This window comes from Peribacillus sp. SRI_006 (genome assembly GCF_057586375.1).
Window position 1 is genome coordinate 230,686 of the sequence record NZ_JBYCZT010000005.1, and the last position, 114,415, is coordinate 345,100.

Annotated in this window: 116 protein-coding genes and 3 other annotated features (1 of these 119 cut by a window edge); of the genes, 100 read left to right on the forward strand and 16 right to left on the reverse strand. The window is 42.1% G+C overall.

Annotation, left to right across the window (positions count from 1 at the left end):
- A protein-coding gene (locus tag AC2YHV_RS09055) for an aminotransferase class I/II-fold pyridoxal phosphate-dependent enzyme (RefSeq protein ID WP_487373066.1) crosses the window boundary here: on the reverse strand, positions 1-145 show its beginning. The gene continues 1,313 nt to the left of window position 1, outside the view; 145 of the gene's 1,458 nt are visible here — the first part of the coding sequence; the start codon lies at positions 143-145; its stop codon lies off the left edge, out of view.
- Between the two features lie 411 nt (positions 146-556).
- On the opposite strand from AC2YHV_RS09055, the gene AC2YHV_RS09060 reads away from it, so the two are divergent.
- The 9 genes from AC2YHV_RS09060 to trpA all read left to right on the forward strand — a co-directional run bounded on the left by AC2YHV_RS09060 (position 557) and on the right by trpA (position 9,012).
- Entirely contained in the window at positions 557-1,516 is a 960-nt protein-coding gene (locus AC2YHV_RS09060; protein ID WP_063576938.1) for an NAD(P)H-dependent flavin oxidoreductase, read from the forward strand.
- A gap of 57 nt (positions 1,517-1,573) precedes the next feature.
- The gene (locus AC2YHV_RS09065) at positions 1,574-1,849 is read left to right on the forward strand and encodes a UPF0223 family protein (RefSeq protein WP_487373067.1); all 276 of its coding nucleotides are present in this window, start codon (positions 1,574-1,576) and stop codon (positions 1,847-1,849) included.
- 69 nt (positions 1,850-1,918) lie between these two features.
- Positions 1,919-2,149 (forward strand) — a binding site (T-box leader).
- Between the two features lie 36 nt (positions 2,150-2,185).
- Positions 2,186-2,421, forward strand: a binding site (T-box leader).
- 161 nt (positions 2,422-2,582) lie between these two features.
- Positions 2,583-3,977, forward strand: a complete 1,395-nt coding sequence (trpE, locus tag AC2YHV_RS09070; protein ID WP_187050711.1) for an anthranilate synthase component I — start codon at positions 2,583-2,585, stop codon at positions 3,975-3,977.
- Complete coding sequence (locus tag AC2YHV_RS09075) at positions 3,974-4,579, forward strand: anthranilate synthase component II (RefSeq protein ID WP_063576936.1); 606 nt, start codon at positions 3,974-3,976, stop codon at positions 4,577-4,579. The genes trpE and AC2YHV_RS09075 overlap by 4 nt, the downstream gene beginning before the upstream one ends.
- A gap of 27 nt (positions 4,580-4,606) precedes the next feature.
- Entirely contained in the window at positions 4,607-5,629 is a 1,023-nt protein-coding gene (gene trpD / locus AC2YHV_RS09080) for an anthranilate phosphoribosyltransferase (RefSeq protein ID WP_048687068.1), read from the forward strand.
- Positions 5,629-6,405: an indole-3-glycerol phosphate synthase TrpC gene (trpC, locus tag AC2YHV_RS09085; RefSeq protein ID WP_487373068.1), complete on the forward strand. Its 777-nt coding sequence runs from the start codon at positions 5,629-5,631 to the stop codon at positions 6,403-6,405. The genes trpD and trpC overlap by 1 nt, the downstream gene beginning before the upstream one ends.
- 10 nt (positions 6,406-6,415) lie before the next feature.
- A complete protein-coding gene (locus tag AC2YHV_RS09090; protein ID WP_487373069.1) occupies positions 6,416-7,030 on the forward strand; it encodes a phosphoribosylanthranilate isomerase in 615 nt (204 codons plus the stop codon).
- 4 nt (positions 7,031-7,034) lie between these two features.
- The gene (gene trpB / locus AC2YHV_RS09095; RefSeq protein WP_063576935.1) at positions 7,035-8,240 is read left to right on the forward strand and encodes a tryptophan synthase subunit beta; all 1,206 of its coding nucleotides are present in this window, start codon (positions 7,035-7,037) and stop codon (positions 8,238-8,240) included.
- Positions 8,233-9,012 (forward strand): tryptophan synthase subunit alpha, encoded by a 780-nt coding sequence (gene trpA, locus AC2YHV_RS09100; protein WP_057279034.1) that lies wholly within the window; start codon positions 8,233-8,235, stop codon positions 9,010-9,012. Before trpB ends, trpA begins: the two co-directional genes overlap by 8 nt.
- 254 nt (positions 9,013-9,266) lie before the next feature.
- Here trpA and AC2YHV_RS09105 read toward each other — a convergent pair whose 3' ends face one another.
- Positions 9,267-9,887 (reverse strand): YktB family protein, encoded by a 621-nt coding sequence (locus tag AC2YHV_RS09105; RefSeq protein ID WP_487373070.1) that lies wholly within the window; start codon positions 9,885-9,887, stop codon positions 9,267-9,269.
- Between the two features lie 194 nt (positions 9,888-10,081).
- On the opposite strand from AC2YHV_RS09105, the gene AC2YHV_RS09110 reads away from it, so the two are divergent.
- Both AC2YHV_RS09110 and AC2YHV_RS09115 read left to right on the forward strand, forming a co-directional pair.
- Positions 10,082-10,279 (forward strand): hypothetical protein, encoded by a 198-nt coding sequence (locus AC2YHV_RS09110; protein WP_034314018.1) that lies wholly within the window; start codon positions 10,082-10,084, stop codon positions 10,277-10,279.
- Positions 10,280-10,671: 392 nt separating this feature from the next.
- The gene (locus AC2YHV_RS09115) at positions 10,672-11,475 is read left to right on the forward strand and encodes an inositol monophosphatase family protein (protein WP_487373071.1); all 804 of its coding nucleotides are present in this window, start codon (positions 10,672-10,674) and stop codon (positions 11,473-11,475) included.
- A gap of 88 nt (positions 11,476-11,563) precedes the next feature.
- On the opposite strand, the gene AC2YHV_RS09120 is transcribed toward AC2YHV_RS09115, so the two are convergent.
- The gene (locus AC2YHV_RS09120) at positions 11,564-11,746 is read right to left on the reverse strand and encodes a YlaF family protein (protein ID WP_057278468.1); all 183 of its coding nucleotides are present in this window, start codon (positions 11,744-11,746) and stop codon (positions 11,564-11,566) included.
- 124 nt (positions 11,747-11,870) lie between these two features.
- Between AC2YHV_RS09120 and typA the strand changes: the two genes are divergently transcribed.
- The 3 genes from typA to AC2YHV_RS09135 are packed head-to-tail and all read left to right on the forward strand — an operon-like array spanning position 11,871 to position 14,338.
- Positions 11,871-13,718, forward strand: coding sequence for a translational GTPase TypA (gene typA, locus AC2YHV_RS09125; protein ID WP_106027281.1), 1,848 nt, complete (start codon positions 11,871-11,873; stop codon positions 13,716-13,718).
- Between the two features lie 22 nt (positions 13,719-13,740).
- Positions 13,741-14,049 (forward strand): YlaH-like family protein, encoded by a 309-nt coding sequence (locus tag AC2YHV_RS09130; RefSeq protein ID WP_034314008.1) that lies wholly within the window; start codon positions 13,741-13,743, stop codon positions 14,047-14,049.
- Between the two features lie 4 nt (positions 14,050-14,053).
- Positions 14,054-14,338: a hypothetical protein gene (locus AC2YHV_RS09135; protein WP_034315418.1), complete on the forward strand. Its 285-nt coding sequence runs from the start codon at positions 14,054-14,056 to the stop codon at positions 14,336-14,338.
- Between the two features lie 37 nt (positions 14,339-14,375).
- Here AC2YHV_RS09135 and AC2YHV_RS09140 read toward each other — a convergent pair whose 3' ends face one another.
- The 3 genes from AC2YHV_RS09140 to AC2YHV_RS09150 form a co-directional block, all read right to left on the reverse strand.
- Positions 14,376-14,807 carry a hypothetical protein gene (locus AC2YHV_RS09140; RefSeq protein ID WP_487373072.1) on the reverse strand — a complete coding sequence of 144 codons (432 nt, stop codon included), beginning with the start codon at positions 14,805-14,807 and terminating at the stop codon, positions 14,376-14,378.
- Positions 14,791-14,991, reverse strand: a complete 201-nt coding sequence (locus tag AC2YHV_RS09145; RefSeq protein WP_072272690.1) for a YlaI family protein — start codon at positions 14,989-14,991, stop codon at positions 14,791-14,793. The genes AC2YHV_RS09140 and AC2YHV_RS09145 overlap by 17 nt, the downstream gene beginning before the upstream one ends.
- Positions 14,992-15,136: 145 nt before the next feature.
- Positions 15,137-15,736, reverse strand: a complete 600-nt coding sequence (locus AC2YHV_RS09150) for a YhcN/YlaJ family sporulation lipoprotein (RefSeq protein ID WP_487373073.1) — start codon at positions 15,734-15,736, stop codon at positions 15,137-15,139.
- 261 nt (positions 15,737-15,997) lie between these two features.
- On the opposite strand from AC2YHV_RS09150, the gene AC2YHV_RS09155 reads away from it, so the two are divergent.
- Positions 15,998-17,329 carry a PhoH family protein gene (locus AC2YHV_RS09155; protein ID WP_034314003.1) on the forward strand — a complete coding sequence of 444 codons (1,332 nt, stop codon included), beginning with the start codon at positions 15,998-16,000 and terminating at the stop codon, positions 17,327-17,329.
- 62 nt (positions 17,330-17,391) lie between these two features.
- Here the strand turns inward: AC2YHV_RS09155 and AC2YHV_RS09160 are convergent, their stop codons facing one another.
- Positions 17,392-17,895 (reverse strand): hypothetical protein, encoded by a 504-nt coding sequence (locus tag AC2YHV_RS09160; protein ID WP_034313999.1) that lies wholly within the window; start codon positions 17,893-17,895, stop codon positions 17,392-17,394.
- 221 nt (positions 17,896-18,116) lie between these two features.
- On the opposite strand from AC2YHV_RS09160, the gene AC2YHV_RS09165 reads away from it, so the two are divergent.
- Complete coding sequence (locus tag AC2YHV_RS09165; RefSeq protein WP_034313996.1) at positions 18,117-18,398, forward strand: Fpa/YlaN family protein; 282 nt, start codon at positions 18,117-18,119, stop codon at positions 18,396-18,398.
- A gap of 605 nt (positions 18,399-19,003) precedes the next feature.
- The gene (pyc, locus tag AC2YHV_RS09170) at positions 19,004-22,441 is read left to right on the forward strand and encodes a pyruvate carboxylase (RefSeq protein ID WP_063576930.1); all 3,438 of its coding nucleotides are present in this window, start codon (positions 19,004-19,006) and stop codon (positions 22,439-22,441) included.
- 182 nt (positions 22,442-22,623) lie between these two features.
- Here the strand turns inward: pyc and AC2YHV_RS09175 are convergent, their stop codons facing one another.
- A complete protein-coding gene (locus AC2YHV_RS09175) occupies positions 22,624-23,610 on the reverse strand; it encodes a COX15/CtaA family protein (RefSeq protein ID WP_034313992.1) in 987 nt (328 codons plus the stop codon).
- 600 nt (positions 23,611-24,210) lie between these two features.
- On the opposite strand from AC2YHV_RS09175, the gene cyoE reads away from it, so the two are divergent.
- The 7 genes from cyoE (at position 24,211) to AC2YHV_RS09210 (ending at position 31,064) form a co-directional block, all read left to right on the forward strand.
- Complete coding sequence (gene cyoE / locus AC2YHV_RS09180) at positions 24,211-25,149, forward strand: heme o synthase (protein ID WP_034313989.1); 939 nt, start codon at positions 24,211-24,213, stop codon at positions 25,147-25,149.
- Positions 25,150-25,403: 254 nt separating this feature from the next.
- On the forward strand, positions 25,404-26,486 hold the full coding sequence (gene coxB, locus AC2YHV_RS09185; protein WP_034313987.1) for a cytochrome c oxidase subunit II: 1,083 nt from the start codon (positions 25,404-25,406) through the stop codon (positions 26,484-26,486).
- 24 nt (positions 26,487-26,510) lie between these two features.
- Positions 26,511-28,382, forward strand: a complete 1,872-nt coding sequence (ctaD, locus tag AC2YHV_RS09190; protein WP_057278461.1) for a cytochrome c oxidase subunit I — start codon at positions 26,511-26,513, stop codon at positions 28,380-28,382.
- Positions 28,382-29,011: a cytochrome (ubi)quinol oxidase subunit III gene (locus tag AC2YHV_RS09195; RefSeq protein ID WP_034313980.1), complete on the forward strand. Its 630-nt coding sequence runs from the start codon at positions 28,382-28,384 to the stop codon at positions 29,009-29,011. Before ctaD ends, AC2YHV_RS09195 begins: the two co-directional genes overlap by 1 nt.
- Positions 29,012-29,014: 3 nt before the next feature.
- Positions 29,015-29,350, forward strand: coding sequence for a cytochrome c oxidase subunit IVB (gene ctaF / locus AC2YHV_RS09200; RefSeq protein ID WP_034313978.1), 336 nt, complete (start codon positions 29,015-29,017; stop codon positions 29,348-29,350).
- Between the two features lie 142 nt (positions 29,351-29,492).
- Complete coding sequence (gene ctaG / locus AC2YHV_RS09205) at positions 29,493-30,395, forward strand: cytochrome c oxidase assembly factor CtaG (protein ID WP_057278460.1); 903 nt, start codon at positions 29,493-29,495, stop codon at positions 30,393-30,395.
- 207 nt (positions 30,396-30,602) lie between these two features.
- On the forward strand, positions 30,603-31,064 hold the full coding sequence (locus tag AC2YHV_RS09210; RefSeq protein ID WP_057278459.1) for a DUF420 domain-containing protein: 462 nt from the start codon (positions 30,603-30,605) through the stop codon (positions 31,062-31,064).
- 110 nt (positions 31,065-31,174) lie between these two features.
- Here the strand turns inward: AC2YHV_RS09210 and AC2YHV_RS09215 are convergent, their stop codons facing one another.
- Entirely contained in the window at positions 31,175-31,537 is a 363-nt protein-coding gene (locus AC2YHV_RS09215; RefSeq protein WP_034313973.1) for a YugN family protein, read from the reverse strand.
- Positions 31,538-31,882: 345 nt separating this feature from the next.
- Here AC2YHV_RS09215 and AC2YHV_RS09220 point away from each other — a divergent pair, with 345 nt between their 5' ends.
- The 5 genes from AC2YHV_RS09220 to AC2YHV_RS09240 all read left to right on the forward strand — a co-directional run bounded on the left by AC2YHV_RS09220 (position 31,883) and on the right by AC2YHV_RS09240 (position 34,826).
- A complete protein-coding gene (locus tag AC2YHV_RS09220; protein ID WP_235568391.1) occupies positions 31,883-32,917 on the forward strand; it encodes a CAP domain-containing protein in 1,035 nt (344 codons plus the stop codon).
- 226 nt (positions 32,918-33,143) lie between these two features.
- Complete coding sequence (locus tag AC2YHV_RS09225; RefSeq protein WP_034313961.1) at positions 33,144-33,575, forward strand: YlbD family protein; 432 nt, start codon at positions 33,144-33,146, stop codon at positions 33,573-33,575.
- Positions 33,576-33,587: 12 nt separating this feature from the next.
- Positions 33,588-33,830, forward strand: coding sequence for a YlbE-like family protein (locus AC2YHV_RS09230; RefSeq protein ID WP_034313959.1), 243 nt, complete (start codon positions 33,588-33,590; stop codon positions 33,828-33,830).
- A 60-nt stretch (positions 33,831-33,890) separates the two neighbouring features.
- Positions 33,891-34,316, forward strand: a complete 426-nt coding sequence (locus AC2YHV_RS09235; protein ID WP_057278458.1) for a hypothetical protein — start codon at positions 33,891-33,893, stop codon at positions 34,314-34,316.
- A gap of 60 nt (positions 34,317-34,376) precedes the next feature.
- The gene (locus tag AC2YHV_RS09240) at positions 34,377-34,826 is read left to right on the forward strand and encodes a YlbF/YmcA family competence regulator (RefSeq protein ID WP_098184685.1); all 450 of its coding nucleotides are present in this window, start codon (positions 34,377-34,379) and stop codon (positions 34,824-34,826) included.
- A 174-nt stretch (positions 34,827-35,000) separates the two neighbouring features.
- On the opposite strand, the gene AC2YHV_RS09245 is transcribed toward AC2YHV_RS09240, so the two are convergent.
- Positions 35,001-35,324 (reverse strand): hypothetical protein, encoded by a 324-nt coding sequence (locus AC2YHV_RS09245; protein WP_034313954.1) that lies wholly within the window; start codon positions 35,322-35,324, stop codon positions 35,001-35,003.
- 138 nt (positions 35,325-35,462) lie between these two features.
- On the opposite strand from AC2YHV_RS09245, the gene AC2YHV_RS09250 reads away from it, so the two are divergent.
- Positions 35,463-35,738 carry a YlbG family protein gene (locus AC2YHV_RS09250; RefSeq protein WP_034313951.1) on the forward strand — a complete coding sequence of 92 codons (276 nt, stop codon included), beginning with the start codon at positions 35,463-35,465 and terminating at the stop codon, positions 35,736-35,738.
- Positions 35,739-35,792: 54 nt separating this feature from the next.
- On the opposite strand, the gene AC2YHV_RS09255 is transcribed toward AC2YHV_RS09250, so the two are convergent.
- Entirely contained in the window at positions 35,793-36,182 is a 390-nt protein-coding gene (locus AC2YHV_RS09255) for a DUF7147 family protein (protein WP_063576924.1), read from the reverse strand.
- A gap of 471 nt (positions 36,183-36,653) precedes the next feature.
- Between AC2YHV_RS09255 and rsmD the strand changes: the two genes are divergently transcribed.
- Entirely contained in the window at positions 36,654-37,229 is a 576-nt protein-coding gene (gene rsmD, locus AC2YHV_RS09260; protein ID WP_034313946.1) for a 16S rRNA (guanine(966)-N(2))-methyltransferase RsmD, read from the forward strand.
- Positions 37,230-37,721 carry a pantetheine-phosphate adenylyltransferase gene (coaD, locus tag AC2YHV_RS09265; protein WP_034313942.1) on the forward strand — a complete coding sequence of 164 codons (492 nt, stop codon included), beginning with the start codon at positions 37,230-37,232 and terminating at the stop codon, positions 37,719-37,721. It begins immediately after the preceding gene.
- A gap of 39 nt (positions 37,722-37,760) precedes the next feature.
- Here the strand turns inward: coaD and ylbJ are convergent, their stop codons facing one another.
- Positions 37,761-38,978, reverse strand: a complete 1,218-nt coding sequence (gene ylbJ, locus AC2YHV_RS09270) for a sporulation integral membrane protein YlbJ (protein WP_057278456.1) — start codon at positions 38,976-38,978, stop codon at positions 37,761-37,763.
- Positions 38,979-39,247: 269 nt separating this feature from the next.
- On the opposite strand from ylbJ, the gene AC2YHV_RS09275 reads away from it, so the two are divergent.
- The gene (locus AC2YHV_RS09275) at positions 39,248-40,045 is read left to right on the forward strand and encodes a patatin-like phospholipase family protein (protein WP_034313939.1); all 798 of its coding nucleotides are present in this window, start codon (positions 39,248-39,250) and stop codon (positions 40,043-40,045) included.
- A complete protein-coding gene (locus tag AC2YHV_RS09280) occupies positions 40,035-41,060 on the forward strand; it encodes a SepM family pheromone-processing serine protease (protein WP_057278455.1) in 1,026 nt (341 codons plus the stop codon). Before AC2YHV_RS09275 ends, AC2YHV_RS09280 begins: the two co-directional genes overlap by 11 nt.
- A gap of 92 nt (positions 41,061-41,152) precedes the next feature.
- Here the strand turns inward: AC2YHV_RS09280 and AC2YHV_RS09285 are convergent, their stop codons facing one another.
- Entirely contained in the window at positions 41,153-42,358 is a 1,206-nt protein-coding gene (locus AC2YHV_RS09285; protein WP_427526044.1) for a nucleotidyltransferase, read from the reverse strand.
- Between the two features lie 219 nt (positions 42,359-42,577).
- On the opposite strand from AC2YHV_RS09285, the gene AC2YHV_RS09290 reads away from it, so the two are divergent.
- The 4 genes from AC2YHV_RS09290 to AC2YHV_RS09305 all read left to right on the forward strand — a co-directional run bounded on the left by AC2YHV_RS09290 (position 42,578) and on the right by AC2YHV_RS09305 (position 44,951).
- The gene (locus AC2YHV_RS09290; RefSeq protein ID WP_034313932.1) at positions 42,578-43,099 is read left to right on the forward strand and encodes a YceD family protein; all 522 of its coding nucleotides are present in this window, start codon (positions 42,578-42,580) and stop codon (positions 43,097-43,099) included.
- Positions 43,100-43,164: 65 nt separating this feature from the next.
- Positions 43,165-43,338: a 50S ribosomal protein L32 gene (gene rpmF, locus AC2YHV_RS09295; protein ID WP_034313929.1), complete on the forward strand. Its 174-nt coding sequence runs from the start codon at positions 43,165-43,167 to the stop codon at positions 43,336-43,338.
- A 70-nt stretch (positions 43,339-43,408) separates the two neighbouring features.
- Positions 43,409-44,251 carry an enoyl-CoA hydratase/isomerase family protein gene (locus AC2YHV_RS09300; protein WP_487373074.1) on the forward strand — a complete coding sequence of 281 codons (843 nt, stop codon included), beginning with the start codon at positions 43,409-43,411 and terminating at the stop codon, positions 44,249-44,251.
- Positions 44,252-44,330: 79 nt separating this feature from the next.
- Positions 44,331-44,951: an RsfA family transcriptional regulator gene (locus AC2YHV_RS09305; RefSeq protein WP_034313926.1), complete on the forward strand. Its 621-nt coding sequence runs from the start codon at positions 44,331-44,333 to the stop codon at positions 44,949-44,951.
- 44 nt (positions 44,952-44,995) lie between these two features.
- Here the strand turns inward: AC2YHV_RS09305 and AC2YHV_RS09310 are convergent, their stop codons facing one another.
- Positions 44,996-45,484, reverse strand: a complete 489-nt coding sequence (locus tag AC2YHV_RS09310; protein WP_034313924.1) for an N-acetyltransferase — start codon at positions 45,482-45,484, stop codon at positions 44,996-44,998.
- Between the two features lie 472 nt (positions 45,485-45,956).
- Between AC2YHV_RS09310 and AC2YHV_RS09315 the strand changes: the two genes are divergently transcribed.
- The 42 genes from AC2YHV_RS09315 (at position 45,957) to pyrE (ending at position 91,343) form a co-directional block, all read left to right on the forward strand.
- Positions 45,957-46,841 carry a 2-dehydropantoate 2-reductase gene (locus AC2YHV_RS09315; protein WP_057278452.1) on the forward strand — a complete coding sequence of 295 codons (885 nt, stop codon included), beginning with the start codon at positions 45,957-45,959 and terminating at the stop codon, positions 46,839-46,841.
- 4 nt (positions 46,842-46,845) lie between these two features.
- Positions 46,846-47,238: a DUF3397 domain-containing protein gene (locus AC2YHV_RS09320; protein WP_034313918.1), complete on the forward strand. Its 393-nt coding sequence runs from the start codon at positions 46,846-46,848 to the stop codon at positions 47,236-47,238.
- A gap of 109 nt (positions 47,239-47,347) precedes the next feature.
- The gene (gene bshC / locus AC2YHV_RS09325; RefSeq protein ID WP_487373075.1) at positions 47,348-48,976 is read left to right on the forward strand and encodes a bacillithiol biosynthesis cysteine-adding enzyme BshC; all 1,629 of its coding nucleotides are present in this window, start codon (positions 47,348-47,350) and stop codon (positions 48,974-48,976) included.
- Between the two features lie 343 nt (positions 48,977-49,319).
- Positions 49,320-49,751: a division/cell wall cluster transcriptional repressor MraZ gene (mraZ, locus tag AC2YHV_RS09330; RefSeq protein WP_034313914.1), complete on the forward strand. Its 432-nt coding sequence runs from the start codon at positions 49,320-49,322 to the stop codon at positions 49,749-49,751.
- Between the two features lie 52 nt (positions 49,752-49,803).
- Positions 49,804-50,736, forward strand: a complete 933-nt coding sequence (gene rsmH, locus AC2YHV_RS09335) for a 16S rRNA (cytosine(1402)-N(4))-methyltransferase RsmH (protein ID WP_487373076.1) — start codon at positions 49,804-49,806, stop codon at positions 50,734-50,736.
- Between the two features lie 32 nt (positions 50,737-50,768).
- Positions 50,769-51,125: a cell division protein FtsL gene (gene ftsL, locus AC2YHV_RS09340; protein ID WP_063576915.1), complete on the forward strand. Its 357-nt coding sequence runs from the start codon at positions 50,769-50,771 to the stop codon at positions 51,123-51,125.
- 2 nt (positions 51,126-51,127) lie between these two features.
- Complete coding sequence (locus AC2YHV_RS09345) at positions 51,128-53,284, forward strand: penicillin-binding protein (RefSeq protein WP_487373077.1); 2,157 nt, start codon at positions 51,128-51,130, stop codon at positions 53,282-53,284.
- 112 nt (positions 53,285-53,396) lie between these two features.
- A complete protein-coding gene (locus tag AC2YHV_RS09350) occupies positions 53,397-55,319 on the forward strand; it encodes a stage V sporulation protein D (protein ID WP_034313905.1) in 1,923 nt (640 codons plus the stop codon).
- A gap of 158 nt (positions 55,320-55,477) precedes the next feature.
- Positions 55,478-56,950 carry a UDP-N-acetylmuramoyl-L-alanyl-D-glutamate--2,6-diaminopimelate ligase gene (locus AC2YHV_RS09355; protein ID WP_057278447.1) on the forward strand — a complete coding sequence of 491 codons (1,473 nt, stop codon included), beginning with the start codon at positions 55,478-55,480 and terminating at the stop codon, positions 56,948-56,950.
- A 90-nt stretch (positions 56,951-57,040) separates the two neighbouring features.
- The gene (mraY, locus tag AC2YHV_RS09360) at positions 57,041-58,018 is read left to right on the forward strand and encodes a phospho-N-acetylmuramoyl-pentapeptide-transferase (RefSeq protein WP_034313901.1); all 978 of its coding nucleotides are present in this window, start codon (positions 57,041-57,043) and stop codon (positions 58,016-58,018) included.
- The gene (gene murD, locus AC2YHV_RS09365; RefSeq protein WP_268563902.1) at positions 58,019-59,371 is read left to right on the forward strand and encodes a UDP-N-acetylmuramoyl-L-alanine--D-glutamate ligase; all 1,353 of its coding nucleotides are present in this window, start codon (positions 58,019-58,021) and stop codon (positions 59,369-59,371) included.
- Between the two features lie 151 nt (positions 59,372-59,522).
- Positions 59,523-60,629: a stage V sporulation protein E gene (gene spoVE / locus AC2YHV_RS09370; RefSeq protein WP_034313896.1), complete on the forward strand. Its 1,107-nt coding sequence runs from the start codon at positions 59,523-59,525 to the stop codon at positions 60,627-60,629.
- Between the two features lie 354 nt (positions 60,630-60,983).
- Complete coding sequence (gene murB, locus AC2YHV_RS09375) at positions 60,984-61,892, forward strand: UDP-N-acetylmuramate dehydrogenase (protein ID WP_487373078.1); 909 nt, start codon at positions 60,984-60,986, stop codon at positions 61,890-61,892.
- A gap of 130 nt (positions 61,893-62,022) precedes the next feature.
- Positions 62,023-62,805, forward strand: coding sequence for a cell division protein FtsQ/DivIB (locus tag AC2YHV_RS09380; protein ID WP_063576911.1), 783 nt, complete (start codon positions 62,023-62,025; stop codon positions 62,803-62,805).
- Positions 62,792-63,484: a DUF881 domain-containing protein gene (locus AC2YHV_RS09385; protein WP_487373079.1), complete on the forward strand. Its 693-nt coding sequence runs from the start codon at positions 62,792-62,794 to the stop codon at positions 63,482-63,484. The genes AC2YHV_RS09380 and AC2YHV_RS09385 overlap by 14 nt, the downstream gene beginning before the upstream one ends.
- 43 nt (positions 63,485-63,527) lie before the next feature.
- Positions 63,528-64,238, forward strand: coding sequence for a DUF881 domain-containing protein (locus AC2YHV_RS09390; protein ID WP_052137467.1), 711 nt, complete (start codon positions 63,528-63,530; stop codon positions 64,236-64,238).
- Positions 64,238-64,603 (forward strand): small basic family protein, encoded by a 366-nt coding sequence (locus AC2YHV_RS09395; protein ID WP_034313884.1) that lies wholly within the window; start codon positions 64,238-64,240, stop codon positions 64,601-64,603. Before AC2YHV_RS09390 ends, AC2YHV_RS09395 begins: the two co-directional genes overlap by 1 nt.
- 254 nt (positions 64,604-64,857) lie before the next feature.
- On the forward strand, positions 64,858-66,156 hold the full coding sequence (ftsA, locus tag AC2YHV_RS09400) for a cell division protein FtsA (RefSeq protein WP_487373080.1): 1,299 nt from the start codon (positions 64,858-64,860) through the stop codon (positions 66,154-66,156).
- A gap of 44 nt (positions 66,157-66,200) precedes the next feature.
- Positions 66,201-67,358, forward strand: coding sequence for a cell division protein FtsZ (gene ftsZ, locus AC2YHV_RS09405; RefSeq protein WP_034313879.1), 1,158 nt, complete (start codon positions 66,201-66,203; stop codon positions 67,356-67,358).
- A gap of 369 nt (positions 67,359-67,727) precedes the next feature.
- Entirely contained in the window at positions 67,728-68,654 is a 927-nt protein-coding gene (spoIIGA, locus tag AC2YHV_RS09410) for a sigma-E processing peptidase SpoIIGA (RefSeq protein WP_230135378.1), read from the forward strand.
- Between the two features lie 58 nt (positions 68,655-68,712).
- Positions 68,713-69,432: an RNA polymerase sporulation sigma factor SigE gene (gene sigE / locus AC2YHV_RS09415; protein WP_034313874.1), complete on the forward strand. Its 720-nt coding sequence runs from the start codon at positions 68,713-68,715 to the stop codon at positions 69,430-69,432.
- A gap of 150 nt (positions 69,433-69,582) precedes the next feature.
- Positions 69,583-70,362 carry an RNA polymerase sporulation sigma factor SigG gene (gene sigG, locus AC2YHV_RS09420; RefSeq protein ID WP_034313871.1) on the forward strand — a complete coding sequence of 260 codons (780 nt, stop codon included), beginning with the start codon at positions 69,583-69,585 and terminating at the stop codon, positions 70,360-70,362.
- A 228-nt stretch (positions 70,363-70,590) separates the two neighbouring features.
- A complete protein-coding gene (locus tag AC2YHV_RS09425) occupies positions 70,591-70,860 on the forward strand; it encodes a YlmC/YmxH family sporulation protein (protein WP_034313870.1) in 270 nt (89 codons plus the stop codon).
- Positions 70,861-70,915: 55 nt separating this feature from the next.
- Complete coding sequence (gene pgeF / locus AC2YHV_RS09430) at positions 70,916-71,743, forward strand: peptidoglycan editing factor PgeF (RefSeq protein WP_057278440.1); 828 nt, start codon at positions 70,916-70,918, stop codon at positions 71,741-71,743.
- A 2-nt stretch (positions 71,744-71,745) separates the two neighbouring features.
- Positions 71,746-72,417: a YggS family pyridoxal phosphate-dependent enzyme gene (locus AC2YHV_RS09435; protein WP_063576909.1), complete on the forward strand. Its 672-nt coding sequence runs from the start codon at positions 71,746-71,748 to the stop codon at positions 72,415-72,417.
- 21 nt (positions 72,418-72,438) lie between these two features.
- Positions 72,439-72,903 carry a cell division protein SepF gene (locus AC2YHV_RS09440; protein WP_057278438.1) on the forward strand — a complete coding sequence of 155 codons (465 nt, stop codon included), beginning with the start codon at positions 72,439-72,441 and terminating at the stop codon, positions 72,901-72,903.
- Between the two features lie 6 nt (positions 72,904-72,909).
- Positions 72,910-73,176: a YggT family protein gene (locus tag AC2YHV_RS09445; protein ID WP_487373081.1), complete on the forward strand. Its 267-nt coding sequence runs from the start codon at positions 72,910-72,912 to the stop codon at positions 73,174-73,176.
- Positions 73,177-73,310: 134 nt separating this feature from the next.
- On the forward strand, positions 73,311-74,084 hold the full coding sequence (locus AC2YHV_RS09450) for a YlmH family RNA-binding protein (protein ID WP_057278437.1): 774 nt from the start codon (positions 73,311-73,313) through the stop codon (positions 74,082-74,084).
- 85 nt (positions 74,085-74,169) lie between these two features.
- Complete coding sequence (locus AC2YHV_RS09455) at positions 74,170-74,685, forward strand: DivIVA domain-containing protein (protein ID WP_034313857.1); 516 nt, start codon at positions 74,170-74,172, stop codon at positions 74,683-74,685.
- A gap of 63 nt (positions 74,686-74,748) precedes the next feature.
- Positions 74,749-74,991: a binding site (T-box leader), on the forward strand.
- An 87-nt stretch (positions 74,992-75,078) separates the two neighbouring features.
- Positions 75,079-77,847: an isoleucine--tRNA ligase gene (gene ileS, locus AC2YHV_RS09460; protein WP_487373099.1), complete on the forward strand. Its 2,769-nt coding sequence runs from the start codon at positions 75,079-75,081 to the stop codon at positions 77,845-77,847.
- 208 nt (positions 77,848-78,055) lie between these two features.
- Positions 78,056-78,526: a signal peptidase II gene (gene lspA / locus AC2YHV_RS09465; RefSeq protein WP_034313851.1), complete on the forward strand. Its 471-nt coding sequence runs from the start codon at positions 78,056-78,058 to the stop codon at positions 78,524-78,526.
- A complete protein-coding gene (locus tag AC2YHV_RS09470) occupies positions 78,519-79,436 on the forward strand; it encodes an RluA family pseudouridine synthase (protein ID WP_063576908.1) in 918 nt (305 codons plus the stop codon). Before lspA ends, AC2YHV_RS09470 begins: the two co-directional genes overlap by 8 nt.
- 157 nt (positions 79,437-79,593) lie before the next feature.
- The gene (gene pyrR / locus AC2YHV_RS09475; protein ID WP_057278480.1) at positions 79,594-80,175 is read left to right on the forward strand and encodes a bifunctional pyr operon transcriptional regulator/uracil phosphoribosyltransferase PyrR; all 582 of its coding nucleotides are present in this window, start codon (positions 79,594-79,596) and stop codon (positions 80,173-80,175) included.
- Positions 80,176-80,352: 177 nt separating this feature from the next.
- Complete coding sequence (locus tag AC2YHV_RS09480) at positions 80,353-81,642, forward strand: solute carrier family 23 protein (protein ID WP_057278435.1); 1,290 nt, start codon at positions 80,353-80,355, stop codon at positions 81,640-81,642.
- A gap of 197 nt (positions 81,643-81,839) precedes the next feature.
- Complete coding sequence (locus AC2YHV_RS09485; protein WP_098865193.1) at positions 81,840-82,775, forward strand: aspartate carbamoyltransferase catalytic subunit; 936 nt, start codon at positions 81,840-81,842, stop codon at positions 82,773-82,775.
- The gene (locus AC2YHV_RS09490; RefSeq protein WP_063576906.1) at positions 82,738-84,024 is read left to right on the forward strand and encodes a dihydroorotase; all 1,287 of its coding nucleotides are present in this window, start codon (positions 82,738-82,740) and stop codon (positions 84,022-84,024) included. Before AC2YHV_RS09485 ends, AC2YHV_RS09490 begins: the two co-directional genes overlap by 38 nt.
- A complete protein-coding gene (locus AC2YHV_RS09495) occupies positions 84,021-85,127 on the forward strand; it encodes a carbamoyl phosphate synthase small subunit (RefSeq protein WP_057278432.1) in 1,107 nt (368 codons plus the stop codon). The genes AC2YHV_RS09490 and AC2YHV_RS09495 overlap by 4 nt, the downstream gene beginning before the upstream one ends.
- A complete protein-coding gene (gene carB, locus AC2YHV_RS09500) occupies positions 85,106-88,312 on the forward strand; it encodes a carbamoyl-phosphate synthase large subunit (RefSeq protein WP_057278431.1) in 3,207 nt (1,068 codons plus the stop codon). The genes AC2YHV_RS09495 and carB overlap by 22 nt, the downstream gene beginning before the upstream one ends.
- Positions 88,309-89,088, forward strand: a complete 780-nt coding sequence (locus AC2YHV_RS09505; RefSeq protein ID WP_034313832.1) for a dihydroorotate dehydrogenase electron transfer subunit — start codon at positions 88,309-88,311, stop codon at positions 89,086-89,088. Before carB ends, AC2YHV_RS09505 begins: the two co-directional genes overlap by 4 nt.
- Positions 89,085-90,026: a dihydroorotate dehydrogenase gene (locus tag AC2YHV_RS09510; protein ID WP_487373082.1), complete on the forward strand. Its 942-nt coding sequence runs from the start codon at positions 89,085-89,087 to the stop codon at positions 90,024-90,026. The genes AC2YHV_RS09505 and AC2YHV_RS09510 overlap by 4 nt, the downstream gene beginning before the upstream one ends.
- Positions 89,998-90,714, forward strand: coding sequence for an orotidine-5'-phosphate decarboxylase (gene pyrF, locus AC2YHV_RS09515; protein ID WP_054396936.1), 717 nt, complete (start codon positions 89,998-90,000; stop codon positions 90,712-90,714). Before AC2YHV_RS09510 ends, pyrF begins: the two co-directional genes overlap by 29 nt.
- Positions 90,708-91,343 (forward strand): orotate phosphoribosyltransferase, encoded by a 636-nt coding sequence (gene pyrE / locus AC2YHV_RS09520; protein WP_034313822.1) that lies wholly within the window; start codon positions 90,708-90,710, stop codon positions 91,341-91,343. Before pyrF ends, pyrE begins: the two co-directional genes overlap by 7 nt.
- Before the next feature lie 46 nt (positions 91,344-91,389).
- Here pyrE and AC2YHV_RS09525 read toward each other — a convergent pair whose 3' ends face one another.
- On the reverse strand, positions 91,390-93,111 hold the full coding sequence (locus AC2YHV_RS09525; protein WP_098865191.1) for an Rqc2 family fibronectin-binding protein: 1,722 nt from the start codon (positions 93,109-93,111) through the stop codon (positions 91,390-91,392).
- A 286-nt stretch (positions 93,112-93,397) separates the two neighbouring features.
- On the opposite strand from AC2YHV_RS09525, the gene AC2YHV_RS09530 reads away from it, so the two are divergent.
- The 18 genes from AC2YHV_RS09530 to spoVM all read left to right on the forward strand — a co-directional run bounded on the left by AC2YHV_RS09530 (position 93,398) and on the right by spoVM (position 111,519).
- Complete coding sequence (locus AC2YHV_RS09530) at positions 93,398-93,526, forward strand: hypothetical protein (RefSeq protein WP_262869245.1); 129 nt, start codon at positions 93,398-93,400, stop codon at positions 93,524-93,526.
- A complete protein-coding gene (locus tag AC2YHV_RS09535; RefSeq protein ID WP_268936824.1) occupies positions 93,526-96,204 on the forward strand; it encodes a calcium-translocating P-type ATPase, SERCA-type in 2,679 nt (892 codons plus the stop codon). Before AC2YHV_RS09530 ends, AC2YHV_RS09535 begins: the two co-directional genes overlap by 1 nt.
- A 157-nt stretch (positions 96,205-96,361) precedes the next feature.
- The gene (locus AC2YHV_RS09540; protein ID WP_057278429.1) at positions 96,362-97,237 is read left to right on the forward strand and encodes a YicC/YloC family endoribonuclease; all 876 of its coding nucleotides are present in this window, start codon (positions 96,362-96,364) and stop codon (positions 97,235-97,237) included.
- Between the two features lie 53 nt (positions 97,238-97,290).
- Positions 97,291-97,554, forward strand: a complete 264-nt coding sequence (remA, locus tag AC2YHV_RS09545) for an extracellular matrix/biofilm regulator RemA (protein WP_034313813.1) — start codon at positions 97,291-97,293, stop codon at positions 97,552-97,554.
- A 10-nt stretch (positions 97,555-97,564) separates the two neighbouring features.
- A complete protein-coding gene (gmk, locus tag AC2YHV_RS09550) occupies positions 97,565-98,179 on the forward strand; it encodes a guanylate kinase (protein ID WP_034313809.1) in 615 nt (204 codons plus the stop codon).
- Between the two features lie 3 nt (positions 98,180-98,182).
- The gene (gene rpoZ, locus AC2YHV_RS09555) at positions 98,183-98,389 is read left to right on the forward strand and encodes a DNA-directed RNA polymerase subunit omega (RefSeq protein ID WP_101224607.1); all 207 of its coding nucleotides are present in this window, start codon (positions 98,183-98,185) and stop codon (positions 98,387-98,389) included.
- A 226-nt stretch (positions 98,390-98,615) separates the two neighbouring features.
- The gene (gene coaBC / locus AC2YHV_RS09560; protein ID WP_063576903.1) at positions 98,616-99,824 is read left to right on the forward strand and encodes a bifunctional phosphopantothenoylcysteine decarboxylase/phosphopantothenate--cysteine ligase CoaBC; all 1,209 of its coding nucleotides are present in this window, start codon (positions 98,616-98,618) and stop codon (positions 99,822-99,824) included.
- A gap of 6 nt (positions 99,825-99,830) precedes the next feature.
- The gene (priA, locus tag AC2YHV_RS09565; RefSeq protein WP_487373083.1) at positions 99,831-102,242 is read left to right on the forward strand and encodes a primosomal protein N'; all 2,412 of its coding nucleotides are present in this window, start codon (positions 99,831-99,833) and stop codon (positions 102,240-102,242) included.
- Between the two features lie 95 nt (positions 102,243-102,337).
- Positions 102,338-102,823 (forward strand): peptide deformylase, encoded by a 486-nt coding sequence (gene def, locus AC2YHV_RS09570; protein WP_098184662.1) that lies wholly within the window; start codon positions 102,338-102,340, stop codon positions 102,821-102,823.
- Positions 102,820-103,779 (forward strand): methionyl-tRNA formyltransferase, encoded by a 960-nt coding sequence (fmt, locus tag AC2YHV_RS09575; protein ID WP_487373084.1) that lies wholly within the window; start codon positions 102,820-102,822, stop codon positions 103,777-103,779. Before def ends, fmt begins: the two co-directional genes overlap by 4 nt.
- A complete protein-coding gene (gene rsmB, locus AC2YHV_RS09580) occupies positions 103,766-105,118 on the forward strand; it encodes a 16S rRNA (cytosine(967)-C(5))-methyltransferase RsmB (protein WP_057278424.1) in 1,353 nt (450 codons plus the stop codon). The genes fmt and rsmB overlap by 14 nt, the downstream gene beginning before the upstream one ends.
- Entirely contained in the window at positions 105,118-106,212 is a 1,095-nt protein-coding gene (gene rlmN / locus AC2YHV_RS09585) for a dual-specificity RNA methyltransferase RlmN (RefSeq protein ID WP_034313788.1), read from the forward strand. The genes rsmB and rlmN overlap by 1 nt, the downstream gene beginning before the upstream one ends.
- 4 nt (positions 106,213-106,216) lie before the next feature.
- Positions 106,217-106,966, forward strand: a complete 750-nt coding sequence (locus AC2YHV_RS09590) for a Stp1/IreP family PP2C-type Ser/Thr phosphatase (protein WP_487373085.1) — start codon at positions 106,217-106,219, stop codon at positions 106,964-106,966.
- Between the two features lie 5 nt (positions 106,967-106,971).
- Entirely contained in the window at positions 106,972-109,005 is a 2,034-nt protein-coding gene (pknB, locus tag AC2YHV_RS09595; RefSeq protein ID WP_063576900.1) for a Stk1 family PASTA domain-containing Ser/Thr kinase, read from the forward strand.
- Positions 109,006-109,028: 23 nt separating this feature from the next.
- Complete coding sequence (rsgA, locus tag AC2YHV_RS09600) at positions 109,029-109,910, forward strand: ribosome small subunit-dependent GTPase A (protein ID WP_487373086.1); 882 nt, start codon at positions 109,029-109,031, stop codon at positions 109,908-109,910.
- 1 nt (position 109,911) lies between these two features.
- A complete protein-coding gene (gene rpe, locus AC2YHV_RS09605) occupies positions 109,912-110,559 on the forward strand; it encodes a ribulose-phosphate 3-epimerase (RefSeq protein WP_487373087.1) in 648 nt (215 codons plus the stop codon).
- A gap of 103 nt (positions 110,560-110,662) precedes the next feature.
- On the forward strand, positions 110,663-111,316 hold the full coding sequence (locus AC2YHV_RS09610; protein ID WP_063576898.1) for a thiamine diphosphokinase: 654 nt from the start codon (positions 110,663-110,665) through the stop codon (positions 111,314-111,316).
- 122 nt (positions 111,317-111,438) lie between these two features.
- The gene (gene spoVM / locus AC2YHV_RS09615; RefSeq protein ID WP_034313769.1) at positions 111,439-111,519 is read left to right on the forward strand and encodes a stage V sporulation protein SpoVM; all 81 of its coding nucleotides are present in this window, start codon (positions 111,439-111,441) and stop codon (positions 111,517-111,519) included.
- Between the two features lie 186 nt (positions 111,520-111,705).
- Here spoVM and rpmB read toward each other — a convergent pair whose 3' ends face one another.
- The gene (gene rpmB, locus AC2YHV_RS09620) at positions 111,706-111,894 is read right to left on the reverse strand and encodes a 50S ribosomal protein L28 (protein WP_034313767.1); all 189 of its coding nucleotides are present in this window, start codon (positions 111,892-111,894) and stop codon (positions 111,706-111,708) included.
- Positions 111,895-112,146: 252 nt separating this feature from the next.
- On the opposite strand from rpmB, the gene AC2YHV_RS09625 reads away from it, so the two are divergent.
- Entirely contained in the window at positions 112,147-112,509 is a 363-nt protein-coding gene (locus tag AC2YHV_RS09625; RefSeq protein WP_034313762.1) for an Asp23/Gls24 family envelope stress response protein, read from the forward strand.
- A gap of 18 nt (positions 112,510-112,527) precedes the next feature.
- On the forward strand, positions 112,528-114,198 hold the full coding sequence (locus AC2YHV_RS09630) for a DAK2 domain-containing protein (RefSeq protein ID WP_487373088.1): 1,671 nt from the start codon (positions 112,528-112,530) through the stop codon (positions 114,196-114,198).
- Positions 114,199-114,415: the final 217 nt, after the last annotated feature.

Sequence of the window (114,415 nt, forward strand, 5' to 3'; positions counted from 1 at the left end):
TCGATAATGCATTTTCTCCAATGAAATTACGGAAATCAGCGTCCATTCCTTTTCCTTTTTTATGACCTGGAATATGAAATTGAACGGGATTTCTTTTTGCATGCTCCAATAAGGCAGTGTATAAGGGTGTTTCATTCTGTGACAATTCTTTGTGGCCCCTTTTCAGTAAAATAGGTACGAAATATGGGAGGTTTTACTCCCTTTCTATTAATGATCGTATGTTTCTCCGATTCCATTTGTATGGTTAGTAAGCTTGTGGATAGACATAAAACATATGAATTATAGCACGTCTTATAATAAATGCCTAGAGTGATTTAATGTCCTGACTTAAACAATTTATATATGTCTTTGTCTTTAAAGAGCCCAATGAAATTATCAGCAGTTTATAAATATCCATTTTTCTAGTATTAACTTGATTTACTCAAGAATTCTTCTTTTTTTATATTGTATGTGTGAGTTAAAAATTGAACGGGTAAACAATATTTGCCATAATGAAGCTAATGATTTGGATTCAGCTAAATAAACAATCCAGCAAATGAAAAGGGAGATGAGGAGTTTGAAGTGGGAAACGCGTGTGACCGATTTGTTAGGTATTCAATACCCAATTATACAGGGGGGATTGGCCCATTTAGCATATGCCGACCTGGCTGCGGCAGTGTCGAATGCAGGCGGGCTAGGGCAGGTGACGGCCATGTCCTTGGACACTCCGGAGCAGCTGATAGAAGAAATAAGAAAAACAAAATCATTGACGGATAAACCGTTTGGTGTGAACTTTGCGATCGGCCAGCATGGGAGGCCTTATGAACACATGCTTGAAGCAGCCTTGAAAGAGGGAATTGCAGCTGTTTCCGTAACCGGCGGCAACCCTGGCCCTTTTCTTGATTACGTTAAAGGCACTCAAGTGAAAAAACTGGTGCTTGTTGCTGCAAGAAGGCAGGCAATGAAGGCTGAACAGCTTGGTGCAGATGCAGTGATGGTAGTTGGTCAGGAGGGCGGAGGGCATTTAGGGCGTGATGATATTGGAACCTCCGTGTTAATTCCTCAAGTTGTGGACTCCGTTAAAATTCCAGTCATCGCGTCTGGAGGTTTTGGCGATGGACGAGGTTTGATGGCAGCGTTGGCGCTTGGTGCCGAAGGAATCGAGATGGGAACACGTTTCATAGCTGTCAAGGAGTGTGTTCATGCACATGAATTATATAAAAATGCCTTGGTTTCCGGCACGGAAAATGATACCGTTATCATCAAGCGGTCCATTGGTGCACCAGCCAGGGTAATTGCAAACAGCTGGACCGATAAGATTCTTGATATTGAAAAAGAAAACGGCGGATATGAACAATTGAAGGAATACATAAGTGGAAAAGCGAATCAGCGTTATATTCATGACGGTGTCGAAGGTGAAGGCTTTGCCTGGGCTGGACAAGTGATGGGGCTGATTCATGATGTACCATCGACTGCTGAACTATTCAGTCGGATTATCGACCAGGCGGAAGCAATTCGTTCAAAATGGGCAGACTGATGATGCATGGTCCGCCGGACAACATGAAAAACTATCTAGAAGGAGCGTGTTTAGGATATGGATTATCAATATCCAATGGATCTTGAGTGGTCTACTGACGAAATCGTAGATGTGATTAAATTCTTTGAAGCAGTAGAAAAGGCTTATGAAAATAAGATACAAAAGGAAGAATTCATGAAGGCTTACCGAAGATTCAAGGAAATAGTCCCCGGCAAGGCGGATGAAAAAAAGTATACGGATGAGTTCGAGTCAGTCAGCACCTATTCAGCCTATCTTGTCATTAAGAAGGCAAAAGGAATCGATGACGGGGAATGGATAAAAATGAAACATTAAAAATATAATTTTTTGAAAACTCCATTGACTTACTGAAAAGATTGTTTTAACATAATAATCAAGAAAAAGATAAAGGCAGTGACGAAGAAGAGTACCTTAATGATGTTCTGCAGAGAGCCAGTGGTTGCTGAAAACTGGTGAACGAAATTAAGCGAATGGACTTCCGAGCCCCAAACCGAAACGGATGAACGGAGTAGGCTTTGGCGATTATCTCATCGTTAATGGAGATAGGCATGTTAATGCCGTAAAGTGAGCTAATTTAGCTAATTAAGGTGGTACCACGGGTTCCTCGTCCTTTGGATGAGGGCCCTTTTTGCGTTTTTTTTGAAAATGATAATTAAATCTATGAATGAGAGTAGTAATCTTTTTAGATGCGTCACAGAGAGCCGGAATAGGTGGAAACCGGTACGATATAAGAAGATGAATGGACTTATGAGTGGTTTCTTGAAAATAAGTAGGGAAACTCGGCTGCCACCGTTAAAGGGTAATCGCAAGAATTCAATTCTTGCTTGAGAGGGAAAAATGATGCATTTTTCCAACTTGAGGTGGCACCGCGGTATACCGTCCTCTGCAGACACATATTTGTGTTTGCAGGGGATTTTTTTATTGGAATTCAATATATATACCTTTTAAAGAAAATATCCAGAGGAAATGAAGACCTGGTCATTTGGCCAAAAGGGTTTTCCCTCCGGGGGATTATAAGAGCGCATAAGAATCGGGAGGGAATCAAGAGATGAATAATTTGGATGAAAAAAAAGTACTCCGTTTCAAAATGGATACAATTGAAGGGGATATCCATACACCCATTGCCATATTTCAGAAATTAGATGGTGACCAGAAGTTTTTATTGGAAAGTTCGAATTCGCATCATGACAACGGCCGCTACTCATATCTAGGTTCAAAACCTTATTTGGAGGTGACATCGCTTGCTGACCGAGTAAATGTGAAAGACATTGAAACAGGTGATCAAATCGTTAAGGACATCAATATCATCGAGTTTCTAAAAAAAGAATTATTAGTGGAAATAGAAGAGGTTCCCACACATCTTCCGCCATTTAACGGTGGCGCAATCGGATATATGGGCTATGATATCATTCGTCTTTATGAAAATATTGGTCCGATTCCTCCTGATTCATTGCAAATGCCTGATGCTCACTTTCTTTTTTATAAAGAACTGTATATATTCGATCATGTTCTGCAGAAGATCCATCTTTTGACTGCTGAAGAAGATAGTGAAAAAAGTTTATTGGGAATGAAGGATAAAATAAATCAGGCAAGCAAGCCGTCAAAGGAAATATCGTCGGAATATTTGGAATTCAATTCGAATTTCAGTCAGGATGAATTCGAGAAAATGGTCCTTGAAGCTAAATCGGCGATCATAGCTGGTGAAGTGTTCCAAGTTGTTTTATCACAAAGGTTTAAAGCGGACTTTGATGGGGAGCCTTTCGACGCCTATCGTCGTTTGCGATTAGCCAACCCCTCTCCTTATATGTTTTATATAGAATTTGGTGAATATACAATCATTGGGTCTTCTCCAGAAAGTTTAATCAGTGTTTCATCAGGAATGGTTCATGTTAATCCCATTGCCGGCACAAGGCCGAGAGGGAAAACGGATGAAGAAGATAAGGGCTTCGAAAAAAGCCTGCTGATGGATGAGAAGGAACTTGCCGAGCATAAGATGCTAGTTGATTTAGGTAGAAATGATCTTGGCAGGGTTTGCGAAATCGGTTCAATCCACCTTACCGAGGAAATGGAAATTCAAAGATATCAGCATGTCATGCATATTGCTTCGAAGGTTAGCGGAAAGCTTAGGGAAGGGTACACGAGTTTAGATGCACTGACGGTCTGCCTTCCTGCCGGAACAGTTTCAGGTGCTCCTAAAATCAGGGCAATGGAGCTGATCAATGAACTGGAAAATTGTAAACGGGGGATGTATTCGGGCTCGATAGGCTACATAGGTTTTGGAGGGGATCTTGATATGGCTTTAGCTATTCGGACGATGATCATTAAAGGTGGCAAGGCCTATGTACAGGCAGGGGCTGGAATCGTATATGATTCAGATCCAAAAACGGAATATGAAGAAACACAAAATAAAGCACGCGCTTTAATGGAGGTTCACACTAGATGATTTTATTAATTGATAACTATGACTCGTTCACATACAACCTTTATCAATATTTAGGTGAAGTGGAAAAAGAAATCGTAGTAAAAAGGAATGACGAAATCACCCTTGCGGAAATTGAGGAACTGAATCCAATGGCAATCGTCATTTCCCCGGGACCGGGCAGGCCCGAAGATGCTGGAATCAGTATGGAGATCATCCGCAATTTTTATGAGAAGGTTCCGCTATTAGGCATTTGTTTGGGGCACCAGGCCATTGGGGCGGTTTTTGGAGCGAATGTTGTTGGGGCGAAACAAATCATGCATGGAAAAACATCGGTAATCGAACATGATGGAACAGGTGTTTTTGCCAAACAGGACTTACAATTCCCGGTAATGCGCTACCATTCCCTTGTGGTTGAAAGGGCGAGTTTGCCAGAAGAACTGACTGTGACGGCAGTGGCACTGGATGATGGGGAAATCATGGCCCTTAAACATCAGGAATTCCCTCTCTACGGTTTACAGTTCCACCCTGAATCAATAGGGACGAAAATCGGCAAGGAATTATTACATCAATTTTATGAGATTGCCGGTACCTTTCAATCAGAGAAGGAACAATCCATTCTATAAAACAAAAAACGACTGGGGGAGTTAGCGGTGAAGGAGTATTTAGCGAAGTTAGCAGAGCGTCAAACATTGACGGAAGAAGAGATGAGCAGAGCAGCCCAATCGTTATTTTCTAAAGATATCTCCGAAAGCGAGATGGCAGCATTCATCATTGCCTTAAAAGCCAAAGGGGAAACGGCAGGTGAAATAGCAAGCCTTGTCAGAGTCATGAGAAAAGAAGCAAGAAGTGTACAAACAAGCTCCCTTAATGTAATGGATAATTGCGGAACGGGAGGAGATGGGTCACAAAGCTTCAATATAAGCACAGCATCGGCCTTCGTGCTTGCTGGGGCCGGTGTCAAGGTTGCCAAACATGGAAATCGCAGCATTTCAAGCAAAACGGGAAGTGCGGATGTATTGGAAGCATTAGGCGTTAATTTGTACTTGGAGCCTGACATGTTAAAGGAATTGTTGGAGGAAAATGGGATCACATTCTTATTTGCCCCATCTGTTCACCCTAATATTGCAAGGATAATGAAAGTGAGAAAAGAACTGAAAATCCCGACGATATTTAATCTTATCGGTCCCCTGACAAATCCAGTCCAGCTCGACACGCAATTAATGGGAATCAATCGACGCGATATGCTTGAGCTTTTTGCGGAAGTCCTGCATAAATTGGGCAGAAAACGCGCAGTCGTGATAAATGGTGCCGGGTTCATGGATGAAGCGAGCCTGCAGGGTGAAAACTCACTCGTCCTTTTGGAGCAAGGAGATATTATCCCATTTACGCTGCATCCTGAAGAAGTGGATCTGCCGGTTTACGGAAATGATGCCATCCGTGGTGGTGACGCCAAACAAAATGCCGATATCATGCTTAGGCTTCTCAAAGGGGAAAAAGGTGCATATCGTGATACCGTTTTATTAAATGCCGGATTGGGATTATACGCACATGGTACGGCAGCAACGATCAAAAAAGGAATCTCCATGGCCAAAGAAAGCATTGATAGCGGATCGGCTCTTGCAAAGTTAGAAAATCTGATTGCTTATGGCAATAGAAATAAGGTGGTCATGTAATGGAAAATATCTTAACGAAAATCATCGAACAGAAAAAGGTGGAAGTCGCAAAATTAAAAGAAAGTGCCTTAGATGATTCGGTCATGATCAACATAGTCAGACCATCTTTGGTGGAAAATTTGAAAACGGCTAAATCGATGGCGGTCATCGCGGAAATAAAACGGGCTTCCCCTTCAAAGGGGGACATTAAAATCAATGTAAATCCGATCGAGCAGGCCCTTTCATATGAAAGTGGCGGAGCTGCAGCGATATCCGTATTGACGGATGAGGTTTTCTTTAAAGGATCCATTGCAGATTTGAGAAACGTAAGCGAGGCTATACAAATTCCCAGGTTGTGCAAAGATTTCATCATCGATGAAATCCAAATTGATCGGGCCCATCGAGCAGGTGCGACTATCATTCTATTGATTGTGGCAGCACTTTCTAAAGAACGCCTTCATGAATTATATCAATATGCAAAAAAGAAAGGGCTTGAAGTATTGACGGAAGTCCATGATGAAGCCGAACTGGAACGTGCTCTAGAGCTGAATGCAGAGCTCATAGGGATTAACAATCGGAATTTAAAGACCTTCAAAGTGGATTTGGCTGTAACGGAACGACTGGCAAAGTTGCTTGATCCCAAACGCCATATCATTATCAGTGAAAGTGGGATCAAAACAAAAGAAGATGTGATGCGTGTAAAGGATGCTGGTGCAAAAGCGGTTTTGGTCGGGGAGACACTCATGACTGCATCAAATCTTCCGCACAAGATGGCCGAACTGCAAATGAGTATATAAGGAGATTAATATGTTAGTGAAAATCTGTGGGATAAAGACTTTGGCAGCTGCTCAGACTGCTGTTAGTTCCGGGGCAGACTTCATTGGTTTCATTTTTGCCGAGAGCAGCAGGAAGGTTGAGCCGGAGATAGTAGGAGATTTCGGAGCGAATCTAGCTGGTCATGTTAAAAAGGTCGGAGTGTTTGCCAATCAAACTGAACAAGAAGTGATAAAAAGTGCTGAAATTGCGGGATTGGATTATATTCAGCTTCATGGTAACGAGTCTGCCAGCTTTGCCCGCAGAATGCCCCTGCCGGTGATCAAGGCCTTTGCCATCCATTCAGAGAAAGACCTTGAAAACCTGCATGAATACCCAGCGGATTATCTATTGGTCGATCTTCCTAAGAGCGCATCCGGCAAGGGATATACTTTGGATTGGGAAATGATTCGAAAAGCTGATCTGCCACTGGAGAAGGTAATTCTAGCCGGTGGGCTGACTCCGGAAAATGTCGGAAAAGCGATTAATGCCGTTTCACCATTCGCAGTTGACGTAGCAAGTGGTGTTGAAACAAACGGATTAAAAGATGCTGTAAAAATGAAAGCATTTATCAATGAGGCAAAAAATACAGCCGGAAAAGAGGAATGAATAGATGAATACTTATACACAGCCTGATAAAACTGGACATTTTGGAGCATATGGAGGCCGCTTCGTTCCAGAAACTTTAATGGCGGCGATTACGGAGCTTGAAGAAGTATATGAACAATCTAAAAATGATCCAGAATTCCAAAGGCAGCTAAGTTATTACCTGAAACAATATATCGGTCGGGAAACCCCTCTTTATTTTGCGGAGAACTTAACGAGACTGGCTGGCGGTGCAGACATTTATCTGAAGCGCGAAGACTTGAATCATACTGGAGCCCACAAAATAAATAATACGATCGGCCAGGCTTTGCTGACTCAGAAAATGGGCAAGAAAAAAGTGATTGCCGAAACGGGTGCAGGACAGCACGGGGTTGCAACGGCGACTGTGTGTGCTTTGCTGAAGTTGGAATGCATTATCTTTATGGGAGAAGAAGATATCAGGAGACAGAAATTGAATGTATTCAGGATGGAGCTTTTGGGAGCCAAAGTCATATCTGTATCACAAGGAAGCGGGACACTGAAGGATGCAGTAAATGAAGCGTTACGATATTGGGTGGCTAATGTGGATGACACCCATTATATAATGGGATCAGTTCTTGGTCCGCACCCATTCCCCGTTATTGTCCGTGATTTTCAAAGCGTGATAGGGAATGAAACAAAACGTCAATATTCTGAGGCGGTTCATTCCCTGCCGGATGCAATAGTTGCATGCATAGGCGGAGGAAGTAATGCAATGGGGATGTTTTATCCCTTCATTGAGGACGAAACGGTAAAGTTATACGGAGTGGAAGCGGCAGGGCATGGGCTTAATACACCGTTGCATGCTTCAAGTTTGACGAAAGGGAAACCTGGGGTGCTCCACGGGGCATTCATGTATGTTTTGCAGAACGAGGACGGTCAGATCCAGGAGGCACATTCTATTTCGGCAGGGCTGGATTATCCAGGGGTAGGGCCTGAACATAGTTACTTAAAAGATACGAATCGGGTGGAATATACTTCAGTAACCGATGATGAAGCCTTGGAAGCCCTAGCGATGCTGTCAAGGGAGGAGGGGATCATCCCCGCTTTAGAAAGTTCACATGCCATTTCCTATGGTTTAAAGCTTGCTAAAGAAATGGAGAAAGGAACAGGACTGGTGATTTGCCTGTCCGGCCGTGGTGATAAGGATGTTGAAACGGTCCAATCATTGATGGGGGGTAGTGAACATGAATAAATTAACAAATGCGCTTGAAGAATGTCAAACAAAGCAGGAAAAAGCATTCATACCATATATCATGGCAGGTGATGGAGGTCTTGATCGGTTAAAGAGCCAGCTTCTTTTCCTTGAAAACAGCGGGGCGACTGCCGTTGAACTAGGAATACCTTTCTCTGACCCTGTCGCTGATGGACCCGTTATCCAACAAGCTGGAATCCGTTCTTTGAAAAATGGAACAACTTTAAAAGATGTCCTGAAAAAAGTAATGGAAATCAAAAATGATGTGAACATCCCCATTATTTTAATGGGATATACGAATTCAATCCTGGCTTATGGACTTAAAGAGTTTACGACTGACTGTCTTCAAGCAGGAATTTCCGGGTGCATCATCCCCGATTTACCGATTGAAGAAGAAGCCATCTTTTCATCAATCAAAACTGCAGGGATCGTTCTTATCCGACTTGTGACACTCACGTCTCCGCAAGAGCGCATCACTGAGATAACCGCAGGGGCGGAGGGCTTCATCTACGCAGTTACAGTCAAAGGCATCACAGGTGCCCGTGATGCCTTCGGAGAAGAACTTGGAGGCTATTTAAAGAAAGTAAAAGAGATAAGTCCGGTTCCCGTTCTTGCCGGGTTCGGCATATCGACTCCAGAACATATCCGTGATGCCATACAATACTGCGATGGAGTCATTGTCGGCAGCAAGATCATCGAATGCTTCGAGACAGGCAAGGAAGACCGAATTAGAGACTTGATTCAAGCAAGCAAAGGTTTAGTGCAAAAATAGGGATGGAGAGACTCCCAGGCTGCCCTTAGTTTATAGGCAAAAGGAGTTCTAATTTAAACATAGTTGATTGGGACGGGTGTACGAGACTCTGGCGGAAAAGCGAGTCCTGGAGGCAACGGTCAAATTATTAAAAACCTAAAAAAACTGTAGACAAACCCAATGATTATCGAGTTTGCCTACAGTCTGAGGAGAGCTCTTTGGCTCTCCTTTTATATTATCCAGTTATTGTTGGATCCGAATAGGAATCAATGTGTTTAATTTAATTGATATAAGGGTAAAAGATGTTCAAACGCATCTTGAATGGTTTCAATGAAATCATCATCTTTTAACTTAATAGCGTCATCACGGGAAATTTTTATACCGCATAGGATTTCGGCTTTCTTTACCGTTTGCAAACGGGTGAACATTGAATTCAAATCATCTACTCCAAGACCCTCATGAGGGATGACATCAGGTTTTGTATGATCCATTGACCAAACATAATGGGAGGGAATGCTATTCACCAATCGGTCTGCCTGCTGCTCCAGATGCTTTCCGATTTCCATTTTATTAGGAGCTTCGTAAATGACGGCATACCAGATGAACATATGCGTTTCCCATAACCCGATTTGGAAATGCGGCATCATTTTATAACCTCTGCTATTGGCAGCAAAAGCAACCCATGTATCATTAGGGGGATTCACTGTCCGTCTAGCATGCTTTGCAACGTGAGGGTGCATTTCATCGCCGGTCATAACTGAGAGCTTTTGAGAAAAGTGCTCTCCTAGGGCTTGTAATTTAGGCTGGATCCGTTCTTTTAAAGCATCCATGCGCGGTTCCAATCCATCAATATTAAAAACATCAAAATCATCTGCTGTAAAACTTGCTATATTCATTTTCATCTCTCCTACCGTAATATCTGCACATATTGTAGCATAAGTAAAAGTAAAATTTTAAAAATACGATTCAGGTTGGCAATGTAAAATTCCTTATAGGTTATAACACAAATTAGTTGCTATTTGAGGTAGGAAGTCATATGATAATATAAATTCAGAAAATTACGTTAATTAACGAAGGGAGAATGTTAATTATGAAACAAGTCATGAACCAAGCATTAAAAGCTAAAGAAGTTGAAAGACATAGAGCTGCAGTGTTAAGAATGGAAATGGACTATGAATTAGCAACCCTTTTTGAAGCAATCGGTGAAGAGAATGACCAAAAGAGGTCACAATGCAAGCAAAGACTAGAACGAATCCGCTTGGAATTGTTGAAACTGAAAGCCTTGTAAATGATTGGCTGCAGAGACCTTGAAGGAGAATGAATTAAGGAAATGAATCAATTTCAATACAAGGAATTTTATTATAGATAACGGACACTTTATTTTATTAAAAAATAATGTGTCCGTTTTTCATTAAATGTCCAATATATATAAGGTGGAATTTCATTTGGTCTCGAGTCCCTTTAATAAGGAAGGGGAACGTCAAGTAAGGAGAATATTCTTGCTGGCTAAATCATGATTACGATTAATGGATGGGCAGTCAAGGAAACTTCTTTCCTCATCAGTTAAAAAAATGGAAAATTTAAGATGTTAAAAGCTTGAAGGCAAGCTATATTTGCTTTAATCTTTAAAAGAGGATCATTTTAATGTAGTTTCTGATCATAAAGGACGGGGATATTATAATGGCATCGGTCAAGGAAATGGATACATATGCGAAGTTATGGATGAAAGAAGCCGGTAATAGGCTAAGGGCGTCCTTCAAAACCAAGTTGAATATTGAAATGAAAACGAATCCGAATGATTTGGTAACTAATATGGATAAGGGGATAGAAAAGTTTTTTTGCGAAAAAATCGGCGAAGCTTTTCCAGAACACCGCATTTTTGGTGAAGAGGGAATGGGCAATGATATTAAAGACCTAAAAGGTACGGTGTGGATCATCGATCCAATTGATGGAACTTTGAACTTCATTCATCAACAGAGGAATTTTGCGATTTCTCTTGGGGTTTATGTGGATGGCATCGGAAAGATTGGCATGGTTTATGATGTCTTTAGTGATGAATTATATCATGCGATTAAGGGACAAGGAGCATTTCTGAATGATCAAAGGCTTTCATCTCTTGAAGATGCATCGGTAAGCAAAGCGATCATTTCCATTAATGCAAGCTGGGTAACGGAAAACCGGAGGATCGACCCGAGTCTTTTGGCACCGCTGGTCCGGGATGCAAGAGGAACACGTTCTTATGGCTCGGCAGCGTTGGAGCTGGCATTCGTGGCCGCTGGGAGGATTGATGCATACATAACCATGAGACTCATGCCTTGGGACTTTGCCGGGGGAGTTTTACTGGTCGAGGAAGTGGGCGGGGAAGTTAGTAATATGAAAGGTGACAAATTGGATTTTTTAAAAGGCGACTCACTTTTCGTATCAAAACCAGGGCTGCACAAAGAAGTATTTGACAAATACTTATCAGGAAACTCCAGCCGTTAGTATCAAGGACTGATTGCGGCCATGATAAAAGTCCCGGATAGAAATAATTAACAAAAAAAACTCGCTGTCTGCCAGCGAGTTTTTTATATTATAACTTCCCGGCTTCACGTAATTTCTTCTTCTGGGTGAAACCGAACCCCATGATTCCGCAAAGAATAACGATTGCAGCTAATATTCCAATCAAGCTTTTTTCAGCAATGAAGATGCCAATGGAGCCAATGCATGATGTTGCCAATACCGCTAATATTAAGAAATTCCATTTAATGTTCATGAATATCACCCCTAATATATCTATTGTACATAATTTCTGTATTTGTTTCTAGTATGTTTGTGATATAATATGTAAGTTAATACTAGTGATACGTTTTACACAAACTTTTTTAGGAGTGAATTTTTTGAAATTAAGAGAAAATATTCGTAATATAGCCATCATTGCTCACGTTGACCATGGTAAAACGACGTTAGTGGATCAGTTGCTAAAGCAATCTGGTACTTTCCGTGAAAATGAACATGTGGAAGAACGTGCGATGGATTCTAATGCGATTGAAAAAGAACGCGGAATTACGATTCTTGCGAAAAATACAGCAGTTCAATACCAAGATACAAGAATCAATATTTTGGATACACCTGGTCATGCCGACTTTGGTGGTGAAGTGGAACGGATCATGAAAATGGTCGATGGCGTTCTTCTTGTTGTTGATGCATATGAAGGCTGTATGCCGCAAACTCGCTTCGTGTTGAAAAAAGCATTGGAACAAAAGATCACGCCAATCGTTGTCGTGAACAAAATCGATAAAGATTCTGCACGTCCAAATGAAGTGGTCGATGAAGTAATTGACTTATTCATCGAACTAGGAGCTGAAGAAGAACAATTAGACTTCCCAGTTGTCTTCACTTCAGGTATCGCTGGTACTGCAAGCTTGGATTCAGATCCTGCTAAACAAGAAGAAGACATGACCCCACTTTTCGAAACAATCGTCGAAACGATTCCAGCACCAATTGATAACTCAGATGAACCGCTTCAATTCCAAGTGGCTTTACTTGACTATAATGATTATGTAGGACGTATCGGCGTTGGCCGTGTATTCCGCGGTAAAATGCATGTAGGTCAACAAGTTTCATTAATGAAACTTGATGGAAAGGTTAAACAATTCCGTGTAACGAAAATCTTTGGTTATATTGGCTTGAAGAAAGTTGAAATCCAAGAAGCCGTTGCCGGTGATTTAATTGCCGTTTCAGGTATGGAAGATATTAACGTAGGGGAAACGGTTTGTCCGACTGAACATCCTGATGCCCTTCCAATTCTACGTATCGATGAGCCAACATTACAAATGACTTTCCTTGTAAATAACAGCCCATTCGCAGGCCGTGAAGGTAAATTCGTCACAGCTCGTAAAATTGAAGAGCGTTTGAAAAACCAATTGCAGACTGATGTCAGCTTAAGAGTCGAAAATACTGATTCTCCGGATGTCTGGATTGTTTCAGGTCGTGGGGAGCTTCACCTTTCCATCCTGATCGAAAACATGAGACGTGAAGGTTATGAACTGCAAGTTTCTAAACCGGAAGTTATCGTTCGTTTGATTGATGGTGTCCGTTGTGAGCCGGTTGAACGTGTACAAATCGACGTACCTGAGGAGCACACTGGTTCGATCATGGAATCAATGGGAGCCCGTAAAGGTGAATTATTGGATATGATCAACAGCGGAAGCGGTCAAGTTCGTTTACTGTTCACGATCCCAGCTCGCGGACTTATTGGCTATTCAACTGAGTTCTTAACGATTACACGCGGATATGGTATCATGAACCATTCATTTGACAGCTATCAACCAATGGCACAAGGTCAAGTCGGCGGAAGACGCCAAGGTGTACTTGTATCCATGGAATCAGGAAAAACAACGCAATACGGTATTATGCAAGTAGAAGACCGCGGTGTTATTTTCGTTGAGCCAGGTACGGATATTTATGAAGGCATGATCGTTGGGGAACATAACCGTGATAGCGATTTGACTGTTAATATCGTTAAAGCGAAACAAATGACAAATATGCGTTCAGCAAATAAAGACCAAACTTCTTCCATGAAAAAACCAAGAATCATGTCCCTTGAGGAAGCTCTGGAATATTTGAACGATGACGAGTACTGTGAAGTAACTCCGGATTCAATCCGCCTTCGTAAAAAAATTCTAGATAAAAACGAGCGTGAAAGAGCAGCTAAAAGAAAAAAAGTTGCTATTGAAGAAAAATAAATAGCAAGAGGAGGAGAAAAGATTGGATATCCAAGAGCGATTATCATTTTTTGCAGCATTGTACAGAGTGGATGAAAATCCTGAAGCAGGAATGTGGTATTTATATTTGACGGTCTTTGGATTATGCATCCTTGTCTATCAGTTAGGTTTTGCCAAAAAGTTACCATTGCTAAAAAATGTGGTCATTTATGTGGTAATGGCACTTGGATGTACCCTTCTTTCTTTCTTTGCGGTATTTCTCCCTATGGGGGAGGCATTAGTCATCGCTTCGCTTGTTCTGGGGATTTATAGGATCCGTCTTCATAATTCGAGAAAAGAAGAACAGGCTTAATATGATGAAATCATTACAGGATGCTTTATACAATTGGTTGACGATCAAAGTTGTTTGTGATGCAAGGCCTGATGATTCAGCTGCACGCGATACAGAAATGTTTTTCATGCAGATGCTGAAAGACGATCATCAGGTGATAATCGATTCGGTTACAAAAACAGAACCTTTTTATTTCGTCGAGTACCTTTTGGGAGACGAAATGAAAAAGCAGCGTTATCCGATTGAATTGATTGATATCATGTTAGACCAAATTCAGTTAGAGCCAGAAAAGTATAAAAATATCGAGTAATGATAAAAAGAACCGTGCGATTTACGCACGGTTCTTTTTATATTGCTTTAGCGAGGGAAAGTCCATAAAAAAGATGTAAGATTGTCCACAAAAAGAAAGCTGTCAAATCAGAAGGAAGGACAACTTCTGTTTTTGACAGCGCCGATAATGGGAAGTAAAGCATGATGGCTGGAATGATCGTGATAAAAGCAAGTGCGTATTTGTTCCATTTCCTGAAAACTTTCAAAGGATGTAGAAAATAAACGTAACTATACGTAATTGCCAGTGAGAAAAGGAGGTGGAAAAAGAATAATGATTCCTCACTCCAGGAAACCGCTCCCATTAGGGGGAGGAAATCCACATTCAATAAAAGCTTATACACTTGTTTACCGGATAGCATTTCGACCCACTTCATTATCCATCCAAGCAGAAGTCCATTGATCAGGCCAATCAGAGTAACTTTATGAAATGTTCTACCACTCATCTTCATTTTTGATCGTCCGATAAAGACGGAAGTTACCGGTAGCAATCCGCTCGTTCGTACGCTCTTCTATGCGTTGGTTGCATGTATTGCACATATAGGTATGTATAGGACGGTTTCGAAGTTTCTTCGCTTCTGGGCTATCGTCAGGTATAGATTCAATTTGATCGCATATTACACATTTAACCTTCATATTAGTTGAACCTCACTTCAATTTGAATATGCTTTTAAGTATACCAATATTTTTATGGTAAAACGAGGATAAAGTGAAACTAACAGTTGAACGTTGATTGTTGGGTATGAAAAAGACCCGAAGATTCATTTCGGGTCGGGTAAATTCATTCTTTAAAGTGATTGGATTGATCATTTTGCTCTTTATCGAGTTCTTTTCTTTCCCTATCATCATCAAGTTTATTTTTTTCCTTTTCGATGTTCTTAGATGGTGTTGGGGTTAAAATATCACCAGGAACCTCCGGGATGACTCGGCTTGTGATGTCAGCGAGTTCATTTAGGATCCCGGTTACCGGTTTGCCGTCTTTAATATCTTTGGCTACCTCCCTGATCCGCTCATTTAAATCCGGGTCAGCGACGATGATGGCATTAGCACCGTCAGGATCATGTTTTAAAGTTTCTCCGACTGAGTACTTTATCGTTCCAACCTGTGAACGCTCAATATCTTGGTCGATATCTATTCCGACGATGGCGTATTTGCCAAGTACGACTGCGGTGGCATCGTTCACCTCTGGAATGGACTTAGCCAAACTGGTAAGTCTTTCCGCAGTTTGCTGACCTGTATTCCTGTCTGCTTCCTTAATGGTCGTATTATTGACTTTCGTTATATTGTTTTGCGAATTATTTTCAGACACTTCATTTTTATTATCCGTTGTGCAACCTGACATCAACAGAACAGCAGCGAGCGACAATATGATTTTTTGCAATGTACAACCTCCTTAAATGTCCTTTGGTTCCAGCCTGGCCGCCACCGACCAAGTCTGTTGTCATTATTACATGCAGTGAAACAGGGTGTAATCAATGTTGGGGATGGCATTCTTTGCTGGAAGTTTTCTTTATAGTCTGTAAATGTTCTTCTATCTTTATGCAAAGGAACATATATTTTATCAACAGTCTCGTCCGCTACATAACTGCTGAGTGTAGTAAATGGTAAGACATATCCTATAGAGCAGGCAGGAGGCGTCATATTGGGGAAAAAAATCTATGTTTTAGATACGAATGTCCTGTTGCAGGATCCGTATTCGATTTATTCATTCGAAGATAATGAAGTTGTCATTCCAGCAGTCGTATTAGAAGAATTGGATTCAAAAAAAAGGTATATGGATGAAATCGGAAGGAATGCCAGGCAAGTATCGAAATTGATCGATAGTTTTCGTGAAAAAGGAAAGCTGCATCAGAGCATTCCGCTTCATAATGGAGGCAGCATAAGGATTGAACTCAACCACCGTTCATTTCACAAACTTCAGGAAATTTTTGTTGAGAAAACGAATGATAACAGGATATTGGCAGTCGCGAAAAATTTATCTTTGGAAGAAGAGACGAAGGAAGATGGAAAAACAGTCATTCTGGTTAGCAAAGATACTCTCGTCAGGGTTAAAGCTGACGCCATCGGTCTAGAGGCAGAGGATTTTTTAAATGATCGCGTTGTAGAACTGGATCATATATACGCTGGGCACAAAGAAGTGTATGTATCGATTGATAACCTGAATAAGTTTTATGAAAAAAGCTTTCTTTCACTGGAAGAACTGACAAAAGATGCATATTACCCAAATCAATTCCTATTGATGAAGGACACGCTGGGCAGTTCAGCTTCGGCGATTGGGATAGTGGATGAGAACTGCAGGCTAGTCAAGAAATTGATGTATGAAGGGGAGCATATTTGGGGAATTAAACCGAGAAATGTGCAGCAGACCATGGCCCTTGATTTGTTGCTTCGTTCGGATATCCAGCTTGTGACGCTCATTGGTAAGGCGGGGACAGGCAAGACTTTATTGGCATTGGCAACAGGATTGATGCAAACTGAAGATCTGTCACAATATAAGAAACTTTTGGTTGCCAGGCCCATTGTTCCGGTCGGTAAAGATATTGGTTATCTGCCTGGGGAAAAAGAAGAAAAATTAAGACCATGGATGCAGCCTATTTTTGATAATCTCCAATTTCTGTTCAATACGAAAAAACCTGGGGAATTGGATGCGATTTTAGCAGGAATGAGTTCGATCGAAGTTGAAGCCCTCACCTATATCAGGGGAAGGAGCATACCGGATCAGTTCATCATCATCGATGAAGCGCAGAACTTAACGAAACATGAGGTCAAGACAATCTTGACGAGGGTCGGGGAACGGAGCAAAATTGTCTTGATGGGGGACCCGGAGCAAATAGATCATCCTTATTTAGATGAATATAATAATGGTTTGACCTATGTTGTGGAAAAATTCAAGACCGAGCGTATAGCCGGCCATGTTAAATTGATAAAAGGGGAAAGATCGGGATTGGCACAACTGGCAGCTACACTTTTATAATGCAATCGGCAAGGGGTTTCCCTTGCCGATTGCCAAAGTTTTTGGCAAGGATGAACGCAGTCTTATTTAACGGTGAAAGACCGTACATTTTTTATCGGATCATTGATGTTGGAAGCGTCTCCGAAATAAATTTCCAGAGGGCCGCCTTCGGATATTTTAAGCGGCTTTCCATCCTTGGAAAAGCCCAGGAAAAATTCAAGTGCCGTTGCCAACGGGAATGTAAGCTCCTCATCATCGGTTGTAACGATGACTTCGGTCACCCCATTTTCAGGTTCGGCGTTTTTTAAAAACGGTTCAAAAGGGATGCCGAAAGTCCCTTCCAGCAATCTTTGCTTCTCGAACTTTCGTTCCGTTTTTATTGTGGGTGGCATTATTGCGCCTTCCTGTATTTCTTTTTGCCAATGTTTGGAGGCGGCAATCGTATATTCTTCTAATTCATTGACTTGGACTCTTTCAGCGTGGAAATATGTATCGATTTCAACTTTACGGTCATCAAAAATCCATACTCCAGGATCTAGCGTAATTGGATATTTCACTTTTCCATTTATAAATACGATGGGTTCCAAATATCTCATTCCTTTCTGTTGCTCTTTAATGATTATAATCAATTATAATAGAAATGTCACATCTTCAAGATGTTGAATAAATTCCATGACTGGGTATATCCATTTGAGAGGTGATCGTGATATTTCAATGGCAAATTGTTCGTCAATGTCCTTGCTTTTTCACAAAACTAAAGGTAGAATTTAGAGATAAGATTTAATCGCTCTGAGCGGGGGGATTTAACATGGCATCTGATATGCTTGTCAATCATCGAGAAAAAGCTTATGCTTTATTAAAAGCAGATGCTGACAAGATTCTAAAACTGATTAAAGTTCAAATGGAAAATCTCACTATGCCTCAATGTCCTTTATATGAAGAGGTACTTGATACGCAAATGTTCGGCCTATCACGAGAAATTGATTTTGCCGTACGCTTAGGTTTGGTAGAAGAGACCGAGGGTAAATCCCTTTTGGAAACCCTTGAACAGGAATTGTCAGTTTTGCATGAAGCATCGTTAAAAAAATAATAGATAAAACATACTAACTCAAACAAATCTCGATGATTGTTTGAGTTTTTTATTTATATACACAATTAAGTGAATAATGTTATACTATATTTAAAAGTGACATACTAATTAGTTCGCGAAGTTCAATTTGAGTTATCTTATTCTTTTGAATTCTTTCTGAGTTCAATGGTCATCTTCCGATTTTAAAATATTCCCTGTGGGATTTTCCGGTCATATGGCTTTGATCAATAATGGATCGATAGTACTGGGAGTCAGATCTAATTCCCTGTTTTTTTATACGAATATATGTAATTTTTTATTTTTTTATTGTATTCAGTTAATTTTAGTATTATTGTTATATTAATTGAATGTTAAATCAAATTGATAATATATTATTATAGCTAAATTTTAATTTGTGAATGATATATGGCTCTTTTTTTGTCTTTATCGGATGTGAAAAACGAAAATATAAAATATATCGAAATAATTACATCAGCGATAAAATGAGCCTAAACAGATTGGACTCCTTATTTGGGAAATCAATTCATGAATAAAAAGTGGTGGAAATCTTTCACGCTTTTTTTCTATATATTCAATAAAAATACATATTGATTAGGGTGGTAGCAATGGGGAAACGTATAGAAAAAGTACTTGCGGCAAATCGCGGGGAAATAGCGATAAGGATTTTTCGGGCTTGTACGGAATTAGACATTCACACAGTTGCAATCTATTCAAAGGAAGATTATGGTTCTTATCACAGGTATAAAGCGGATGAGGCATATTTGGTCGGGGAAGGCAAAAAGCCGATTGATGCATACCTGGATATTGAAGGCATAATTGCGATTGCCAAAATGAGTGGCGTCGATGCGATTCATCCCGGTTATGGTTTCCTTTCAGAAAATATTGAATTTGCGAAACGTTGTGAGGAAGAGGGCATAATCTTCATCGGACCAGAATCAAGACACCTAGATATGTTTGGTGACAAAGTAAAAGCCAGAACACAAGCTGAACTGGCGGATATTCCGGTTATCCCTGGTAGCGATGGACCGGTGACCAGTGTTGAAGAAGTCAAGGAATTTGGTGAACGATACGGTTTTCCAATTATTATAAAAGCCTCATTAGGCGGCGGCGGACGCGGAATGCGAATTGTCGGAAAAATCGAAGAAGTTGAAGAGGCTTATGATCGCGCAAAATCAGAAGCTAAAGCAGCTTTTGGTAATGATGAAGTCTATGTAGAGAGATTCATACAAAATCCGAAGCATATCGAAGTTCAGATTTTGGCTGATACTCATGGGAATATCGTCCATTTATATGAGCGTGACTGTTCCGTTCAGAGACGGCATCAAAAAGTTGTGGAAGTGGCACCTTCCGTTTCCCTTTCCGAAGATTTAAGGGAAAGGATTTGTGAAGCAGCCGTCAAGTTGGCTAAAAATATTGATTATGTAAACGCTGGTACGGTCGAGTTCCTTGTCGCAAATGGCGAGTTTTACTTTATTGAAGTCAATCCACGGGTACAGGTTGAGCATACGATCACTGAAATGATTACGGGCATTGATATCGTCCAATCTCAAATCATGGTGGCTGAAGGGCATGAGCTCCATGGCAAGAAGATCGGGATTCCTGAACAAGCAGGAATTAAAACTCATGGATATGCGATTCAATCAAGGGTGACGACCGAGGATCCATTGAATAATTTCATGCCTGATACCGGGAAAATGATGGTGTACCGTTCCGGTGGGGGATTCGGTGTCCGCCTGGACGCAGGGAATGGGTTCCAAGGTGCGGTCATCACACCATATTATGATTCCCTTCTCGTTAAACTTTCTACTCATGCGCTTACATTTGAGCAGGCAGCTTCCAAAATGGTTCGTAACCTTAAGGAGTTCAGGATTCGTGGTATTAAAACAAATATCCCCTTCCTTGAAAATGTTGTAAAACATGAAAAATTCATAAATGGGGAATATGATACATCATTCATTGATTCAACACCGGAATTATTTAGCTTCCCAATTAGAAAAGACCGTGGGACAAAAATGCTTTCATATATCGGAAATGTGACCGTGAATGGATTCCCGGGAGTCGAGAAAAAGAAAAAACCTGTTTTTGATCCAGCACCGATTCCGAATGTTGGTGGCTTGCCGCTTATCTCGGGTACAAAAAATATACTTGAAGAGCAAGGAGCAGAGGGACTGGTCAATTGGATCAAAGAACAGAAAGAGGTATTGATCACTGATACGACTTTCCGTGATGCACATCAATCTTTATTGGCGACGAGAATCAGGTCGAAAGATATCCTTGATATCGCAGAACCTACAGCAAAACTGCTTCCTGATTTATTTTCAATGGAAATGTGGGGCGGGGCAACTTTCGATGTCGCCTATCGTTTCTTGAAAGAAGATCCGTGGGACAGGCTATTAAGTTTCAGGAAAAAAGCACCGAATGTCCTATTACAAATGCTTTTAAGGGCTTCAAATGCAGTTGGTTATAAAAATTATCCTGATAATGTCATTCGTGAATTCGTAGAGAAATCAGCGGATGCAGGCGTTGATGTTTTCCGTATCTTCGATAGTTTAAACTGGGTTAAAGGGATGGAATTGGCTATTGATGCAGTCCGTCAATCCGGCAAAATTGCAGAAGCTGCCATTTGTTATACAGGGGACTTGAATGATCCAACACGCAGCAAGTATAATATCGACTACTATAAAAATATGGCGGTGGAATTGGAACAAGCTGGTGCCCATATTTTAGCGATCAAGGATATGGCCGGGCTCTTGAAGCCTGATGCTGCTTACCGCCTTGTCTCGGAACTGAAAGAATCGACATCCCTTCCGATTCATCTGCATACTCATGATACAAGCGGAAATGGCATTTACATGTATTCTAAAGCGATTGAAGCCGGTGTGGATATCGTTGATACGGCGATTGGTTCTTTAGCTGGACTGACTTCTCAGCCAAGTGTACAAACACTTCATTATGCATTGGAGGGTTCAAGCAGACAGCCTAAGTTGGAAGTCGATTCACTAGAGCGTTTAGGAGAATACTGGGGTGAGGTCAGGAAATTCTATCATGACTTCGAGAGCGGAATGAATGCACCTCATACCGAGGTTTACAAACACGAAATGCCGGGCGGTCAATATAGTAATCTGCAGCAGCAAGCCAAAGCAGTTGGGCTGGGGGACCGCTGGCATGAAGTGAAAGAGATGTATCAGCGCGTCAATGTAATGTTCGGTGATATCGTTAAAGTGACTCCGTCATCCAAAGTTGTTGGGGACATGGCTTTATTCATGGTACAAAATAACCTGTCTGAAGAGGATGTTCTGACAAAAGGTAAATCCATCGATTTCCCTGATTCAGTCATAGAGTTATTCGAAGGCTATCTAGGTCAGCCAGTTGGGGGATTCCCTAAAGAGCTTCAGGAAGTTATCCTGAAAGGGAAGAAACCTATAACAGTAAGACCGGGTGAGTTATTGGAAGAAGTGGACTTTGCAGCACTTAAAGAAGAATTATTCAAGGAATTGGGACGGGCAGTCACTGATTTCGATGTGCTTGCATATGCCCTATATCCAAAAGTATTCCTGGACTACAATAAAACGATTGAGCTGTTTGGAGATGTTTCCAACCTCGATACCGCGACTTTCTTATATGGTATGAGGCTAGGGGAAGAAATCGAAGTTGAAATCGAAAAGGGTAAAACGCTTATCGTAAAATTGGTTTCAATCGGCCAGCCATTGGCTGATGGAACACGGGTTGTGTATTTTGAGTTGAATGGTCAATCACGTGAAGTGATCATCAAGGATGAAAACATTAAATCTTCCGTTGTATCAAAAGTAAAAGCTGATCCAAAAAATAAAGAACAAATCGGTGCGACAATGCCAGGTACGGTAATTCGTGTAGTGGTCGAGAAAGGAGATCAGGTCAAGCAGGGTGATCACCTGATCATTACGGAAGCGATGAAAATGGAAACCACCGTGCAAGCACCATTCTCCGGGACCATCAAAGATATTTATGTAAAAGATGGAGAAGCGATCAGTACTGGGGACTTATTGATTGAAATAACTAAGTAATATCGCTGACTGTGACCTTCTGAATGTTTTAGGGTATATGGGGTATGCTTGAGGTTTCAAGCTGCCCTACACCCTCATTCAAGGCAATCCACGGTATCTTAAGACAAAACAAGAACCACCATTCCCCAGGGAATGGTGGTTCTTGTTTTGTCCTATTATATTATTGATTGAACAATCAGAAATTAACGGGCGGGTACTGTTGGTGTTATGTCCTTTTCATCCTGTCCTTTGACTGTGTGCGTGGAGTTTCTTTTTTGCTTGGCCAGTGCATTTTTTTTGCTTCTTGATGTCAATAGCATCAAATAGCTCATTACACCAAAAAAGCAGGCAATGAATAATGCGTGTGTCAATGCGATATATAAGTTTTGCCTTGAGAAAATGATGAAGGCTCCAGCGGTAACCTGTAAAAATACGAGAATGAATGCAGCCATCCAACCGCCATATAACACTTTTTGATTTTTGTAATGTTTTTTTGCGATATAAGCCACATACGATACCCAAATGAAAATGGCGCCTGCGATTGCACGGTGTCCCATCTGAATCCATTCATAAAGGTTAGAGGGGAGTGCAAGGCTGTCATTTACACATAAAGGCCAATCCTTACAGATAAGACTTGATTCTGTATGCCTTACAAGAGCACCTGTATATACGACTACGAGACAAAAAATCAATACGCCAATGATATGGAATTTCATTCGTTTGTCAACTATAAGTTTTTCGGCTTCGAACTTCTTGTCTACTTCAAAAATCAACAATGTCAGTAAAAAGACGGCAGCAAAGGAAATGAGCGATATGCCGAAATGAAGGGCAAGGACAAAATCGGATTGTGACCAAATGACGGCAGCGGCCCCGATTAACCCTTGCAGTAACAGAAAACCAAAAGAAAGGACGGATAAGAAACGTGCTTCACGGATATGGCCGATTTTTTTCCAAGACATATACGATAAAATTAAAACCAAGAATCCTCCAGCACCTGAAACGAGACGATGGGAAAGTTCAATGACCAATTCAATCGTGATTTTGTCCGGGATCAATTGGCCATTGCACAATGGCCAGGACCTGCCGCATCCCATGCCGGAATCCGTCTTCGTGACTAAAGCGCCGCCAAGTAAGATGAAAAGCATTACAATCGTTGTTAAAACAGCAAACCATTTAAGAGACGATTTCACTAGTAGTCCCACCTTTTTCTCTGTAGCAAATTAGGATTGTTCCATAAAATTAATAATAGCATAAGATTTTTCATAATATTTGTCGAACTTCCTCGATATTACACAAAATAGAATGATTTTACAAGTTCAGTTAATATTATAACTATTAATTAAAATGCCTGAAATAGTTGAAAGTTACAAAAGACTTTGATAGAAATAAAGGGAGTGTAAACCTACAAGTAGGAGCAAAATAGGGAATAAGCCTAGGGGATGATGATAAAAGCATACTATTCATGTTCTTGATGAACATCTTACAAGAGCAGTAAATTATTGAGACACAAATTGGTCAAAAATATCCGAAAAATTTTCACAAAAGCTTCCAAAAATGTGTTTTAATATATTGAAGAAATGATTTTACTAAATTTTACTGTTATTAAGCATGATATTAAGAATGATAGCTCTCGATGGATTCCATTGACGACAGTCATTGGTAAATAATTTACTTTTTGTTTACGCTTCCTTGGTTACAAATATCAAAAAGTATGAAATAATGTTCTATAGCATATGTAAGTATTTTTTTGCATTTGCGTCTGTGCTGAATGATTTAAAGGAGGAAAACAAATGTCAGAAACAAGGGGTTTGTCAGAAGCTGTCATGGAGGACAGTAAAGCCGCCCTTCAATCGGATATACCTGAAACAACAGCTTGGAAGGATTTTCTCGCACTTATAAAAGTGGGGATCGTCAATTCAAATATAATTACAGCTTTTACCGGCGTGTGGTTAGCTCTTCACTTTTCGGGGCTTAGCTTCTTAAGCAATCTAGATGTAGTGTTTTATACACTTGCTGGTTCGGCGCTCATAATGGCGGGATCTTGCAGTTTCAATAATTATTATGACCGTGATATCGATCATTTAATGGAAAGAACGAAAAACCGTCCAACGGTAACCGGGAAAGTACAGCCTTCAAAGGTATTGGCGTTAAGTTTCGGCTTAATTGCTGCAGGGCTGATTTTACTTGCATTGACTAATATGACAACTGCCATACTTGGAGCATTCGGCGTCTTCGCCTATGTTGTTTTATATACTATGGTTTTCAAACGTAGATTTGTCTCGAATACGATAATAGGCAGTATATCCGGAGCGGTGCCTCCGCTTATCGGGTGGGCTGCGGTCGACCCGGGCCTTGATAAGATCGCCTGGGTCCTGTTCGCGATCATGTTCTTGTGGCAGCCTCCTCATTTTTATGCACTTGCAATGAGGCGTGTCGAAGAATATCGTGCAGCTGGAGTACCTATGCTTCCGGTCGTAAAAGGTTTCAAGGCTGCAAAAAGATCGATTATGCTGTGGATCATCTGTTTAATGTTCATTCCTTTCTTTTTAACTCCATTAGGAACACCGCTAGTTATTCTTGCTGCATTATTGAGCACAGGTTGGCTTATTTTGGGGATTAAGGGGTATAAAAAGAAAGACGATGTTAAATGGGCAACATCCATGTTTGTATATTCGCTAAATTATATGACCATTTTATTTGTAGCGATGGTTATTGTCACACTGATCTAGTTTTGGTTTAAATAAACTGGCGGCCTGTTCTTTTACAGGCCTCCAGTTTACTGATAAATAAAGCACTGACCGCCATTCATACATATTAACGGAACCAACAGGGGCATACATAAGAGCGGTTACATGAATCAACTTAATAATTCCTTAGATTAGGGATTCTTTCTTTTTAGAAATTGACATAGAGAGAATATTCGCAATTGCGCCCATTTTTATTTTTGTGAGAAAATTTTGACGAAAGAGGGGTTTCTGAAGCTATGAAAAAAAGGCTGCACAAATGGCGCCTAATTGCTCTGCTGGGAATTGTAGGACTTGTCCTTTCGGGCTGCGGCGAACCATTTCTATCCGCACTGAAGCCAGCTGGCGATGTTGCGCAATCTCAGTATGACTTACTGATATTGAGTACACTAATCATGGTACTGGTTATTATTGTTGTGATTATTTTGTTTGTTGTAGTTATACTACGCTTCCGTCGGAAGGAAGGCGACGAAACAATACCGAAACAAATTGAAGGAAGTCATAAACTCGAAATTATCTGGACTGTTATTCCTATCCTTCTTTTAATTGTTCTGGCTGTTCCAACCGTCGTCACGACTTTTGACTTAGCCGACACAAAGGCAATGGATAAGAAAGATAAGGATGGAAAGACGAAGGATGCACTTGTCGTGAATGTTAGGGCAAACCTTTATTGGTGGGAGTTTGAATATCCAGACCTTGGCGTCGTAACAAGTCAGGATTTGGTTGTGCCGACAGATCGAAAAGTGTACTTCAATCTAACTGCTTCAGATGTTAAGCACTCATTCTGGGTACCGTCTGTCGGAGGAAAGATGGATACAAATACAGAAGGGGTCAATCAGTTTTTCTTAGAATTCGATGGTGAAAAGGCAGAAGATTCGAACAACGTATTCTACGGAAAATGTGCTGAGCTTTGCGGTCCTTCACATGCTTTGATGGATTTTAAGGTCATAACGAAGTCTAAAAGTGATTTTGAAGCATGGACTAAAGATATGAAAGCCTCGAAGGAACCTGTCGTTGAAGGCGATCTGGCCAAACAGGGTGAAGATGTCTTTAATCAAAGTTGTATAGGCTGCCATGCGGTGACGCCGAATGACAGCAGGCCTGAAGCTGCTCGTCAGGCTCCGAATCTGGCTACATTCGGTGAGCGTGAAAAAGTTGCTGGCGTATTGGATCATACGGAAGAGAATGTGAAGAAATGGATCAAGGATCCTGAGAAGTATAAACCGGGCAACACGATGACCGGTACTTACGGTGAACTTTCGGATTCAGATATTAATGCACTGGCAGCTTATCTATTAGAGCTTAAGGTGGAAGACAAATAGAACATTGATTAAGGAGGTTAAATCGTGAGTACCTACGCTAATAAAAAAGGATTTGGCGCTACGCTTTGGGATTATCTGACGACGGTAGACCATAAGAAAATCGCCATTCTATATCTTATCTCTGGCGGGTTATTCTTTGTAATCGGCGGTTTGGAAGCGATGTTTATCCGTATCCAGCTTGCAATCCCAAATAATGACTTCGTTAGTGCCGGATTTTATAATGAAATTTTGACCATGCACGGTACGACAATGATATTCCTGGCGGCCATGCCATTGGTATTTGCTGTTATGAATGCGGTTGTGCCATTACAGATAGGGGCACGTGATGTTGCGTTCCCATTTTTGAACTCATTAGGTTTTTGGCTGTTTTTCTTTGGGGGAGTCTTTTTAAATCTTTCCTGGTTTTTAGGGGGGGCTCCCGATGCAGGCTGGACATCGTATGCATCACTATCCCTTCACTCCGAAGGCCATGGCATTGATTTTTACGTCCTTGGACTACAAATATCAGGTTTTGGAACACTAATGGCAGGGATCAATTTCCTAGTAACCATCATTAATATGCGAGCGCCAGGTATGACATATATGCGTATGCCGCTGTTTACCTGGTCAACTTTCGTTGTTTCTGCATTGATATTATTCGCTTTTCCTCCGCTTACCGTGGGATTGGTGTTAATGATGTTCGATCGGATGTTTGGTGCGAATTTCTTTGATGTAGCGGCAGGGGGAAATACGATCATTTGGGAGCATTTATTCTGGATATTCGGTCACCCGGAAGTGTATATCCTGATTCTTCCAGCGTTCGGTATTTTTTCTGAAATTTTCGCTACCTTCTCCAGAAAAAGATTGTTTGGTTATTCATCGATGGTATTTGCAACCGTTTTAATCGGTTTCTTAGGTTTCATGGTTTGGGCGCACCATATGTTTACCACTGGTCTAGGTCCGATCGCAAATGCAATCTTTGCCGTGGCGACCATGGCTATCGCTGTACCGACAGGTATAAAGATATTCAACTGGATTTTTACGATGTGGGGAGGAAGCGTCAAGTTCACGGTTCCGATGCTTTATGCAGTTGCCTTTATTCCTACATTTACAATGGGTGGCGTGACTGGTATCATGCTCGCATCTGCACCAGCTGATTATCAATACCATGATAGTTATTTCGTTGTTGCCCATTTCCACTATGTAATCGTCGGTGGGGTTGTATTAGGTTTATTGGCAGGGATCAATTTCTATTGGCCGAAGATGTTTGGAACAATGTTAAGCGAAAAATTGGGGCAAATCACATTTTGGACGTTCTTGATCGGTTTCCATTTAACATTCTTCATTCAACATTTCTTAGGTTTGATGGGGATGCCTCGTCGCGTATTTACATTCTTGGACAATCAAGGCTTTAATACAGGTAATATGATTAGTACTGTGGGAGCCTTTTTGATGGCATTTGGTGTCTTGGTTATGGTCATCAATATCATCATTACATCTGTGAAGAATGAAAAGGTCGGCAATGATCCTTGGGGAGATGGCCGTACGCTAGAATGGGCAATTCCATCACCACCGCCTTTTTATAATTTTAAACAACTGCCGTTAGTCCGCGGATTAGATCCTTACTGGGTTGAAAAAATGGAAGGGAAAAAGGAAATGACCCCTGCAGAACCACTTGGGGATATCCATATGCCAAATTCATCTATTCTTCCATTAACGATTGCTTCAGGTTTATTTATCGCTGCATTTGGTGCTTTATACCATATGGATGATAAGACATGGACCCTGCCTATAATGATAGTAGGACTTTTGGTGACATTTGGTTCAATGTTTATCCGTTCAGTTAAAGACGATCATGGATACCATATTCATAAAGCAGATCTTATGGACGATAAAGACAAGGGAGGTAAGGCATAATGCAAACAGATGAAAGATTCACGGATGCCACTTGGCCTGCTTCTCCCGAGAAAGCGACTTTAGAAGGTAAAAATAAGTATTTAGGTTTCTGGTTGTTTCTTGGTGGAGAGACTGTTTTATTCGCCTCACTATTTGCAACTTACCTAGCATTGAAGGATAAAGTTCCAAATGGTGATGCAGCCTTAGCTAAAGATTTATTCGAATTACCACTTACTTTTGTAGCAACCATGCTGTTACTGACCAGTTCATTGACCAGTGTGTATGCAATGTACCATATGAAAAATAACCACTTTAAACAAATGCAAGCTTGGCTTGTGATTACGGTTGCACTTGGTTTTGGTTTTCTTGGACTCGAGATTTATGAATTTAATCACTATGTTCATGAATTCCATCATACCTTTACGAGCAGTGCCTTCGGCTCCGCGTTTTATACGTTAGTTGGTTTTCATGGAGGACACGTTGCTTTCGGTTTGGTTTGGATAATTTCTCTTATGGTTCGTAATGCAGGAAGGGGCTTGAATTTGTATAACGCTCCTAAATTTTTTGTTGCGAGTCTATATTGGCATTTCATTGACGTAGTCTGGGTATTTATCTTTACTGTCGTATACTTAATGGGAATGGTGGGATAACTGATGGCGAATGAACAATCAAATTCAGCGAACCCGAATGTCGATTTAAAATATCGCCGTAAGAAAAATGCTGAAGAGATGAAACACCAAGTAATATCATTTACACTAATGATTTTCTTTACATTACTTGCTTTTGCTGCAGTAGGAATTGAGGGTTTTTCACATTGGTTCATTAAACCGGTCATTTTGCTGCTGGCAGTTGTACAAGTGATTTTCCAATTGTATTATTTCATGCACATGAAGCATAAAGGGCATGGCACCATTGCATTGTTCTTATTTTCCGGCCTTGCAGTGGGCTTGATAACGGTCCTAGTGTTCCTAACGATTGTTTGGATATAAACCATAAAGAAAATCGGCTATTGAATGATAGCCGGTTTTTCTTTATGTGGTGATTCTCATCCAAGTTTATCTATATTTGTTACAATGTTTCATTTTAGGTATAATGGATAGTAAGAAAAAGTTCATGAACGAGGTGATTTTTTTGTCTATTGATATTTTTGGATTTCGCGCTTTGTGGAGTCCTTATTATTTTGCCGCCCTCGTACTTATTACCGTTGGCTATTTTTGGCTGGTGACAAAAAAAAGGGGGAAGTTTCCGGGCAGCTCACCGCTTTCCGTCAAACAGGCAACTTATTTTTTGATAGCCATGTTCCTTCTTTATGTGGTAAAAGGATCGCCGCTGGATTTATTGAGCCATATCATGTTCAGTGCCCACATGTTTCAAATGGCACTGCTCTATCTCGTGATTCCGCCATTATTTATCATTGCGATTCCAGATTGGCTTATGAGAACACTCATAAATTCAAGGGGAGTGAAGCCGTTATTTCAGTTTTTCACGAGACCTCTTATCGCCCTTTTATTATTTAACGTTCTTTTCTCGTTGTACCATATCCCGTTAGTATTCGACTTTATCAAAACGGGGATGTGGATTCATGCCGGATACACGGTCCTTTTATTTACGACCGCTGTTTTGATGTGGTTCCCGCTTGTCAATCAACTGCCCGAACGTGAAAGTCTATCAGGTGTGAAAAAAGTAGCTTATATATTCGGCAGTGGCATTCTAATGACCCCTGCCTGTGCTTTAATCATATTTGCTAATGATCCGATGTATGATACATTCACCAATGCGGAATCTTGGGCCAGTGCCATGGAACTTTGCGTTCCGGCTTCCGCACTATCCGGTTTAACGCTCAGTGGTCCGGAAATGTTCAATGGACTGCCATTGCTTGAGGATCAACAGCTTGGCGGGGTTCTGATGAAAGTGATTCAAGAAATCGTATTAGGCTATGTATTGGGTGTCATTTTCTTTGCTTGGTTCAAAAAGGAGAATGGCGGCCAAAATGATATCGATCCTATACCTTCGGATTTTCAGACTGCAGAATAATTGTACGATAAAAGACTTGTCTTGGGGCGGACAAGTCTTTTATCTGACTTTACCTGATTTTCGAATTAAAGCAAATAGCCAGTAATTTGACTTGGGTATTCTATAAAAGTGAGCATTCTGTTAATAATCCTTGATTTTATTGAATTTTATGATTGCCTCTTATAAAATGGTAGTTGATTAATAAATATAGAGAGGACTACATTTCATATGTCTTTACCAATCCTTCCAACGATAAGTACAGCCTTCATTGTATTAAGTGCCATCACTGTTGCAATAGGCTGGTATCAAATTAAACAGCGCAAAATCGAGACCCATAAAAAAACCATGATGGCAGCTGCGGTTTTTGCGGTGATCTTTTTCACTATATATCTTTCTCGGACGGTCTTCATTGGTAGTACGTCGTTTGGCGGACCCGATGACATAAAAATTTATTATACGATTTTTTTGATTTTCCATATAACGCTTGCAACAACTGGAGCTGTTTTGGGGATCATCATGCTTACCACTGGGTTTAAAGGTAAATTCGCCATTCATAAAAAAATCGGGCCGGCGACAAGCATCATTTGGTTTTTCACTGGGATTACTGGAGTAGCTGTTTACATCCTGCTTTATGTGATTTATCATGGCGGCGAAACAACATCTTTAATAAAGGCGATCCTAGGATTTTAAAGTGACAAAAAAGCCTGGTGCAAAAAAAGCATCAGGCTTTTGTATTGGATACACAAAAGAGAGCATCACACATGATCCTCTCTCTTTGTACCACTTTTCGCTGACGGCTTTTATAGGCCGTTGAATTGCGTAAGTTCTTCTTTGATTTGAGCGAGGATTTTTTCACTTTGTTTAACTAGTGATGCAGGAAAATCCTCCCCTTCACCATATTCAACTCCGTGTGGATAATAATGTTTTCCTAATAGAGGAACCATTAATTTGATGACGGCCCTGTGAGCGCCAACATCGCCCTCTGTAGCATAGCCAAGTATTCTCAGGTAAAACGTGCCTTCTTTTAATTCGAACTTACGATCGTAACTTACTCTTTCGTAATCCCATTGTTCTGCTCGTATTAAACCATATTGCGGCATTAGGTCATCTAATCGGTTTAAGTCGGCTGTGATGTTTTCGATTCCAAAGCTTTCAAATTTCACGAGTAGTACCTCCTATGTTTACTATTGAGAATTAAAATGACATACCGGGAAAATATTATGTACATGAATATATTAAAAATCTCCAAGTATGTTTATAATATACCATTTTATCCTATATTTTATAATAGTACGAAATGGTGGAAGTTGCAATGAACTCAACCATGGTATTTTAATCATTCACAAAAGTTCCATTTTTAAAATAAATTTAATGAAGGGGCAGTCTAACGTAAATTAGAAAAATATGATTGAACAGTGATATAATCAGGAAAGAAAGGTTTTTGCATTGGATACATAAATTAGATAGAGAGAGGGAGTGTTCCTCTGCGCAGTTTAGGTAAGGTGTTGGTGTTAATCATTATTTTTTTCGTAATCGGTATTTATCTTAATATCGGCGATGAAGATGAAGGGAACCCCCTTATTGATGGTAACAAAGGTGTTAACCCCAATGGACATATAAATGAAAGAAGCACTTCCTCTGAAAAGGAAGGGGTTACTGAAGTGACAGAAGGTCTGGCAGTAACGATCGGGAAAAATGCAAAAGAGATAGAAAGGGAATACGGTAAGCCGGATCGAATTGATTTGTCTGCCTATGGATATGAATGGTGGGTTTATAAAAAGGACTATAATCATTATTTCCAATTAGCCGTTGAAAATGAAAAAGTGGTATCTGCTTATGGAATCGGTGATGAGGTCAATGTCGCTCCTTTTAAAATTGGACAATCGATTGATGCCATCTATTCCAGTTTATATGTGGAACCAACTGTTGATATTGAAGTTGGTCATAGTTCCTATCGTTTTGAATTGTCGGAGGAAGATATGAACATGAGGCCGTTAATTGATTTAGGGAATATTAATGTTCAGCTTTATTTGGATAAGTTCACTGGTACTGTTTCAAGCATCCGATTCTTGAATGATTCCGCCCTATTGAAACAAAAGCCGTATGAGTTGACCTATCATGGTGAACTTGTGACAGTTAAGGACCTTTCAGATGAGGACATGGCGAAAGTGGAAGATGGAAATGAGCAGCAAATATTCGATATTACGAATATCATGCGCAGCAGATTTGATTTGAAGCCTTTAGAATGGGATGCCGCTACTGCGGAGGTTGCTTACCTTCATAGCCGGGAAATGAAGGACACCCCTGAAGGAACCCATGTTTCTGAAACAAAGGGGGATTTGGAAAATCGTCTTGATGCAGGTCATGTGAAATACAGGGCGGCAGGTGAAAATATAGCAGCCCATTATGTGGATGCAGCTGCTGTCATGGAAGGTTGGCTAAATAGCAAAGGACATCGGGATGCGATGCTGAACGAGGAATTTACAGGTCTGGGCGTCGGGGTATATAAAAATTATTACACCCAGAATTTCATAAAGAGATAAAAAAACGGACCCGATTTGGGTCCGTTTTCTTGTTGTGAATCATATTTTAAAAGGTCCCAACCATTTGCATTCCCCTCGATGAGGATCGTTTGCCAATGGAGGTTTTTACGTAACGAACTTGAATTCCTCAGTCACGCCTCATTCCATTAGTAAAGGAATTTATGCACTTTTTATCTACCTTTAGCATATGGTGCAATAGGCGATGTCTAAGTGTGAGGTGAGAGTAATGGCAAAAAGAAAGCGGCCCTCCGTGGATGGATTTCGGGAGTTTGTAAAGGAACATCCTCATTTAGTGAATGAAGTGAGAAGCAAACAAGCAACATGGCAGGAACTTTTTGAAGAGTGGTATTTACTCGGAGAAGATCATCCACGCTGGCAGGCTGACGGCAGTGTGGGTGAGCCTAAAGAGAATACAGGATCTCAATCACCGCCGGTTGAAAAGGGAGACCAAAGCACTGAGTTGATCGGTTCGTTAATGAATGCCGTTAAAAACATGGATATGGGGCAGATTCAACAATATATTACGAATGCCAATCAGGCCATCGGTGCAATCCAAGGAGTGCTATCTGCTTTCCAAGGGAATAAATCAGGTGATACCAGTCCTCCTCCAAAAGAAAAAGAGCAGAGAGCTAACCCTTTTTTATTCACCAAAGATTAAGGAGGGTTTTTCATGCGCCAGAATATATATGAATTCATTCAAACAAACGAAGATATGCGAAATTATTTGAGGGTTCAGCCTGCATGGTACAAAAGATTAATGCGTAATCCACATGAAGTGGATGTGTTTGAAACCGAAGCTAAATATTATTTTGAGAAGTCGATTCCACATCGGGTCTCTAAATTTTCGGAAAGCGTTCAGGTTGCCTCAATGATGCTTCATATGTTTCAAGCGATGAATGCTCCAAGTGAATGAAGAAAGTAAGAGTAAATTACTCCTTTTGGCGAACAATAAAGGCAAAAGGGGGACGATGGAATGAGAAAGTTGATATTGGCTCTAACAGTGTTGATGGCAGCGACAGGTTGTGGCAAGAAAATACCTGAACCTGAAAACTCAGGAGTAGCCATACAAGGTGTTTCTACACTAGAGGCTGCCACCACTGTATCGAGCATCCAAAACTCAGATGAGGACTTTCGGGTAAAAACATTTGTAAAAGGCAACTCCGTCTATGTTGAGTGCTACTTGAAAAACTATGGTTTTTCTGAATCAAATCCTGAACAATTGGCAACTGTGTCCGTATTTATTGATAATCAAAAGAAAGTCGATATGAAAACGGCAGCATTTATCGTAAAGGATGTCCCGAATGGCATGCATAAAATAAAGCTGGAGATTTTGAACGGTGCAGGTGAAAAAACAGGGCTGCAAAAAGAGCTTGAGGTACATATCACTTCCTCGATTTAATCAAACCATTAGCATCTAAAAGAGAGAAATGGTAAAATGATTGTGGAGGTGAGCTTGTTAATGCTTGCTACTATGGAAATCATCGACATTTTACATCAGGCTGATGGATTAGCTGAAATGATCCTTCATTCTGAAATAGGAGAAGAATATCTCCTTAGTTTATATAAATTACAAAACGACAAAGAGGCCCAGGGGATTATTTCCAAGTTTTCTTCGCTCAAGGATCTATTTGAAGATGTTCAAAGGTTCGGTAAATATCACCCGGATTATAAACGCATCAATTTAGAAACGAGGCAAGCTAAACGGGACATGGACATGCATCCTGCCGTTGCAAGGTTTAAGCGGGCGGAGACAGAATTGCAATCCGTTCTTGATGAAATAAGCGGAAGAATTGGCCGAGCGGTTTCTGAACAGGTCAAAACCCCGGCTGGGAATCCATTTTTTGTTTCATCCGGCGGATGTTCAACGGGAAGCTGCGGAACCGGGGGAAGTTGCGGGTGCTCTGCTTAAGGTAAAGGCCAGAATGGGACCATTCAGTGCCGGTATATAACATGCAGCCATCGAAATTCGACATTACTACGGAGTTCGGTGGCTGTGTCATGTTTGGAACCTCGCCGAGACATGGTCATGAACCCCATGCATGAACTATTATCTTACATATTTCGGTCACGTGGCAAAAAGCGATTAACTGCGATATAAAATACAATCCGGACAAAGGTTGCCGCAGCAAAACATCTTTTTCTGCGGCACATAAAAACGATGCCGGAATACATATAAATGTTCTTCCTGCCGTACGAAAATGGTTTCACAATGAAGCTGCTTGCCACGCATTGAAAGGCTTGCGGCTTTTTTTATTAAGAGGGAAAGCTTACCATCATCATTTGGTGCCGGATGATAATGGATATATATAAAGGGGATTCCTGTGAACTTTTTTATCGAAGCTTGGGTAATTTCATCATTATCTAATAGATGCACAATAAATTGATGCCAAATTTGGTTTAAATCCATCGTTTGTTTGGCTCCCTTCACAGTGTGTATATTCATAATAGTGAGAGAATTTTGTTTATAATCTTTTTTTCTTGGTTGAAAGTAAAGATTCTGCTATGCTACACTTAGTTAAAACCTTTATAAAAGGGAGTTATTGATATGCTTGGAGCGAGACAGGGAATCATCGTCTATTTACATACATTGAAACAAGCCAAAATGCTTAGGAAATTTGGAAATATCCATTATGTTTCAAAAAAGTTGAAATATGTCGTGCTTTATACGAATATGGATGAAGTGGAACCACTTGTGGAAAAACTGAATAATTATTCGTTCGTTAAAAAGGTGGACCTTTCTTACAAGCCTTTTTTGAAGGTGGAGTACGAAAACTCCAAACCGGATAAAGCGAAAGAATATGATTATAAAATGGGAATTTGAAAAAAGCTGACTCATGCGGAGTCAGCTTTTTCATTTTCAGGGCAGCAACATCTTTCAGCCTAATGGCGGCAGATATCTATTCATTCGCAAAATGCCGATTAAGTGCTGGTAGTACAACTCGCTTTCTGCAAAGAGCACCGAAGGTTTCACTTCGATTTCAATAATTGGCCTATCCAGTTCCTCAGCCAAGTTCTCAAAAAGCTCATAGCGTTTGTTTTTGGTTGCATGTGGGTTAGGGATACCTTCACGGCAAATGTAAAGCGGCTGGAATTTCCCGGGATCTGTGGGCTCCATGACGATGACCAATGACGTTACCTTTTTATCATTTATGGTAGTATGCATGGCCAATAGCCTTGCAACTCGATGTTTCTGATTGCGGCCTACTTCCAGCAACTCATATATATCGGAATATCCTTGTCCAATTTCAATAAAACGTTGAATCAATTAAACCTCTCCTAACTAACTTATTATTCATTACTTTATCATTATCCCTCATAAAAGAGAAGGACAACTTCATTGACGAATGATGACAAAGGGAATTGGGAATAAGTGGTTTATCAATAAAAAAAAGCCCTGCAAAAATATGCAGGGTCCTTCTATGTCTAACTAAGGACCAGAAGGCAAAGGGAGAGGAGAAACCGGAGGAAGAACTTATGGGGAAACGTAAGCCTTCTCCGCGGTTGGCAACAACACCTAAAAAGGAATGTTGTTATTCACATTATTGCCAAAAACCCTTTTATTATTCAAGATGTAAAAGATTTATAAAAAGAATGGATATCTTCTATCCATGGTACGAAATGATATGTTCTTTTCATCATGGAAATGAGGGCAAATGGGTTTAAATATTGGCTAGCTTTTTCTAATATGTTAGGATAGGAAAGTAACAGAAATTTGTCATAAAATGTGGTGAGAATGATGAGGGTCGTTTCCGGAATTTGCAAAGGAAGACCACTTAAGGCTGTACCGGGTACAGGAACCCGGCCGACTACTGATAAAGTCAAGGAATCCATTTTCAACATGATTGGTCCTTATTTCGAAGGAGGGCTGGTCCTCGACTTATTTGCCGGAAGCGGTGGACTGGGAATTGAAGCGTTAAGCAGAGGCATGGATAAAGCCATATTTGTCGACCGGGATTTTAAAGCAAATCAAACGGTTAAGGCTAATTTGGAACTATGCAAGTTTTCAGACCGTGCAGAAGTTTATAAAAATGATTCAGAACGTGCATTAAAGGCTTTGGTGAAAAGGGAAATGACTTTTGAATTGATTTTTCTTGATCCACCTTATAAGAAACAAAAGCTAGTCGAGATTCTTGAAGAAATACATAAATACCGATTGCTGAACGATATGGGATACATTGTTTGTGAGCATGGCCATGATGTTACTTTGCCAGAAAAAGTTGGTGACTTTACCGTTAAGAGAAAAGAAGTTTATGGCGTCATTGCCGTTACGATTTATCAATGGGGAAACGTACACGAACAGGGGGAACTATGAATGTCCAAAATAGCGATTTGTCCGGGGAGTTTTGATCCAATAACATTTGGTCATCTTGATATCATTCAAAGGGGAGCGAATGTTTTTGATGAGGTATATGTGGTCATCGTGAACAATTCAGCGAAAAATTCTCTTTTTACAGTGGAAGAGAGACTGGAACTGATTACTGAAGCGACTGCCCATATGCCGAATGTTAAAGTGGATTTCTATCAGGGATTGACGGTCGACTATGCTGAAAGCGTTTCCGCGAATGCCATCATCAGGGGATTGAGGGCGACTTCTGACTTTGAATATGAAATGCAGGGAACTTCGATGAACCGATTCCTTAACAATAAAATAGAGTCATTCTTTATCATGACGAAAAATCAATATTCTTTCTTGAGTTCAAGTATCGTGAAAGAGGTTGCGAAGTATGGCGGGGATATTTCTGAACTAGTGCCAAGTGTCGTCCAGAAAGCTCTGGCCAAAAAATACGAAGAACTGAAAGGATAGAAAAAAGAGCATTGCCAACGGGCAATGCTCTTTTTTGGTTTACGAAAGGCCTTTGAATAGCCTTTTGGTAAATATGATGATGTATAGGATTAAAAACACGAGTGTTAGAATGGGACCTATATCAAGCATGCTTTGATATAGGGAATTCGCGTGTTCACCGGATCCGCTGACCGGGAATGCGTTTATCGGGCTGCCGCTGTACATTTTGCCTTTATAGAAAGGTTCCCAAAGCAGGATGGTGATAATGGATGCAAGAAGGCCATGTGCAATCCTGGCCAGAAAAAAGGGAGTGAAACGAATGTCCGTTGCGGCAATGATGCTGGCAACTTGCGCTTGGATGCTGAACCCGTTGAAAGCTAAGATGAAACTTGTCATCACGGTTTGCTGAAAGAGTGTCGCCTCTTCGACCGTGCTGGTTAATTTTGAACCTAGAGTCATTTCAAACATGCCTGATATGAAGGGAAGGCTTAAGGAGTCCGGGAAATTAAAAATATGTAGAATTCCTCCGACCCCAGATGCTAGCAATCCGGTGATGTTCATATGAAATAAAAGCTTGTTCACCACAGAAAAGAGAATGATGAACCCCCCGATCATCAATAGGGTTTGGATGGATGAGAGTACCGCATCTCCAAGTAAACTGCCAAATGGCCTTGTTTCTTTTATTCTGGTACGATGCATTTGACCAAAGGCTTGTCTTATGGAGGGGAGCTTGGTCATTACTTTTGCATGGGATTTTTCTTCTTTCCAACGGTAAAAACGCATGATGATGCCTACACAAATATTTCCTAGGTAGTGGGAAAGGGCAAGGATGATCCCTAAATGAGGGTTGTGGAAAAAACCAACGGCAACGGCAACGAATAGGAACAATGGATTGGATGAATTAGTAAAACAAACGAGTCTTTCAGCTTCAATGCGGGTCAATTGTTCTTCTTGACGGAGCCTTACAGTGAATTTCGCCCCGGCTGGAAACCCTGATGCAAGTCCCATCGCCCAAACGAAACCTCCCACTCCTGGTACACGGAATAGGGGACGCATAAATGGTTCGAGCATGACACCAATGAACCTGACAACCCCAAAACTGATTAATAACTCCGAGAAAATCAAGAAAGGCAGAAGTGAAGGGAAAACAATTGTCCACCAAATATTCAGTCCGCCTTTGGAAGCTTCAAAGGATTCTTGGGGGAAGATGATCAAGCCAACTGCCATCATCGTGACGGAGGTAGCTAACAGTACTGTTTTAGATTTTGATTTTAGCAAAATTCAGCCTCCTCTTGAAGGTTACTAAATAAGGGCAGTTCGTTTCGTATATAATAAAATATGAACTTCTTTTTCTCGAAAAGTAAGCGCATGATGGAATAAGGATTGTACCGACATGTAAAGAGGGATGATCCGCTCAATGGAATATATCTGCCATGCTTGTTTCACTGTCAATATAAATAATATGCTTCTATAAATCCGTTTAAGACCATAACTTTGAATGAGTGTTATTTCAATATTTTGCACTAGTTAAAGCGGGAGGGATATCTTTGTCGAAACCAAAAGTCGGGCTTGCACTTGGGTCAGGAGGAGCTAGGGGGTTTGCACATATTGGCGTGATAAAGGTATTGCAGCAAGAAGGCATTCCGATAGATATGATTGCTGGAAGCAGCATGGGAGCAATGGTTGCAGCCTTTTATGGAGCGGGGTCGGATATCGAGAGGCTGTATAAGTTGTCCCGTGCATTTAAGCGGAAGTATTATTTGGACTTCACCATACCTAAGATGGGCTTCATTTCGGGTAAGCGGACAAAGGATTTAATCAGGGTATTTACATATGGCAAGAAATTTGAAGAACTTGATATTCCTGTGGCGGTGGTAGCCACTGATATAAAAACGGGGGAAAAGGTCATTTTTCAGGAAGGTCCCATCGCACCGGCTGTAAGGGCAAGCATCTCCATTCCCGGGATTTTCATTCCCGAAAGAATCGGAAACAGACTGCTTGTTGATGGCGGCGTAGTTGACAGGGTTCCTGTTTCAGTTGTAAAGGATATGGGGGCAGACATCATAATTGGTGTGGATGTAGCTCACGTGAAACAGGATATGGAGATAAACTCCATATATGACGTCATCATGCAAAGCCTCGATATCCTGCAAATGGAGCTAGTTAAAAGCAGGGAGTTTGCTTCAGACGTCATGATACGCCCCAGGGTTGAGAAATACAGCTCGAAATCATTTACAAACGTACAGGAAATAATTAGTATTGGAGAAGAAGCAGCAAGAGGTAAGATTGATCAAATTAAGCAGAGCATTGTTACTTGGAAGGAGTCCTTTGAAGATGAGCCGTAAAACGTATGTACGCACTTTCCTGGTGGTGGCTATACTTCTCATAGCATCAGCCCTTTATTCCCTACCTTTTTATGTATCGAAACCAGGAATGGCTAAAGAATTGGAGCCAATCATTGAGGTATCCGGGGGAGATGAAGCAAAAGGAAGCTTTATGTTAACCACTGTAAGGATGGGCCGGGCAAATATATATTCCTACATGATGGCGAAGTGGAGCAAATATCAGGAGCTTTATCCGGAATCCTCCATCAGAAGCGAAGATGAAACAGATGAAGAATATAATATCAGGCAGCTCCACTTAATGGATGGTTCTAAAAATAATGCCATTAAGATCGCATATGAAAAAGCAGGGAAAGAAGTCGAATACGAGTACCTGGGTGTATATGTTTTGGACGTGCTAAAAGGAATGCCTGCAGCAAAAGAGCTGAAAGCGGGCGATCAAATCATTCAAGTTGATGATGTTAAATTCAAGTCTGCACAGGAATTCATGGATTATATTAACGAAAAGAAGGCCGGAGATGAAGTTAAAATCGTTTATAAGCGGGAAGAGACGGAGAAAACGGCCGTTCTTTCATTGCAGCCTTTTAAAAATGATCCAAATAGGGTAGGAATCGGCATTTCGCTGGATGACAATCGAAGAGTGAACACAAAACCGGCAATTGCCATAGATTCAGAACATATAGGCGGTCCTTCGGCTGGTTTAATGTTTTCGTTGGAAATTTATAATCAATTAACGAAAGGCGATCTTACAAGTGGATATGACATAGCGGGTACGGGCACGATGTCTGATGATGGGACAGTCGGTCCAATTGGCGGAATCCAACAGAAAATTGTTGCAGCCGATAAGTCTGGAGCCGAGATATTCTTTGCCCCGAATGAAAACGGAGCAGCGGGTTCGAATTATGAAGATGCACTCATTGCAGCAAAGGATATTGACACTGACATGAAGATCGTGCCGGTTGACAACTTTGAAGATGCAGTAGCCTATTTAACGAAGCTAAATGGAAAAGGAAAATGAAAAAAAGCGCAGGCAGTCATCTACTGTCTGCGCTTTTTTTCATGATTAGCTTTTTACACTTAAGGATGAAACGGCCAATCTTGAATCCTTCTTCATTTGAAAATGATGGGAGATTCATATTCACGTTTCATCAATGCAGCTTGATGCGGCTCGGGCAAGCCCAGGGCATACACCTGTGCTGCTCGCAAGTCCGAATCGATGTCCTGCTTCCGATAGGACGAAAGTTTAGAGATGAGAGGGAGGGGCAAGCCTTTTTTTACAGAACGAAGATATTCTTGCCCCCGGCCATTCATGCCAAGAAGTCTGATATAGGCCGGTTGGTCATTATGAATTACCTGTTCCTTGAATGTATGCGTCAATATATGGACACACATCCGCTGCAGCCGTGTCCATGTGTAGCGTTTTGTCTTCAGCGCTGCCATGAATCCAGAAAAGCTCGAAGATTGTTTGGCCATCTCCTTCATTCGGTGCTCTATGCCTTCCTCAACTTCGTATATTCCTGCCAATTCGGTTAAAGAGGAAGAAAGGATACGGTATTTCAACATGGACCAGTACATTTCCCAGTCATGCAAGGCATGGTAGCGCGTTAAATATTGCTCAAGGCCACTCATTGTCGCTTGAGGAATATAACTGGAAACAGAATGTAATTCCTGGTGTTCATGGATGGCTTTACGTATCCCCGTTGCGCTGGCAATAGGGTCTTTGGACAACTTTGTTTCATGGTACCCTGCAGCGACCCTTTGAATCGTATAAGGGCGAATGGAGTAGCCGTTTGAAAGGGCAGCACTTACATATTCTTTTCCAAGGATATTATTCGGCTTCGTCAAATCCAATGCCGCATCACCATGGATGATTGAACGATAAGCCTGGGCAGCACTTGACGGATAACTATTACCGGCATCCATGGCCGATTTGATTGCGGCATCGAATGCAGCGGAATTTTCCGAAAGGATTTTGTGGGCGATGATGAATGGTTCAATTTTGCCATCCTCGCTTCCGAAGCAAAAAGAGTCACAGCCTAGCGATTCCAAAAGAGCAATAGATCCTTTTGCAAATATTTCTGCCTTCTGTGTCGCGAAAGCATATGGCAGCTCAATGACAAGATCAATGCCGCCATTCAAGGCCATTTCGGCGCGTGTCCACTTGCTGACGATAGCTGGCTCGCCACGCTGTAAGAAGGGCCCGCTCATAACAGCGACAACGACATCTGCCCCTGTTTTTTCTCTACTTTCTCTTGCATGTAAAACATGTCCATTGTGAAAAGGGTTATATTCGACTACTAAACCGCAAGCTTTCATTCGTTCACCTCAGAGAAAAACTTTGTATTTTATCAACTTAGTGCTAAAATAGTATTTCAAGTAAAATTACTATAAGTAATCGTCTGGATTTTTTGTTAGAAATGATTCATAAAACTTAGACAATCAGTTAGGATGACTACATTATAGTGTAAAGAAAAAATATTGACAAACTTATAATTGAAAGCTATAATTATTTTTGTTGCCTTGAGGTGATTTCATTTGAAATGGACGATTAGTCAACTTCAAAAAATTCGGGACAAAGATTTACGGTTTGATGAACTGGTGGATGTCTTGGACATTAGAGAAAGAGACCCGCAAATTCGCGATGTTTCTCCGATCAGAGTAGAAGGAAGAGCTGATATCAGCTCGACCGAGATTACTTTTCACTTGCATCTTTCAGGTGAATTAACATTACCTTGTTCCCGTACACTGGTAGACGTTAAATATCCGATTGATATTGATACAAAGGAAACCTTTCTTTTAAAGGCAGATGGCACAGATTTCTACGGAGATGATGTCACTGTTGTGGAAGGCGACGTTGTAGACCTAATACCGGTAATTAAAGAAAATTTATTGCTAGAAATTCCGATGCAGGTTTTTTGTGAGGATGTCGATTCGAATGAAGCTGCTCCTCAATCTGGGAAAGACTGGGCTGTTATTTCCGAAGAGGAAAATGAGCATAAGGTTGATCCGAGATTTGCAAAGCTTGCCGACTTTTTTGACAACAATAAAGAATCTTGATTGGAACGAAAAATCGTTAATCCGATTTTTCCAGCTTTTTTATATTTTTTAAGGAGGTGGGAATAATGGCTGTACCTTTTAGAAGAACGTCGAAAACTGTAAAAAGAAAACGTCGTACACACTTCAAGCTTCAAGTACCTGGTATGGTAGAATGCCCGAGCTGTGGTGGAATGACTCTTTCACATCACGTTTGTAAAGAATGTGGAACATATAAAGGAAAAGAAGTTGTCGCAAAATAATTTCTTGACCTACTTGAGAGCTTAGCTCTCTTGATGCAACACGCTAATCAAAGCGCAGGGATTTTTCTCTGTGCTTTTTTTACAAATTTATTTGGCAGAATATTTTGAATCATTCGCGTTTGCCGATGATTTTGGAGAAGGTGTATACATGGATCAGGTGATTGAAGTTGAAAAGGGTAAACGCGGTTTCATGAAGCTCCTATTTAATAGACCGGAGAAAAGGAATGCCGTGAATTATCAGCTGATGGATGAACTTGAGTCGATATTATCGGAAGCTGCATGCGATGATGAAGTTAAGTTGCTGATCCTGACCGGGGCGGGCTCTGAGGCGTTCTGTTCAGGCGGGGATCTAAGGGAATTTCAGGATTTGCATACAGAAGAAGAGGCCTTTGCTATGTTATCGAAAATGGGTGAAATTCTGTATAAACTAGCAGTTTTCCCAAAACCGACAATAGCGCTAATCAATGGAAGTGCTTTCGGCGGCGGATGCGAAATAGCGACAGCTTGTGATTTCAGGTTAGCAAAGAGGGAAGCTAGGCTAGGGTTTGTACAAGGTACTCTAGGAATAACGACTGGCTGGGGCGGAGCTTCGCTTTTACTTGAAAAAATACCAGAGCAAAAAGCGCTAAAGCTATTATTGGATGCAAAAGTACATAAAGCTGAGGAAGCGAAGGAACTTGGTTTCGTAGATGAGATAGTCGGAGAAGGTACGGATGGATGGGAATGGTTTGCGGAAGATTTTCTTCGCCATGAGACAGGGGTATTGATGGCCTATAAACGATTGCTGGTACATAAATGGCAGGATAGCGGGCTTAAAGGAAGAATGGATGCGGAAATCCGGGAATGTTCCAAACTGTGGGCGAGTGATGAGCATCATGCTGCAGTCGAGCGTTTTCTAAATAAGAAAAAATAAATATTACACGCTCTATATATCTTCTATCTTTCCTAGCATGTGCATATTATGAATTAAAACTTGCTAAGGAGGTAGAGAGATGACGATTGCGAGACAAGATGCATGGACTCATGATGAGGATCTGTTGTTGGCTGAAGTGGTACTGAGGCATATACGGGAAGGCAGTACACAATTAAAGGCGTTTGAAGAAGTGGGGAAACAGTTATCGAGGACATCTGCTGCTTGTGGGTTCCGTTGGAATTCATTTGTTAGGAAGCAATATAAATCAGGGATAGAGCTGGCGAAAAAACAAAGGAAAGAACAGGTAGTCAATAATCCTGAAGTGGAAAGGGATTCGATTGCAACGGTCGAAAATGTCACGATTGAAGAAATAACGCCCGAGCATGAAGATAAAGAATCTATTACCCTTCAGGAAGTTATATTATATTTAACCAAAATGGATGAATTCTTTCAGCTTGATAATAAGGAAAAAGAACGGATTTCTGAGCGTTCCCTATTTCTTGAACGGGAAAATGTCCGATTACTGGAAGAGAATGTCCTGCTTAAGGAAAACCTGAAAGCTGTTGAGGAAGATTATCGTGCGTTAATGCAGATCATGGAGCGCGCAAGAAAACTTAGTGTCCAGGAGGACGAAAAGGCGAATCCGAAGGTGAGTTTCCAAATGGATAAGAATGGTAATTTGGAAAGGGTCAATAAATAAAAAATGCGGGTGGGAAAATCCGCCCGCATTTTCTTGATGCTTCCTTATTCTTGTGTATCTATTTCTTTCTTATCTTGTACGTCAAATGGGCTCCAAATCAGCGGGTTTTCTCCGAGGTCCCTGTCCAAATCATAGGAAACAGCAGAAAAACCCATCTTTTTCCAAAAGTCTTGTGAATGGACTCTTGGGTTAGTTTTGATAGGCATGTTCAGGCTTTTGGCGAATTCGACCAAAGCTCTTCCATACCCTTTTTTCTGATAGTTAGGCAGGACTTCAAGTTTCCAAAGAACAAGGAAATCCCTGGAATTGTCAAAATACTGGTCGAATTTAGCGCTTCTTTTATAAAGGCTCATTCGAGCTACAAGTTTATCGCCATAAAAGATTCCGTAAAAAGGTGATTGGCTGTCATTTTCAATGATGTTACCTTCTAAATCATCTAGCATGGACAGTTCCTGTATCCCGTATTCTTTGAATTTTTTGAATTCCTCAAGCGTTTTAAAATTTACAAGTAATCGTTCAACCTTGTATTCCATAAAAAAGCTCCCCCTTAATTCTGATAAACCTCTTCCGATAGTACCCTTTGAAAGTCATCCCACTGATCTTTGCCATGTGGAATTTCAACTTAGGTTAAATCTAGTATGACATCATCGACTTATCCTAGCTTACTAAATGCTTATAGCCTTTTATTCCCCGCCCTTTTCCCTTCAATTTCTTTTGGGGTGAGTTTGGAGTTATATTTTGTTCCTGTAAAGTCTTCAAAATGGCTAAGCTTTTCGTATCTAATATACCATTAAATTAACACTTAAAGAAGAAAATATTATATCTTCAATGGCGTATTAAACATTCTTTCCGTTGGTATTTTATGACGAGCCATCGTTAATGGCAGTTCCATCGTTTCATTCAATCGGAATGGCTGTGTTTTCCAACGATGGGAAAATTCGTGCAGGCTAAAAAAGATAATGTGATAAAATAGTAAATATATTTCAAAAAGTAAGGAAGGTTATCATGAGAATTGGAATCATTGGCGGAGGGGCCATAGGGCTGCTGTTTGCGTCCCGTTTAAGTGAAAAGCATAATGTGACTCTCTATACCCATACTGCGGATCAGGCGTCCATCATCCAACGTGATGGAATCCGTCTTATTGCGGATGGTGAAAGCCGACTGCAGACGGGCATCATGTCCAAGGGGCTGGATGAAGGGATATCGGATGTGGATCTTCTTATAGTGGCCGTCAAGCAATATCACCTGCCGCAAATACTGCCTAGGATCAAAGATTTTCAGGTTCCATTGCTATTCTTGCAGAATGGCTATGGGCATATTTCTTATTTAAAGCAGCTTCAATCCCCGACCATATATGTGGGGGTAGTGGAGCATGGAGCATTGAAACATGACGGGAATACCGTGGAGCATACGGGACTGGGCATGACAAGAATCGCTTCCTTTAGCGGGGAACTTGAGCAACTATCGCTAGTGAATGAAAGGATCGATCATTTTCCTTTTACGAAGAGTGAAGATTTTCACTCGATGCTGATGGATAAGCTTGTCGTCAATGCGGTGATAAATCCATTAACGGCGATACTTGGTGTGGAAAATGGCGGTTTAATCACTAACTCTTTTTACTACCAATTATTTCAAGAACTTTTTGAAGAAATCTCCGGTATTTTGGAAGTTCAAAATAAGGATGAGTCATTTGAACATGTTAAAGCCGTTTGCATCGCAACTGCGGAAAATCGATCTTCCATGCTAAAGGATCTAGAAAATGGCCGTAAAACGGAAATTGATGCCATTTTGGGTCATATCCTCTCGGAGGCAAAGAGTAAAGGGAAAAGTGATTGCCTGACGTCTTCTCTATATAAGATGGTCAAAGGAAAAGAGTCTCAGGGGGGATGAGGATGTGCCGTACGTAGTTTCAAGCCTTGCCGCGATATTTATTACCTTGCCTTTCGTAGGGTATATACTTTTTTTTATAGGTGCCAAACAATTCACTGGAAACCATCGGCGCTCCGTTCAATTTGCAATGGACATGAGTACGCTGCTGTTCGTATTGTCCGTCCATTATTTGATCATTACGATCTGGGATATGCAAATTATTTGGGTGATCATGCTCATCATGCTCATCAACGCATTCGTGGTGGTTCTTGTCCATTACAAGGTAAAAGAAGAAATCATTTTCCATAAGGTATTAAAGGGTTTTTGGAGAGTGAACTTCGCCTTTTTTTTCGTGGCTTACCTTCTATTGTTTTCCATTGGAATAATTACAAGTATTACGAAGATATTGACTACATAACATAGAACATCGCATCAATTTTCTGCTGCTGGGCAACTTCTTTTGTTTTCTTAAACCGGAATGTTATACTCTAAAAAGAATTGTAGTTGCAGAGAAAGGGAGAACAGAAATGGAGATGAAAGATCTCGCGTTACCATCTTTAAACCGTTTTGCATCGGACTATTTACAAAACCGTCTTGAAACGGAGGATTATTTTCACTATGACTTGTCTAAGCCTGACATTTATCACAATAGATATGAAGAATTGATGAACCGCTCTTTTTCACGTGATGAATTGTCGGATTACATACAACAATACATGTCTCGTCTTTCATTCAGTGAGGCAGTTAAGGGTAATATTGGAAGGCTGCGCAGGGATGATTCCGTTGTTGTGATTGGAGGACAGCAGGCTGGGTTATTATCAGGGCCGCTGTATACCATTCATAAAGTGATATCGATCATTAAGCTTGCGGAAGAACAGGAAAAAAAACTGGGGCAGCCAGTCATTCCGGTTTTTTGGATAGCTGGAGAAGATCATGATTTGGCTGAGGTCAATCATGTTTATGTTATGAAAAACGGAAAACCCGATAAAAAAACCTATCCTTCCTACCAGCCATATAAAACAATGGTTTCTGATGTGGAGCTGGAAACGGAAAAGGCAGAGAAGTGGCTTGAGGAAATCATTGAAACTTATGGAGAAACGGAATTTACGAACAAACTCCTGATTGATATGAAGGAGACCATTAAGAGATCGAATACCTTCGTCGATTTCTTCGCCGAGCTGATTCATGAATGGTTCAAAGAATATGGCCTTTTACTAGTCGATGCCGGAGATCCGGATTTAAGGCGAATTGAGAAGGCATACTTTGAATCGATGGTCAATGAAAGTGGACGGATTGCTGAAGTGGTCGAGGAACAGCAATCATTCATGCATGCGAAAGGGTATGCAAAAATGATTGAAATGGATAAACGCGCCGCTAATTTATTTTATTATGATCCAGAAAAAAAAGATCGATGTTTACTCGAACGTGTAGAAGGCGGTTTCAGCGGAAAAAACGGTGAGGTATCATTTACCGGGGAAGAACTCTTGCAGATAGCCAGAAATCATCCAGAACGATTAAGCAACAATGTCATTACACGCCCGCTCATGCAGGAAATGCTTTTCCCTGTATTGGCATTCGTTTCTGGGCCAGGGGAAATAGCCTATTGGGCAGAATTAAAAAAGGTGTTTGAGTTGTTTTCCATGAAGATGCCGCCAATCATTCCTAGGTTGAATATCACGCTGGTGGAGCGGAGTATCCAAAGCGACCTTGAAGAAATGGAACTCAGTTTGGAAACTGTTCTGACTGAAGGAACCGCTAATGCTGTGGAAAGTTACCTTGATTCCGTTAAAGATGAAACGATTGACACCCTGTTCGGGACGCTGAAATCACAGCTTGAAGAGAACCATGAAAAGCTTTTTGTCCACGCTGTCTCTTTGGATAGGGGGCTCGAGCCGATGTTGAACAAGAACATTGAATTCATTCAAAAGCAATTGAATTTCATGTATGGCAAAATCGGTGACCGTACAAAGGAACGACATTCGGTCATCTTGAAAAAATATGATCGGATAGCAAATTCGCTGTACCCTCTCGAATCACCCCAAGAGAGGATTTGGAATGTGTTTTATTACTTGAATCAATATGGGCCAGAGCTCGTAAGGGATATGATGAAACTGGACTATCGCTTCAATAATCAGCATAAATTGATTTTCATTTAGAAAAACCATCCCTTTTTGGGGGAAAGTGGCGGGTAGATCATTTTGAATACGGTGGCCACAAACCAATCCTGATGGAGGGATTGAAATGTGAAAAAAGACAGGTGCTAAAGCCTGTCTTTTTTTCTGTTTCCTGAGTACTTGTCAGGCGGGGCTTCGACAGTAATGGTGGGCCTGCGTCTAAGTTTGAGTGCATTCGAGGGAAATGCACGTTTCTTTGAATAATTTGGCTAAATAAACTTAATAAGAAAAGAAGGTAATTTTTACTTGGAAGGAGAAAGTAAAAACAAGTGGAGAAAGGTGGGGGAATGTGGTACATTGAGATTAGAATGTGGGGGTAGTGGGTATGTTCATGGGAGAGTACCATCATAACATCGATATAAAGGGCCGTTTGATAGTCCCGGTGAAATTCAGGGAAAATCTCGGGGAGCAATTTGTCCTTACCCGCGGACTTGATCAATGTTTATTTGGTTACCCTATGGAAGAGTGGAAGCTGCTAGAAGAAAAGCTGAAAGCCCTGCCTTTAACAAAAAAAGATGCCCGAGCCTTTACCCGTTTTTTCTTTTCTGCAGCTACAGAATGCGAAATTGATAAACAAGGGCGAATTAATATCCCCACGCCGCTTACTTCATATGGCCAATTGGAAAAAGAATGTGTAATTCTTGGTGTTACCAATCGTATTGAGATTTGGAGCAAATCCCTTTGGGAAAACTATTTTTCAGCTTCGGAGGATTCTTTCGCTGAGATAGCAGAAAATATGATTGGCTTTGATATTTAAGGCTGCCCTCAGAAATAGAGTCACTCAATAACCGATTGGAAGGATGTCTAGCATGTTTCAACATACGACAGTGTTATTAAAAGAGACGGTTGATGGATTGAACATCAAACCTGATGGAATTTATGTGGATTGTACTTTAGGAGGAGCCGGTCACAGCGAATACTTACTTTCACAGCTCTCTGACAAGGGCAGGCTTTATGCTTTTGATCAGGATGAAACGGCGATTCGGAATGCTAAGGAAAAATTGGAAAGCTATGGCGAACGTATTGTTCTTGTTCCTAATAATTTTAAATACTTAAAAGAAGAGTTGAATGCCCGGGGAATCGAGAAAGTGGACGGGATCCTTTATGATTTAGGTGTGTCATCCCCGCAATTGGATACACCGGAGCGTGGTTTCAGCTATAACCATGATGCACCATTGGATATGAGGATGGACCAAAGTGCAGCCATTTCTGCCTATGATGTCGTGAATAATTGGTCATTCCATGATTTACTGAGAATTTTCTTCCAATATGGAGAAGAAAAGTTTTCGAAACAAATTGCCAGGAAAATTGAAGCGGCACGTGAAATAAAACCGATTGAAACGACGTTCGAACTTGTGGAATTAATTAAGGATGGGATACCGGCCCCGGCAAGACGTAAAGGCGGACACCCTGCGAAACGAGTGTTCCAAGCAATAAGGATCGCTGTGAATGACGAACTTGGTGTCTTTGAAGATTCCCTGGAGCAGGCCATTTCGCTTTTGGATAAAGAGGGAAGAATATCTGTTATTACATTCCATTCGCTCGAAGATAGAATTTGTAAAACGGTATTTAAAAAGGCCAGTAGCATGCCGGATCTTCCGCATGGACTTCCAGTTATCCCGGATGAATTCAAACCAACTTTGAAAATAATTACGAGAAAACCGATTTTACCTTCAGAAGAAGAATTGGAAGGGAATAATCGTTCCCGGTCGGCTAAGCTAAGAATCGCCGAAAAGCAATGATTACAGAAAAATATCAGTGAGGGGGAACATGAATGAGTTCCATAGCCAAAAAAGTACAAGAACAGCAATATGAAGACCAACAGCAGCAACAGGCACAGCAAACAGTGGTCATCCGTAAAGCGAAGATATCCATTGGTGAAGTTTTCTTACTCTGTGCCCTTGCTATCATGGTTACCTTCATGGGAGTGAAAATAGTCTCTAATCAAGCGGCCATCTATGAAACGAATAAAGAGATCCAGCTAGTGGAAACGTCGATTGAAGAACAGGGTAAAGTGAATGATGATTTGAAAGTGCAGGTTGCTGAACTTAGTACATACGAGAGAATTTGGAAAAAAGCTGCAGCGCTAGGGTTCAAGTTAAATGAGAATAATGTGAAGGGTGTGCAGTGATAATGCAGAAACAAAAAAATATGAAGCATGGGGCAGCCGGATTATTCTTCTTATTCGGCCTGCTCTTTTTTGTTTTAGTCTGCCGCTTTTTGTATATTCAGGTGACTGGTACAGCTGGCGGGGAGGTACTGGCTTCGAAAATCGACAAGAAATATGAAAAAAAACAGATCATAGAAGCAAAGAGGGGAAGCATACTCGATACAAAAGGTGAAGTCATCGCCGAAGATACTTCCTCCTATATCTTAAGGGCAGTACTTAGTGAAAAGGAGCCGGAGCATGTCAAGGACCCGGAGAAGACGGCGAATGAGCTTGCTAAATATATCGACATGGATGAACAGGACATCTATGAAAGACTTACGAAAAAAGGGGCATACCAAGTGGAGTTTGGCAGTGCCGGCAAGGATTTGACTCAGGTCGTCAAGCAGAAAATAGAAAAATTGGAACTGCCGGGAATTACATTCGGAAGGACGAATAAACGTTTTTATCCGAATGGGATTTTCGCCTCCCATCTGATTGGCTATGTAGAAAAGGATGAAGAAACGGGAGAAATGGCTGGTAAGTTCGGCATCGAAAGGTATCTCAATAAAGAATTGCAGGAAACGGATGGGAAGCTGACATATGACAGTGACTCATGGGGTTTCCTCTTACCGGATAAGAAGGAAAAGGTCGTTGCACCTGATAATGGCAATGATGTCATGCTTACGATCGACAAGAAAATACAAACATTCTTGGAAGACTCGATGAGCAAAGTGCAGGAAAAATATGATCCCGAACAAATCATAGCGATTGTCTCCAATCCCAAAACGGGGGAGATTGTGGCGATGGGGCAAAGGCCCACCTTCCATCCGACAACGAAAGTCGGGCTAACGGATACATGGCGTAACCTGGCAATTGAAGAAACCTTCGAACCGGGTTCAACCATGAAAACATTCACCCTTGCCGCGGCTGTTGAGGAAGGGGTCTTTAATCCGAATGAAAGCTTTGTTGCAGGAACCTACAAAGCCGGATCGGGAAAAATCGGGGATCATAGCGGAATCGAAAGAGGAAAGAGCATGACCTTTCTGGAAGGGGTTCAACGTTCCTCGAACGTCGCTTTTGCCACACTTGCAATGGATAAAATAGGAGCCGATACGTTCCGTGAGTATTTGACTAAGTTCGGATTTGATAAAAAAACGGGAATTGACCTGCCAAACGAGATAACCGGTAAAATTCAATACAAGTATAAGCTTGAAAAAGTGACTACCTCCTTTGGACAGGGTTCGACCGTTACACCGATTCAACAAATCCAAGCTGCATCCGCAATAGCCAATGACGGAAAAATGATGCGGCCGTACGTGATAAAAAGCATTTCCGATCAGGATACCGGAAAAATTTTGAAAACGACCAAGCCGAAAGTGACAGGGCAACCGATTTCGGAAGAAACTGCAAAACAAGTACGTGATTATTTGGAAACGGTAATTTCCGCGAAAAAAGGAACAGGGAAAAAATATGCCATTGATGGATATCAAGTAGCGGGGAAAACCGGTACTGCACAAATTGCGGGTCCGACGGGTAGATATTTAGAAGGGAAAAATAACTATGTGTTCTCCTTTTTAGGAATGGCTCCAAAAGATGATCCGCAGTTGGTCATGTATGTGGCGGTCAAGCAGCCCAAGTTAGGTGTATCTTATGTTGGGGCTGATCCATTGTCAGAGATATTTAATCCTGTCATGCAAAATAGCCTGCAATATCTAAACATAAAACCTTCTGAAGTTAAAAAACAAAAAGCGAATAAAATCAAAGACTATACGAATCAAACCGAGAGTTCAGCTGTTACAGAACTGAAGGAACTTGGTTATGATGTAAGTATGATCGGAAGTGGACGTAAAGTGCTCGACCAATCCCCGAAAGCGGGGAGTGTACTCTTACAAGGTGAAAAGATAATCCTCAGGACGGAAGGCGAAATGAAAGTTCCTGACATGAAGGGATGGTCTTTACGCGATGTCATGAAATTGGCTAAGGTTGCAAAACTGGATCTGAAAACCGAAGGTACTGGATACGTGAGTAAACAGAGTCTTAAGGCCGGGAAAAAGGTAAATGAAGGGGAAACCTTCAATATTGAATTATCCCAGCCTGATGGGGCTGGTGAAGATATACCGACAAAAGAGAAAACAGAGTGAAGATAAAGAGGGGATCCAAATGGATTCCCTCTTTGTTTCTTTCAAAGTTTCTAGTCTAGCATCGAGTAGACAAGCATATATTGAAGCATGTATGAAATGGAGGTGCCTGTTTTTGCGTGTTTCGAATGTTACTGTCCGAAAACGGCTGGCAATCGCATTGGCGATCGGTATCGTAGTTTTTTTTATCATTGATATCCGATTGGGAATTGTACAGTTTTATCTAGGGGATAAGTTGACGGGGCTGGCTAAAGATTCCTGGAGCAGGAATATTCCTTTTGAAGCCAAACGGGGAGAAATCCTTGATCGGAATGGTGTCGAGCTGGCAACGAATATATCTGCGCCAACAGTCTATGTCATCCCTAGACAGATTGAGAATCCTGGGGAGACGGCGGAACAGCTTGCTTCAATATTGGATATGACAAAGGAAAAGGCTTATCAATGGTTAACGAAACAGGCGATGAGCGTCAGAATTCCGGAAGGCAGAAAGATATCTCACGAAAAGGCGAAGGAAATTAAAGCATTGGGGATAAAGGGCGTATACATCGCTGAAGATTCAAAGCGCCATTACCCATTTGGTGAATACCTTTCACATGTTCTTGGCTTTACAGGCTCTGACAATCAAGGGTTGATGGGTATTGAATTGTCTTATGATAAGGAACTAAGCGGGGAAAAAGGATTCGTTAAATTTTACTCCGATGCGAAAGGGAAAAGGCTTGAGAATATGGCCGATGACTATAAGCCCCCTGTTGATGGTGATAATTTGAAGCTGACCATCGATAGCAAAATCCAGACAATTGTGGAGAGGGAGCTCGATAATGCGGAGGCGACATATGATCCTGATGGTATAATTGCCATTGCAATGGACCCGAACACTGGGGAAATCTTGGCAATGTCCAGCAGGCCAACCTTCGACCCTGCCAATTTTCAAAATGTCCCCTCGGAAGTGTATAATCGTAATTTACCAGTTTGGAGTATATATGAACCAGGATCGACTTTTAAGATCATCACGCTTGCTGCGGCGCTTGAGGAAGGGAAGGTCGACTTACAAAAGGAACATTTTTATGATTCCGGACATGTGGAAGTGTCAGGATCAACGCTGCATTGCTGGAAAAGCGGAGGGCATGGGGATCAAACTTTTCTTGAAGTGGTCGAGAACTCATGTAACCCGGGTTTTGTAGAATTAGGGAACCGACTTGGTAAAGACAAGCTGTTTAAATATATAAATGATTTCGGTTTTGGGCAAAAGACGGGAATTGATTTAACAGGAGAAGGAAAAGGAATCATGTTCAACATGGATCGAGTGGGTCCGGTAGAGCAGGCAACTACTGCGTTTGGACAAGGTGTAGCCGTAACGCCCATTCAGCAGGTGACAGCGGTATCGGCAGCCGTGAATGGCGGGACTTTGTATACACCATATATCGCGAAGGAACTCGTGAATCCAAAAAATGGGGAAGTGCTGATGCGAAAGACCCCTCAGGCGAAGAAAAAGGTGATTTCAGAAGCAACCTCGAAGAAAGTCCGGGAAGCGCTTGAATCCGTTGTCGCCCAAGGAAGCGGTAAAGGAGCATTCGTGGAGTCGTACCGCGTCGGCGGGAAAACGGGTACAGCCCAAAAAGCTGAAAATGGCAGATACCTTGAAAATAATTATATTCTTTCATTCATTGGTGTCGCTCCAGCGGATGATCCGCAAATCGTCGTTTATATAGCTGTGGATAATCCGAAAGGAACGGTACAATTCGGCGGGGTCGTTGCCGCACCGATCGTTGGGAATATCATGGAGGATTCACTTAGGGCCATGGGCGTCAAGCCAAGGAAAAACCAGATTGAGAAGGAGACGGTCTGGACGGATCCCGTCATGGTCGAGGTACCAGACGTCGTGGGTCTCAGCAAAAAAGAGTTGCAAACCCAGCTCATCGACCTTAAGCTTGATATTGCCGGAAATGGGGATAAAGTCATAAATCAAGCCCCAGATCCAGGTGTTAAAGTAAAACAAGGCTCTACAATAAGAATTTATCTTGGCGAAAATACAGAATAAGTATAATATAATATATGAATAGTTAAAGCGGCTGAAGATTCATCAGCCGCTTTGTTTACGGAGTCGGGATAACCCCGTATAATTGAAATTGGTTTCTCGACAAGCCAAGGCTAATCACATATAATGAATCCTCAAATTAAGTTGAGAGGGATGGAAAAATGAAGCTTCACAAATTACTATCTTATTTACACTCCTTATTTACGTATGAAGGAGAAAATCCTGAAATCACCTCCATTGAAAATGATAACCGTAAAGTCATAGACGGAAGTTTATTTGTTTGTATAAAAGGTTATACAGTCGATGGTCATGATTTTGCCCAACTTGCTGTAGAGCATGGAGCTGCAGCAGTCATTGCCGAAAGGCCGCTTGACCTCGATGTTCCCGTGATCGTAGTCAGGGATTCGAGCAGGGCGATGGCGGTTCTTGCCGATGCATTTTATGGCCATCCGACTCAAAAGATGCGCTTGATCGGAATTACAGGAACGAATGGAAAGACGACGACCAGTCACTTATTGGAAAAGATTTTCGAGGATCGACATGAAAAAACAGGCTTGATTGGCACGATGTATACAAAAATCGCCGATACGGTATATGAAACCAAGAATACGACGCCAGATAGCGTTACACTGCAGAAGGCTTTTCATGAAATGGCCGAAGCATCCGTCTCCACGGCCATTATGGAGGTTTCATCGCATGCACTTGAGCTTGGGCGCGTCCATGGCTGTGATTATGATATTGCCGTCTTTACGAATCTCACACAGGATCATTTGGATTTTCATAAAACCATGGACAGATACAGGCAGGCAAAATCCTTATTTTTCTCACAGCTTGGCAATGCTTACATAGAAAATCGCCCTAAATATGCTGTGCTTAATGCTGATGATGAGGCAACTGCCGATTTCATTAAGGCGACTGCCGCTACAGTCGTTACATACGGCATAGACAATGAAGCGGATATCAGGGCCAAAGATATAAAAATTGATGCAAATGGCACATCGTTCACCTTGACAGCAGGTAAAGAAGAGCGATACATTCAGCTGAAGCTAATTGGTAAATTCAGTGTTTATAATGTACTCTCTGCCATCTCTGCTGCTTTGTGCGCCGGTAACGATCTGGATGAGACAATTAGATCCATCGAGGATATAAAAGGTGTTGCAGGCCGTTTTGAGCTCATTTCAGCGAATCAGGACTTCCCGGTCATTGTTGACTATGCCCATACTCCGGACAGTTTGGAAAATGTTCTGAAGACTGTTGGTGAGTTTGCTAGAAAGAAAATTTACGTGATAGTGGGCTGCGGCGGGGACCGAGACAAGACAAAGCGTCCAATCATGGCGCAAATTGCATGCAGCTTGGCGACTGACCCGATCTTCACTTCGGATAATCCACGCAGTGAAAATGCTGCCCAGATCCTCCGGGATATGGAAGCTGGTGTAGCAGGCAAAGAATATACGGTTATTGAAGACCGCAGGCAGGCGATAGCTTACGCAGTTTCCAAGGCGGAAGAGGGCGACGTTATATTAATTGCTGGAAAAGGTCATGAAACCTATCAATTGGTCGGTGACGAAGTGCTTCACTTCGATGACCGTGAGGAAGCGGAAAAGGCGATTCAAAGTCGTTTGGGTTCAGTTTGAACCAATGCTGAAATTGCCCTGCAACAAAATAGGAAAAGACATCAAGCAGAATTTAATATTTGAATTGTGTTAGGAATGAGGGAATAAGGAATGTTGGAACAAGTGATTTTTTATACGATTTTGGTGGCGTTTTTAGTAACCGTTCTTCTTTCGCCGATTTTCATCCCGTTTTTAAGAAGATTGAAATTCGGGCAAAGTATTAGGGAAGAAGGCCCGCAATCGCATTTGAAAAAAACGGGAACACCCACCATGGGCGGTTTGGTCATATTATTATCTGTTACCATCGCTACACTAGTCATGACTTTGAAATTTTCGGCACCTTCAACCGAAACGTATTTATTATTATTCGTTACTTTAGGTTTTGGTTTATTAGGTTTCCTTGATGATTTCATCAAAGTGGTCATGAAGCGTAACCTGGGACTGACTTCCAAGCAAAAACTGCTTGGACAAATTGTGATTTCGGTCATCTTTTACTTCGTCTTCAAGCAAACAGACCGTTTTAATCCTGAATTGACGATTCCAGGCACTGACTTTGCTTTTGATTTTGGCTGGTTTTATCTGTTCATCGTTATATTCTGGCTGGTAGGCTTTTCGAATGCCGTCAATTTGACGGATGGGCTTGATGGACTTGTCTCAGGGACATCAGCCATTGCCTTTGGTGCTTTTGCCATTTTGGCCTGGAGTCAGTCACAATATGATGTCGCCATTTTTTCGGTGGCGGTTGTCGGTGCAGTACTCGGATTTTTGGTATTCAATGCACACCCGGCAAAGGTTTTCATGGGGGATACGGGCTCCTTGGCCCTTGGGGGAGCGATCGCAACCATCGCCTTGTTAACGAAGCTTGAAATCCTCCTGGTAATCATTGGCGGAGTCTTCGTCATTGAAACGCTCTCGGTCATCCTTCAGGTAGGATCTTTTAAAACGACTGGTAAACGTATATTTAAAATGAGTCCGCTTCACCACCATTATGAGCTTTCCGGCTGGTCGGAATGGCGTGTCGTCGTCACTTTCTGGACAGTGGGGCTGCTGTGTGCGGTACTCGGAATCTATTTAGAGGTGTGGATATAAGTGAAAGAGACTGCAAAGTATTCAGAGAAAAAGATATTAGTATTGGGTTTGGCAAAAAGCGGAGTGATGGCAGCTTCGCTTCTACATAAATTAGGTGCTTTCGTGACGGTTAATGACATGAAGCCATTATCGGAAAATCCTGAGGCTCAAGGACTTCTTGAACAGGGAATCAAAGTCATCTGCGGCAGTCATCCAATCGAGCTTCTGGATGAGGGGTTCGAGCTGATCGTGAAAAATCCGGGAATCCCCTATCGGAACCCTATCGTAAAAGGGGCATTGGAAAAAGGGATTCCTGTTATCACGGAAGTTGAACTGGCCTACCAGATAAGTGAAGCACCTTTCATAGGAATCACTGGTACAAATGGGAAAACGACCACGACAACATTGATATACGAAATGTTGAAGTCCGGTGAAAAATCCCCGCTGATTGCCGGTAATATCGGGACAGTGGCTTCTGGTGTTGCTGAACATGCAAAACCAGATGACTCGATCGTCATAGAATTATCATCGTTTCAGTTAATGGGAATAGACGAATTTCGTCCTGAAATCTCAATCGTGACAAATTTGTATGATGCACATTTGGATTATCACAGTTCCAAACAGGAATATGTCGAAGCAAAAGCTGCCATCACGAAAAATCAAATAGCATCAGATTTCATGATTTATAATGCAGATCAAGATCTTGTTTTATCCATGGCGAAAGAGACTAAGGCTCAACTTGTACCTTTTTCAGCTGAAGTGAAACATGAGAATGGAGCCTATGTGGAAGATGGTGCCGCCTGTTTCCGAGGGGAAAAAATCATTGAAGTTTCAGAGATAGCCCTTCCCGGGAAGCATAATTTGGAAAATGTACTCGCCGCCATCTCAGCGGCCAAGCTTAAGGGTGTAGCTAATGAAGCCATTCAGACTGTATTGAAAACATTTTATGGTGTGGAGCACCGTCTGCAGTTCGTGGCAACGATCGATAACCGTAAATTTTATAATGATTCGAAAGCGACGAACATTCTTGCAGCAACCAAAGCGTTAACATCCTTTACGGAACCGGTCATCTTATTGGCAGGCGGTCTGGATCGCGGAAATGAATTTGATGAGTTGAAACCGGCGATGAAAAATGTCAAAGCCGTGATAACTTTTGGCGAAACGGCGGAAAAAATTGAACGGGTAGCCAAAGAAATAGGAATAGCGAATATAAAACGTGTCGATAATGTAGAAAAGGCCGTACCGGCTGCATTTGAATTATCAAATGAAGGCGACTGTATTCTTCTCTCCCCGGCTTGTGCAAGCTGGGATCAATATAAAACTTTTGAGCAAAGAGGAGACATGTTTATGGAGGCCGTGCATAAACTTAAGTAAGAGCTTTCGCAGAGAGAAGTGAACCTGCTTCTACGTTGACACCATGAAAAAAAGCGATAATGAGCCGTTATCGCTTTTTTTTTGACTAAAGTGCTGACAAGCAATCAGCACTGATGTTTATATTCGTAGGCTAAAAACTTCCTAGAGGTGGATGTCCGTGCCATTAAAAAAATCGAATCCTGATCTCATTCTCATTATCGTCACCTTAAGTCTTTTGACTGTTGGATTAATCATGGTTTACAGCGCGAGTGCCATTTGGGCAACATATAAATTTGATGATTCGTTTTATTTTGCTAAAAGGCAGTTGCTTTTTGCCTGCGTCGGTGTCATAGCCATGTTTTTCATCATGAATGTGGATTACTGGACGTGGCGGACATGGGCCAAAATCCTTATCATCATTTGTTTCATTATGTTACTGGCTGTGCTTGTACCAGGTATAGGGATGGCGAGAAATGGTTCGAGGAGCTGGATTGGTGTAGGTGCTTTTTCGGTCCAACCCTCTGAGTTCATGAAGCTGGCGATGATCGCTTTTTTAGCTAAGTTTTTATCAGAACGGCAAAAGCTGATCACCTCCTTTAAAAAAGGGATGCTTCCATCCTTGGGTTTAGTGTTTTTGGCATTTGGTTTGATCATGTTACAGCCAGACCTTGGAACGGGAACGGTAATGGTTGGAACGTGCATTGTCATGATTTTTATTTCCGGGGCAAGAATCAGTCATTTTGTCGGCTTGGGGCTAATTGGGGTAGCTGGTTTTATCGGTCTGATTTTGTCAGCGCCCTACCGGATAAAAAGGATCACGTCTTTTCTGGATCCATGGGAAGACCCTTTGGGCAGTGGATTTCAGATGATTCAATCGTTTTATGCAATCGGGCCAGGGGGATTGTTCGGATTGGGGCTCGGGCAAAGCCGCCAAAAGTTTTTCTATTTACCCGAACCGCAGACTGATTTCATTTTTGCCATACTCTCCGAGGAACTTGGCTTCATCGGGGGCTCTCTTGTCATTTTATTATTTGCGCTAATGCTTTGGCGGGGCATTCGGATCGCACTTGGTGCTCCTGATTTATACGGGAGCCTTGTAGCGGTAGGAATCATTGCAATGGTCGCCATTCAAGTGATGATCAATATAGGGGTGGTAACGGGACTTATGCCGGTTACGGGTATCACCTTGCCCCTCTTAAGTTATGGCGGTTCATCGCTGACGCTCATGTTGATGGCGATTGGGGTGCTCCTGAATATTAGCCGATATTCGAGGTTCTGAAATAAGAAAAAAATGTGGTTTGGCAAAAGGGAAGTCCTGTTGAACGCAGGGCTTCCCTTTTTTACGTTGAAAACCCTTCCAGGAAAAACGATTTTTTTGGGGGGCTTGCCGAAAATTAGAAATAAATGAAATGCCGCTTAAATATTACCATGTATGAATGTTGGGGAATCCACAATAAATATTGGCAATACGTCTTTGTTTAGACTATAGTATAAGAGGGTTAGGCCGTACTGAGGCTTGCTTCTGTTCATTTTTCTGCTAAAAAGGCGTTATTAATCTTGTAATAAAAGTGACCTCATGGAAGAGGAAATGAAAATTATAACTTGGAATTTTGGAACAACAAGGAGGTTTATCATGGATAATGTGATAAAGCAATTAACTGAAATGAAAATCGGCAAAGTTCTTGAACAGGAACCGCTTGCAAATCATACAACTATGAAAATTGGGGGGCCGGCTGATTTATTCATCGTGCCGTCATCCATTGAAAATATAGAAAAAACGATGCAGGTCATCAAAGAAAATGGGATGCCGTGGAGGGTGATCGGCAGGGGCTCGAACCTGCTGGTCAGTGATGGCGGAATTAAAGGTGCCGTGCTTAAATTGGGCAGAGGACTTGATCATCTCGAGATAAATGGGACGGAGATCAAAGCAGGAGCTGGGGTATCACTTGTCAGCCTCTCCGTACAAATCAGTAAAAAAGGATATGCAGGATTGGAATTTGCCAGTGGGATTCCTGGTTCCGTCGGCGGAGCGGTCTATATGAACGCTGGTGCACATGGTTCCGATATGAGTGAAATACTCAAGCAGGCACATGTTCTTTTTGAAGATGGAACTCTAGCTTGGCTTTCGAAAGAGGAAATGGAGTTTTCTTATCGAACTTCTCTGCTTCAGAAGAAAAGACCCGGTATCGTACTGGAAGCAATTTTTCAATTGACAGAGGGGGATAAAACCGAAATCGTTGAAAGAATGCAAAATAACAAGAATTATCGTAAAGATACCCAGCCGTATAATCTTCCATGTGCCGGGAGCATATTTAGGAATCCACTTCCACACCATGCTGGTAAATTGGTCGAGAATGCAGGCCTGAAGGGACATTCTATTGGCGGAGCTCAGATTTCACCGATGCACGGGAACTTCATCGTTAACACAGGTAATGGAAGTGCAGCGGATGTTCAAGCCTTGATACAGCATGTGAAGGATACTGTATATGATAAATTCGAAGTTGAAATGGAAACAGAAGTGGAAATTATCGGAAGAAAATAACGGGATTCATTATATCCAAATATTGTGATATAATGTGTTACCTTTAAAGTTTGTTAAGAACATAATATTGAGTTTGTCTTGATTTCGCACTGTCAAGAACCATCCATTTTTTCAGGAAGAGGTGAAGGGGATGGAAAAGGGAAAAATCGTTTCCATTGAGGACCGCATCCCGAAATTAAAACAATTAAGAAAAAGCAAAGCAAACAGGCGACTTGTTCTTTTGCTGTCCCTTTTCTTCATTCTTGTTGCTTGTGTGCTATATTTCCTATCCCCGTTGAGCTATGTGAAATCCGTGCAGGTAGAGGGGAATCGTTATATTACTTCCAAACAGATCATTAAATTGAGTAAGGTGAAGAAGGATCGAAGCATCTGGAAGGTTGATACAGGGACAGCGGCAGCCAATATCAAAAAAAATCAAGAAATAAAAAGCGTTAAGGTGACACCGGTATTTCCTAATTCCATTAAAATTACGGTTTCGGAACATAACAGGATGGCATATCTGTCCAATAATGGAAAGTTTGCACCCATTTTGGAAAACGGGTCCGTTTTAGAGGAGTTAGCAACAGGAGAAATTCCAGTATTTGCCCCTGTTTTAATTGGTTTCAAAGAGGGTAAAGCATTAAAGTTGCTTTTAGAAGAGCTGGACAAGCTTCCTGACGAGATTCAGAATGCCATTTCGGAAATTCATTATGCTCCTACAAAAACCGATGAATACCATATCGTCATGTTCATGAACGATGGGTTTGAAGTAAGTGCGACAAGCCGGACTTTATACGAGAAAATGATTCACTATCCATCGATAGTCAGCCAGCTGGATCCAAATGTAAAGGGAGTCATCGATCTGGAAGTGGGTTCTTATTTTAAAGCATATGAAGACGCTGAACAAAAGGAAGACACCAATGAGGAAAATTAATGGCAACCGGGTGGTTTTACCCCTGGTTTGCGTGGTTCTCGGATTCATGATTGCCTTCTCTTACAATCTGACCAAAGAAGGTGAAGGTGCAGGGAAGGACAAAGCCTGGGACCAGGAATATGAGCTCAGGCAGCAGCTGATCGGACAAGAGAAGCAGAACCGGGAACTTCAGAAGGAACTCCTCCAGAAGCAAGAAAATGTATCCCAAATAGAAAAAGACCTAGCTCAGGAAAAGCAGCTTTTTTTCAATTTGGCAAAGGAAACGGAAAAATACCGAATGTTTCTCGGAAAAGTGAAAGTGAAAGGCTCAGGCCTTCAGGTGACGCTTGAAGATGGTACAGATATGGAATCAGAAGCCAATGTTAATAATTACCTCGTCCATGAACAGCATGTCTTCAAGGTCGTCAATGAATTATACATATCAGGTGCAGAGGCTGTTGCGATTAACGGCCAAAGGTTAAATCATGATTCATACATAATCTGTAATGGGCCTGTGATTACAATCGATGGCCATCAGCACCCTGCTCCCTTCATCATATCTGCGATAGGGGACCCAGAAGTCCTGGGTGCTTCACTGGATTTACCGGGTGGCATCAAGGAACAGCTGGTTAATGAGAATATTATCTTTACAGTGGAAAAGCAAAAGAATATCATTTTTGATCCAATTATTGGAGGGTGATCGTGACCGCCGGATTCGATGAAAGATTGGTGAGAAACTGGAAATGAAAAAAAAGCTTTCTTTTAGTTTGGTTACGTTGATTGCTGGCTTCATGCTCGCTATTCAATTCAATTTGGTGAATCAGCCTGTCGTATCCGATACAAGGGATATGTGGGAACTGAAAAATGATTTATTGAAAGAACAGCAGACCCAGGCAGAATTAATAGAGGGTATCAGTAAGCTTGAGGGAAAAATAGCATCTTATGAAACAAAGAAAAATGAGAGTAAAGAAGAAGTCTTGCGTGACACCCTGACCGAATTGAAGACTGACGCAGGTTTGACCGAAATAAGAGGTAATGGGGTAATCGTATCTATACAGCCTATCAAAGCCGATATCCTTCTTGGTGAGAAGGTCGAGTATATTTCACCAGTATTGATCATTCGGCTCATTAATGAAATGTATAGATATGGCGCTGACGAAATTTCCATTTCAGGACAAAGGTATATATCAACATCGGTTATTCGTGATATTAATGGGCAGCCGAAAATGGACGGATATCCTCTGGTTCATTACCCGGTCGAAATGCAGGCAATAACCGTTAATCCAAAGAAACTGAAGCAGCGCATTGAAGGTTCCGAACTTATGGATGATTTCTTTATAGACAATTTTGAAGTGCAGATTAAGGTGCCTTCCGGCAAGTTGACATTGCCGGCTTACCAAAATGCTATTAACGTGGAACATATGGAGCCCATTATGGATGGGGGGGAATCGTGATGTGGCTTTCAGTTTTTGGTCTGTTGATTGGAATCACCCTTGGTTTTTTGGTGGATTTTGATATTCCCCATGAATATTCAAATTATCTCTCCATAGCCGTGCTTGCTGCTTTTGATACCTTATTTGGGGGGATACGGGCTCATTTGCAAAATCTTTATGATGAAGTTGTATTTGTAACAGGATTCTTCTTTAATATTATTTTAGCCGCAGGTTTGGCTTTTCTAGGTGTACATCTTGGTGTAGACTTATATTTAGCCGCAATCTTTGTATTCGGTGTCAGGCTCTTTCAAAATATTGCCCTGATCAGAAGGATCCTGATTGAAAAATGGTCCATTTCCCGGAAAAAGCAGAAAAAAAATCTATAATTTTAAAGGGAATTAAGTTATAAATGACGAATAGTTTATGGCAGTATCTAGTTTTTTTAGTAAATCAGTCACGTAGAGAAGCGAACAATATGCACCATAAAGTACGAGTTTTGTTCGGGAAATACAAAATGAAACGCTTATCTATGTAATTCGTCAGTTGTTGTAAACAGTTCTGTTATTCTATAATGTATAAGTCTTCGATATAAAAATGTTATTCTACTAATACATGTATAAACTGAAGGAGGTGCCATGGAATGAACAGCAACGAAATATACGTAAGTCTTGACATCGGTACATCCAGTGTAAAAGTTATCATTGGGGAAATGGTCAATGACACATTAAATATAATCGGTGTAGGAAATGTTAAATCAGAAGGGCTCAAAAAGGGTTCGATCGTCGGTATAGATGAAACCGTCCAATCCATTCAAAAGGCTATAGAGCAAGCAGAGCGGATGATAGGGATGGAGATAACAAAGGTAATCGTCGGCATAAGTGGAAATCATGTGACGCTTCAGCCGTGTCATGGGGTAGTAGCGGTATCCAGTGACAATAAAGAGATTACCGAGCATGACGTTTTCCGTGTCAGGGAAGCAGCTGAGTTAATAACGATACCATCCGACAGGGAAATCATCGACGTGGTGCCGATTCACTACAAAGTTGATGAACTTGATGAAATCAGTGATCCACGGGGCATGATAGGTGTCCGGTTGGAAATGAGAGGGATTTTAATCACAGGTCTTCGGACAATTTTACATAATACGCTGCGCTGTGTGGAAAGGGCAGGATTGGAAATAACCGATATCGCCCTTCAGCCTTTAGCCGCAGGTTCCCTTGTTTTATCCAAGGATGAAAAAGAACTTGGTGTGGCACTTGTCGATATTGGCGGAGGTTCCACGACCCTGGCAATTTTCGAACAAGGCTATTTACAATATACGTCTGTGATACCTATAGGCGGGGAAACACTTACGAAGGACCTTTCCATCGTTCTAAGGACGACTATGGAAGAAGCTGAGAAAATAAAAGTAAAGCATGGACATGCCTATTATGATGACGCGTCTGAAGATGAAGTATTCCAAATACCGATCATCGGCAGCGATCAGAAACAGACCTGCAACCAGTTAATGCTTTCGGATATCATTGAAGCGCGGGTGACCGAAATATTCGAGTTGATTCAAGATGATTTGAAGAGACTTGGCTTCCAGGATATACCGGGTGGTTTCGTGTTGACCGGGGGCGTCGTCAAGATGCCGGGTGTCCTGGAGCTAGCTCAATATGTGTTCCAAAACCGAGTAAGGACAGCTGAACCCAATTACATCGGTGTTAGGGAACCCCAATACACCACGGCTGTTGGTTTGATTAAACACGCATGCAAGAAAGAGAGAATGCAAAAAAACACCGCTAATAAAACTCCTGTAGCAGCTGGACAAGCTCAAGAAGATAACGACCAGCGCAGCCAGAAGGTTTCTCAGAAAAATAAAGAGAACACGGCTAAAAAACAAGGTGAAAAAGGTGAATCTAAATTCAAAAAAATCCTGGGTTACTTTTTTGAATAACAATCATTAAGAATCGGGAATTTCGTCAAAATAGGAGGATTGTCATGTTGGAGTTTGATTCTAATCTAGAACAATTAGCAACGATAAAAGTAATAGGTGTTGGCGGCGGCGGAAACAATGCGGTAAACAGAATGATCGAGCATGGTGTACAGGGCGTTGAGTTTATTTCTGTCAATACTGACGCACAGGCTCTTAATCTATCAAAAGCAGAAATCAAAATGCAAATCGGTGGGAAGCTTACACGCGGTTTGGGTGCAGGTGCCAATCCAGAGGTAGGAAAAAAAGCTGCTGAAGAAAGCAAAGAGCAGATTGAAGAAGCGCTTAAAGGTGCCGATATGGTATTCGTAACGGCTGGAATGGGCGGCGGTACGGGAACGGGGGCAGCTCCTGTCATAGCGGGCATTGCTAAAGATCTAGGGGCCCTTACAGTGGGTGTAGTTACCCGTCCATTTACTTTCGAAGGCCGAAAACGTGCAACACAGGCACAAGGCGGCATTTCATCCATGAAGGAATCGGTTGACACACTCATCGTCATTCCGAACGACCGCCTCCTTGAAATCGTCGATAAAAGCACGCCAATGCTTGAAGCATTCCGTGAAGCGGATAATGTACTTCGCCAGGGTGTACAAGGGATTTCAGATTTAATTGCTGTTCCAGGTCTTATTAACTTGGACTTTGCCGATGTGAAGACGATCATGTCCAACAAAGGTTCCGCTCTTATGGGAATCGGGATTTCCTCCGGGGAAAACCGTGCAGCGGAAGCGGCGAAAAAAGCCATTTCCAGTCCGTTGCTTGAAACATCGATTGATGGCGCCCAAGGTGTACTGATGAATATTACCGGTGGTACGAACCTAAGTCTTTTTGAAGTCCAGGAAGCGGCCGATATCGTGGCTACAGCATCCGATCAAGACGTCAACATGATTTTTGGTTCTGTTATCAATGAAAACCTTAAAGATGAAATCGTCGTTACGGTAATTGCTACAGGCTTTAACGAGGTTGAAGCTTCAATTCGGCCTACTGGACGTCCAACACTCGGACAGCAGCAGCAATCAAGACCTCAGACACAACAAACGCCACAGTCTAACGTGAAGCGTGAAGTGAAGAGGGAAGAAGTCAATGAACAGCCTGCACGTAATGCCAATCAAGGCGATGAGGCTTTGGATATTCCAACCTTCCTCCGTAACCGTAATAGACGCCGTTAATAACGACGTCATATGCCGTTCCCATTTTGGGGACGGTTTTTTGTCGTTAATAAAATGCATCCCTAGACGGAATTGTGCTGGATGTTGCCTGGCAGAAGGGAGCTTCCATCTTTTGCTCACTTCCATTCATTAATGTAAAAGATGAGAGAAATTATTAAACGTTTATAACATAAATCGACAGCAGTAAAAGGGAGCAGGATAGTCTCTAAGACAGTATTGAAAATATCAATAGCTGATTTTCTACAAAAAGGGTAAAAATGACTGAAAAACTCTTAAGTTTTCAGTACAAAAAGTGACACACTTTCTTAGGGCAGGTACGCTATACTTTTTGCTAGTGGAAGGTTAGTTCATATAAGGAGGGGAGGGTGTTTGACTTTATATTTAGATGTGATCTGGTTATTGAATTGGTTATTTGACTGCCTCCTTTTATATTGGTCCGCAATCATTCTCAAACGAAGGGTAGCTCTTTGGCGGGTATGCATCGGCGGACTGATTGGTTCCTTCATTATCGTATTGGCATTCACTCCTTTTTATGCAATTGCCGACCGGGTATACATGAAGATTTTAGTATCCATGGTCATGGTGCTGGCAACCTTTGGGTTTAATAGGCTAAAACTTTTCGTGAAATCGGTGGCCACTTTATATTTTGTGACATTTTTATCGGGAGGAATCCTTCTGGGACTTCACTACCTATTTGAATTCCAAATCGTATCCAAGGACCCTGGACAATATGCCGGAATCAATCGTTTTGGCGACCCTGTCAGCTGGATATTCGTCATGATCGGGTTCCCGCTCGCATGGCAATTTTCCAAGCGAACATTAGAAGGGATGGAAATGACCAAGCTTACACATGAACAAATGGTTTCGGTCTCGGTTAAAATTTCTGACTTTGAAGGAACGTTTCATGGATTGGTGGATAGCGGCAATCAACTATATGACCCGATTACACGTTCCCCAGTAATGATCATTTCTCTTTCAGGCGCGGAAACGGGAATTCCGAATGATATGCTAGAGCTCTTTAAAAACCCAGATACCCTGATTAGCCAGGAAGTGCAGCCCGAATATTCATGGACAGGAAGAATGCGTGTCATCCCTTATAAAGTCGTAGGTCATGAACATCAGCTGTTAACCGCAATCAAACCGGATTATATTAAAATCGTTCAAGGAGAAAAAGAATTTCATGTCAAGCAGGGTCTCATTTCGTTTACCTTTCAACAACTCTCTCCCGACAATAGCTATCAATCTATCGTTCACCCGAAGATGTTAACCGGCATACCGGTGCAAACTGCCTCCTGAACCATCGATTCACTCTTGAATTTGACCCATAATCCGTTTATTAGAAGGGAGAATTATTTTGAAGAAATTCATTCTTCGGCTTACTTACTTTTGGTACAAACTATTGTTCAAGCTCGGATTGAAAACGGACGAAATATTTTATATAGGAGGGAGTGAGGCACTGCCGCCGCCCCTTTCAAAGGAAGAAGAGGCAATACTGATCAATAAATTACCAAATGGCGATGAAGCTGCACGCTCGATCTTGATTGAACGTAATTTAAGGCTGGTTGTTTATATTGCCAGGAAATTCGAAAATACAGGTATCAACATTGAAGATTTAATCAGCATAGGCACCATAGGTTTGATCAAGGCTGTGAATACATTCAATCCAGAGAAGAAAATAAAACTGGCTACATATGCATCGAGATGCATCGAGAATGAAATATTGATGTATTTACGCAGAAATAACAAAATCCGCTCTGAAGTTTCTTTTGATGAACCTCTGAATATTGATTGGGATGGAAATGAACTACTGTTATCCGATGTACTTGGAACGGATGATGACATTATCACGAAAGACCTTGAGGCAAACGTTGACCGTAAGTTGCTGACAAAAGCACTTACACAGTTATCGGAACGTGAAAAACAGATAATGGAACTCCGTTTTGGACTTGCAGGAGGAGAAGAAAAAACCCAAAAGGACGTTGCCGACATGCTGGGGATTTCCCAATCTTACATTTCGCGTTTGGAAAAACGGATTATTAAGAGGCTTCGTAAAGAATTTAATAAAATGGTGTAAAAAAATAAAGTGCTTAAATGTCAATCAAATCAATACTTCGGTAGTAATATTGAAAAATAATCGGGATTTTCTGTTCTAGCCATGTGCATATTTTTTCCTCCCGCGGAAATACTGTTTTTTGTACAGCGCTCCTGTGAGGAGGGAATAATTTTGTCTCGTAATAAGGTTGAAATCTGCGGTGTGGATACATCAAAATTACCGGTTTTAAAGAATGAAGAAATGAGAAAACTCTTTAAAGAACTGCAAGATGGCGATATTTCAGCAAGAGAGAAACTGGTAAACGGGAATCTTCGACTCGTTCTAAGCGTCATTCAACGCTTCAACAATCGGGGAGAGTATGTAGATGATCTATTTCAGGTAGGCTGTATAGGGTTGATGAAGTCGATAGATAACTTTGACCTAGGTCAAAATGTTAAGTTTTCAACGTATGCTGTACCGATGATTATTGGAGAAATCAGAAGATATCTTCGTGACAATAATCCGATTCGGGTATCCCGTTCTTTAAGAGACATCGCTTATAAAGCTTTGCAGGTAAAAGAAAAGCTCATAAGCCAGACCCTTCGTGAGCCGACAGCTGAAGAAATCGCCAAGGTGTTGGAAGTACCTCATGAAGAAATTGTTTTTGCACTAGATGCTATACAAGATCCAGTTTCACTTTTTGAACCGATTTATAATGATGGCGGGGATCCGATTTATGTACTCGACCAACTGAGTGATGAAAAAAATAAAGATAGTACCTGGATTGATGAAATAGCTATAAATGAAGGCATGAGACGGTTGAATGACCGGGAAAAAATGATCCTTCGCAAACGGTTTTTCCAAGGGAAGACGCAAATGGAGGTAGCCGAGGAAATCGGCATTTCACAAGCACAGGTCTCCCGCTTGGAAAAAGCGGCAATCAAGCAAATGAATAAAAATATCCAACAGTAGAAGCTGAGCATGAGAAAAAGTTAGCTGAAGCGGGCAGGGCAAAAATGTCGATACCCGCTTCATAGCTACTTATCCATTGCGGCTTTTTTATTTTGTTGAAAATCCCTTCCGGAAGGGATCGTGAATCGGGGACGTTTATTTATCGTAATCTTCATCCTTGAGCGCATCTTGTCATATACATAGGAATAGGACCTTCATCTATGATGAATTTTTGAGGAGCTGAGTGATGTGACCAGGATTTCAGAATTTCAAATAAAGGATATCGTTAATATAGCGGATGGGAAGAAGTTGGGTAATATGTCAGACCTTGAAATAAATACGGCCACGGGGAAAATAGAGGCCATCGTCGTTTCAAATGGCACCCGATTAATGGGCTTTTTTGGAAGAGAACAAGACATTGTGATTCCATGGCGCAAAATAAAAAAGATCGGTGCGGATGTCATACTTGTTGAACATCAGACGGTATTTCAAGGAGAACTGAAAGATGAACGTTTTTAAAGGTGCATGGCGCAAATATATGATACACTAGACTAAAAATAAAGAGGTTTATTGCATGAAAGAGCCATTTGTTTTAATAAAAGACCAATATATGCTCATTGACAGCTGGAGACAAAAAAATCTCCAGCTCGTAGCGGGCTTCACCACAAAAAATGGTGGAGTCAGTACAGGTGATTTTCAAACATTGAATACCGGTTTTCATGTCGGGGATAAACTTGGTGATGTCCAGGGAAACCGCAGGATTATAGCCGATAAGCTGATGTTTCCGCTTAATGAATGGATAGGGGCCGAGCAGACACATGAAACGAATATCCATCAGGTTACCAGCCGCGATTGCGGGAGAGGTGCTGCGGATTATGATTCAGCCTTTAAAGCGACAGATGGATTCTATACGAAGGACCCAAACGTTCTATTGACCCTTTGCTATGCTGACTGCGTGCCCTTATACTTTCTTGCTCCGGCACATGGTATGATTGGGGTGGCACATGCTGGCTGGAAGGGCACGGTTAATGGGATTGCACGAAAGATGGTTGAGGCATGGCTGAATGAGGGTATAAAAGCAAGTGAGATATTTGCTGTTATTGGACCTTCGATTTGTTCAAAATGCTATGTAGTTGATGATTATGTCATGGATTTAGTGCAGAATTTGCTGGTAGATATTGACGAAAAGCCCTATAATTTAATCAGTGAAGGACAATATCAGTTAGATCTTAAGCAACTTAATGCATTGATTCTTCAAAAATCAGGAATTCCAAATAGTCAGATCGACGTTACATCATACTGTACAAGCTGTGATCATGAATTGTTTTTTTCACATCGCCGTGATAACGGGAAGACAGGCAGATTGATGAGTTTTATCGGTTGGAAGGAGGATTTAGAGTAACAGTGAAAGTAGTGGACAATTTAAAAAACATCGAAGAAAAAATAAATATAGCATGTGAAAATAGTGGAAGGGACCGTGAAGCGATAAAGTTGATCGCAGTGACGAAATATGTTTCGGTCGAGAGAGCGAATGAAGCATTGGAAGCGGGAATACTTGATTTAGGCGAAAACCGTGACGAAGGGCTATTGGCTAAATATGAAGTGCTGAAGGACAAGCCAAACTGGCATTATATTGGTTCCATGCAAACACGCAAAGTTAAGAATGTCATCGATAAAATTTCATATATCCATTCATTGGATCGCATTTCTTTGGCAGAAGAAATTCAAAAACGCGCTAATGAGCCGATAAACTGTTTAGTGCAGGTGAATGTATCTGGTGAGGAATCAAAACATGGTCTGAATCCAGAGGCGACTATTGATTTCATACAAGGGTTATCTGCTTTTGATAAGGTGAATGTTGCAGGATTGATGACGATGGCTCCATTGACCGATGATGAACGGATTTTGCGGGAATGCTTCCGGAAACTGAAAGGCATCCAGGCTGAAATACAAGCTTTGGAGTTGAAGCATGCCCCCTGTACTGAATTGTCCATGGGTATGTCCAATGATTTCATGATTGCCATTGAGGAAGGCGCTACAATGATCCGGATTGGTACAGCACTTGTAGGCGAATAATTTTAAGGAGGTACGCTATAGATGTCGTTCGTATCAAAATTTAAATCTTATTTCGCGCTGGATGATGAGTATGAGTACAGGGAAGAAGTGGTGGAAGAAGAGGAGGCTGAACCAAAAGTCGTGAAGTCAGCTAAACAGCAGCAGTCCGCTTCTGCAGGGAATAATACCAATCAGAATATCGTAAGTTTGCAAAGCGTACAAAAATCTTCTAAAGTAGTATTATTGGAGCCGCGTGCTTATGCAGAAGCCCAGGAGGTAGCTGATCATTTGAAAAACAGGCGCGCAGTAGTCGTGAACCTTCAACGGATCCAGCATGACCAAGGAAAGCGAATCATCGATTTTCTAAGTGGGACTGTCTATGCAATCAGCGGGGATATCCAAAAAATCGGAACAGATATATTCTTATGTACCCCGGACAACGTCGATGTTTCCGGTAATATTACCGGCTTCGCCGCCGAAGAGGAGTACGAAGAAGCGAGGTGGTAATGGTTAATGGGTCTAGTGCTTCAGGGTTTATATTATTTAATTGAAATTTATTCAATGGCATTAATCGTTTACATATTGATGTCATGGTTCCCCAATGCAAGGGAGACATCAATCGGTCAGTTTTTGGAAAAAATTTGCGAACCGTATTTAGAACCGTTCAGAAAGTTCATTCCGCCACTTGGCATGATTGATCTTTCACCTCTTGTGGCCTTGCTGGTTCTTAATTTTGCCAGCGGTTATGGAATCAATTACTTACAGACATTAATTGGATGATCAACAATTAACCTGACATGCATATTACTACACAGTCGGAACATTTTCCGCTGTGTAGTTGCAACGCAGAATGAGTTCAATCAATTCCAGATGATCGACCATTAATTTGATAACTAAGGAGCATTTATTCAATCATGAGTATTTATCAGCATTTCAGGCCGGAGGAAAAAGATTTTATCGACCAGGCCATGAATTGGATTGATCAGGTTAAACATTCCTACGCTCCGAAACTATCTGATTTTCTTGATCCGCGTCAGCAGGAAATCCTTACTTCCCTAATAGGGAATGATCCGGAAGCGAAACTGCAATTTAATGGCGGGAGCGATTTCGTAGAGCGAAAACGTGTGCTCATTTACCCTGATTATTACTCTCCTGAACCATCTGATTTCAATATCTCCTTATACGATATCTCCTATCCAAAAAAATTTGTAACGCTTGAACATAGGCAAATACTTGGAACCTTGATGTCACTAGGGGTAAAACGTGAAAAATTTGGTGATATAATAGTGACGGAAGAGGATATTCAATTTATAGCTGCCGAAGAGATGGATTCATATCTCACTGGAAATCTGGAGAAAATAGGTAATGCTTCCGTTTCCATCAAACGGCTTCCAATCGGGAATATCGTTCAAGTTAAGGAAAAATGGGAAGAGCAAGTAACCACCGTCAGTTCTCTTAGGCTTGACAGTGTACTATCGGCCGTCCTGAATTTGTCCCGTCAAAAAACCCAGTCCTTGATAACGTCAGGAAAAGTAAAGGTGAATTTCAAGCAAACGGAAAACGTCTCGGAAGAATGCCGTGAGGGTGACACACTTTCCATCAGAGGTTTTGGCAGATGTAAAATAGCTTCGATCGATGGGAAAACCAAGAAGGATAAGTGGAGAATCTCGTTAGGCAGACAAAAATAATTCAAGAAAAAGCAGGAATCATAAATTTATTGTCGAATATAGAGTTTTAACATACTAGAGTAGAAACCGTTCTGGAGGTGCCGTAATGCCCTTAACCCCGATAGATATACATAACAAGGAATTTAACAAAGTATTTCGAGGGTATGATGAAGATGAAGTAAATGAATTTCTCGACCAGGTCATTAAAGATTATGAACTGATTTTGAGGGAGAAGAAGGAACTTGAAGATAAACTGAACGAGACTTTTGATCGTTTGGGACATTTTACGACAATTGAGGGTACACTTAACAAGTCGATTATTGTCGCACAGGAAGCAGCCGAAGAATTAAGGCGCAATGCCCAAAAAGAAGCGAAACTGATCATAAAGGAAGCAGAGAAAAATGCTGACAGGATCGTAAATGAGTCACTTGTGAAAGCAAGGAAAATAGCGATGGATATTGAAGATTTGAAAAAGCAATCCAAAGTATTCCGGACACGTTTCAAAATGCTTGTCGGTGCACAGCTGGATTTGCTGGACAATGACGATTGGGATCATCTTCTGGATTATGAAGTGGATGCGACTGAAATAGAATTAAATGAGAGAGTGGAAGAGGAAATTTAAACGATTCCTTGACTTTGAACACTTTTTTCGCATATAATTTTTTAACAATACAATTCATTATGAAATTAGACGATGACAGGGAAAGTAAATTCTTCACACACTTATTTTTAGCGAACCGGGGATGGTGAAAGCCCGGAATAAGCGAAGAATTGAAGATCACCCTTGAGTTCTGAGTTGAACCTGCTTTTGCAGTAAGTAAATGAAGCGTTTCATTCACGTTACGAATGCTCGAGAGGTTGGATTCACTTTTGTGAATCTTTCTAGCCAGGGTGGTACCGCGGGAAGCAAAGCTTTCTCGTCCCTTTTTTAGGGATGAGAGGGCTTTTTATTTTGGCCGGATATCAAGTCATCGGTTCGAATGAATTTTTTAAAAGACGGATGGAGGATTTTATGATGGAATACAAAGATACCTTATTGATGCCTAAAACTGAATTTCCAATGCGGGGGAATTTGCCGAAGCGTGAACCGGAAATCCAAGAAAAATGGAAAGAAATGAACATCTATAAAAAAGTGCAAGAGCAAACGGAAGGACGTCCTTTATTCATTTTGCATGATGGACCTCCATATGCCAACGGCGATATCCACATGGGCCATGCAATGAATAAGGTTTTAAAGGATTTCATTGTCCGATTTAAATCGATGAGCGGTTTTCAAGCACCGTATGTACCTGGCTGGGATACACATGGGCTTCCAATCGAAACGGCATTGACGAAAAAAGGCGTGAAACGGAAAGAAATGAGCGTTGCCGAATTCAGAAAGCTTTGTGAAGAGTATGCTTATGGCCAGATTGACAATCAACGGGAGCAGTTTAAGAGAATAGGGGTCCGTGGTGATTGGGAAAATCCTTATATCACATTGAAGCCTGAATATGAAGCACAGCAAATCAAGGTATTCGGAGAAATGGCGAAAAAAGGCTACATTTATAAAGGGAAAAAACCTGTTTACTGGTCCCCTTCAAGTGAATCGGCGCTAGCCGAAGCTGAAATTGAATATCAAGACAAACGCTCTGCGTCGATCTATGTTGCTTTTGAAGTCACAGATGGCAAAGGTGTGATCGATGAAGGCGTCAAGATCATCATCTGGACGACAACTCCATGGACGATTCCAGCTAATCTTGGTATCTCATTGCATCCGCAATTAAATTATGTAGTAGTGGCTGTCGAAAATGAAAAATTCTTAATTGCTGAGGCACTGCTTGAATCGGTTACGGAAACATTAGGCTGGGAAAATCCGTCCATCCAAAAAACAGTAAAAGGGAGCGAGTTGGACCGTGCTGTTGCCAAACACCCTCTTTATGACCGTGAATCTTTAGTGATGTTAGGTGAGCACGTAACGACTGAAGCTGGAACGGGTTGTGTTCACACTGCGCCAGGCCATGGTGAAGACGACTTTATCATTGGGCAAAAATATGGCTTGGACGTACTTTGTCCTGTAGATGAAAAAGGGGTCATGACGGAAGAAGCAGGGGGATTTGCCGGATTATTTTATGATCAAGCGAATAAACCGATTACCGAAAAATTAACTGAAGCAGGCGCGTTATTGAACTTGACGTTCATCACACACTCTTATCCACATGACTGGCGGACGAAGAAGCCAACGATCTTCCGTGCAACAGCACAATGGTTCGCGTCAATCAAGGACTTCCGCAATGAACTTCTGGAAGCGATTGAAGAAACGAAATGGGTTCCTGCTTGGGGCGAAACGCGTCTATTCAATATGGTCCGTGACCGTGGGGATTGGTGTATTTCCCGCCAACGCGCTTGGGGCGTACCAATTCCAGTGTTTTATGCAGAAAATGGCGAGCCGATCATTACGGATGAAACCATCGACCATATTTCAAACCTATTCCGCGAACACGGTTCAAACATCTGGTTTGAGCGTGAAGCGAAAGATCTTCTGCCTGAAGGCTATGCACATGAAGGCAGCCCGAATGGTATCTTCACGAAAGAAACGGATATCATGGACGTATGGTTCGATTCCGGTTCTTCTCATCAAGCGGTACTTGAAGAAAGAGACGACTTGCAACGCCCTGCTGACCTTTATTTAGAGGGGTCCGATCAATATCGCGGCTGGTTTAACTCATCACTTTCAACAAGCGTTGCCGTTACAGGCAAAGCACCATATAAAGGTGTACTTAGCCACGGGTTCGCATTGGATGGCGAAGGCCGTAAAATGAGTAAGTCGATTGGGAACGTCGTACTGCCATCCAAGGTCATGAATCAACTTGGTGCAGATATCTTACGTCTTTGGGTAGCTTCGGTGGATTACCAATCGGATGTCAGGGTTTCCGATCCTATTTTAAAACAAGTTTCGGAAGTTTACCGCAAGATCCGTAATACATTCCGCTTCCTGTTAGGGAACTTGGATGGATTCAATCCTAAGACCGATAAAGTGGCTGTTCAAGAATTGCCTGAAGTCGATCGATTCATGCTGGTTAAATTAAATAAGCTGATCAAACAGTCGAAGCTAAGTTATGAAAATTATGAGTTTGCTACCATTTATAATATGGTCAATAATTTCTGTACACAGGATTTAAGTTCGTTCTACCTTGATTATGCAAAAGACATTCTTTATTGTGAAGCACCAAATGGGAAAGAGCGTATGGCCATTCAAACGGTCCTTTACGAATCATTGGTCAGCTTGACCAAATTGGTATCACCGATCCTCTCTCATACAGCTGATGAAGTATGGGCGTTCATTCCGGGTGTAACGGAAGAAAGCGTACAGTTGACATTGATGCCTGAAGAAATTTCCATTGAAGATGCTGAAGTCATTGAAGCAAAATGGACGGCGTTCATGGATGTCCGGGATAATGTTCTGAAAGCATTGGAAGAAGCCCGGAACCAGAAGGTCATCGGAAAATCACTGAATGCTAAAGTGACGGTATATGTTAATGAAGAAACGAAAAATCTGCTTGATGGCATCAAGGAAAGCTTTGAACAGCTATTCATCGTATCCGAATTTGAAATCGCTGGAGATGTGGCAAGTGCCCCAGCCGAAGCGGTTAAACTTGAGGATATAGCGATCCTTGTTACAAAAGCAGAAGGTGAAACGTGTGAACGTTGCTGGAATGTTTCGAAGGAAGTAGGTCAAGTGGAGGATCATCCAACACTTTGCCCGCGTTGTGCTACAGTTGTGAAAGAACATTACGTGAATCAATAATTCCTGCAAAAATGCCGGTCCCTATATGAAGGGCCGGCTTTTTTGTGTGAATGAAAGCTAAAACCCCAATCGTAGAATTTTGCCTTTATCCAATCTTCCCGATATTCTTAAGGAGCAGTTAGCGGACTTCTGTTTTTCGGATTAGTCATTATTTCTAGTTTATGCTACAATTCAAAAGTGAAGATTTGATTAGTTTGGGGGAAAAAATGTGTTTTATTATTTGATTGCCCTTTTGGTCATAGCTCTCGATCAGCTGACAAAATGGATGATTGTGAAAAAAATGGAGTACGGAGAAAGCATTGAAATTATTGAAAACCTTCTATATATCACCTCGCATCGTAATCGTGGGGCAGCATGGGGAATTCTACAAGGTCAAATGTGGTTTTTCTACATCATCACCATCGCTGTCATCATTGGACTTGTCTATTATATTCAGAAAATGGCGAAGGAAAGCATTTTACTTGGAGTTGCACTTGGTCTCATGCTAGGCGGTGCGATTGGTAATTTCATCGATCGTGTTGCTCGTCAGGAAGTAGTGGATTTCGTTCATACCTATATTTTCAGCTACAGTTTCCCGGTATTTAATGTTGCTGATGCTGCGCTTTCAATTGGTGTCGGACTGCTCGTGATTCATATGTTTTTAGAAGAAAAAAACGCTAAGGAGAAAGATAATGGATAAAAGGTTATACAGCATCGATGAAACACTAAAAGGAGTTAGGATTGATAAGGCCCTTTCCACTTTGAATGAGGAATGGTCTCGCACTCAGGTCCAGCAATGGATCAAGGAAGATCATGTTTTGGTAAATGGCGCGGTTATTAAAACGAATTACAAAGCTGTTCCTGGCGATACAATCGAAGTGACGATTCCAGAACTTGAGGTATTGGATGCGGTAGCAGAGGAAATGGATTTGGATATCTATTATGAAGATGCAGATGTACTCGTGGTTAATAAACCGAGCGGTATGGTCGTCCATCCGGCACCGGGACATGTATCTGGCACGCTTGTAAATGGATTGATGGCTCACTGCAAGGATCTTTCTGGAATCAACGGTGTCATGCGTCCTGGAATCGTCCATCGGATCGACAAAGATACATCAGGTCTATTGATGGTTGCCAAAAATGATATGGCACATGAGAAACTGGTACAGCAGCTCGTTGACAAAACGGTTACCCGTAAGTATCAAGCTGTAGTTCATGGTGTGATCCCTCATGATTTCGGAACGATCGATGCACCGATCGGCCGCGATAAAAAAGATCGCCAAAGCATGACTGTCACAGATTCGAATGCCAAAAATGCCGTCACGCATTTCCGTGTCATCGAACGCTTCAAAGATTTCACTTTGGTTGAATGCCAGCTTGAAACGGGAAGGACACATCAAATCCGTGTTCATATGAAATACATTGGCTTCCCACTGGCGGGAGATCCGAAATATGGTCCGAAAAAGACCCTGAAATTGGATGGACAAGCGTTGCACGCCGGTCTTCTAGGTTTCATTCATCCACGTACTAATGAGTATATGGAATTCGAAGCTCCGATTCCGGAGGAGTTTGAAAATCTAATTAATCAATTACGTAGAAGTAAGGATTGACACATTCACTTTTTTGATATATTATAATAACAACTTAATAAGAACCTTTAACACAGTTCAGAGAGACTGAGAAGGAAACGGATACGCAAAGTGGGATAATTATGCCCACGGCGGTAAAATCCTCATGCCTTCTTGGCATGAGGATTTTTTTGTTGAAATGGACTTATCAGAAAAAAGAATCGGGGTGGCCGACGTGTTGAATGAGAAAGCCATAGTACTTGATGAGCAGGCCATTAGCAGAGCCTTGACGAGGATTGCCCATGAAATCATTGAGAAAAATAAGGGGATTGAGGATTGCGTCTTAATCGGGATACGTACACGCGGGATTTTCCTCGCTGACCGACTTGCGAAGCGCATCAATCAAATAGAAGGCAAGGAAATAGAGCTGGGTGAACTGGATATTACGCTTTATCGCGACGACCTTTCGAAAAAGAGCAATGATGGGGAACCCATCGTAAAAGGCTCTGACATTCCGGTCAATATCACTGACAAGAAAGTGATTTTAGTGGATGATGTTCTTTTCACAGGCAGAACCGTTAGAGCCGCAATGGATGCTCTGGTGGATTTGGGAAGACCTTCGCAGATCCAGCTTGCCGTATTAGTGGATAGGGGACATAGGGAATTGCCGATTCGCGCGGATTTCGTCGGTAAAAACGTTCCGACTTCACAATCTGAAAAAATTACAGTTACTTTAACAGAAGTAGATCAAGTAGATCAAGTTACTATATTAGAAAACTAAACACCATGAAAATTTCATATTACCCTTTTAAAGACAGTCCAGAGAGGCTGGCAAAGGGGAGTCAATCGGAAGAGCTGTGCCCTATGTATAGGCATTTACCTTCTGAGAAACCCTCTTTGTATATAGCAAAGAGGGTTTTTACAGTTTTGATGGAATTTTCATGAGGGGGATACGGAAATGGAAGAAACGAAAAGGGACATCGTACTGGATGTTGAGGACGTGCCAAAGGCTGGACAGTGGATTACGTTAAGCATCCAGCATTTGTTCGCCATGTTCGGTGCAACGGTGCTGGTGCCATTCCTGGTAGGTTTAAGCCCGGCGGTAGCACTGGTATCAAGCGGGTTGGGAACACTTTCATACTTACTGATAACGAAAGGTCAGATACCAGCTTATCTCGGTTCATCTTTCGCTTTCATTACGCCAATTATCGCGGCTAAGGCTTTGGGAGGTCCGGAAGCGGCCATGATCGGTTGTTTTGCGGCAGGGTTCATATATGGGATTGTAGCTTTGATCATCCAGAAAGTCGGTTTGCGCTGGTTAATGAATATACTTCCTCCGGTTGTGGTGGGACCGGTGATTATCGTAATCGGATTAAGCCTTGCCGGAACGGCAGTGGACATGGCAATGTATGATCCGCAAGATAAATATAGCGTCACTTATATAATTATAGCGCTGATCACTTTAGCGGTAACCATCATCTGCAACGTGTTCTTTAAGGGATTCATTAACTTGATCCCCATTTTAATGGGAATCATAGTGGGCTACGGCTGTTCGGCTGTAGCAGGAATAATAGATTATGAACCGATCAAGGCAGCAAAATGGTGGGAAATGCCTGAATTCATGTTTCCGTATGTAACATATACACCTACCTTCTCATGGGAAGTCATTGCCATCATGGTACCGGTTGCCATCGTAACTTTATCAGAACATATCGGACATCAGATGGTACTGAGCAAAGTAGTTGGCAGAAACTTTTTGGAAAAGCCAGGCTTGCATCGCTCGATTTTAGGAGATGGCGCAGGAATCATGATTGGGTCCTTCATCGGTGGACCGCCGCTGACTTCGTATGGTGAAAATATTGGGGTCCTGACCATGACGAAGGCGTACAGTGTCTATATCATCGGAGGGGCAGCATTGACTGCAATCATCTTTGGCTTTAACGGTAAGATTTCAGCAGTCATCAGCTCGATACCTACAGCTGTGATGGGCGGCATTTCCATCTTGCTCTTCGGTATCATCGCCTCAAGTGGATTGAGGATGCTGATTGATAATAAGGTAGACTTTGACAAAAAAAGAAACTTGATGATAGCTTCAGTCATCCTGGTGTTAGGAATCGGAGGGGCGTTCGTACAACTATCGGAAACGGTATCGCTTTCCGGAATGGCACTTTCAGCCATCGTCGGAATCCTTCTTAACTTGATTCTTCCTGACCGGGAAAAAATATCCGGAGATATATTTGGAAAATAAGATATTGCATCAAAACAATAGATCACCTTTTAAAAGAAGTCCAGAGAGGCTTAAAAGGGTGTTGCTGTAAAGATGAATGAGAACGGGGAAAAGTGTAAACCAATCCGTGTCCTCACAATCTTTATGACCTACACCCTGTCCTTAATGGCGGGGTGTTTTTTATGCCCCGCATCACAAATGTGAGAGGAGCAGGATCGATGAAAAAATTATTGACCATGAATGAATTGACAATAAGTGAAATTGAAGGGATTTTACATGAGGCAGAGTGTTTTGCCAACGGAGCCAGCTGGATTCCAAAGCAGCTGACCACAGTTGCCAATCTCTTCTTTGAACCAAGTACACGTACAAAATCAAGCTTTGAAATGGCTGAAAGAAAATTGGGACTTGAGGTCATTCCTTTTGATGCGGGTACATCATCCGTGTTAAAAGGCGAAACCTTATATGACACAGTTAAAACGTTAGAAGCGATAGGTGTAAATGCCTTGATCATCCGTCATGAACAGGATAATTATTTTGACGAATTGAATGAGAAGATCGGAATTCCAATAATCAATGCAGGGGATGGCTGCGGAAATCACCCAACCCAATCATTACTGGACTTATTGACGATTAAACAAGAGTTTAAAAGTTTCAAAGGTCTTAAGATTGCGATAATCGGTGATGTAAGGCATAGTCGGGTTGCGAAATCGAATGCAGAAGCACTGACTCGTTTAGGAGCGAATGTCGTATTTTCGGGCCCGCCTGAATGGTTTGACAGATCAAACAGTTTAGGAAGATATGAAGACATCGATCATGCGGTAGCTACATCGGATGTGGTCATGCTGCTTAGAATACAGCATGAAAGGCATATTGATAAATACGATCAGGCAAATGGAGATTACCTGGAAAAATTCGGCCTGACCAAACAACGTGAAAAAAATATGAAACCGGATGCGATCATCATGCATCCTGCTCCAATAAACCGCGGTGTTGAAATAGACAGTGATTTAGTCGAATGCAGCCGCTCGAGAATTTTTAAACAAATGGAAAATGGCGTATTCATTAGAATGGCCGTATTAAAAAATGTGCTTGAACAAACCGAAGGGGGAAACATTCATGAAAACAGTAATCAAAAATGGAGTATTGCTAGATAATCAAAACTCATTCAAAAAAGCGGACATTGAGATAGAAGGCAAGGTCATCACAAAGATCGGCGAGAACTTGGAGACGGAAAATTGTAACGTAGTTGACGCTGGAGGATTACTGATTACACCCGGGCTTGTTGACCTGCATGTCCATTTACGCGAACCGGGCGGCGAACATAAGGAAACAATCGCAAGCGGGACGCTTGCAGCGGCAAGAGGCGGTTTCACTACGGTAGCGGCGATGCCTAATACTAGGCCAGTTCCTGATACAGTGGAGAACCTAGAAGCGCTTAACAGGAAAATTGAAGAAACGGCTCATGTCAGGGTACTCCCATATGCATCCATCACGATTAGGGAAGCTGGCAAGGAGCTGACCGACTTTTCTTCACTAAAACAAACGGGTGCTTTCGCCTTTACGGACGATGGCGTAGGAATTCAAGAAGCCGGGATGATGCTGGAAGCGATGAAACGGGCAGCAGCTCAAGATATGGCCATTGTTGCTCATTGTGAAGACAATAGCTTAATCAATAAAGGCTCCGTACATGAAGGAAGATTCTCAAAAGAACAGGGAATCAATGGGATTCCGTCGGTATGTGAAGCTGTACATATCGCCCGGGATATCCTTCTTGCCGAAGCGGCGGACTGCCATTATCACGTTTGCCATATTTCCACGAAGGAATCGGTAAGGACGGTAAGGGATGCCAAACGCGCCGGTATCCGTGTCACCGCCGAAGTTACACCGCATCACTTATTATTGTGTGAAGATGATATACCGGGACTTGATACGAATTATAAAATGAACCCGCCATTAAGGGGCCGTGAAGATCGGGATGCGTTGATAGAAGGATTGCTTGACGGAACCATCGATTTTATAGCAACAGACCATGCCCCGCATGCGGCAGAGGAAAAGGCGCAGGGAATGCAGCTGGCTCCTTTCGGAATAGTAGGATTGGAAACGGCCTTCCCGCTGCTTTACACCGAATTGGTTAAAAAGGGCATCATAACATTAAAGCAATTGATCGATTTCATGACAATCAAACCATCCGAAAGCTTCTCCCTTCCTTATGGAGAGCTAAAAGAAGGTGCTACTGCGGATATCGTACTCATCGATTTGGAAACGGAAAAAGAAATCAATGCTGAAGAGTTTGCTTCAAAAGGGAAAAATACACCTTTTAATGAAAAGAAATGTTATGGCTGGCCAGTCATGACGATTGCAGAAGGAAAAATAGCTTGGGAAAAAGGACGTGTTCAAGGATGAAAAGACAGCTAATTTTAGAAGATGGGACAGTATTCCTTGGGGAAGCATTCGGAGGGGACGTAGAAAAAATAGGTGAAGTCGTTTTTAACACAGGAATGACGGGTTACCAAGAGATTCTATCCGATCCATCGTATTGCGGTCAAATCGTTACACTTACGTATCCATTAATCGGGAACTACGGAATAAACCGCGATGACTTTGAATCCATCAATCCAGCGATAGCAGGATTCGTCGTTAAGGAAACAGCAGAACTTCCTTCCAACTGGCGAAACCAATTATCACTAGATGAATATCTGAAAATGAAGAACATACCTGGAATAAGCGGAATCGATACGAGAAAGCTGACAAGAATCATCAGGAAATCAGGTGCACTGAAAGGGGCGCTTTGCAATATCAATAAAGATGCAAATGAAGTGGTTTCCCAATTGAAGGCAACGGTGATTCCTTCTAATCAGGTAAAACAGGTTTCAACAAAAGCACCTTATTCCAGCCCGGGCAGAGGCCCGCGGGTTGTTCTTGTAGACTACGGCATGAAGCATGGGATTTTACGTGAGTTGACGAAGCGCGGCTGTGATGTCGTGGTTGTGCCTTATAACGTCACGGCCGAAGAAGTGATGCAATACCATCCGGATGGCGTAATGCTTTCAAACGGCCCTGGAGATCCGAAAAGTGTTCTTGAGACGCTCGAAATGATCCGTACAATCCAAACGCAAGTACCGTTATTCGGAATCTGTTTAGGACATCAATTATTCGCACTTGCAAACGGGGCGGATACGGCAAAATTAAAATTCGGCCATCGAGGTTCGAATCATCCGGTCAGGGACCTTCGTACCGGAAAGGTATCCATCACATCTCAAAATCATGGATATACAGTTGAAGAGCTTTCCATTGAAAGTACAGATCTTATTGTGACACATACAGCATTGAATGACGATACGATTGAAGGCCTGCGCCATAAAAAGTATCCGGCTTTCACCGTACAATATCACCCGGAAGCATCACCAGGTCCGGAAGATGCCAACTACTTATTCAATGAATTCTTACAAATGATTGAAGCTGCAACCAACAAGGGGGAAAAAACATGCCAAAACGCAATGATATAAAAAGCATCCTAGTAATTGGTTCCGGTCCGATCGTCATCGGACAGGCCGCCGAGTTCGATTATGCAGGAACCCAAGCGTGTATAGCCTTAAAAGAAGAAGGCTATCGAGTGATCCTGATTAACTCTAACCCTGCGACAATCATGACAGACACTGAAATGGCTGACGCGGTTTATATCGAACCGATCACATTGGAATTTGTCAGCAAAATCATTCGTAAAGAGCGCCCGGATGCACTGTTACCTACCTTGGGCGGACAGACTGGCTTGAACATGGCAGTTGAGCTTGCCGAATCAGGAATTCTGGAAGAATGCAATGTCCAAATTCTTGGGACCAAACTTTCGGCTATACAACAAGCGGAAGACCGTGACCTTTTCCGTACGCTAATGAACGATCTTGGGGAACCGGTGCCTGACAGCGACATTATTCATAACCTGGAAGAAGCTTATACATTCGTTGAACGAGTCGGCTACCCGGTCATTGTTCGTCCAGCCTTCACGCTTGGCGGAACAGGCGGTGGGATTTGTGATAACGAAGAGCAGCTTATCGAGATCGTTGAGGGTGGCCTGAAAAGCAGCCCGGTTCACCAATGTCTGCTTGAGAAGAGCATTGCCGGTTTCAAAGAAGTGGAATATGAAGTGATGCGTGATTCCAATGATAATGCAATAGTCGTTTGTAATATGGAAAACTTCGATCCTGTCGGTGTCCATACAGGCGATTCAATCGTTGCGGCACCAAGCCAAACATTAAGTGACAGAGAGTATCAAATGCTTCGAAATACGTCTTTGAAGATTATCCGCGCCTTGAAAATTGAAGGTGGATGTAATGTTCAGCTTGCGCTAGATCCAAACAGCTATCAATATTATGTCATTGAAGTGAACCCAAGGGTCAGCCGTTCTTCGGCACTTGCTTCAAAAGCGACTGGTTATCCAATTGCAAAGCTAGCAGCAAAGATAGCTGTTGGTTTGACGCTCGATGAAATGATGAACCCTGTCACTGGCAAAACCTATGCCAGCTTTGAACCGGCACTGGACTATGTCGTTACGAAAATTCCGCGCTGGCCTTTCGATAAGTTCGAAAGCGCCAACCGTAGGCTCGGTACCCAAATGAAAGCGACCGGAGAAGTCATGGCAATCGGCCGTACATTCGAGGAATCAATCTTAAAAGCTGTCCGTTCCCTTGAAGCGGGTATATTCCACCTTAATTTGAATGACGAGTTTGAGGATGGAAAGATAGAGAAACGGATCAGAAAAGCCGGAGATGAACGGTTATTCTATATCGGTGAAGCGTTAAGAAGGGGAAAAACGATCGAAACCATCCACGAATGGAGCCAGATCGATTTATTCTTCTTGCATAAGTTGAAAAAGATAATCGACTTTGAAAAGCAGCTTAAAGAACATTCTTTTGATTGTGAAGTATTGCAAAAGGCTAAAGAACTAGGGTTTTCTGACAAAACGATCGCGGAAATATGGGGAGTTCCCGAAATTGATGTCTATGAATACCGGAAACAGCAAGGAATCATCCCTGTTTACAAAATGGTTGATACATGTGCTGCCGAATTCGAATCGGAAACTCCGTATTTTTATGGGACATACGAAGATGAGAATGAATCCATCGTCACTGACAAGAAAAGTGTCATTGTTCTGGGATCAGGCCCAATTCGGATCGGGCAAGGAGTAGAGTTTGATTATGCGACCGTACACTCGGTATGGGCCATTAAGGAAGCGGGATATGAAGCGATCATCATCAACAACAATCCCGAAACAGTTTCGACGGATTTCAGTATCTCCGACAAACTTTATTTCGAACCATTGACTATTGAAGATGTCATGCATGTCATCGATTTGGAAAAACCGGAAGGGGTCATCGTCCAGTTTGGCGGACAGACAGCAATCAACCTTGCAGATGGTCTGGTTGAAAGAGGAGTGAAAATCCTAGGTACTTCACTTGAAGACCTGGATAGGGCGGAAAATCGCAATAAATTCGAAAAAGCACTTCAGGATTTAGGCATTCCTCAGCCAAAGGGTAAAACTGCAACATCGGTTGATGAAGCGATCGTCATCGCTGAAGATATCGGGTACCCGGTTCTAGTAAGGCCATCGTATGTCCTCGGAGGAAGAGCGATGGAAATCGTCTATAAACAAGAAGAATTGCTGCATTACATGAAAAATGCCGTGAAAATTAATCCGGATCACCCTGTCCTGATAGACCGCTACTTAACAGGTAAGGAAATCGAAGTGGATGGTATTTCCGATGGCGAAACGGTCGTTATCCCTGGGATCATGGAGCATATTGAGCGCGCCGGCGTCCATTCAGGTGACTCGATTGCAGTCTATCCGCCACAAAACTTAACGGAAAAACAAAAAGAAGTAATCATTGATTATACGACCCGGTTGGCAAAAGGCTTGAATATAATCGGTCTCTTGAACATCCAATATGTCATCAGCAATGAAGAAGTGTATGTGATTGAAGTAAATCCACGTTCCAGCCGAACCGTTCCATTCTTAAGTAAAATTACGAATGTGCCGATGGCTAACTTAGCCACGAAGGTCATCTTGGGTCACACACTTGAAAGCCAAGGTTACAAATCGGGGTTAGTGCCAGAACAAACGGGGGTCTATGTGAAAGTGCCGGTCTTCTCATTTGCGAAATTAAGAGGTGTGGACATTTCACTCGGACCTGAAATGAAATCGACTGGTGAAGTAATGGGGAAAGATACCACCCTTGAAAAAGCTTTATATAAAGGGCTGGTCGCTTCCGGTTTCAAGATCAAGGGGCATGGTTCGGTGTTATTGACGATATCGGATAAAGATAAGCAGGAAGCGCTGCTTTTAGCAAGGCGTTTCCATAATATCGGCTTCAAGCTGATAGCCACCAGCGGAACTGCTGCCCTATTGGAGCAATCAGGAATTCCGACTGCGATTGTCGGAAAAATTGGCGAAGAAGGTACAAACCTGCTGGATGTCATCCGGAACGGGGAAGCGCAATTTGTTATAAATACTTTGACAAAAGGTAAGCAGCCGGCACGGGATGGTTTCAGAATCCGACGTGAATCGGTTGAAAATGGAGTGACATGCCTAACATCACTTGATACGGCAGAAGCCATTTTAAGAGTGATAGAATCCATGACCTTCTCGGCAGAAGCAATGGGAAAAACGGAAAAAAGTCGTGAGGTGAGCTATATATGATCAAGAAGGAAAGAATGAAGGTGTTAAATCATAAGGAACTGGCCCCGTCCATCTTTGAACTTACCCTGCAAGGTGAATTGGTTTCAGAGATGAATCAACCAGGCCAGTTTGTCCAAGTCAAGACAACAGAAGGCACTGAGCCATTGTTAAGACGCCCGATTTCGATTTCTTCTTACAACAGGAGTGAAAAACAGTTCACGATGATATACCGGGCTGAAGGTAAAGGAACGACACTGTTATCGCAGCGTAAAGAGGCGGAAGCGGTCGATATCCTTGGACCCCTTGGCAACGGATTTCCCGTTCATGAGGCTAAACAGGGTGAAACGGCATTATTGGTTGGCGGCGGGATTGGTGTCCCGCCCCTGTATCAATTATCACAAATGTTGGTTGCGAAAGGTGTTACGGTAATCCATGTATTGGGCTTCCAGACCAAGTCAGCCATCTTTTACGAAAAAGAATTCAGTGAATTAGGTGATACCTATATTGCCACGGTGGATGGTTCATACGGGACAAAAGGATTTGTTACGACGGTAATAGACAATCTGGAGCAAGAGTTTGCAACGATCTTTTCATGCGGGCCTACACCAATGTTAAGAGCCTTGGAATCGGGCTATCGTGAGAAAAAGCTTTTCCTGTCCCTTGAGGAAAGGATGGGATGCGGCATCGGTGCCTGCTTTGCTTGCGTGTGTCATACAGGGGATGACCCAACTGGTTTCAGTTATAAAAAGGTTTGCAGCGATGGACCCGTATTCCGGGCAGGAGAGGTGGTATTATGAGCAGGCTTTCAGTTGAATTACCAGGATTACACTTGAAAAACCCGGTCATGCCAGCATCTGGATGTTTTGGATTCGGCCGTGAATACAGTCAATTTTTCGACTTGGATATTCTTGGGGCGATCATGATCAAAGCGACCACTCCTGAGCCAAGGTTCGGCAACCCGACTCCGCGTGTTGCGGAAACCTCTTCGGGAATGCTGAACGCCATCGGTCTGCAGAATCCAGGCTTGGAAAAGGTCATCAGTGAAGAGCTGGCCTGGCTAAGTAGGTATGATGTTCCCATCATTGCCAACGTTGCAGGTTCGCAAATAGAAGACTATGTAAAAGTTGCCAGTGAAATAAGCAAGGTGGGGAATGTGAAAGCACTTGAATTGAATATCTCTTGTCCGAATGTAAAAGAAGGAGGCATAGCTTTCGGTACGGTACCGGAAGTTGCCAAAGAGGTAACCAAGGCGGTAAAGGAAGTATCTTCCGTCCCAGTCTATGTGAAGCTTTCACCGAATGTCAGTAATATTGTGGATATGGCCAAAGCAGTTGAAGATGGCGGGGCCGACGGGTTGACCATGATAAATACATTAGTCGGCATGCGACTGGATTTAAAAACGGGCAAACCGATCCTTTCTAACAGAACGGGTGGATTATCTGGTCCTGCAATAAAACCTGTAGCGCTCCGGATGATTTATGAGGTTAGCCAGCAAGTTTCTATTCCAATAATCGGAATGGGCGGCATCGCTACGGCGGAAGACGTCATTGAATTTTTCTATGCGGGTGCCAGTGCTGTTGCAGTGGGAACCGCGAACTTCGTGGATCCCTTTGTATGCCCGACCATCATCGAAGAATTACCGAAATTGTTGGATGAGCTGGGATTTGACCATATTTCAGAATGTACCGGAAGGAGCTGGAAGCAAAATGAAACAGTCACTAATAATCGCTCTTGATTTCCCTGACCTCCTTCAAACGGAGACATTCCTAAAACAGTTCCATTCGGAAAAACTGGCTGTAAAAGTGGGGATGGAATTATTTTATCAGAATGGTCCATCAATCGTTTCTTTCGTAAAGGAGCAAGGCCACGATGTGTTTTTGGACTTGAAGCTTCATGATATTCCAAATACCGTTAAAATGGCCATGACCGGATTGGCAGCTTTAGGAGCTGACATGGTCAATGTACATGCGGCAGGTGGACAAAAGATGATGGAAGCAGCCATGGAAGGTCTGGATAAGGGTACGTCCGCTGGTAAAAAACGTCCATTATGCATTGGGGTTACCCAACTGACGAGTACGTCACAAGAACAAATGAATGCTGAGCAAAACATTGCCGGGTCTCTGGAAGATTCGGTCCTCCATTATGCAAAACTTACTAGACAGGCAGGATTGGATGGCGTTGTCTGTTCTACCCATGAAGTAAAGAACATACATGAACGCATCGGTCATGAATTCTTGACCGTAACACCTGGAATCCGAAGTGCAGGTGGACAGACGCATGATCAAAAGAGAATTGCCACGCCTGAACAAGCTAGGGATTTTGGAGCGGATGCCATCGTTGTAGGGAGAGCCATAACGGGGGCGGCAGATCCATTAAGGGCGTATTTGGATATGAAAGCAGCTTGGGAGGGAATATCATGTTAAATAATAAGATAGCTGAACATCTATTGGAAATAAAAGCAGTGTACCTACAGCCGAATGACCCCTTTACTTGGGCATCTGGAATTAAATCACCCATTTATTGTGATAATCGCTTGACCCTTTCATACCCAGAGGTTCGCAATGAAATAGCGGAAGGATTGAAAGGTTTGATTGAACAGCATTTCCCTGAGGCTGAACTGATTGCAGGCACAGCAACTGCCGGCATTCCGCATGCAGCTTGGGTGAGTGAAAAATTGAATGCACCGATGTGCTATGTTCGATCCAAAGCCAAGGAGCACGGTAAGGGCAATCAAATCGAAGGCCGCGCAGTTCCAGGACAAAAAGTGGTCGTTGTAGAAGACTTGATTTCAACCGGCGGAAGTGTGATTACTGCTGTTAACGCGCTGAAAGAGGCTGGATGTGATGTTCTAGGAGTCGTTTCGATCTTTACTTACGAATTGGAAAAGGGAAAAGAAAAATTCGAAGCTGAGGGCATTATTAACCATTCGTTGAGTGACTACTCTACTTTGATAAAAGTCGCTAATGATAAAGGGTACATCACGGCAGAAGAATTGGAAAAGCTAAAAAAATGGCGGGAGAATCCGGCTGATACAGCTTGGATTTCGGCATGAAAATAGAGGGGGCCCAATCACTCAGGACTGGGCCCCCTCTATTTTTTTACTCCTTTACCGCTTCCTTTAAGCGTATGACAGTATCGGCATCCGGTGTAATATAAACGGTCTGCTGCTGGTCATAGATTACGAACCCGGGCTTGGAACCATTCGGTTTCTTAACATGGCGAACCTGTGTGAAATCAACGGGCACTGAACTCGATTGCTTTGCTTTACTGAAGAAAGCTGCTAATACGGCGGCCTCTTTTATTGTTTTTTCACTTGGCGATTCATTTCGAATCACAACATGTGAGCCGGGTATATCTTTTGTATGAAGCCATATTTCATCACGGCGTGCAAACTTGTTCGTTAAATAATCATTTTGTTTATTATTCTTCCCGACAAAAATGAGATCTCCATCCGTAGCATAATATGTTTCAAGCTGCGGTTTTGCATTTGCAGGCTTTTTCATGCCTTTTTTCTTTTTTTGCCTAATGTATCCTTCTTCCTGAAGTTCTTCCCGAATCTCCTCTATATCCCTGGGTGACGCTGATTGGAGCTGCTGATGCAAGGCTTCGAAGTAGGCCAATTCCAATTTTGTCTTTTCGATTTGTTCTTGGACGACTCCGACTGCATTTTTGGACTTTTGGTATCTTGAGAAGTACTTTTGTGCATTATCTGACGGATTTTTTAATGGGTCAAGCGGGATGGTGACCATACTTTGTTCTTCATCATAATAATTGACGACTTCTATTTCCTTCATGCCTTTTTTCATTTGATATAGATTAGCTGTAAGCAGCTCACCGAACAACTGATACTGTTCACCGCGTTCCGTATCTTTCAATGTACGTTCGAGCTTGCCGATTTTTTTTGAGTTCTTTTCGATTTCATTAGTAATGAAACGTTCTACATCCTGGCTCTTTTGCTTAACCCGATCTCTTTCTGCCTTTCCGAAGTAATAGCGGTCGAGCATCTCGCTCAATGAAGAAAACGTACGTTGATTCCCAGACAGATGCTCTAGTGAAAGCATATAAAAAACTTCTTTATTTCCATCTTGTTTGATCGTGGCAGCATATTTCCGTTCCGAGATTTCCTGGATAATCTTTAAAAAGGCTGTTGGAAGGGTCGTGCTGTTGGCAAGTCCGGCCCGGTAGACGGCTTCCTTTGCAACTAATGGTGAAACCCCTGAAAAATGGGCAACAAGCTGTCGATCCAGCTTTCCTGCATTGAAGTCAATATTCTTCCTGATATCGTCCTCGGTAGCCTTGAAGGGATCATTCTTTTCCTGTGCGGGTGGAGCCTTATACTCCTGGCCGGGCAATATCGCCCGATAACTGTTGACGGCATGTGAAACATGCTTAATGCTGTCCAAAATCATATTTCGTTCTTTATCTACTAAAACAATGTTGCTGTGTCGCCCCATGATTTCGATGATTAACTGCTTTTGAGAGACATCGCCAAGCTCATTACGGCCCTTCACTTCAAAAATGATCATCCTATCAAGTTCATATTGATAAATGTTTTCTATCGTATAGCCTTCGAGGTGCTTCCTCAGAAGCATGCAGAACATGGGTGCCTCTTTGGGATTTTCATAACTTTCTTCGGTCATTTGCACCCTCGAATAACTTGGATGGGCTGATAATAAGAGCTTATGGTTCTTACCTCCAGCACGAACAACCAGTATTACTTCATTTTTATAAGGCTGATGTACCTTATTGATTCGTCCACCTTCTAATAAAGAAGCGATTTCTTCCGTCATCGCTTTCGTAAATAATCCATCAAATGACATTCTATTTTTACTTCCTTTACATAAGATTTTCTAAGAACTCATTTTTCCGGGCGTTATAAATGCATCACGTCTGCCCATTTTAGTAAATCACAATTTTTTTAGCCAACTGGGTGAAAGCAGCAGTTCAGGTACAGTGAATGGATGTATTTTTATTTCCTGATAGTGAATACAAAAATTGGTCCATTCATCATGATTACAGTTCGTTCATTCAAAAAATTATCCGGATCGTTCTTCTTTCCGCAATTCTGTTTAATTATAGCATTATTTTGGACGAGTCTGAATAATCATGGAAGAAGAGCAGGTTGTTTTATGTATCGGTAAGCAGGCAGGTGTTGGAAGAGTAAAGCAAAAAGCGCCTGTTGAGATGTATACAGGAGCCTATTTCATTCTATTCAAAGGGATGTGTGATACTTGATGGAGTTCAGGGAAATGAATAATCAAGAAATGGAGAAAGCGCTTCAAACAAACGTTACACACGGTTTGGACGATGATGTAGTAAAGGACAGGCTGCGAAAGAATGGTTTTAACGAATTGAAGGAAGGAGAAAAACAGTCAGCCATTCTTTTATTTTTCGCCCAATTCAAAGATTTCATGGTCATAGTTTTACTTGCCGCGACATTGGTTTCGGGGATATTGGGTGAATATATCGATGCGATTGCCATCATGGCGATTGTTTTTTTGAATGGATTACTTGGTTTTTTCCAAGAACGGAAGGCAGAAAAATCCTTGGATGCCTTAAAGGAAATGGCTGCACCGCAAGTTAACGTGCTTCGAGATGGCCAGTGGATGAAAATCCCATCGAGAGAAGTGGTTGTTGGGGATATCCTGAAGTTTTCGAGCGGTGACCGTATTGGTGCCGATTTACGGATCATCGACCATTCAAGCCTTGAAATAGAAGAGTCGGCACTTACCGGCGAGTCACTCCCGGCCGTTAAATGTTCTGATCCATTGATGAATGAGGTTGAAGGTATCGGTGATCAGGAAAATATGGCGTTTATGGGAACGATGGTGACAAGAGGGAATGGAGTCGGAATCGTGATCGCTACTGGAATGAATACGGCGATGGGAAAGATTGCGGATCTCCTGCAGACTGCGGAAACAAAAGAAACACCGCTTCAACGGAGGTTGGAGCAGCTAGGCAAAATTTTGATCGTCACGGCCTTAATATTAACTGTAATCGTAGTCCTGACTGGTGTCATTCAAGGACATGACCTTTATACGATGTTTTTGGCCGGGGTATCTCTGGCTGTTGCGGCGATTCCCGAAGGCTTGCCGGCCATTGTGACCGTAGCCTTGTCTTTAGGTGTTCAGCGTATGATCAAACAAAAAGCGATTGTCCGTAAGCTTCCTGCCGTAGAAACGCTTGGCTGTGCAACAGTGATTTGCTCAGATAAAACAGGTACACTGACACAAAACAAAATGACGGTGACGAAGGTTTGGAGTGGAGGAAAAACTTGGGATGTCGGCGGTACTGGTTACAATCCGGTCGGAGAATTTTCTTTAGATGGAGTTTCAGTTGCCCCGAAAAACCATAATGCCTTGCTTCAAATAATTACATTTGGCATGCTCTGTAATAAAGCTGAGTTAAAGGAAAATGGTAAACAATATATTCTAGACGGTGATCCGACAGAAGGGGCGATGTTGGTCGCGGCAATGAAAGCTGGATTGACGAGGGAACACCTATCTAAGAGGTTTACGATAGTAAAGGAGTTTCCATTTGATTCGAGCCGCAAAATGATGAGTGTCATAGTGAAGGATGATAAAGAGAATCATTTCGTTATCGTAAAAGGTGCCCCGGACGTATTGATTGCCCAGTCCGACACGATTCTTTGGGAAGGAAGGTCGGAAATATTAAATCGGGAGAGCAAGGAAAGGGTGCAACATGACATGAATGGGCTTGCTTCGCAGGCACTTAGAATGATTGCAGTAGGTTATAAACCTCTTTCAAAAGGAACGATTTTGCTGCATGAAACCGAAGCTGAGCGTAATTTGACCTTCATGGGACTTCAGGGCATGATCGATCCCCCGCGTCCGGAGGTGAAACAGGCAGTTAAGGAATGCAGGGACGCCGGGATCAAAACTGTCATGATTACAGGCGACCATGTGATAACTGCAAAGGCAATTGCTAAAGAGCTTGGAATTTTAAAAGGAAAAGACCGTGTACTTGAAGGACGGCAATTGGCGGACATGGAAGTCGGGGAACTTGAGGAAGTTGTTGAAACTGTTTCGGTATTTGCCCGAGTTTCCCCGGAACATAAGTTAAAAATCGTAAAAGCCTTGCAAAATAAAGGACATGTCGTTGCAATGACAGGGGATGGTGTCAATGATGCCCCGGCGATAAAATCAGCGGATATTGGTATATCCATGGGCATCACGGGGACTGATGTTGCTAAAGAAGCTTCTTCCTTAATATTGGTTGACGATAACTTTGCCACAATAAAATCGGCCATTAAAGAAGGCAGGAATATTTACGAAAACATCAGGAAGTTCATCCGTTACCTGCTTGCCTCCAATGTTGGGGAGATTTTGGTCATGTTTTTTGCGATGCTATGTGCCTTGCCATTACCATTGATACCAATCCAGATCTTATTCGTGAACCTTGTAACCGACGGACTGCCCGCGATGGCATTGGGCCTGGATGCTGCAGAAGAAGATGTAATGAAAAGAAATCCAAGAAATGCCAATGAAGGTGTTTTTGGAAGGGGGCTTGGCTGGAAGATCATCTCACGCGGTTTTCTGATAGGGGTTTCCACATTGATCGCATTTTATGTTGTATATCGTGCAAATCCGGATAATCTTGCTTATGCACAAACGATTGCTTTCGCTACCTTGGTCTTGGCTCAGCTTATACATGTATTCGATTGCCGAAGTGAACGTTCGATCTTCTCGAGAAATCCATTCGGTAACCTTTATCTAGTGGGGGCAGTGCTGTCCTCCCTATTATTGATGGTAGCCGTCATGTATGTACAGCCTTTACAAACCATCTTTCATACGGTACCGATTTCGGGAAGGGATTGGCTATTAGTAATAGGAATGGCATCCATACCAACTTTTTTACTGGCTGGAACCTTTTTAGCAAGAAAAGCACAGTGATATATGGTATAATCTTTAAGGTGGTAGAGTCTTGCTCTATTGCCTTTTTATTTTTATGGTATTTTATTTGTAAGCTAATGTTTCCGTACTTTAGCTAATATATAATGAATGTCAAAAGGCCAAATTACTACATTATGTTTTGATAGGATGTGGAACCATGGTTACCAGTATGACGGGCTATGGAAGAGAAGAAGCGGAAAACGAACAGGTCAGGGTTTTTGCTGAAATCAAGACCGTTAACCATCGTTTTTGTGAATATACGATTCGAATGCCGCGCCAGCTTTTGGTTTTGGAAGAAAAGGTGAAAAAGAAGGCGAATCAATACATAAGAAGGGGACGGGTGGAAATCTTCATTACAGTGGAAGGTGAGAGCCTGGTTTCCAAAAAGGTGAAGATCGATTGGGATCTTGCTGATCAATATGTGGGATTGATGGATGAAGTCAAGGGAAAATACAATCTGGAAAGTTCAATTACATTACAGGATATGCTGCAACTTGAATCGATTTTCATGACGGAAGAAGTACCTGCGGTTCCTGCCGATTTGGAATCCCTTTTAATGAAGGCCGTCACGGGGGCATTGGAAAATCTGAAAAAAATGCGGGATCTCGAAGGTCAGGAACTTGCCTCGGACATGAAACGCCAGCTTGAAAAGTTTGGTGAGATTGTAGCAGGAGTCAAAATGCATGCACCTTCAGTCGTCGAAAAATATAAAGCCCGATTGGAAATCAAACTGGCCGAGTTGACTGATGGTTTGATTGAAGATAGCCGTATTGTGACAGAAGCGGCCATTTTTGCTGATAAATGTGATATAAATGAGGAACTGACCAGACTCGATAGTCATTTACAGCAATTTTCAAGGACCCTTACCCATAGTGAACCAATTGGAAGGAAACTTGACTTCCTTGTCCAGGAAATGAATAGGGAAGTCAATACGATTGGATCAAAGGCAAATGATTCGGCCATTACGAAAGATGTGGTGGAAATGAAAAGTTTGCTTGAAAAATTAAAGGAACAGGTTCAAAATATCGAGTAGTCGGTTTATGATGAACCTAACAAGGTGACAATAGATATGAATGGGGGACAAAAATGTCAATTAAGCTCATTAATATTGGTTTTGGGAATATCGTTTCCGCGAACCGGATCGTATCCATCGTGAGCCCTGAATCGGCTCCGATAAAAAGGATCATCCAAGACGCCCGAGATCGCGGATCCTTAATAGATGCTACATATGGCAGAAGAACCAGGGCCGTTATAATTACAGACAGCGACCATGTTATCTTATCTGCCGTTCAACCGGAAACGGTTGCTGCACGGCTACAAGATAGAGATGACAGCGTAGAAGAGGGGTAACTGAAACAATATGAGAGAAAAAGGTTTATTAATCGTTTTGTCCGGACCATCCGGTGTTGGTAAAGGAACTGTTAGGAAGGCGATTTTTTCTCAGCCAGGAACGGCATTCGAATATTCAATTTCGATGACGACAAGGCTGCCTCGCCATGGTGAAGTGGACGGAGTGGACTATTTCTTCAAAAAACGCGAGGAATTCGAAGCACTGATCGAAGAAGGCAAATTGCTGGAATATGCTGAGTTCGTCGGTAATTATTATGGAACACCCGTGGATTATGTCCGTGAAACAATCGATTCCGGAAAAGATGTATTTCTGGAAATAGAAGTTCAAGGAGCTAAACAGGTCCGGGAGAAGTTCCCTGAAGGACTTTTCATTTTCCTTGCTCCTCCGAGTTTGACTGAACTCGAAAGCCGCATCGTTACTCGCGGAACCGAGACGGAGGAAGCGATAAAAGGCCGGATGAAAGTGGCCAAGGAAGAAATAGAACTTATGGATCTGTACGATTATGTTGTTGAAAATGATCATGTGGATGCAGCATGTGCTAGAATTAATGCAATTGTAATTGCCGAGCATTGCCGTCGGGAAAGAGTTGCAGTTTTATATAAAAAAATGTTGGAGGCGGAATAAATCATGTTATATCCATCAATTGATTCTCTATTACTTAAAATCGATTCTAAATACTCACTTGTATCGGTGGCAGCTAAACGCGCCAGGGAAATGCAAATTAAAGATAATTGCCTCATAACGAAACCGGTTTCCCATAAATCAGTAGGTCGTGCCCTTGAAGAAATTCATTCCGGTAAATTGACTTACGATAATTCTTACGAGGAAAACTAAGAGAACACAGAGCTTGACCTATCGGGCCTGACACCCTAAAGCAAACAGGAGCGTTACATTTGGAAAGTGCTTCCTTCCTGCGGCCAAGGTGTCAGGCCTGTTTGTTTTGATTTTTTTTAAAGTAATGTTTGGGGGAATCCATAGGTTATTGCGCATTTCAAATGAAATTTCTTCGGTTTTCCGTCATAATTAGAAAGAATAGAATGTATAGTTAGGGGAAATTTGCATGCTTATCGATAAAAAAGTACTTCTTTGTGTCACCGGCGGGATTGCTGTATATAAGGCTGCTGCCCTGACAAGTAAATTAACTCAGGAAGGTGCGCATGTTAAAGTGATCATGAGTGAATCGGCACGTAAGTTCGTGACGCCGCTCACCTTTCAAGCACTTTCAAGAAATGATGTGTACACAGATACTTTTGATGAGAAGGATTCTTCAGTCATTGCCCACATCGACTTGGCTGATTGGGCTGATATCATCCTGTTGGCTCCAGCTACAGCCAATGTCATTGGCAAAGTAGCCAATGGAATCGCGGATGATATGATCACGACCACCCTATTGGCAACGGAAGCACCTGTTTGGGTTGCGCCGGCAATGAACGTGCACATGTACGCACATCCAGCGGTTCAGAAAAATATGGAGACACTTCGGTCGTTTGGATATCAATTCATTGAACCGGGTGAAGGGTATTTGGCCTGCGGATATGTAGGGAAAGGGCGATTGGAGGAACCTGAAACAATCGTAGAACATCTTAATCGATATTTCAATGAACGCAAATTACAGCAACAGCCTCTTAAAGGAAAGAAATATTTAATCACGGCAGGACCGACACGTGAAGCGATTGATCCGGTGCGTTTTGTGACGAACCATTCCAGCGGCAAAATGGGCTATGCCTTAGCCGAAGCGGCAATTGAAATGGGCGCTGAGGTGACATTGATTACCGGCCCAGTGAACTTGATGCCACCTCCCAAGGCCAGAGTAATACCAGTGGAATCAGCAGCAGATATGTATGATGCGGTATTCGATCAGTTCGCTGCCAGTGATGTCGTAATCATGACGGCTGCAGTGGCGGATTATAAACCGAAGGTCTATCATACTCGAAAGATGAAAAAGCAGCCAGGGGAAAATGTGATTGAATTTGAACGGACAAAGGATATTCTAAAGGAACTCGGTGAAAATAAAACGCATCAGATTTTGGTGGGCTTTGCGGCTGAAACGAACAACGTTGAAGAATACGCAAGAGGAAAATTGGTCAAAAAGAATGCAGATATGATCGTTGCCAATAATGTTACCGTTGCAGGGGCAGGATTTGGAACGGATACGAACATCGTGACCATTTACGATAAAGATGGAAGTGCGACCGAACTTCCAAAAATGAGTAAAGCGGATATAGCTAAAAGCATCCTGGCAGAAGTATCTCGCAAGCAAAAGGAATGATGTCTTATGGATATAGCATCCGTCATCGTGGATGTACCTGCTAAACAAACGGATCGAGAATTCGACTATCGCATCCCTGAAAAGTGGAACCAAGTCATCAAGCCCGGAATGAGAGTCATCGTCCCATTCGGTCCAAGAATGGTGCAGGGGTTCGTCACAGGCTTAAAAGCTAAAAGCGACTTTGCGAAATTACGCTTTATAAAGGAACCAATGGATTTGGAGCCCATCATCAATGATGAATTGCTTCAGCTAGGTGACTGGTTGACCAAGGAGGCGATGTGTTTTAAAATTTCAGCGCTACAGGCCATGCTTCCGGCAGCGATGAAAGCAAAGTATGAAAAAGTCATTAAAGTCGTTGAAGATAAAAAGGACCAGATCCCTCCCTCCATTCAAAACCTTTTCGGAAAAAATGATTCACTATCTTGGAAAGACGTGATTGAAGGAGAGAATGCCTCCCTGGTCCAAAAGGAAATGCAAAATGGCAATCTTGAGCTCGAATACAATGTGAAAAACCGACTTAACAAGAAGACGGTCCGAGTCATTAAATCTTTGCTTTCCCCTATGGAACTGAAAGAAATGGCTTCAGCCATATCCAGCCATGCAAAAAAACAACAGGAACTCCTTCAATACTTTATTGAACACCAAGAACCCATCCCGTTAAAGGAATTGCTTGAATTGATGAACACATCAAGCGGTACCGTCAAAACCCTGGTGTCAAAAGGGGCCTTGGCTGAAATGGATCAAGAAGTATACCGTGATCCTTATGAAAACCGTGTGTTCGAAAAATCCATTCCCTTTACACTGACAGCTGAACAAGCCGCTGCATTAAAGCCGATCCAAGAGAAAATACATCATGATGAACATGATGTATTCCTTTTATATGGTGTAACCGGCAGCGGGAAGACGGAAGTGTATTTACAGGCAATTGCCTCTGTCATTGAAAAAGGGAAGGAAGCCATCATGCTTGTACCTGAAATCTCTTTGACGCCACAGACGGTGAAGAGGTTTAAGGAACGATTTGGGGAGCAGGTAGCTGTCATGCATAGCGGTTTATCCGTAGGTGAAAAATATGATGAATGGCGTAAAATTCACCGCAAAGAAGTAAAAGTGGTGGTCGGGGCGCGTTCTGCCGTGTTTGCTCCTTTTGAAAGCCTGGGGCTGGTCATCATTGACGAAGAGCATGAATCCAGTTATAAGCAAGAAGAAACACCAAGGTACCATGCTAGGGATGTTGCCATTGAAAGAGCAAAATCATACGGTTGTCCGGTTATTCTTGGCAGCGCCACACCTACACTTGAATCTTTTGCTCGAGCCAAGAAAAATGTCTATAAATTATTGACCCTTAGCCAGAGGATGAATAAAAATGCTTTGCCAGCAGTGGATATTGTAGATATGAGGGAAGAACTAAGAACGGGAAATCGTTCCATGTTTTCGGAGCTGCTCTTTACCAAGCTGAAAGACCGGCTTGAGAAGGGGGAGCAAACTGTCCTGATGCTAAATAAAAGGGGGCATTCTTCCTTTGTGATGTGTCGAAGCTGCGGATTGGTCATCAACTGCCCTAATTGTGACATTTCACTTACATATCATCGCTTTAATGATATAATGAAATGCCATTATTGTGGGTTTGAAGAGGGAATGCCTTCCGTTTGCCCTGAATGTGAAAGTGAACATATAAGGTTCTTTGGTACAGGAACTCAAAAGGTTGAAGAAGAGCTTGCAAAAATCCTGCCTGAAGCAAGGGTCATACGAATGGATGTTGACACGACGAGTAAGAAGGGTTCACATGAGCGATTGCTGAATGCCTTTGGTGAAGGAAAAGCGGATATATTGCTAGGCACCCAAATGATAGCCAAGGGCCTTGATTTTCCTAATATCACTCTTGTTGGAGTCCTTTCAGCCGATACGATGCTACATCTGCCTGATTTCCGTTCTTCGGAAAAGACATTTCAGCTGCTGACGCAGGTCAGCGGAAGGGCGGGACGTCATCAGCTTCCGGGAGAAGTGGTCATCCAAACCTATACGCCTGAGCACTACAGCATCGAGCTTTCTGCCCTGCAGGATTATGATGCTTTTTATGAACGGGAGATGTATCTAAGGAGGCAAAGTCATTACCCTCCATATTATTATGTTGTCCTTATAACCGTTTCACATGAAGATTTAATGAAGACGGTGAGTGTTACTGAGAAAATCACCAATTATTTAGGCTCGCGATTGAATCGGGATTCTGTCGTACTAGGTCCGGTTGCTTCGCCCATTAGTCGAATCAACAATAGATATCGCTATCAATGTCTGATAAAATACAAACGAGAGCCGGACCTGAATCAGCATTTACGCACACTTTTAGAGCATTACCAAAAAGAAACCGCTCAAAATCATCTGCAGATTTCAATAGATTTAAATCCACAGATCATGATGTAATTATTTTAGAGATGGATGATTACCGCGAGCTGTAACAGCTTGCGTTTTTATATAATGAAGTGTTGTTTTTCATATCTAGGAGGGTACCTTTAATTTTGGCTATTTTACCGATTGTTTTGTTTCCTGAAAAAATTTTACAACAAAAATGCGATAAAGTAACAAGTTTTGATAAAAAGTTGGCAAAGCTGTTAAATAACATGTATGAAACGATGGTGGAGGCGGATGGCGTTGGACTTGCAGCACCTCAAGTTGGCGTGAAAAAGCAAGTGGCCGTCGTTGAAATAGAGGAAGGATCAGGTGCAATCGAACTGATTAATCCGGAAGTGCTGGAATTGGAAGGAGAACAGACAGGTGTTGAAGGATGCTTGAGCTTCCCGAGTTTATATGGTGAAGTAGTGCGTCCTTTCCGTGTCAAAGTCCGGGCACAAGACCGAAAAGGATCTTATTTCGAGATAGAAGCGGAGGATTTCCTTGCTAGGGCCCTTCTACACGAAATCGATCATCTGCAAGGAGTCTTATTTACAAGTAAGGTTTCCCGGTATATTTCGGAAGAAGAGTTAGAAAGGTATGGAGAAGAATGACAAAAATAATTTTTATGGGTACACCGGACTTTTCGGTGCCGGTATTGAAAAGAATCATTGATGAAGGGTATGATGTGATCGCTGTTGTCACACAGCCAGATCGTCCAGTGGGCCGCAAAAAGGTGCTTACGCCGCCTCCAGTTAAAGTCGAAGCCGAAAAGCATAGGATACCCGTTTATCAGCCTGAAAAAATCCGGGAAAAAGAAGAACTTGAAAAAATCATTGCATTGAATGCTGATTTAGTGGTGACGGCGGCATTCGGACAAATTCTTCCGAATGAATTGTTGGATGCCCCTAAGTACGGTTGTATTAATGTACATGCCTCCCTGCTTCCTGAACTGCGTGGAGGGGCGCCAATTCATTATTCCATTTTACAGGGGAAAGAAAAGACTGGGATAACCATCATGTATATGGCAGAAAAATTGGATGCCGGTGATATATTGACTCAGGCGGAAGTTACTATAGAGGAAGAAGACAATGTTGGTACACTGCATGATAAATTAAGCAAGGTAGGGTCGGATTTACTTGCGGAGACACTTCCAAAACTTATAAATGAAGAGTTACAGGCAATCAAGCAAGATGATGCTAAAGCATCTTTTGCGCCTAACATCAAACGGTCGGAGGAAAAAATCGACTGGTCGAAATCAGGGGAAGACATCTATAACCATGTACGCGGCCTGAATCCTTGGCCTGTTGCTTATACAACCTTAGACGGTTCCATTATGAAAATATGGCAAGTAAAGAAATTAGAAGCTGGCAAGCAGGCCTTGCCGGGCACGATCGTTGAGGTGCAAAATGATGGTTTCATCGTTTCGACAGGCAATGAGACGGCAATACTAGTAACAGAACTGCAGCCTTCAGGAAAGAAAAAAATGCCGGTGAAAGATTACTTGCGCGGAGCCGGATCGTTCATTAAAGCAGGCATGAAGTTAGGAGAACAGAATGAAGCAAACTAAAAAGGGAGTACGTGAAATCGCTCTCGATATTTTGGAATCTGTAGAGAAAAACCAATCCTACAGTAACCTATTATTGAACAACTTGATTAAAAAGCACCAGTTATCCGCCGTGGACAGCGGTTTACTTACAGAGATAAGCTACGGTACCATCCAGCGGAAAATGACTTTGGATTATTTTTTGAACCCGTTTATTAAACAACCTAAAAAAACGCAAAGCTGGGTCATCAATTTACTTAGACTTTCCGTTTACCAAATGGTCTATTTAGATAAAGTGCCTGATCATGCAATCATTTTCGAGGCCGTAGAAATTTCCAAAAAGCGCGGACACAAGGGCACCTCTTCGATGGTCAATGGTGTGCTTCGTAATATTCAAAGAAATGGTGTTCCTTCTTTAGAGGAAATTAAAAATGATCTGGAACGGCTTTCCATAGAAGTGAGTCATCCTATTTGGCTGGTCCAGCGTTGGGTAGAGCAATTTGGCTATGAAAAAACCAAGGAAATGTGTGAAATCAACTTAACTGCGCCATTACAGACAGGACGTGTTAATTTAAAAAAGATCTCACGCCGTGAACTGATCAGCATATTAACGGAAGAAGGATATGATGTTGAAGCGAGTGAAGTCGTTCCCGAAGCAATCGTCAGCTATAAAGGGAATCTTGCTCATTCAGAAAGCTATAAAATGGGGTATTTATCGATTCAGGACGAGAGTTCAATGCTAGTTGCCCATGCATTGGGTGCGAATGAAAATGATGCTGTGCTCGATTGCTGTGCTGCACCTGGAGGGAAAACGACCCATATTGCAGAAGGCTTGACCACAGGACAAGTATATGCACTCGACCTTCATGAACATAAGGTCAAGCTAATTAAAGAGCAGGCGGAGCGCCTAAAACTCAGAAACAATATTAAGACAATGGCCCTTGATAGCAGAAAAGTGCAAGAGCACTTTAATAAGGAAGGGTTTGACAGGGTCCTGATCGATGCACCATGTTCCGGGTTGGGAGTCATGCGCCGGAAACCTGATGTAAAGTATACTAAAACAAAAGATGATATAATGAAACTCTCAAGTATACAACAACAATTATTGGAATCGGCTGCCCCGCTTGTTAAGCAAGGAGGACGGTTAGTATATAGTACCTGTACGGTGGATAAAGAAGAAAATGACAAAGTCGCTGCAGCATTTTTGGAAAGCCATCCGGATTTTGAAAGCGATGCAACCTTGTCCACAAGAATGCCTGAAAGCGTTCAGCCATATATCGAGGGTCATACGCTGCAAGTTTTTCCGCAATATTTTAGCAGTGACGGATTCTTTATTGCGAGTTTTAGAAAGAAGGTGCTGTAATGGCAGAAATCACTAAATCATCTAGAGTAAGAAAAGACACGACACCAGAAAAACCATCAATCTACTCATTGGAGCTTCACCAAATTAAAGAATGGCTTCTTCAAAATGGAGAGAAGGCATTCCGGGCCGAGCAAGTATATGACTGGCTTTATAAAAAGCGTGTATCCAGTTTTGAAGATATGTCCAACCTTTCGAAATCATTACGGGATAAGTTGGAGTCGCAATTCACCTTCACAACATTGAAGACATTGATTCAGCAAACGTCCAATGACGGAACGATGAAGTTTTTATTTGAACTCCAAGATGGATATTCGATTGAAACGGTGCTGATGCGTCATGAATACGGAAACTCCATTTGTGTGACAACGCAGGTAGGATGCAGAATTGGCTGTACATTCTGTGCTTCGACACTTGGCGGTTTAAAGCGGAATCTTGAATCAGGGGAAATTGTTGCCCAGGTCGTTAAAGTTCAGCAAGCACTTGATGAGTCGGAAGAGCGTGTTAGTTCCGTCGTTATCATGGGAATCGGTGAACCGTTTGATAACTACGATAATATGATGTCATTCTTGAAGAATATAAACCATGAAAAGGGCTTGAACATCGGGGCGCGTCATATTACCGTTTCCACAAGTGGAATCATTCCTAAAATCTATAAGTTTGCCGAAGAAAGCATGCAAATAAACTTTGCTGTTTCCCTTCATGCACCGAATACGGAATTGAGAAGTAAATTGATGCCGATCAATAAGGCCTACAAACTTCCAGACCTGATTGAGGCCATCAAATACTATACAGAAAAAACAGGCCGCCGTGTAAGTTTTGAATATGGTCTATTCGGTGGCGAAAATGATTCAGTGGAGCACGCTGAAGAATTAGCAGCTTTAATAAAAGGGATAAAATGCCATGTGAACTTAATACCGGTTAACTATGTACCGGAACGCAACTATGTACGAACACCTCGGGACCAGATTTTTGAGTTTGAAAAAACATTGAAGAAGCGCGGCATTAATGTAACGATCCGAAGGGAACAAGGCAGTGATATTGACGCAGCCTGCGGCCAGCTTCGGGCCAAGGAGCGCAAAGAAGAGACGAGGTGACCCTATGAGGGCAATATTTATGACAGACCGTGGAAAAGTCCGCCAGCATAATGAAGATAATGGCGGAATCTTTAAGAACTCGGAAGGCGTTCGCCTTGCCATCGTTGCAGATGGCATGGGCGGCCACCGTGCCGGGGATGTAGCCAGTGCAATGACGATAGAACTTCTGAAAAAGGGCTGGGAAGTATCCACCGGAATCGAAACGGCAAATGATGCCGAAGATTGGCTTAAGCAGCAAATCTTCACGGTCAATCAGTTGCTTTTTGAACATGCAGAAGCGAATACGGAATGTAAGGGCATGGGGACCACCATTGTTGCAGCCATTTGCACCGACAAGTTTGCTACCATTGCCAACATCGGGGACAGCCGGTGTTATTTGTATAATGAGAGTGGTTTTAAGCAGGTCACGGAAGATCATTCACTCGTTAATGAATTGGTCCGTTCCGGTCAGATTTCGAAAGAAGATGCCGAAAACCATCCACGGAAAAATGTTTTATTACGAGCCTTGGGGACAGAAATGCAAGTGGAAATGGACATTATGACGGTCATCTTCGAAGAAAATGATTTACTATTGCTTTGTTCGGACGGATTGACGAATAAAGTGAGTGAACTGGAACTGGAAGAAACGGTAACCAATGCACAGTCACTTGAAGAAAAGGCGAATTCATTAATAGATAAGGCCAATCACTACGGTGGGGAAGATAATATCACTCTTGTGCTTGTTCAATTTACTGAAGAAAGTGAAAGCAGGTGAATTGAATGTTGATTGGCAGAAGGATCAACGGCCGTTATAAACTGATCCAGATGGTCGGCGGCGGCGGTATGGCTAATGTTTACCTTGCAAGGGATATGATCTTGGATAGGGATGTTGCATTGAAAATCCTTCGCATGGATTTTAATAATGACGAAGAGTTCATCAAGCGCTTCAATCGGGAAGCCCAATCGGCAACCAGTTTGGCCCATCCCAATATCGTAAGTATTTATGATGTTGGTGAAGAAGATTCCATCTATTATATTGTAATGGAATACGTTGACGGTTTTACACTTAAGCAATACATACAAAAATATTATCCAATTCCAGTTGATGAAGCCTTGGATATCATGAGGCAAATCACGGCAGCGATTTCCCATGCCCATCATAATGGGATCATCCATCGTGACATCAAGCCACAGAACATTTTGATTGATAAGGAAGGAACCGTCAAGATTACGGACTTTGGGATTGCATTGGCCCTAAGTGCAACAAACATAACGCAGACCAACGCAGTCTTGGGTTCGGTTCATTATTTATCTCCGGAACAGGCCAGAGGCGGTATGGCCAATAAGAAATCGGACATTTATTCACTTGGCATCGTCATGTTTGAATTGTTGACGGGGAGATTGCCTTTTTCGGGTGAATCAGCCGTGTCGATAGCTCTTAAACATTTACAATCGGAAACTCCTTCGCCAAAACGCTGGAATTCTGAGATACCCCAGAGTGTGGAAAATATTATCTTGAAAGCGACAGCCAAAGATTCATATTACCGCTATGAGAGTGTGGACTCGATGGAGGATGATATACGGACGTCGCTTAATCCGGAGCGTTCAAATGAACTTCCTTTTGCGATTCCCGAAGATCATGATGCAACTAAAGCCATCCCCGTCATAACGGATGATCAGCTTTCAAGCATCGATGAGACAATCATAAGGGGTCCTGAAAAAAATACGTTAGTTTATGCGGACGATGAGGAAAGTGAATCAGAAGCAGAGAGTAATTCAAAAAAGAAACAGAAGAAACAAAAGAAACAGAAAAAACAAAAAAACAAGTCGGAACACAAAGGTAAAAAGCGAAAGAACATGCCTGCAATCTTGGTGACCACCTTTTTAGTTCTCGCACTGCTTGCTGTTTTATCTGTCACAGTTTTACCTCCCCTCCTTGTCTCGAAGGAAGTGACGATCCCTGACCTTAAAGGGGAAGAATTGGATGACGCCATTACTGAATTGCTTGAAATGGATTTGGAAATTGGAGAGACGATCGAGATTGAAGATGAAGAGGTTGAAGCTGGTCTTGTGATCAAAACCAATCCTAAGGAAGGTAAGACGGTCAAGGAAGGTGCAGTGATCGATATTTATCAAAGCGTTGGTAAAGAGACGATTTCATTGTCCAGCTATGAAGGTCGAGATTACTCTGATGTTAAATCCCTGCTTGAAAAAATGGGATTCAAAAACATAAGCGTTACTGAAAAATATGATGACAGTGCTCCCGGCACGATCATAGATCAATCTCCCTCGGGTGCCACTGAGGTCGTACCATCCGAAACGGAGCTTGAACTGACGGTCAGTAAAGGGGCAGATCTGTTGAGCTTGAAGAACTTAACGGGGTTCAATAAAGCTGCCCTTGATGATTATTCCAGTGAAAGTGGAATAAAGATCGATGTCGAAGAAGAAATCTATGATGATTCCGTAGCGGAGGGGCTTGTCATTTCCCAGTCACCGGAACCTGCTACGAAGGTGGAAAAGGGCAGTACTGTGAAAGTGGTCATTTCAAAAGGGAAAGAAGAGATTCCGCCCAAGAGTGTAACGGAGGAAGTCAAAATCGAGTATGATCCGGTTGAGCCAGGCAAATCACAAAAAATCCAAATTTTCATCGAGGATATCGACAATAGCATGACGGAGCCTCAAGAAACATTCTATATATTGGAAGATGCGAAGAGAACGATCGAATTAATGGTTTCCCCGGATAAGAAAGCAGGATATAAAGTCATGCGGGACAATCAGGTCATCATTGACGAATCCGTCTCATATCCAGAATAAATTTAATAATTAGGAGTGTGGTTATGCCCGAAGGAAAAATTATCAAAGCATTAAGTGGATTTTATTATGTCCTTGATGGTGAAGAGGTCTATCAATGCCGTGGAAGGGGCCTGTTCAGGAAGAATAAGGTAACCCCGCTCGTTGGTGATTATGTTGTTTTTGAATCGGAAAATAAAACGGACGGGACCGTGACCGAAATAAAACCGCGAAAGAATGAATTGATACGTCCGCAAATCTCGAATGTAGACCAGGCAATCCTTGTCTTTTCGGCAGTGGAACCTGATTTCAGTCCAGCCTTGCTTGATCGATTTCTCGTATTGATCGAAGATAACGAAATAGAACCGATTATCGTCGTGACGAAACTGGACTTGGTTACAGCTGAAAATCAAAAGAAATTGTCTCAGTATATCAAGGACTATCAGAAACTTGGCTATACTGTACTGGAGACATCTTCCGTTACCGCCGGAGGGATTGAAGAACTAGTGCCGTATTTAGAAGGAAAAACCAGTGTATTTGCGGGTCAGTCCGGTGTTGGGAAATCGTCTTTGCTGAATGCGATCAATCCGGAATTGGCTTTAAAGACGGATGATATTTCTTCACACCTGGGACGCGGGAAGCATACGACCCGGCACGTTGAATTAATCCATATTGGCTCTGGACTTGTCGCGGATACTCCAGGGTTCAGTTCACTTGAATTCATGGAAATGGAAGCTGAACGGCTATCCTATTGCTTCCCGGAAATGCATAAGCATGGGGAAGACTGTAAATTCAGGGCCTGTCTCCACGATAAAGAACCGAAATGTGCAGTGAAGGAAGCGGTTGGTTCCGGGGAAATTCCCCGTTATCGATACGAGCATTATATGCAATTCTTAGAAGAAATAAGAGATAGAAAGCCGAGGTATTAAAATGGTTAAAATCGCACCATCCATTTTATCAGCTGACTTTGCAAAATTGGGAGAAGAAATTCTTGATGTGGAAAGGGGCGGAGCGGATTTGATCCATGTGGATGTCATGGATGGGCATTTCGTGCCGAATATAACGATAGGCTCACTAATTGTTGATGCTATCCGCCCAGTAACGAAGCTTCCGCTTGATGTTCATTTAATGATCGAACAACCTGATCGTTATATCGAGTCTTTTGCGAAAGCGGGAGCTGATTATATAACTGTACATGTAGAGGCCTGCACACATTTGCATCGAACGGTTCAATTGATCAAATCTTTTGGTGTAAAGGCAGGCGTGGTGCTTAATCCAGCCACTCCGGCTTCCTTGATACAACCTATAATCGAAGATATTGACATGGTATTGTTGATGACGGTTAATCCGGGTTTTGGGGGGCAAAGGTTCATTAAATCCGTTCTTCCGAAAATTGCCGAAGTGAAGGCGATGGCAGGAAAGTATAATCAAAATCTCGAGATAGAGATTGATGGTGGAGTAAATGAAGAAACGGCTAAACTATGTATTGAACAAGGGGCGACAATCCTGGTGGCCGGTTCGGCAATATATAATCAGGAAGATCGACACGCTGCGATTCAAAAGATTCGGGGAAAGTGATATAAGCCGACACTATCGTATTCATATGATGGTGATCGGCTTTTTTTATCAATTAAACTAAGGCACCTTGGATATGATTTTTATATGGAAAAGGATGATTGCGATGATTATCAGTATAATGGCTGGAGGTCCGGAATGTTTTTGGCCGGATTTGACATGGTATAAGGAGAAGACAGATCTTTGGGTCGGGGTTGACAGGGGAGTATGGTCTCTGCTTGAAAAAGGTATCGAACCTAAGTACGGTTTTGGGGATTTTGATTCGGTTTCGGAAGGTGAATACGAAAAGATTGAGCAAATGCTGGAAGAAATCAATCTTTATTCCTCGGAAAAGGATGAAACGGATTTAGAAATCGCATTTAAATGGGCAATGGGGCAAAAGCCAAGAGAAATTCACATTCTGGGCGCAACAGGGGGAAGAATGGACCATTTTCTCGGGAATATCCAGCTGCTCCAAAAAGAAAGTGTCCTCCCTCATCATGGTGATATGGATATATACATAGTCGATCGGCAAAATATAATCACAGTAAAGACAGCAGGTTCATATAAGGTCACTGCTTTGAATGATAAGAAATACTTGTCCCTGCTCCCAGTAAACGCTGAAGTCACCGGCATTACTCTTTCGGGTTTCAAATATCCGCTGGACGATGCAAGCTTGGAAATGGGTTCGACGCTTTGCATCAGCAATGAACTAATTTCCGAATCTGGGAATGTTTCATTTGAGAAAGGCATATTAATGGTGATAAGAAGCAGTGATTAAAATTCATGCTTAGAGCAGATTCGGATATAATTACGATCATCCTATATCCGCTTAAAAGCTTATGTTGTAATAGAAAAATTCCACTTCATCTTTAATTGTGGGATGCAAAGAGGAGGGGCATGATGAAATTTTATACGATTAAATTGCCAAAAGTTCTGGGCAGTTTGGTAAGGGCTATGCTCGGAGCGTTTAAAAAAGGCTGATACTTATCTCCATGACACCTCTCAAATTAAGGGAGGTGTTATTTTTTAGTAAAATAGGGCGGCCATCCATTAATGGGTGAAGGCATCCTTCTTGATGCAGACTGGACCTGGTCAAGGATTTGAAACCATCCCCATTAAATACCGGCCATTACAAGTAAAAAGGCATCCTAAGAGGATGCCGTAACATTATACGCGTTCTACTTTGCCCGATTTAAGAGCTCTTGCAGAAACGTATACACGTTTAGGTTTACCGTCAACTAAAATACGTACTTTTTGAAGGTTAGCGCCCCATGTACGCTTGCTAGCGTTCATTGCGTGAGAGCGGCTGTTACCAGAACGAGTTCTTCTTCCAGTGATTACACATTTACGTGCCATGTCAAATTCCCTCCTAACTACAACAAGCTTAAGTTTTTCGCAGTCGTCTTAAGTCTTTGTAAAATACTTTAATAATTTATCATACCTACCGCTAGAATGCAATACTTCAGTTAATTACTTTCAAGAAAAAAACCTTGACATACATACTTCAAAATTGAATTATATAGAGTACCGTAAGACATTTACTTTTAAAACCATAGACATTATAGTAAAATGTCTTTAGTTGATTTGATTTTTGGGAGGGAAAAGAAAATGTCTATCGAATTACAAACGAAGTATGGACAAATTGATATCTCTAATGAGGTTATCGCTACTGTAGCAGGCGGCGCAGCCGTGGATTGCTACGGAATTATAGGAATGTCTTCCAAAAAACAATTTAAAGACGGCATTGCCGAAATTTTAAGAAAAGAAAACTTTACTAAAGGTGTAATTGTCCGTCAAGAAGAGGAAGAAGTTCATATCGATATGTATATTATCGTAAGTTATGGAACGAAAATCTCGGAAGTTGCACATAATGTGCAATCAAAGGTAAAGTACACTCTGGACAAAACTGTAGGATTAGCTGTTGATTCCGTTAACATTTTTGTACAGGGAGTTCGTGTGACGAACCCTTAAGTATAGGAGGAAAGTTTTGTGTCAATTACAAGTTTGAACGGAAAGCGCTTTGCAGAAATGATCATTCAAGGTGCCAACCATTTAGCGGCTAATGCCCAAATGGTTGATGCCTTGAATGTTTTCCCTGTTCCGGATGGAGATACTGGAACGAATATGAATTTATCGATGACTTCGGGAGCGAAGGAAGTGCAAAATAACGTCCAGGAACACATCGGAAAAGTGGGTGCGTCGCTTTCAAGAGGATTGCTTATGGGCGCACGCGGCAATTCGGGAGTTATCCTTTCGCAACTGTTCCGCGGTTTTGCTAAAGCGATTGAACATAAATCGGAAATCAATAGTGAAGAATTTGCCCAAGCTTTTGAAGCAGGGGTTCAGACAGCTTATAAAGCCGTTATGAAACCTGTTGAAGGAACCATTTTAACGGTTGCAAAAGATGCAGCCAAGCAAGCGGTTTCATCAGCAGCAAAGCATATAGACCTAATTCAGGTAATGGAAGAAATCGTTACGGAGGCCAATGCTTCATTAAAACGCACACCTGATCTTCTTCCAGTCTTAAAAGAAGTGGGTGTCGTTGATAGCGGGGGGCAAGGGTTGGTGTTTGTATATGAAGGTTTCCTTGCTGAGTTGAAAGGTGAAGCCCTTCCAGTCCGATCCGCTAATGGTCCAAGCATGGATGACATGATCAGTGCCGAACATCATATGAATGTACAAGGACATATGAACACAGAAGATATCGTGTTTGGCTACTGTACGGAATTCATGGTCCGGTTGGAAAGTGAAAAACTTGCCAATCAATCATTTGATGAAGAAAAATTCAGAAATGATTTAAGTGAATACGGAGATTCTTTACTAGTCATCTCAGATGATGAAGTCGTCAAAGTACATATTCACTCTGAACAGCCTGGCACCTGCCTGAATTATGGACAGCAATATGGTAGTTTAATAAAAATGAAAATCGATAATATGCGTGAACAGCATACTGCGATTGTAGGTGAGACGAATACACCGCTTCAAACTAAACCGCCCACCAAAGAGAAGTACGCTGTAGTGTCAGTGGCGATGGGCGCTGGCATCTGCGAATTATTCAAAAGCATCGGCGCTAAGTCCGTCATCGAAGGCGGGCAAACGATGAATCCTAGTACGGAAGATATCGTTAAAGCTGTCGAAGGGGCATATGCAGATCATGTGATCATCTTGCCTAACAATAAAAATATCATCATGGCCGCCAATCAGGCTGCAGATGTACTTGGGGATCATGTGACTGTCATTCCAACGAAAACAGTACCACAGGGAATGGCTGCATTGTTGGCTTTCAACCCTTCACTTGATGCCGAAGAGAATAAAAAAGCGATGATCGAAGCCCTTTCGCATGTGAAAACGGGCCAGATTACTTATGCTGTCCGGGATACCAACATTGACGGTCTTGCAATCGAGACCGGGGACTTCATGGGAATTGCTGAAGGCACCATCAAGGTGAAGGATAAAGACATGACTCAAGCGGCAAAAGATCTTCTTTCCGATATGATTGACGAAGATTCTGAAATCCTTACCATTTTATATGGTGAAGATGCCACTGCTGAAGATGTAGAAAGTCTTGTTGCGTTTTGTAATGAGAATTTCGAAGACGTTGAAGTTGAAGTCCATAATGGGAAACAACCTTTATATTCTTTCATTTTTTCAATTGAATAAGTAGAGAACATGAAAATAAGGGAAACCTCTCCGTCACAATGTTTGGAGGATCCCGAAAAAAATAAAAGGCAATAAACTGCATATGTCATTAGGCTATGCAGTTTTATTTTGGCTGTTTTCACATACTTTGTTGCTATTTACCAGATAGTGCGGTGTGGTTGATTTCCCCTCCAGATGCTCGCTTTCCTTGGTGCGGGCGGTGAGCCTCCTCGGCGTA

Bases quoted from the DNA above. Each gene is read 5' to 3' on its own strand.
- AC2YHV_RS09065 (WP_487373067.1), top strand. From the start codon at position 1,574: ATGGATTATCAATATCCAATGGATCTTGAGTGGTCTACTGACGAAATC.
- trpE (WP_187050711.1), top strand. From the start codon at position 2,583: ATGAATAATTTGGATGAAAAAAAAGTACTCCGTTTCAAAATGGATACA.
- AC2YHV_RS09075 (WP_063576936.1), top strand. From the start codon at position 3,974: ATGATTTTATTAATTGATAACTATGACTCGTTCACATACAACCTTTAT.
- trpC (WP_487373068.1), top strand. From the start codon at position 5,629: ATGGAAAATATCTTAACGAAAATCATCGAACAGAAAAAGGTGGAAGTC.
- AC2YHV_RS09090 (WP_487373069.1), top strand. From the start codon at position 6,416: ATGTTAGTGAAAATCTGTGGGATAAAGACTTTGGCAGCTGCTCAGACT.
- trpB (WP_063576935.1), top strand. From the start codon at position 7,035: ATGAATACTTATACACAGCCTGATAAAACTGGACATTTTGGAGCATAT.
- trpA (WP_057279034.1), top strand. From the start codon at position 8,233: ATGAATAAATTAACAAATGCGCTTGAAGAATGTCAAACAAAGCAGGAA.
- AC2YHV_RS09105 (WP_487373070.1), bottom strand. From the start codon at position 9,887: ATGAATATAGCAAGTTTTACAGCAGATGATTTTGATGTTTTTAATATT.
- AC2YHV_RS09110 (WP_034314018.1), top strand. From the start codon at position 10,082: ATGAAACAAGTCATGAACCAAGCATTAAAAGCTAAAGAAGTTGAAAGA.
- AC2YHV_RS09115 (WP_487373071.1), top strand. From the start codon at position 10,672: ATGGCATCGGTCAAGGAAATGGATACATATGCGAAGTTATGGATGAAA.
- AC2YHV_RS09120 (WP_057278468.1), bottom strand. From the start codon at position 11,746: ATGAACATTAAATGGAATTTCTTAATATTAGCGGTATTGGCAACATCA.
- AC2YHV_RS09135 (WP_034315418.1), top strand. From the start codon at position 14,054: ATGAAATCATTACAGGATGCTTTATACAATTGGTTGACGATCAAAGTT.
- AC2YHV_RS09140 (WP_487373072.1), bottom strand. From the start codon at position 14,807: ATGAAGATGAGTGGTAGAACATTTCATAAAGTTACTCTGATTGGCCTG.
- AC2YHV_RS09145 (WP_072272690.1), bottom strand. From the start codon at position 14,991: ATGAAGGTTAAATGTGTAATATGCGATCAAATTGAATCTATACCTGAC.
- AC2YHV_RS09165 (WP_034313996.1), top strand. From the start codon at position 18,117: ATGGCATCTGATATGCTTGTCAATCATCGAGAAAAAGCTTATGCTTTA.
- pyc (WP_063576930.1), top strand. From the start codon at position 19,004: ATGGGGAAACGTATAGAAAAAGTACTTGCGGCAAATCGCGGGGAAATA.
- cyoE (WP_034313989.1), top strand. From the start codon at position 24,211: ATGTCAGAAACAAGGGGTTTGTCAGAAGCTGTCATGGAGGACAGTAAA.
- coxB (WP_034313987.1), top strand. From the start codon at position 25,404: ATGAAAAAAAGGCTGCACAAATGGCGCCTAATTGCTCTGCTGGGAATT.
- AC2YHV_RS09195 (WP_034313980.1), top strand. From the start codon at position 28,382: ATGCAAACAGATGAAAGATTCACGGATGCCACTTGGCCTGCTTCTCCC.
- ctaF (WP_034313978.1), top strand. From the start codon at position 29,015: ATGGCGAATGAACAATCAAATTCAGCGAACCCGAATGTCGATTTAAAA.
- AC2YHV_RS09210 (WP_057278459.1), top strand. From the start codon at position 30,603: ATGTCTTTACCAATCCTTCCAACGATAAGTACAGCCTTCATTGTATTA.
- AC2YHV_RS09225 (WP_034313961.1), top strand. From the start codon at position 33,144: ATGGCAAAAAGAAAGCGGCCCTCCGTGGATGGATTTCGGGAGTTTGTA.
- AC2YHV_RS09230 (WP_034313959.1), top strand. From the start codon at position 33,588: ATGCGCCAGAATATATATGAATTCATTCAAACAAACGAAGATATGCGA.
- AC2YHV_RS09235 (WP_057278458.1), top strand. From the start codon at position 33,891: ATGAGAAAGTTGATATTGGCTCTAACAGTGTTGATGGCAGCGACAGGT.
- AC2YHV_RS09240 (WP_098184685.1), top strand. From the start codon at position 34,377: ATGCTTGCTACTATGGAAATCATCGACATTTTACATCAGGCTGATGGA.
- AC2YHV_RS09245 (WP_034313954.1), bottom strand. From the start codon at position 35,324: ATGGATTTAAACCAAATTTGGCATCAATTTATTGTGCATCTATTAGAT.
- AC2YHV_RS09250 (WP_034313951.1), top strand. From the start codon at position 35,463: ATGCTTGGAGCGAGACAGGGAATCATCGTCTATTTACATACATTGAAA.
- rsmD (WP_034313946.1), top strand. From the start codon at position 36,654: ATGAGGGTCGTTTCCGGAATTTGCAAAGGAAGACCACTTAAGGCTGTA.
- coaD (WP_034313942.1), top strand. From the start codon at position 37,230: ATGTCCAAAATAGCGATTTGTCCGGGGAGTTTTGATCCAATAACATTT.
- AC2YHV_RS09280 (WP_057278455.1), top strand. From the start codon at position 40,035: ATGAGCCGTAAAACGTATGTACGCACTTTCCTGGTGGTGGCTATACTT.
- AC2YHV_RS09285 (WP_427526044.1), bottom strand. From the start codon at position 42,358: ATGAAAGCTTGCGGTTTAGTAGTCGAATATAACCCTTTTCACAATGGA.
- rpmF (WP_034313929.1), top strand. From the start codon at position 43,165: ATGGCTGTACCTTTTAGAAGAACGTCGAAAACTGTAAAAAGAAAACGT.
- AC2YHV_RS09305 (WP_034313926.1), top strand. From the start codon at position 44,331: ATGACGATTGCGAGACAAGATGCATGGACTCATGATGAGGATCTGTTG.
- AC2YHV_RS09310 (WP_034313924.1), bottom strand. From the start codon at position 45,484: ATGGAATACAAGGTTGAACGATTACTTGTAAATTTTAAAACGCTTGAG.
- AC2YHV_RS09315 (WP_057278452.1), top strand. From the start codon at position 45,957: ATGAGAATTGGAATCATTGGCGGAGGGGCCATAGGGCTGCTGTTTGCG.
- bshC (WP_487373075.1), top strand. From the start codon at position 47,348: ATGGAGATGAAAGATCTCGCGTTACCATCTTTAAACCGTTTTGCATCG.
- mraZ (WP_034313914.1), top strand. From the start codon at position 49,320: ATGTTCATGGGAGAGTACCATCATAACATCGATATAAAGGGCCGTTTG.
- rsmH (WP_487373076.1), top strand. From the start codon at position 49,804: ATGTTTCAACATACGACAGTGTTATTAAAAGAGACGGTTGATGGATTG.
- ftsL (WP_063576915.1), top strand. From the start codon at position 50,769: ATGAGTTCCATAGCCAAAAAAGTACAAGAACAGCAATATGAAGACCAA.
- AC2YHV_RS09345 (WP_487373077.1), top strand. From the start codon at position 51,128: ATGCAGAAACAAAAAAATATGAAGCATGGGGCAGCCGGATTATTCTTC.
- AC2YHV_RS09355 (WP_057278447.1), top strand. From the start codon at position 55,478: ATGAAGCTTCACAAATTACTATCTTATTTACACTCCTTATTTACGTAT.
- mraY (WP_034313901.1), top strand. From the start codon at position 57,041: ATGTTGGAACAAGTGATTTTTTATACGATTTTGGTGGCGTTTTTAGTA.
- spoVE (WP_034313896.1), top strand. From the start codon at position 59,523: ATGTCCGTGCCATTAAAAAAATCGAATCCTGATCTCATTCTCATTATC.
- murB (WP_487373078.1), top strand. From the start codon at position 60,984: ATGGATAATGTGATAAAGCAATTAACTGAAATGAAAATCGGCAAAGTT.
- AC2YHV_RS09380 (WP_063576911.1), top strand. From the start codon at position 62,023: ATGGAAAAGGGAAAAATCGTTTCCATTGAGGACCGCATCCCGAAATTA.
- AC2YHV_RS09385 (WP_487373079.1), top strand. From the start codon at position 62,792: ATGAGGAAAATTAATGGCAACCGGGTGGTTTTACCCCTGGTTTGCGTG.
- AC2YHV_RS09390 (WP_052137467.1), top strand. From the start codon at position 63,528: ATGAAAAAAAAGCTTTCTTTTAGTTTGGTTACGTTGATTGCTGGCTTC.
- AC2YHV_RS09395 (WP_034313884.1), top strand. From the start codon at position 64,238: ATGTGGCTTTCAGTTTTTGGTCTGTTGATTGGAATCACCCTTGGTTTT.
- ftsA (WP_487373080.1), top strand. From the start codon at position 64,858: ATGAACAGCAACGAAATATACGTAAGTCTTGACATCGGTACATCCAGT.
- ftsZ (WP_034313879.1), top strand. From the start codon at position 66,201: ATGTTGGAGTTTGATTCTAATCTAGAACAATTAGCAACGATAAAAGTA.
- pgeF (WP_057278440.1), top strand. From the start codon at position 70,916: ATGAAAGAGCCATTTGTTTTAATAAAAGACCAATATATGCTCATTGAC.
- AC2YHV_RS09440 (WP_057278438.1), top strand. From the start codon at position 72,439: ATGTCGTTCGTATCAAAATTTAAATCTTATTTCGCGCTGGATGATGAG.
- AC2YHV_RS09445 (WP_487373081.1), top strand. From the start codon at position 72,910: ATGGGTCTAGTGCTTCAGGGTTTATATTATTTAATTGAAATTTATTCA.
- AC2YHV_RS09450 (WP_057278437.1), top strand. From the start codon at position 73,311: ATGAGTATTTATCAGCATTTCAGGCCGGAGGAAAAAGATTTTATCGAC.
- AC2YHV_RS09455 (WP_034313857.1), top strand. From the start codon at position 74,170: ATGCCCTTAACCCCGATAGATATACATAACAAGGAATTTAACAAAGTA.
- ileS (WP_487373099.1), top strand. From the start codon at position 75,079: ATGGAATACAAAGATACCTTATTGATGCCTAAAACTGAATTTCCAATG.
- AC2YHV_RS09470 (WP_063576908.1), top strand. From the start codon at position 78,519: ATGGATAAAAGGTTATACAGCATCGATGAAACACTAAAAGGAGTTAGG.
- pyrR (WP_057278480.1), top strand. From the start codon at position 79,594: ATGGACTTATCAGAAAAAAGAATCGGGGTGGCCGACGTGTTGAATGAG.
- AC2YHV_RS09480 (WP_057278435.1), top strand. From the start codon at position 80,353: ATGGAAGAAACGAAAAGGGACATCGTACTGGATGTTGAGGACGTGCCA.
- AC2YHV_RS09485 (WP_098865193.1), top strand. From the start codon at position 81,840: ATGAAAAAATTATTGACCATGAATGAATTGACAATAAGTGAAATTGAA.
- AC2YHV_RS09490 (WP_063576906.1), top strand. From the start codon at position 82,738: ATGAAAACAGTAATCAAAAATGGAGTATTGCTAGATAATCAAAACTCA.
- AC2YHV_RS09495 (WP_057278432.1), top strand. From the start codon at position 84,021: ATGAAAAGACAGCTAATTTTAGAAGATGGGACAGTATTCCTTGGGGAA.
- carB (WP_057278431.1), top strand. From the start codon at position 85,106: ATGCCAAAACGCAATGATATAAAAAGCATCCTAGTAATTGGTTCCGGT.
- AC2YHV_RS09505 (WP_034313832.1), top strand. From the start codon at position 88,309: ATGATCAAGAAGGAAAGAATGAAGGTGTTAAATCATAAGGAACTGGCC.
- AC2YHV_RS09510 (WP_487373082.1), top strand. From the start codon at position 89,085: ATGAGCAGGCTTTCAGTTGAATTACCAGGATTACACTTGAAAAACCCG.
- pyrF (WP_054396936.1), top strand. From the start codon at position 89,998: ATGAAACAGTCACTAATAATCGCTCTTGATTTCCCTGACCTCCTTCAA.
- pyrE (WP_034313822.1), top strand. From the start codon at position 90,708: ATGTTAAATAATAAGATAGCTGAACATCTATTGGAAATAAAAGCAGTG.
- AC2YHV_RS09525 (WP_098865191.1), bottom strand. From the start codon at position 93,111: ATGTCATTTGATGGATTATTTACGAAAGCGATGACGGAAGAAATCGCT.
- AC2YHV_RS09530 (WP_262869245.1), top strand. From the start codon at position 93,398: ATGGAAGAAGAGCAGGTTGTTTTATGTATCGGTAAGCAGGCAGGTGTT.
- AC2YHV_RS09535 (WP_268936824.1), top strand. From the start codon at position 93,526: ATGGAGTTCAGGGAAATGAATAATCAAGAAATGGAGAAAGCGCTTCAA.
- AC2YHV_RS09540 (WP_057278429.1), top strand. From the start codon at position 96,362: ATGGTTACCAGTATGACGGGCTATGGAAGAGAAGAAGCGGAAAACGAA.
- remA (WP_034313813.1), top strand. From the start codon at position 97,291: ATGTCAATTAAGCTCATTAATATTGGTTTTGGGAATATCGTTTCCGCG.
- gmk (WP_034313809.1), top strand. From the start codon at position 97,565: ATGAGAGAAAAAGGTTTATTAATCGTTTTGTCCGGACCATCCGGTGTT.
- rpoZ (WP_101224607.1), top strand. From the start codon at position 98,183: ATGTTATATCCATCAATTGATTCTCTATTACTTAAAATCGATTCTAAA.
- coaBC (WP_063576903.1), top strand. From the start codon at position 98,616: ATGCTTATCGATAAAAAAGTACTTCTTTGTGTCACCGGCGGGATTGCT.
- priA (WP_487373083.1), top strand. From the start codon at position 99,831: ATGGATATAGCATCCGTCATCGTGGATGTACCTGCTAAACAAACGGAT.
- fmt (WP_487373084.1), top strand. From the start codon at position 102,820: ATGACAAAAATAATTTTTATGGGTACACCGGACTTTTCGGTGCCGGTA.
- rsmB (WP_057278424.1), top strand. From the start codon at position 103,766: ATGAAGCAAACTAAAAAGGGAGTACGTGAAATCGCTCTCGATATTTTG.
- rlmN (WP_034313788.1), top strand. From the start codon at position 105,118: ATGGCAGAAATCACTAAATCATCTAGAGTAAGAAAAGACACGACACCA.
- AC2YHV_RS09590 (WP_487373085.1), top strand. From the start codon at position 106,217: ATGAGGGCAATATTTATGACAGACCGTGGAAAAGTCCGCCAGCATAAT.
- pknB (WP_063576900.1), top strand. From the start codon at position 106,972: ATGTTGATTGGCAGAAGGATCAACGGCCGTTATAAACTGATCCAGATG.
- rsgA (WP_487373086.1), top strand. From the start codon at position 109,029: ATGCCCGAAGGAAAAATTATCAAAGCATTAAGTGGATTTTATTATGTC.
- rpe (WP_487373087.1), top strand. From the start codon at position 109,912: ATGGTTAAAATCGCACCATCCATTTTATCAGCTGACTTTGCAAAATTG.
- AC2YHV_RS09610 (WP_063576898.1), top strand. From the start codon at position 110,663: ATGATTATCAGTATAATGGCTGGAGGTCCGGAATGTTTTTGGCCGGAT.
- spoVM (WP_034313769.1), top strand. From the start codon at position 111,439: ATGAAATTTTATACGATTAAATTGCCAAAAGTTCTGGGCAGTTTGGTA.
- rpmB (WP_034313767.1), bottom strand. From the start codon at position 111,894: ATGGCACGTAAATGTGTAATCACTGGAAGAAGAACTCGTTCTGGTAAC.
- AC2YHV_RS09625 (WP_034313762.1), top strand. From the start codon at position 112,147: ATGTCTATCGAATTACAAACGAAGTATGGACAAATTGATATCTCTAAT.